The sequence below is a fragment of the Mesorhizobium sp. B2-4-2 genome, from assembly GCF_006442845.1.
Lineage (GTDB): Bacteria > Pseudomonadota > Alphaproteobacteria > Rhizobiales > Rhizobiaceae > Mesorhizobium.
In genome coordinates, this window is sequence record NZ_VFVM01000008.1 from 115,344 (window position 1) to 228,689 (window position 113,346).

109 protein-coding genes (2 of these 109 running past the window's edge) are annotated in these 113,346 nt (G+C 63.7%); 64 read left to right on the plus strand and 45 right to left on the minus strand.

Annotated features, from left to right (window positions below; translation table 11 throughout):
• The 3 genes in view from FJ942_RS18900 to FJ942_RS18910 are tightly spaced (at most 42 nt apart) and all read left to right on the plus strand, a layout consistent with a single transcriptional unit that may run on beyond the window.
• Positions 1-655, plus strand: partial view of an extracellular solute-binding protein gene (locus FJ942_RS18900; RefSeq protein ID WP_224519050.1) — the 3' portion only. 131 nt of this gene lie to the left of the window's left edge; the window shows 655 of its 786 coding nt (coding positions 132-786); its start codon lies off the left edge, out of view; it ends in the stop codon at positions 653-655.
• 42 nt (positions 656-697) lie between these two features.
• Positions 698-1,825, plus strand: a complete 1,128-nt coding sequence (locus FJ942_RS18905; protein ID WP_140898726.1) for a molybdopterin-binding protein — start codon at positions 698-700, stop codon at positions 1,823-1,825.
• A gap of 14 nt (positions 1,826-1,839) precedes the next feature.
• Positions 1,840-3,789, plus strand: coding sequence for a molybdopterin biosynthesis protein (locus FJ942_RS18910; protein WP_140898581.1), 1,950 nt, complete (start codon positions 1,840-1,842; stop codon positions 3,787-3,789).
• Here the strand turns inward: FJ942_RS18910 and mobA are convergent.
• Positions 3,773-4,414, minus strand: a complete 642-nt coding sequence (gene mobA / locus FJ942_RS18915) for a molybdenum cofactor guanylyltransferase MobA (RefSeq protein WP_181169971.1) — start codon at positions 4,412-4,414, stop codon at positions 3,773-3,775. The genes FJ942_RS18910 and mobA overlap by 17 nt on opposite strands.
• The gene (locus FJ942_RS18920; protein WP_140686188.1) at positions 4,404-5,288 is read right to left on the minus strand and encodes a formate dehydrogenase accessory sulfurtransferase FdhD; all 885 of its coding nucleotides are present in this window, start codon (positions 5,286-5,288) and stop codon (positions 4,404-4,406) included. Before FJ942_RS18920 ends, mobA begins: the two co-directional genes overlap by 11 nt.
• A 150-nt stretch (positions 5,289-5,438) precedes the next feature.
• Here FJ942_RS18920 and glp point away from each other — a divergent pair, with 150 nt between their 5' ends.
• The 4 genes from glp to fdhF all read left to right on the plus strand — a co-directional run bounded on the left by glp (position 5,439) and on the right by fdhF (position 11,638).
• Entirely contained in the window at positions 5,439-6,695 is a 1,257-nt protein-coding gene (gene glp, locus FJ942_RS18925) for a gephyrin-like molybdotransferase Glp (protein ID WP_140898583.1), read from the plus strand.
• Between the two features lie 76 nt (positions 6,696-6,771).
• On the plus strand, positions 6,772-7,023 hold the full coding sequence (locus FJ942_RS18930) for a sulfurtransferase TusA family protein (RefSeq protein ID WP_224681406.1): 252 nt from the start codon (positions 6,772-6,774) through the stop codon (positions 7,021-7,023).
• A gap of 149 nt (positions 7,024-7,172) precedes the next feature.
• On the plus strand, positions 7,173-8,846 hold the full coding sequence (locus FJ942_RS18935; protein ID WP_140898585.1) for an NAD(P)H-dependent oxidoreductase subunit E: 1,674 nt from the start codon (positions 7,173-7,175) through the stop codon (positions 8,844-8,846).
• Complete coding sequence (gene fdhF, locus FJ942_RS18940) at positions 8,846-11,638, plus strand: formate dehydrogenase subunit alpha (RefSeq protein ID WP_140898587.1); 2,793 nt, start codon at positions 8,846-8,848, stop codon at positions 11,636-11,638. Before FJ942_RS18935 ends, fdhF begins: the two co-directional genes overlap by 1 nt.
• Positions 11,639-11,901: 263 nt before the next feature.
• Here fdhF and FJ942_RS28900 read toward each other — a convergent pair whose 3' ends face one another.
• The 10 genes from FJ942_RS28900 to FJ942_RS18990 form a co-directional block, all read right to left on the minus strand.
• Positions 11,902-12,276 carry an SH3 domain-containing protein gene (locus FJ942_RS28900; RefSeq protein ID WP_281405101.1) on the minus strand — a complete coding sequence of 125 codons (375 nt, stop codon included), beginning with the start codon at positions 12,274-12,276 and terminating at the stop codon, positions 11,902-11,904.
• A 327-nt stretch (positions 12,277-12,603) separates the two neighbouring features.
• The gene (locus tag FJ942_RS18950; protein ID WP_246679870.1) at positions 12,604-13,959 is read right to left on the minus strand and encodes a D-alanyl-D-alanine carboxypeptidase; all 1,356 of its coding nucleotides are present in this window, start codon (positions 13,957-13,959) and stop codon (positions 12,604-12,606) included.
• Between the two features lie 234 nt (positions 13,960-14,193).
• Positions 14,194-14,886, minus strand: coding sequence for an amino acid ABC transporter permease (locus FJ942_RS18955; protein ID WP_140622759.1), 693 nt, complete (start codon positions 14,884-14,886; stop codon positions 14,194-14,196).
• Positions 14,887-14,906: 20 nt separating this feature from the next.
• On the minus strand, positions 14,907-15,623 hold the full coding sequence (locus FJ942_RS18960) for an amino acid ABC transporter permease (protein ID WP_140499340.1): 717 nt from the start codon (positions 15,621-15,623) through the stop codon (positions 14,907-14,909).
• Positions 15,624-15,689: 66 nt separating this feature from the next.
• A complete protein-coding gene (locus tag FJ942_RS18965; RefSeq protein WP_140499338.1) occupies positions 15,690-16,517 on the minus strand; it encodes a transporter substrate-binding domain-containing protein in 828 nt (275 codons plus the stop codon).
• Positions 16,518-16,541: 24 nt separating this feature from the next.
• Complete coding sequence (locus FJ942_RS18970; RefSeq protein WP_140521338.1) at positions 16,542-17,282, minus strand: amino acid ABC transporter ATP-binding protein; 741 nt, start codon at positions 17,280-17,282, stop codon at positions 16,542-16,544.
• Between the two features lie 57 nt (positions 17,283-17,339).
• On the minus strand, positions 17,340-17,903 hold the full coding sequence (locus tag FJ942_RS18975) for a peroxidase-related enzyme (RefSeq protein ID WP_140517387.1): 564 nt from the start codon (positions 17,901-17,903) through the stop codon (positions 17,340-17,342).
• Entirely contained in the window at positions 17,900-18,382 is a 483-nt protein-coding gene (locus FJ942_RS18980) for a hypothetical protein (RefSeq protein WP_140521339.1), read from the minus strand. The genes FJ942_RS18975 and FJ942_RS18980 overlap by 4 nt, the downstream gene beginning before the upstream one ends.
• Complete coding sequence (locus FJ942_RS18985; protein ID WP_140898588.1) at positions 18,379-19,848, minus strand: NAD(P)/FAD-dependent oxidoreductase; 1,470 nt, start codon at positions 19,846-19,848, stop codon at positions 18,379-18,381. Before FJ942_RS18985 ends, FJ942_RS18980 begins: the two co-directional genes overlap by 4 nt.
• Positions 19,845-20,816 carry a LysR family transcriptional regulator gene (locus tag FJ942_RS18990; RefSeq protein WP_140898589.1) on the minus strand — a complete coding sequence of 324 codons (972 nt, stop codon included), beginning with the start codon at positions 20,814-20,816 and terminating at the stop codon, positions 19,845-19,847. Before FJ942_RS18990 ends, FJ942_RS18985 begins: the two co-directional genes overlap by 4 nt.
• A gap of 240 nt (positions 20,817-21,056) precedes the next feature.
• Between FJ942_RS18990 and FJ942_RS18995 the strand changes: the two genes are divergently transcribed.
• The 3 genes from FJ942_RS18995 to FJ942_RS19005 all read left to right on the plus strand — a co-directional run bounded on the left by FJ942_RS18995 (position 21,057) and on the right by FJ942_RS19005 (position 23,967).
• The gene (locus FJ942_RS18995; RefSeq protein ID WP_140898730.1) at positions 21,057-22,127 is read left to right on the plus strand and encodes an NAD/NADP-dependent octopine/nopaline dehydrogenase family protein; all 1,071 of its coding nucleotides are present in this window, start codon (positions 21,057-21,059) and stop codon (positions 22,125-22,127) included.
• 219 nt (positions 22,128-22,346) lie between these two features.
• Positions 22,347-22,628 (plus strand): metal-sensing transcriptional repressor, encoded by a 282-nt coding sequence (locus FJ942_RS19000; RefSeq protein WP_140499324.1) that lies wholly within the window; start codon positions 22,347-22,349, stop codon positions 22,626-22,628.
• Positions 22,629-22,638: 10 nt separating this feature from the next.
• Positions 22,639-23,967, plus strand: a complete 1,329-nt coding sequence (locus FJ942_RS19005; RefSeq protein WP_140584262.1) for a cation diffusion facilitator family transporter — start codon at positions 22,639-22,641, stop codon at positions 23,965-23,967.
• 226 nt (positions 23,968-24,193) lie between these two features.
• Here FJ942_RS19005 and FJ942_RS19010 read toward each other — a convergent pair whose 3' ends face one another.
• Positions 24,194-24,631 (minus strand): Lrp/AsnC family transcriptional regulator, encoded by a 438-nt coding sequence (locus FJ942_RS19010; protein WP_140499320.1) that lies wholly within the window; start codon positions 24,629-24,631, stop codon positions 24,194-24,196.
• Positions 24,632-24,757: 126 nt separating this feature from the next.
• Here FJ942_RS19010 and rocF point away from each other — a divergent pair, with 126 nt between their 5' ends.
• Positions 24,758-25,678, plus strand: a complete 921-nt coding sequence (rocF, locus tag FJ942_RS19015; RefSeq protein WP_140898590.1) for an arginase — start codon at positions 24,758-24,760, stop codon at positions 25,676-25,678.
• A 3-nt stretch (positions 25,679-25,681) separates the two neighbouring features.
• Positions 25,682-26,749, plus strand: coding sequence for an ornithine cyclodeaminase (locus FJ942_RS19020; RefSeq protein WP_140759563.1), 1,068 nt, complete (start codon positions 25,682-25,684; stop codon positions 26,747-26,749).
• A gap of 199 nt (positions 26,750-26,948) precedes the next feature.
• On the opposite strand, the gene FJ942_RS19025 is transcribed toward FJ942_RS19020, so the two are convergent.
• From FJ942_RS19025 to FJ942_RS19035, 3 genes are read right to left on the minus strand one after another with little or no spacing between them, the layout of a single operon-like run.
• Entirely contained in the window at positions 26,949-27,764 is an 816-nt protein-coding gene (locus FJ942_RS19025; protein WP_140898591.1) for an alpha/beta hydrolase, read from the minus strand.
• 11 nt (positions 27,765-27,775) lie between these two features.
• Positions 27,776-29,263, minus strand: coding sequence for an NAD-dependent succinate-semialdehyde dehydrogenase (locus FJ942_RS19030; RefSeq protein WP_140898592.1), 1,488 nt, complete (start codon positions 29,261-29,263; stop codon positions 27,776-27,778).
• Positions 29,264-29,277: 14 nt separating this feature from the next.
• Positions 29,278-30,501: an iron-containing alcohol dehydrogenase gene (locus tag FJ942_RS19035; protein WP_140898594.1), complete on the minus strand. Its 1,224-nt coding sequence runs from the start codon at positions 30,499-30,501 to the stop codon at positions 29,278-29,280.
• 209 nt (positions 30,502-30,710) lie between these two features.
• Here FJ942_RS19035 and FJ942_RS19040 point away from each other — a divergent pair, with 209 nt between their 5' ends.
• The 5 genes from FJ942_RS19040 (at position 30,711) to FJ942_RS19060 (ending at position 35,651) form a co-directional block, all read left to right on the plus strand.
• Entirely contained in the window at positions 30,711-31,409 is a 699-nt protein-coding gene (locus FJ942_RS19040; RefSeq protein WP_140657508.1) for a GntR family transcriptional regulator, read from the plus strand.
• A 6-nt stretch (positions 31,410-31,415) separates the two neighbouring features.
• Positions 31,416-32,993 (plus strand): sugar ABC transporter ATP-binding protein, encoded by a 1,578-nt coding sequence (locus tag FJ942_RS19045; RefSeq protein WP_140898596.1) that lies wholly within the window; start codon positions 31,416-31,418, stop codon positions 32,991-32,993.
• Positions 32,994-33,010: 17 nt separating this feature from the next.
• Complete coding sequence (locus tag FJ942_RS19050) at positions 33,011-33,982, plus strand: ABC transporter permease (RefSeq protein WP_140499447.1); 972 nt, start codon at positions 33,011-33,013, stop codon at positions 33,980-33,982.
• A 57-nt stretch (positions 33,983-34,039) separates the two neighbouring features.
• Complete coding sequence (locus tag FJ942_RS19055; protein ID WP_140499292.1) at positions 34,040-34,990, plus strand: substrate-binding domain-containing protein; 951 nt, start codon at positions 34,040-34,042, stop codon at positions 34,988-34,990.
• 67 nt (positions 34,991-35,057) lie between these two features.
• On the plus strand, positions 35,058-35,651 hold the full coding sequence (locus FJ942_RS19060; protein WP_140499290.1) for a DJ-1/PfpI family protein: 594 nt from the start codon (positions 35,058-35,060) through the stop codon (positions 35,649-35,651).
• 224 nt (positions 35,652-35,875) lie between these two features.
• Here the strand turns inward: FJ942_RS19060 and FJ942_RS19065 are convergent, their stop codons facing one another.
• The 6 genes from FJ942_RS19065 to FJ942_RS28565 are packed head-to-tail and all read right to left on the minus strand — an operon-like array spanning position 35,876 to position 42,223.
• A complete protein-coding gene (locus FJ942_RS19065; protein WP_246679871.1) occupies positions 35,876-36,382 on the minus strand; it encodes a sarcosine oxidase subunit gamma family protein in 507 nt (168 codons plus the stop codon).
• Complete coding sequence (locus FJ942_RS19070) at positions 36,375-39,323, minus strand: sarcosine oxidase subunit alpha family protein (protein WP_348642148.1); 2,949 nt, start codon at positions 39,321-39,323, stop codon at positions 36,375-36,377. Before FJ942_RS19070 ends, FJ942_RS19065 begins: the two co-directional genes overlap by 8 nt.
• A complete protein-coding gene (locus tag FJ942_RS19075) occupies positions 39,320-39,586 on the minus strand; it encodes a sarcosine oxidase subunit delta (protein WP_140630428.1) in 267 nt (88 codons plus the stop codon). The genes FJ942_RS19070 and FJ942_RS19075 overlap by 4 nt, the downstream gene beginning before the upstream one ends.
• 12 nt (positions 39,587-39,598) lie before the next feature.
• Positions 39,599-40,855 (minus strand): sarcosine oxidase subunit beta family protein, encoded by a 1,257-nt coding sequence (locus FJ942_RS19080; protein WP_140898598.1) that lies wholly within the window; start codon positions 40,853-40,855, stop codon positions 39,599-39,601.
• 9 nt (positions 40,856-40,864) lie between these two features.
• Positions 40,865-42,013: a Xaa-Pro peptidase family protein gene (locus tag FJ942_RS19085; RefSeq protein ID WP_140499284.1), complete on the minus strand. Its 1,149-nt coding sequence runs from the start codon at positions 42,011-42,013 to the stop codon at positions 40,865-40,867.
• 36 nt (positions 42,014-42,049) lie between these two features.
• Positions 42,050-42,223 carry a hypothetical protein gene (locus FJ942_RS28565; protein WP_181167224.1) on the minus strand — a complete coding sequence of 58 codons (174 nt, stop codon included), beginning with the start codon at positions 42,221-42,223 and terminating at the stop codon, positions 42,050-42,052.
• A gap of 244 nt (positions 42,224-42,467) precedes the next feature.
• Between FJ942_RS28565 and ehuB (FJ942_RS19090) the strand changes: the two genes are divergently transcribed.
• Genes ehuB (FJ942_RS19090) through FJ942_RS19110 form a run of 5 tightly spaced genes read left to right on the plus strand, consistent with a single transcriptional unit; the run spans position 42,468 to position 46,277 of the window.
• On the plus strand, positions 42,468-43,337 hold the full coding sequence (gene ehuB / locus FJ942_RS19090; protein WP_140499283.1) for an ectoine/hydroxyectoine ABC transporter substrate-binding protein EhuB: 870 nt from the start codon (positions 42,468-42,470) through the stop codon (positions 43,335-43,337).
• A gap of 57 nt (positions 43,338-43,394) precedes the next feature.
• Positions 43,395-44,123, plus strand: coding sequence for an ectoine/hydroxyectoine ABC transporter permease subunit EhuC (ehuC, locus tag FJ942_RS19095; RefSeq protein ID WP_140556261.1), 729 nt, complete (start codon positions 43,395-43,397; stop codon positions 44,121-44,123).
• Positions 44,120-44,779 carry an ectoine/hydroxyectoine ABC transporter permease subunit EhuD gene (ehuD, locus tag FJ942_RS19100; RefSeq protein ID WP_140565566.1) on the plus strand — a complete coding sequence of 220 codons (660 nt, stop codon included), beginning with the start codon at positions 44,120-44,122 and terminating at the stop codon, positions 44,777-44,779. The genes ehuC (FJ942_RS19095) and ehuD (FJ942_RS19100) overlap by 4 nt, the downstream gene beginning before the upstream one ends.
• The gene (gene ehuA, locus FJ942_RS19105) at positions 44,776-45,555 is read left to right on the plus strand and encodes an ectoine/hydroxyectoine ABC transporter ATP-binding protein EhuA (RefSeq protein ID WP_140499280.1); all 780 of its coding nucleotides are present in this window, start codon (positions 44,776-44,778) and stop codon (positions 45,553-45,555) included. The genes ehuD (FJ942_RS19100) and ehuA (FJ942_RS19105) overlap by 4 nt, the downstream gene beginning before the upstream one ends.
• A complete protein-coding gene (locus tag FJ942_RS19110; protein ID WP_140517353.1) occupies positions 45,552-46,277 on the plus strand; it encodes a GntR family transcriptional regulator in 726 nt (241 codons plus the stop codon). Before ehuA (FJ942_RS19105) ends, FJ942_RS19110 begins: the two co-directional genes overlap by 4 nt.
• A gap of 62 nt (positions 46,278-46,339) precedes the next feature.
• On the opposite strand, the gene FJ942_RS19115 is transcribed toward FJ942_RS19110, so the two are convergent.
• The 4 genes from FJ942_RS19115 to FJ942_RS19130 form a co-directional block, all read right to left on the minus strand.
• Positions 46,340-47,446 carry an alcohol dehydrogenase family protein gene (locus FJ942_RS19115; protein ID WP_224646819.1) on the minus strand — a complete coding sequence of 369 codons (1,107 nt, stop codon included), beginning with the start codon at positions 47,444-47,446 and terminating at the stop codon, positions 46,340-46,342.
• Positions 47,447-47,559: 113 nt separating this feature from the next.
• Positions 47,560-48,939 carry an aspartate aminotransferase family protein gene (locus FJ942_RS19120; RefSeq protein WP_140499277.1) on the minus strand — a complete coding sequence of 460 codons (1,380 nt, stop codon included), beginning with the start codon at positions 48,937-48,939 and terminating at the stop codon, positions 47,560-47,562.
• A gap of 32 nt (positions 48,940-48,971) precedes the next feature.
• Positions 48,972-50,465 (minus strand): NAD-dependent succinate-semialdehyde dehydrogenase, encoded by a 1,494-nt coding sequence (locus FJ942_RS19125; RefSeq protein ID WP_140630833.1) that lies wholly within the window; start codon positions 50,463-50,465, stop codon positions 48,972-48,974.
• A gap of 199 nt (positions 50,466-50,664) precedes the next feature.
• The gene (locus tag FJ942_RS19130) at positions 50,665-51,156 is read right to left on the minus strand and encodes an Lrp/AsnC family transcriptional regulator (RefSeq protein ID WP_140517347.1); all 492 of its coding nucleotides are present in this window, start codon (positions 51,154-51,156) and stop codon (positions 50,665-50,667) included.
• A gap of 84 nt (positions 51,157-51,240) precedes the next feature.
• On the opposite strand from FJ942_RS19130, the gene FJ942_RS19135 reads away from it, so the two are divergent.
• The 15 genes from FJ942_RS19135 (at position 51,241) to FJ942_RS19205 (ending at position 69,687) form a co-directional block, all read left to right on the plus strand.
• The gene (locus FJ942_RS19135; protein WP_140499275.1) at positions 51,241-52,626 is read left to right on the plus strand and encodes a PLP-dependent aminotransferase family protein; all 1,386 of its coding nucleotides are present in this window, start codon (positions 51,241-51,243) and stop codon (positions 52,624-52,626) included.
• Between the two features lie 221 nt (positions 52,627-52,847).
• On the plus strand, positions 52,848-53,639 hold the full coding sequence (gene ehuA / locus FJ942_RS19140) for an ectoine/hydroxyectoine ABC transporter ATP-binding protein EhuA (protein WP_140499274.1): 792 nt from the start codon (positions 52,848-52,850) through the stop codon (positions 53,637-53,639).
• Positions 53,640-53,732: 93 nt separating this feature from the next.
• Complete coding sequence (ehuB, locus tag FJ942_RS19145; RefSeq protein WP_140521356.1) at positions 53,733-54,584, plus strand: ectoine/hydroxyectoine ABC transporter substrate-binding protein EhuB; 852 nt, start codon at positions 53,733-53,735, stop codon at positions 54,582-54,584.
• Positions 54,585-54,791: 207 nt separating this feature from the next.
• Positions 54,792-55,451, plus strand: a complete 660-nt coding sequence (ehuC, locus tag FJ942_RS19150; RefSeq protein WP_140499272.1) for an ectoine/hydroxyectoine ABC transporter permease subunit EhuC — start codon at positions 54,792-54,794, stop codon at positions 55,449-55,451.
• A gap of 16 nt (positions 55,452-55,467) precedes the next feature.
• Positions 55,468-56,127, plus strand: coding sequence for an ectoine/hydroxyectoine ABC transporter permease subunit EhuD (gene ehuD, locus FJ942_RS19155; RefSeq protein ID WP_140521357.1), 660 nt, complete (start codon positions 55,468-55,470; stop codon positions 56,125-56,127).
• A 5-nt stretch (positions 56,128-56,132) separates the two neighbouring features.
• Complete coding sequence (gene eutA / locus FJ942_RS19160; RefSeq protein ID WP_140825182.1) at positions 56,133-56,909, plus strand: ectoine utilization protein EutA; 777 nt, start codon at positions 56,133-56,135, stop codon at positions 56,907-56,909.
• A gap of 28 nt (positions 56,910-56,937) precedes the next feature.
• A complete protein-coding gene (gene eutB / locus FJ942_RS19165) occupies positions 56,938-57,924 on the plus strand; it encodes a hydroxyectoine utilization dehydratase EutB (protein ID WP_140521359.1) in 987 nt (328 codons plus the stop codon).
• Positions 57,924-58,916: an ectoine utilization protein EutC gene (eutC, locus tag FJ942_RS19170; RefSeq protein ID WP_140898599.1), complete on the plus strand. Its 993-nt coding sequence runs from the start codon at positions 57,924-57,926 to the stop codon at positions 58,914-58,916. Before eutB ends, eutC begins: the two co-directional genes overlap by 1 nt.
• Before the next feature lie 138 nt (positions 58,917-59,054).
• Entirely contained in the window at positions 59,055-60,233 is a 1,179-nt protein-coding gene (gene doeA, locus FJ942_RS19175; protein WP_140499261.1) for an ectoine hydrolase DoeA, read from the plus strand.
• Between the two features lie 5 nt (positions 60,234-60,238).
• A complete protein-coding gene (gene doeB, locus FJ942_RS19180; RefSeq protein WP_140898601.1) occupies positions 60,239-61,240 on the plus strand; it encodes a N(2)-acetyl-L-2,4-diaminobutanoate deacetylase DoeB in 1,002 nt (333 codons plus the stop codon).
• Positions 61,241-61,500: 260 nt separating this feature from the next.
• Positions 61,501-65,310 (plus strand): hydantoinase B/oxoprolinase family protein, encoded by a 3,810-nt coding sequence (locus tag FJ942_RS19185; protein WP_140898604.1) that lies wholly within the window; start codon positions 61,501-61,503, stop codon positions 65,308-65,310.
• A gap of 72 nt (positions 65,311-65,382) precedes the next feature.
• Positions 65,383-66,378, plus strand: coding sequence for a sugar kinase (locus FJ942_RS19190; protein ID WP_140499255.1), 996 nt, complete (start codon positions 65,383-65,385; stop codon positions 66,376-66,378).
• Positions 66,375-67,637: a D-tagatose-bisphosphate aldolase, class II, non-catalytic subunit gene (locus FJ942_RS19195; protein WP_140898606.1), complete on the plus strand. Its 1,263-nt coding sequence runs from the start codon at positions 66,375-66,377 to the stop codon at positions 67,635-67,637. Before FJ942_RS19190 ends, FJ942_RS19195 begins: the two co-directional genes overlap by 4 nt.
• A 113-nt stretch (positions 67,638-67,750) precedes the next feature.
• Entirely contained in the window at positions 67,751-69,247 is a 1,497-nt protein-coding gene (locus tag FJ942_RS19200) for an aldehyde dehydrogenase family protein (protein WP_140898609.1), read from the plus strand.
• Between the two features lie 164 nt (positions 69,248-69,411).
• Positions 69,412-69,687, plus strand: coding sequence for a hypothetical protein (locus FJ942_RS19205; RefSeq protein WP_140559884.1), 276 nt, complete (start codon positions 69,412-69,414; stop codon positions 69,685-69,687).
• A gap of 25 nt (positions 69,688-69,712) precedes the next feature.
• Here FJ942_RS19205 and FJ942_RS29040 read toward each other — a convergent pair whose 3' ends face one another.
• The 3 genes from FJ942_RS29040 to FJ942_RS19215 form a co-directional block, all read right to left on the minus strand.
• Positions 69,713-70,468, minus strand: a complete 756-nt coding sequence (locus FJ942_RS29040) for an FAD-dependent oxidoreductase (protein ID WP_281406747.1) — start codon at positions 70,466-70,468, stop codon at positions 69,713-69,715.
• Positions 70,443-70,940, minus strand: a complete 498-nt coding sequence (locus FJ942_RS29045; RefSeq protein ID WP_281406748.1) for an FAD-dependent oxidoreductase — start codon at positions 70,938-70,940, stop codon at positions 70,443-70,445. Before FJ942_RS29045 ends, FJ942_RS29040 begins: the two co-directional genes overlap by 26 nt.
• Positions 70,941-71,114: 174 nt before the next feature.
• Positions 71,115-72,212, minus strand: a complete 1,098-nt coding sequence (locus tag FJ942_RS19215) for a CaiB/BaiF CoA-transferase family protein (RefSeq protein ID WP_140898611.1) — start codon at positions 72,210-72,212, stop codon at positions 71,115-71,117.
• A gap of 120 nt (positions 72,213-72,332) precedes the next feature.
• On the opposite strand from FJ942_RS19215, the gene FJ942_RS19220 reads away from it, so the two are divergent.
• Both FJ942_RS19220 and FJ942_RS19225 read left to right on the plus strand, forming a co-directional pair.
• Positions 72,333-73,355, plus strand: coding sequence for an LLM class flavin-dependent oxidoreductase (locus FJ942_RS19220; RefSeq protein ID WP_140898613.1), 1,023 nt, complete (start codon positions 72,333-72,335; stop codon positions 73,353-73,355).
• A 52-nt stretch (positions 73,356-73,407) separates the two neighbouring features.
• Positions 73,408-74,055, plus strand: a complete 648-nt coding sequence (locus FJ942_RS19225) for a ThuA domain-containing protein (protein WP_140898615.1) — start codon at positions 73,408-73,410, stop codon at positions 74,053-74,055.
• A gap of 23 nt (positions 74,056-74,078) precedes the next feature.
• On the opposite strand, the gene FJ942_RS19230 is transcribed toward FJ942_RS19225, so the two are convergent.
• The gene (locus FJ942_RS19230; protein ID WP_140499242.1) at positions 74,079-74,498 is read right to left on the minus strand and encodes a VOC family protein; all 420 of its coding nucleotides are present in this window, start codon (positions 74,496-74,498) and stop codon (positions 74,079-74,081) included.
• A 67-nt stretch (positions 74,499-74,565) separates the two neighbouring features.
• Complete coding sequence (locus FJ942_RS19235; protein WP_140898618.1) at positions 74,566-76,593, minus strand: amidase; 2,028 nt, start codon at positions 76,591-76,593, stop codon at positions 74,566-74,568.
• 345 nt (positions 76,594-76,938) lie between these two features.
• On the opposite strand from FJ942_RS19235, the gene FJ942_RS19240 reads away from it, so the two are divergent.
• The gene (locus tag FJ942_RS19240) at positions 76,939-77,169 is read left to right on the plus strand and encodes a hypothetical protein (protein ID WP_246679872.1); all 231 of its coding nucleotides are present in this window, start codon (positions 76,939-76,941) and stop codon (positions 77,167-77,169) included.
• A gap of 66 nt (positions 77,170-77,235) precedes the next feature.
• On the opposite strand, the gene FJ942_RS19245 is transcribed toward FJ942_RS19240, so the two are convergent.
• Both FJ942_RS19245 and FJ942_RS19250 read right to left on the minus strand, forming a co-directional pair.
• Positions 77,236-78,384, minus strand: coding sequence for an amidohydrolase (locus tag FJ942_RS19245; RefSeq protein WP_140898621.1), 1,149 nt, complete (start codon positions 78,382-78,384; stop codon positions 77,236-77,238).
• Between the two features lie 99 nt (positions 78,385-78,483).
• The gene (locus FJ942_RS19250) at positions 78,484-78,927 is read right to left on the minus strand and encodes an SRPBCC family protein (RefSeq protein ID WP_140499234.1); all 444 of its coding nucleotides are present in this window, start codon (positions 78,925-78,927) and stop codon (positions 78,484-78,486) included.
• 247 nt (positions 78,928-79,174) lie between these two features.
• On the opposite strand from FJ942_RS19250, the gene FJ942_RS19255 reads away from it, so the two are divergent.
• From FJ942_RS19255 to FJ942_RS28570, 10 genes are all read left to right on the plus strand, one after another.
• The gene (locus FJ942_RS19255; protein WP_140759597.1) at positions 79,175-80,035 is read left to right on the plus strand and encodes a xanthine dehydrogenase family protein subunit M; all 861 of its coding nucleotides are present in this window, start codon (positions 79,175-79,177) and stop codon (positions 80,033-80,035) included.
• Entirely contained in the window at positions 80,035-80,511 is a 477-nt protein-coding gene (locus FJ942_RS19260) for a (2Fe-2S)-binding protein (RefSeq protein ID WP_140517305.1), read from the plus strand. Before FJ942_RS19255 ends, FJ942_RS19260 begins: the two co-directional genes overlap by 1 nt.
• A 2-nt stretch (positions 80,512-80,513) precedes the next feature.
• Complete coding sequence (locus tag FJ942_RS19265) at positions 80,514-82,778, plus strand: xanthine dehydrogenase family protein molybdopterin-binding subunit (RefSeq protein ID WP_140898623.1); 2,265 nt, start codon at positions 80,514-80,516, stop codon at positions 82,776-82,778.
• On the plus strand, positions 82,778-83,023 hold the full coding sequence (locus FJ942_RS19270) for a MoaD/ThiS family protein (protein ID WP_140552045.1): 246 nt from the start codon (positions 82,778-82,780) through the stop codon (positions 83,021-83,023). Before FJ942_RS19265 ends, FJ942_RS19270 begins: the two co-directional genes overlap by 1 nt.
• Positions 83,024-83,504: 481 nt before the next feature.
• Positions 83,505-84,530, plus strand: a complete 1,026-nt coding sequence (locus FJ942_RS19275) for a DNA cytosine methyltransferase (protein WP_210243345.1) — start codon at positions 83,505-83,507, stop codon at positions 84,528-84,530.
• A 20-nt stretch (positions 84,531-84,550) separates the two neighbouring features.
• Entirely contained in the window at positions 84,551-84,961 is a 411-nt protein-coding gene (locus FJ942_RS19280) for a very short patch repair endonuclease (RefSeq protein ID WP_140898627.1), read from the plus strand.
• The gene (locus FJ942_RS19285; protein ID WP_181169973.1) at positions 84,954-87,935 is read left to right on the plus strand and encodes an ATP-binding protein; all 2,982 of its coding nucleotides are present in this window, start codon (positions 84,954-84,956) and stop codon (positions 87,933-87,935) included. Before FJ942_RS19280 ends, FJ942_RS19285 begins: the two co-directional genes overlap by 8 nt.
• A complete protein-coding gene (locus FJ942_RS19290; protein WP_140898632.1) occupies positions 87,928-89,721 on the plus strand; it encodes a response regulator receiver domain in 1,794 nt (597 codons plus the stop codon). Before FJ942_RS19285 ends, FJ942_RS19290 begins: the two co-directional genes overlap by 8 nt.
• A 285-nt stretch (positions 89,722-90,006) precedes the next feature.
• Entirely contained in the window at positions 90,007-90,840 is an 834-nt protein-coding gene (locus FJ942_RS19295; protein ID WP_224671292.1) for a methyltransferase domain-containing protein, read from the plus strand.
• 202 nt (positions 90,841-91,042) lie between these two features.
• A complete protein-coding gene (locus FJ942_RS28570; protein WP_181167671.1) occupies positions 91,043-91,186 on the plus strand; it encodes a hypothetical protein in 144 nt (47 codons plus the stop codon).
• Between the two features lie 9 nt (positions 91,187-91,195).
• On the opposite strand, the gene FJ942_RS19300 is transcribed toward FJ942_RS28570, so the two are convergent.
• The 3 genes from FJ942_RS19300 to FJ942_RS19310 form a co-directional block, all read right to left on the minus strand.
• Positions 91,196-93,517 carry a cation:proton antiporter gene (locus tag FJ942_RS19300; protein ID WP_246679873.1) on the minus strand — a complete coding sequence of 774 codons (2,322 nt, stop codon included), beginning with the start codon at positions 93,515-93,517 and terminating at the stop codon, positions 91,196-91,198.
• Positions 93,518-93,872: 355 nt separating this feature from the next.
• Positions 93,873-95,147, minus strand: a complete 1,275-nt coding sequence (locus FJ942_RS19305) for a DUF763 domain-containing protein (protein ID WP_140898635.1) — start codon at positions 95,145-95,147, stop codon at positions 93,873-93,875.
• A 163-nt stretch (positions 95,148-95,310) separates the two neighbouring features.
• The gene (locus FJ942_RS19310; protein ID WP_140499219.1) at positions 95,311-96,003 is read right to left on the minus strand and encodes a DUF2270 domain-containing protein; all 693 of its coding nucleotides are present in this window, start codon (positions 96,001-96,003) and stop codon (positions 95,311-95,313) included.
• A gap of 228 nt (positions 96,004-96,231) precedes the next feature.
• On the opposite strand from FJ942_RS19310, the gene FJ942_RS19315 reads away from it, so the two are divergent.
• The 7 genes from FJ942_RS19315 to FJ942_RS19345 all read left to right on the plus strand — a co-directional run bounded on the left by FJ942_RS19315 (position 96,232) and on the right by FJ942_RS19345 (position 99,529).
• The gene (locus FJ942_RS19315; RefSeq protein ID WP_140898637.1) at positions 96,232-96,963 is read left to right on the plus strand and encodes a gamma-glutamylcyclotransferase; all 732 of its coding nucleotides are present in this window, start codon (positions 96,232-96,234) and stop codon (positions 96,961-96,963) included.
• A gap of 129 nt (positions 96,964-97,092) precedes the next feature.
• A complete protein-coding gene (locus FJ942_RS19320) occupies positions 97,093-97,416 on the plus strand; it encodes a metalloregulator ArsR/SmtB family transcription factor (protein WP_140499215.1) in 324 nt (107 codons plus the stop codon).
• Positions 97,413-97,844: an SRPBCC domain-containing protein gene (locus FJ942_RS19325; protein ID WP_140582629.1), complete on the plus strand. Its 432-nt coding sequence runs from the start codon at positions 97,413-97,415 to the stop codon at positions 97,842-97,844. Before FJ942_RS19320 ends, FJ942_RS19325 begins: the two co-directional genes overlap by 4 nt.
• Positions 97,845-97,916: 72 nt before the next feature.
• Positions 97,917-98,309 carry a VOC family protein gene (locus FJ942_RS19330; RefSeq protein ID WP_140657466.1) on the plus strand — a complete coding sequence of 131 codons (393 nt, stop codon included), beginning with the start codon at positions 97,917-97,919 and terminating at the stop codon, positions 98,307-98,309.
• 33 nt (positions 98,310-98,342) lie between these two features.
• Complete coding sequence (locus tag FJ942_RS19335; protein ID WP_140674389.1) at positions 98,343-98,567, plus strand: hypothetical protein; 225 nt, start codon at positions 98,343-98,345, stop codon at positions 98,565-98,567.
• An 11-nt stretch (positions 98,568-98,578) separates the two neighbouring features.
• Positions 98,579-99,034 carry a DUF1801 domain-containing protein gene (locus tag FJ942_RS19340; RefSeq protein WP_140879064.1) on the plus strand — a complete coding sequence of 152 codons (456 nt, stop codon included), beginning with the start codon at positions 98,579-98,581 and terminating at the stop codon, positions 99,032-99,034.
• Positions 99,035-99,130: 96 nt separating this feature from the next.
• A complete protein-coding gene (locus FJ942_RS19345) occupies positions 99,131-99,529 on the plus strand; it encodes a DUF1801 domain-containing protein (RefSeq protein ID WP_140674385.1) in 399 nt (132 codons plus the stop codon).
• A 74-nt stretch (positions 99,530-99,603) separates the two neighbouring features.
• On the opposite strand, the gene FJ942_RS19350 is transcribed toward FJ942_RS19345, so the two are convergent.
• From FJ942_RS19350 to FJ942_RS19370, 5 genes are all read right to left on the minus strand, one after another.
• The gene (locus tag FJ942_RS19350) at positions 99,604-101,586 is read right to left on the minus strand and encodes a glycoside hydrolase family 127 protein (RefSeq protein ID WP_140898639.1); all 1,983 of its coding nucleotides are present in this window, start codon (positions 101,584-101,586) and stop codon (positions 99,604-99,606) included.
• A 21-nt stretch (positions 101,587-101,607) separates the two neighbouring features.
• Positions 101,608-102,465 carry a carbohydrate ABC transporter permease gene (locus tag FJ942_RS19355; RefSeq protein ID WP_140556322.1) on the minus strand — a complete coding sequence of 286 codons (858 nt, stop codon included), beginning with the start codon at positions 102,463-102,465 and terminating at the stop codon, positions 101,608-101,610.
• Positions 102,465-103,391 (minus strand): sugar ABC transporter permease, encoded by a 927-nt coding sequence (locus tag FJ942_RS19360; protein ID WP_140898642.1) that lies wholly within the window; start codon positions 103,389-103,391, stop codon positions 102,465-102,467. Before FJ942_RS19360 ends, FJ942_RS19355 begins: the two co-directional genes overlap by 1 nt.
• A 374-nt stretch (positions 103,392-103,765) precedes the next feature.
• On the minus strand, positions 103,766-105,013 hold the full coding sequence (locus FJ942_RS19365; protein ID WP_140516254.1) for a sugar ABC transporter substrate-binding protein: 1,248 nt from the start codon (positions 105,011-105,013) through the stop codon (positions 103,766-103,768).
• A gap of 63 nt (positions 105,014-105,076) precedes the next feature.
• Positions 105,077-106,126: a LacI family DNA-binding transcriptional regulator gene (locus FJ942_RS19370; RefSeq protein WP_140565487.1), complete on the minus strand. Its 1,050-nt coding sequence runs from the start codon at positions 106,124-106,126 to the stop codon at positions 105,077-105,079.
• A 726-nt stretch (positions 106,127-106,852) separates the two neighbouring features.
• On the opposite strand from FJ942_RS19370, the gene FJ942_RS19375 reads away from it, so the two are divergent.
• Both FJ942_RS19375 and FJ942_RS19380 read left to right on the plus strand, forming a co-directional pair.
• On the plus strand, positions 106,853-107,059 hold the full coding sequence (locus FJ942_RS19375; protein WP_140499194.1) for a hypothetical protein: 207 nt from the start codon (positions 106,853-106,855) through the stop codon (positions 107,057-107,059).
• Between the two features lie 5 nt (positions 107,060-107,064).
• Entirely contained in the window at positions 107,065-107,256 is a 192-nt protein-coding gene (locus tag FJ942_RS19380) for a hypothetical protein (RefSeq protein WP_140674379.1), read from the plus strand.
• A 23-nt stretch (positions 107,257-107,279) separates the two neighbouring features.
• On the opposite strand, the gene FJ942_RS19385 is transcribed toward FJ942_RS19380, so the two are convergent.
• Both FJ942_RS19385 and FJ942_RS19390 read right to left on the minus strand, forming a co-directional pair.
• Positions 107,280-107,546 (minus strand): DUF1488 domain-containing protein, encoded by a 267-nt coding sequence (locus FJ942_RS19385; protein ID WP_140499190.1) that lies wholly within the window; start codon positions 107,544-107,546, stop codon positions 107,280-107,282.
• Entirely contained in the window at positions 107,543-107,791 is a 249-nt protein-coding gene (locus FJ942_RS19390; protein ID WP_140499188.1) for a hypothetical protein, read from the minus strand. The genes FJ942_RS19385 and FJ942_RS19390 overlap by 4 nt, the downstream gene beginning before the upstream one ends.
• Before the next feature lie 245 nt (positions 107,792-108,036).
• Here FJ942_RS19390 and FJ942_RS19395 point away from each other — a divergent pair, with 245 nt between their 5' ends.
• The 3 genes from FJ942_RS19395 (at position 108,037) to FJ942_RS28575 (ending at position 110,349) form a co-directional block, all read left to right on the plus strand.
• Complete coding sequence (locus tag FJ942_RS19395) at positions 108,037-108,351, plus strand: co-chaperone GroES (protein ID WP_140499186.1); 315 nt, start codon at positions 108,037-108,039, stop codon at positions 108,349-108,351.
• A 60-nt stretch (positions 108,352-108,411) separates the two neighbouring features.
• Positions 108,412-110,040: a chaperonin GroEL gene (groL, locus tag FJ942_RS19400; RefSeq protein ID WP_140685640.1), complete on the plus strand. Its 1,629-nt coding sequence runs from the start codon at positions 108,412-108,414 to the stop codon at positions 110,038-110,040.
• 150 nt (positions 110,041-110,190) lie between these two features.
• The gene (locus FJ942_RS28575; protein WP_181167670.1) at positions 110,191-110,349 is read left to right on the plus strand and encodes a hypothetical protein; all 159 of its coding nucleotides are present in this window, start codon (positions 110,191-110,193) and stop codon (positions 110,347-110,349) included.
• A 17-nt stretch (positions 110,350-110,366) separates the two neighbouring features.
• On the opposite strand, the gene FJ942_RS19405 is transcribed toward FJ942_RS28575, so the two are convergent.
• Positions 110,367-110,780, minus strand: coding sequence for an NUDIX domain-containing protein (locus FJ942_RS19405; RefSeq protein ID WP_246673067.1), 414 nt, complete (start codon positions 110,778-110,780; stop codon positions 110,367-110,369).
• Between the two features lie 76 nt (positions 110,781-110,856).
• Here FJ942_RS19405 and FJ942_RS19410 point away from each other — a divergent pair, with 76 nt between their 5' ends.
• On the plus strand, positions 110,857-111,354 hold the full coding sequence (locus tag FJ942_RS19410) for a GAF domain-containing protein (RefSeq protein ID WP_140499180.1): 498 nt from the start codon (positions 110,857-110,859) through the stop codon (positions 111,352-111,354).
• A gap of 93 nt (positions 111,355-111,447) precedes the next feature.
• Here FJ942_RS19410 and FJ942_RS19415 read toward each other — a convergent pair whose 3' ends face one another.
• Complete coding sequence (locus FJ942_RS19415) at positions 111,448-112,512, minus strand: YeiH family protein (protein ID WP_140556332.1); 1,065 nt, start codon at positions 112,510-112,512, stop codon at positions 111,448-111,450.
• A gap of 418 nt (positions 112,513-112,930) precedes the next feature.
• Here FJ942_RS19415 and FJ942_RS19420 point away from each other — a divergent pair, with 418 nt between their 5' ends.
• Positions 112,931-113,346, plus strand: the 5' portion of a protein-coding gene (locus FJ942_RS19420) for a GNAT family N-acetyltransferase (RefSeq protein WP_140499176.1). 52 nt of this gene lie beyond the right edge of the window; only the first 416 of its 468 coding nucleotides appear in the window; the start codon lies at positions 112,931-112,933; its stop codon lies off the right edge, out of view.

A 113,346-nucleotide genomic window follows, 5' to 3' on the forward strand; every position in this document is an offset into this window, starting at 1 on the left:
TGTCGCTCAGGGCACCGGTCAGGCGCTCGACACCGGTCGGCGTGGCGATGCCGACGTGGTCTTCGTCCATGCCAAGGCGCAGGAGGAGAAGTTCATCGAGGAAGGCTTCGGGGTGAAGCGCTTCGACGTGATGTACAACGACTTCGTCCTCGTTGGCCCCAAGAGCGACCCGGCGGGCGTCAGCGGGACCAAGGACATCGCAGCCGCGCTGATCGCCATCAAAGCCAAGAAGGCGGCCTTCGTGTCGCGTGGTGACAGGTCCGGCACCCATTCGGCCGAATTGGGTCTGTGGAAGACGGCCGGTATCGACATCGAGGCGGCCAGGGGCCCGTGGTACAAGGAGATCGGGCAGGGCATGGGGGCGGCGCTCAACGCCGCGGCAGCCATGAACGCCTATACGCTTTCCGATCGTGGCACCTGGCTGTCGTTCAAGAATCGTGGCGAGTTGGACATCGCCGTCGAGGGTGACAAGCGGCTGTTCAATCAGTACGGCGTGATGCTGGTGAATCCTCACAAGCATCCAAGCGTCAAAGTGGAGGCCGGCCAGCGCTTCATCGATTGGCTGATTTCTCCGGAAGGCCAGAAGGCGATCGGAGAGTACAAGATCGACGGCCAGCAGCTCTTCTTCCCGAACGCGCAGCGCGGGCGTTCCTGAAGCTGGTTGCAAACAGGCTCGCGTCTGCTTCAATATCGCGCCATGACGAGAACGTTTTCTTCGACGGGCCCGCTGACTCTCCTGGAAGCGGCGCTCGACGCGCTGCTCCATGGTGTAATGCCCGTCACCCCCCGCTTGGTGCCGCTTGAACAAGCCTTGGGCTATGTCGCTGCCGGGATGCCGCCTGTCGTGCCGGCTCAGCCTGCGCGAGATATCGCTGCCATTGACGGCTGGGCGTGTCGCGCCCTCGACCTCGTGGGGGCATCAGCCTATTCGCCCTTAGTTTTGCCGGTCGCGCCGATCTGGGTCGAGACGGGTGAGGCCATGCCTGAAGATCGCGACTGTGTGCTGCAGGCCGGCCTCGTCGATTGCAGTGGACCGATGATCCAAGCAGCAGCTGAAGCGGTGCCCGGTCAGGGTGTGCGCCGGGCGGGCGAGGATATGGCGGCGGCCCGCCCGCCAATGCTTGAGGGAAAGGCGATCGGCGTCGCCGACCTGCTGCTCGCCCGCAAAGTGGGACTGAGCCAGCTTGCCATACGGAGCCCGCGCGTGCGCGTGATCGATGTCGCTGCCGACAGCCACGAGACATTCTCCGTGCGGCTCGTGGTCGAGAGCCTGAGTGCCTCGGGCGTTTCGATCGTCGGTATAGAGACCGTAGAGCGCGACGCGGCATCGATCATTGTCGCTCTTGATGGCGAGGCCTGCGATTTTCTGCTCCTGATCGGCGGTACTGGTGACGGCCACGCCGACGTGACCGCCGAGGCTCTGGCGCGGCGCGGGGTGTTGATTGGGCACGGCATTGCCTTACGGCCCGGAGGGACAACGGCAATAGGCCGGCTCGGCAAGACACCGGTGGTCGCATTGGCCGGATCGCCGCACCAAGCTTTCGCCGGGTTCCTTGCGCTTGTCCAGCCAGTCCTGGACCGCCTGTCGGGCAGATATGAACGGCCCGGCATCATCTTGCCGCTCTCGCGGAAAATCTCATCCGCGGTCGGACTTTACGAGCTCGTTCTGCTCGGGAAGGAAAGGGACATGTGGACGCCGCTCGCGGTCGGCGACTTTTCGCTGGACGCGATGCGGCTTGCCGACGCCTGGCTTGCGGTCCCGGGCGATAGCGAAGGGTATGCCGCCGGTACGCCCGTCTCCGCCTTTCCGCTCCGCAACTTTTGATCGAGTGAGCCGCTATGACGAATTCTCCATCATCGGCCCGGCAGAACAGCGGGCAGGAGCAGTTCTTGACGATATTGTCGCGCGAAGCTGCGCTGGCTCGCTTCGAGGCAGCGCTGTTTCCCCGCCCGTTGCCGACCGAGACGCGGACGCTGGCCGACGCGCTCGGGCTGGTTCTTGCCGAGGACGTGGCGGCACCGGTCGACGTGCCGCCCTTCGACCGCTCCAATGTCGATGGCTTCGCGGTACGTGCGGCCGATCTGGCTGCCGCCTCTGAAACCCGTCCCGTTCGGCTTGAGCTGAATGCGGAAACGATTGCCTGCGGCACGGTTCCGCAACTCCCCGTTCTGACCGGAACCGCCACGCCCATCGCAACCGGCGGGCCGCTGCCGCGTGGCGCGGACGCCATCGTCATGGTGGAGCATACGCATCCGGTGGGGTTGAGTGCCATCGAGGTGGGGCGCGGCATCTCGCCCGGCCAGTTTGTCTCCAATGCAGGATCCGACATGGCGCGAGGAGAGGTCGTGCTGCGCACCGGAACGCAAATCGGCTCGCGCGAAATCGGCATGCTCGCCGCGTGCGGAATCGCACAAGTGGCCGTGGCGCGCAGGCCACGCGTGGCCGTGCTCTCCACTGGCGATGAACTCGTTCAGCCGGGCGAGCCGCTGCGGGCGGCCGGCATCTATGACGCCAACGGACCGATCATCGCTGCGGCGGTCACTGAAAATGGCGGCGAAGCGCATTTTCTCGGCGCGTTCCCGGACGACGAGGCAACGCTTGAGACGGCTATGCGCGAGGCGCTCGCCACCCACGACGTACTGATCCTGTCGGGCGGCACGTCCAAAGGGGCAGGGGATGTCACGCATCGCATTATCGGCCGACTGGGCAAGCCCGGCATCATCGCCCACGGCGTGGCGCTGAAGCCAGGAAAGCCGCTTTGCCTGGCGGTGTGCGGGGGCAAGCCGGTCATCGTCCTGCCGGGATTTCCGACCTCGGCCATGTTCACCTTCCATGACATGGTGGTACCCGCCCTGCGGCGCATGGCGGGGCTGCCGCCGCGCGTCGATGCTCAGGTCACCGCAAGCCTTCCGTTGCGAGTTCCTTCCGAACTCGGACGGACCGAATTCGCGATGGTTTCCCTTGTGCAAGGGCAGGGAGGATTGACGGCCTATCCGACTGGTAAGGGCTCGGGAGCGATAACATCCTTTACCCAGGCGGACGGCTTCATCCGCATCGAGGCACTGGCCGATCACGTGCCTGCCGGTGCCGACGTGCCGGTGACGCTGTTCACGCCGCGAGTCCGCGTTCCCGACCTCGTCGTCATCGGCAGTCACTGCGTCGGCCTCGATCTGGTCGTTGGCGAACTTTCGCGTCGCGGGATTTCGGTGCGCTCGCTTTCTGTGGGAAGCCTGGGCGGTCTTGCGGCGGCCAAGCGCGGCGAGTGCGATCTCGCTCCCATCCATCTCTTCGACCCGAAGACGCGGAACTACAACGCGCCCTTCCTCGGTGACGGTCTCGAACTCGTGCCTGGCTGGCGGCGCATGCAAGGTTTGGTGTTCCGCCGAGGGGACGAGCGCTTCGAGGGCCTCGGCGCGGAGGACGCGGTCCGTGCCGCGCTAGCCGATCCCGATTGCATGATGGTCAACCGCAACCAAGGCTCGGGAACGCGTATCCTGATCGATCAACTCCTCGGCGCGGAACGCCCGGACGGCTACTGGAACCAGCCTCGCACACACAATGCCGTGGCCGCGGCGGTGGCGCAGAAGCGCGCCGACTGGGGCGTCACCATCGCGCCGGTCGCGCGTGCGGCCGGGCTCGGTCTTATCCCGTTGACCGAAGAGCACTACGACTTCGCGCTGGTTTGCGCGCGAAAGGATCGGCCCGCGGTGCACGCGTTCCTCGAAGTTCTCCAGGCCGACGAGGTGCATTCGGCGCTGGAGCGCGCGGGGTTCAGCCGGCCGGGTTAACGGCAAGCAACGCGGCCAGCCGCTCGGCTTCGGCGAGGTCATCGACTGTGTTGGCGTTGAAGAACGGGTCCACCGGCTCTGCCGGCCAGGATACGGTGGCAAGGCCGTAGCGACTGGTCCACCGGTCGATCTTGCGCAGGCCCTCGTTGGTCAACGCATGCCGCAATTCGTCCCGCAGGGCGACTTTCCAGAGCCCGATGACCGGATGCGCCTGACCGCCGGACGCCGCCACCGCCAAATCCGCCCCCTCGGTCATGCGCGCCCGCTGGAGGCGTGCAACGAGGTCGCGCGGCAGGAAAGGACAATCACCGGCGGCGCTGACCACCCACTCGACGTCGGGCCTGTTGTCCGCCGTCCAATCGAGCGCGGCGAGCATGCCGGCGAGCGGCCCAGGATAATCCTCGATCGTGTCGGCAACGACTGGCAGGCCAAAACGGGCAAAGCGAACGGGGTCGCCATTGGCATTAAGCACCAGCCCCTCGCATTGAGGTCCCAGCCGTTCGATGACATGCTCGAGCATCGTGCGTCCGCCGATCACGCGCGTCGGCTTGTCCCCGCCGCCCATGCGCCGACCCAGACCGCCGGCGAGCACGACGCCCAGCGTCATGGGCCGCTCAGTCGTCATGCTCGGCACCCTTGCGGCGGTGGCGCGGCGCTTCCTCATCGACCGAAGCGATATCCTGGTCGAAGACGATCCGCTCCTGGCCCGAAAGTGCGGTGAAGCGCTTGCCGCGCGCCCGGCCGACCAGCGTCAGCCCCACTTGGCGGGCCAGCGCCACGCCCCAGGCGGTGAAGCCGGAACGCGAAACCAGGATGGGAATGCCCATCCGAACCGTCTTGATCGTCATCTCGGAGGTCAGCCGCCCGGTCGTGTACATGATCTTGTCCCCCGGATCGATGGCGTGGCGGTACATCCAGCCGGCGATCTTGTCGACAGCGTTATGGCGGCCGACGTCTTCCATATAGCAGATTGGCGTGCCCTCTCTGCAAAGGACGCAGCCATGGATCGCGCCTGCCTCCAGATAGAGCGACGGCATGGTGTTGATTTTGTGCGTCAGCTCGTAGAGCCAGGAGGTGCGAAGCTCAGCGGGCGGGAGCGTAATGTCTTCGATCGCCTCCAGCACGTCGCCGAAGGCAGTGCCTTGGGCGCAACCCGAAGTCTGCGTTCGCTTTCTGAGCTTCTGCTCGTAGTCGGTGTTGCGCTCGGTGCGAACGACCACGACCTGGAGGTCCTCGTCATACTCGACGTCCGTCACCACATCGGTGGGCAGAAGCATGTTCTGGTTCAGCAGATAGCCGAGCGCAAGATATTCAGGATAGTCGTTGACCGTCATCATCGTGACGATCTCCTGAGCGTTGAGATAGAGCGTCAGGGCACGTTCGATCGGTACGCGGACCTCTACCGCCGCGCCTGTATGGTCGACGCCCGCAACCAGCTCCGTCAGCCGTTGGTCTTGCGGATCGGGTGTGATGATAGCGTGTTCCGGTTGGCGTAGCATCAAAGGCATGGCAGTCTCCTGACGTCGTATTCTGGCTCGCGCCTGCGCTAGCTTGCCGTATCTTACAGGCTGTTCAACCGAAGCTGATTAAAAAAAGCCGGATTGATGCGATTACGAAGAAGCCGACACGCTCGTAGAGTGGGAATATAAATGGCGCAAATCTCGGATGACTGCTTCGCTTTCGGCGGACAGATGCGGCCCATCGACGAGACTGCCGCGCTGATCGCCTCGAAACTCAGCGCCGTAGAGGAGGTCGAGACGGTCCCGCTCTTGCTGGCGGATGGGCGCGTCCTGGCAAAAGAGATGGTAGCATCGCTGGCGCTGCCGCCCTTCACCAATTCCGCGGTCGACGGCTACGCCGTGCGAGGGGCAGACCTGCCGCAGACCGTCGAGACGGCGTTCGCCGTTGCCGGGAGGATTCAGGCCGGCATGGCGGCGAATGAACCTGTGCGGCCGGGCCAGACGGTACGCATCTTCACTGGCGCTCCAATGCCCGACGGGGTCGACACGGTGTTCATGCAGGAAGACGTGAGCATCGACGGCTCCGGCAGGATCCTTCTCCCGCCCGGCCTGAAAAAGGGTGCCAATGTACGCCCTGCGGGTGAAGATGTCGCATTGGGCGAGGCCGTCCTCCCGGCGGGCCACCGGATGCGGCCGCAAGATATCGCGCTCGCCGCCGCATTGGGGTTCACCGAACTCCAGGTAAGGCGCAGGATACGCGTCGCAGTGTTCTCGACCGGGGACGAAATCGTCGCGCCGGGAGACATGCGCGGACCGGCGCAGCTTTTCGACTCCAACCGTTTCATGCTGACGGCGATGCTCGCTCGACTCTGCTGCGACATCACCGATCTCGGTATCCTCGTGGATGACAGCAGACTGATCGCTGAAAAGCTGAGCGAAGCGGCATTGAGCCATGACCTGATCCTGACTTCGGGCGGTGTGTCGACGGGCGAGGCAGATTGCGTGAAGGCCGCCGTCGAGAGTGCCGGAACCCTGGTGTTCTGGCGCGTCGCGATCAAGCCTGGCCGGCCGGTCGCCATGGGGGTGATCGATGGAACCCCGCTGATCGGACTTCCTGGCAATCCGGTGGCGAGCTTCGTCACCTTCGCGCATATTGCCCGCCCGGCAATCCTCGCCCTTGCGGGGGCCCTCCAGCCACCGCCGACCCCGATCGCTATGCGGGCCGCCTTTTCCTATAGCAAAAAGCAGGGACGGCGGGAGTATGTGCGAGCAAGCGTACGCGCGGCCGAGGATGGATGCTACGAAGCGACGAAGTTTCCCAGGGAAGGCGCAGGACTGTTGTCATCCCTGGTCGCGACCGACGGTCTCGTCGAGTTGGGAGAGGAGATAGTCCGTGTCGAGCCAGGTCACACGGTCCAGTTCCTCCCCTATTCCAGTCTTATGTGAGCGCCGTCGGATCGCGTCCTCGAAACGAGAGCCGCAACCCAGGCTCGATTGACGCGGCCAGGTCCCGTCGGGCATCATGCCGACCATGGTAACCACGACGAAGTTGGATCTGACCGGGCTTAAGTGCCCTTTGCCAGCACTGAAGACTCGTAAGGCGCTGAAAGCCTTGAAGCCAGGCGAGCGGCTCGAGGTTCACTGCACGGACCCGCTGGCGGTCATCGATATCCCCAATCTGCTCAACGAGATGGGCGAGCGACTTGAAGCGACGGAACGCGACGGCGATCGCGTCGTGTTCATGATCGAAAAGACGCAGCCCGCGACGATGTGACGAGTTGCACCCCGTCGGCGGCGGCCCCAAGATTTGCGAGGCAATGCTTGCGCTGGTCGTGCAGGGGACATGTCGTGCCTCATAGTCGACATCCTGGTCCGCGGGGTATCGTTAAGAGGTAAGGGCGTTTCACTCGGGGAGGTGAGCACATGACGATCCAGGAACGACGGCCGCGTGATCGCGGACCAAAGGGCAGGCCGCTGGATGACGCCGCGCTCGCCGAGGTCCAGGCGCTCCTGGGCGCGCGCCAGCGACGGCGCGACTTGCTGATCGAATTCCTTCATCTGATCCAGGACCGATATGGCTGCCTGTCGGCGCGGCATTTGCGGGCGCTGGCGCAAGACATGCGCTTGTCGCAGGCCGAGGTCTACGAGGTGGCGACCTTCTACGACCATTTCGACGTTGTGAAGGAAGGCGAGACGCCGCCTGCGCCGTTGACAATCCGCGTGTGCGATTCAGTGAGTTGCATGCTGGCGGGCGCCGACACGCTCCTGGCTGAATTGCAAGCGGGCGCCGATCCAGCGGCGATCAGGGTCATGCGCGCGCCCTGCATGGGCCGTTGCGCTGGCGCGCCTGCCGCGCGTATCGGTGATCGCGAGGTCGACCAGGCAACCGCCGAGGGCCTGAGGCGCATGGCCGCGGCAGCGGAGACCGGTGTGAGCCTGCCCGATTATGTCGGGCTGGAGGCGTATCGGCAGGCGGGCGGCTACCAGCTTTTGCAGCGGGTACGGATTGGGGCGCTGACCACGGACGAGCTCATCGCCACCCTGGGCGATGCAGGCTTGAGGGGTCTGGGCGGTGCGGGTTTTCCCGCTGGCAAGAAGTGGCAGTTCGTGCGTTCCTATCCGGGCCCGCGTCTGATGTCGATCAATGGCGACGAGGGGGAGCCCGGCACCTTCAAGGACCGCATCTATCTCGAGCGAGATCCGCACCGTGCCTTTGAGGGTGCATTGATCGCGGCGCACGCCGTCGAGGCGGAACGGATCTATCTTTACATGCGTGACGAATACCCTGCGGTGCTCGCCATTCTTCGTCAGGAGATCGCCGCGCTCGAGGCCACCGGCATCGTCAAGCCGGGCTTCATCGAGCTCCGCCGCGGCGCTGGTGCGTATATCTGCGGCGAGGAGAGTGCGATGCTGGAAAGCATCGAGGGCAAGCGCGGCATGCCGCGTCACCGCCCTCCCTACATCGCCGAGGTCGGCCTGTTTGGACGGCCGACCCTCAACCATAATGTCGAGACGCTCTGGTGGATCCGCGACATCGTCGAAAAGGGCGCGCAATGGTTCGCTGCGCAGGGCAGGCCCGGCCACCCTGGCATCCGCTCATGGTCCGTATCCGGCCGGGTGAAAAATCCCGGCGTCAAGCTGGCGCCGGCCGGCGTCACGGTGCGCGAATTGATCGACGACTATTGCGGCGGCATGGCGGACGGTCATGAGTTCAAGGCCTATTTGCCGGGCGGTGCCTCAGGCGGCATCCTGCCAGCAGCACTGGGGGACATTCCGCTCGATTTCGGCGGCGATCTGGCCAAGCAGGGCGCCTTCGTCGGCTCCCATGCTATAGTCGTGTTCTCGCAGGCCGACAATATAAAGCAGGTCACGCTCAACCTCATGAAATTCTTCAAACATGAGAGCTGCGGGAAGTGCACGCCTTGTCGCGAGGGAACCGAAAAGTTGGTGGCCATCTTGCAGGAACAGGGCCCGATGCCGGAAGACAAGATTCGCGACCTCGAAGCGGTGATGCGCGATTCGTCGATCTGCGGCCTGGGCCAGGCGGCGCCCAACCCGATCAATCATCTGCTGACGCATTTCCGGAGTGACCTCTGATGGCCGAGAGCGTGGTATTCACCCTCGATGGGCAAACCGTGAGCGCCGCCCCTGGCGAGACTATCTGGGATATCGCCAAGCGCGAGGGCACAAAGATTCCGCATCTGTGCCATGTCGACATGCCGGGCTATCGTCCCGACGGCAATTGCCGCGCCTGCATGGTCGACATCGAAGGCGAGCGCGTGCTGGCTGCCTCCTGCGTTCGCCAGCCTTCCGCCGGCATGGTCGTGAAAACCGATACCGAACGCGCCCGCAAATCGCGCGAGATGGTATTCGAGCTCCTCGCAAGCAACATGCGACCGGCGAGCGACGGTCCAGACAACCAGTCGGCATTCTGGCAATGGGCCGGTTCGATGGGGATTTCGGGCAGCCGATACCGTTCCAAGTTCACCGAGGAGGGGCTAGCGCCAGAATTCGACATCACCAATCCGGCCATTGCCGTCAATCTCGACGCGTGCATCACCTGCGGCGCTTGCGTGCGCGCCTGCCGCGAGGTGCAGGTCAACGACGTGATCGGCATGGCCGAGCGCGGCAATCACTCGATTCCTGTCTTCGATATGCACGATCCGATGGGCCTGTCGACCTGCGTCACCTGTGGCGAATGCGTCCAGGCTTGCCCGACTGGTGCGCTCTACGAGAAATCGCTGATGGACGAGACCGGCAAGACGCGTGTCGTCCAGGCGTTCGACAAGGTCGTCGATACGGTTTGCCCGTTTTGCGGCGTTGGCTGCCAGACGCAGGTCGCCGTCAAGGACAATAAAATCGTCCAGGTTGACGGCCGTAACGGTCCGGCGAACGAGAACCGGCTCTGCGTCAAGGGGCGCTTTGGCTTCGACTATGTGATGTCGCCCGAACGGCTGACGAAGCCGCTGATCCGTCGCGACGACGCGCCGAAGGCCGGCGACATTGATCTGCGCAATGTCGACCCGCTGACAGTGTTCCGCGAGGCCAGCTGGGAAGAGGCGCTGGAGCGCGCTGCCAGCGGGCTGAAACGCATCCGCGACCAGCATGGTGGCAAGGCGCTGGCTGGCTTCGGCTCGGCAAAGGGGTCGAATGAGGAGGCCTATCTCTTCCAGAAATTCGTCCGGCAGGGCTTCGGCACCAACAATATCGACCACTGCACCCGGCTCTGCCACGCCTCTTCCGTGGCCGCTCTGATGGAGGGCGTCGGCTCTGGCGCGGTCTCGGCGCCTTTCATGGACGCCATGAAGGCCGAATGCGTGATCATCATCGGGGCGCGGCCGGCGACAAACCATCCAGTGGCCGCCACCTATTTCAAGCAAGCGGCAAAGCGCGGCACCAAGCTGATCGTGATGGATCCACGCGGCCAGGAACTGATGCGCCACGCCAGTTATGCGCTGCGCTTCAAGCCGGGCAGCGACGTGGCGATGCTCAACGCGCTGCTGCACGTCATCATAGAAGAGAGGCTCTATGACGAGCAGTACATCCAGGCCAATGTCTCCGGCTTCGAGGCATTGAAGGCCAAGGTGAAGGATTTTTCGCCCGAGGCGATGGCTCCCGTCTGCGGCATCGAGGCCGGTGTACTGCGCGAGGTGGCGCGCACCTATGCCAAGGCGGAGCGCTCAATGATTTTTTGGGGCATGGGCATTTCGCAGCACACCCACGGCACGGACAATTCGCGCTGCCTGATCGCGCTGGCGCTGATCACCGGCCATGTCGGGCGCGCCGGCACAGGCCTGCATCCGCTGCGCGGCCAGAACAATGTCCAGGGCGCCTCGGACGCGGGCCTCATCCCGATGTATTTCCCCGACTACAAATCGGTGGAGAATGCCGATATCCGCGGCCAGTACGAGAATTTCTGGGGCCAGACGCTCGACCCCAAACGCGGCTTGACCGTCGTCGAGATCGTCGACGCGATCCATGACGGCGAGATCCGGGGCATGTACATCATGGGCGAGAACCCGGCCATGTCCGATCCCGACCAGAGCCATGCGCGCGCCGCACTCGCCAAGCTAGAGCATCTGGTTGTTCAGGACATCTTCCTGACCGAAACAGCGTGGCATGCCGACGTGGTGCTCCCTGCCTCCGCGCATGCTGAGAAGCTCGGCACTTACACCAATACCAATCGGCAGGTGCAGATCGGCCGGCCGGCCGTCAACCTGCCGGGCGAGGCGCGGCAGGATCTCGATCTCATCATCGAGCTTGCCAGCCGCATGGGGCTGGACTGGAACTACAGGCACGTTTCGGACGTCTTCGGCGAAATGGCGCAAGTAATGCCGTCGCTGAAGCACATTTCCTGGGAGCGCATCGAACGCGAGGAGTCCGTCGTCTATCCTGCCGATGGTCCTGATGTTCCTGGCAACGAGATCGTCTTCACCACCGGGTTCCCGACCGCGGATGGCCGCGGGCGCATCGTGCCCGCCGACCTCCTGCCTCCCGACGAGGTGCCCGACGACGAATATCCTCTGGTGCTAACCACCGGGCGCCTGCTGGAGCACTGGCACACGGGCGCCATGACACGCCGCGCCGGGGTGCTCAACGCGATCGAGCCCTACGGCATTGCTGCAATGAATCCCTACGAGATCAAGCGCCGCGGGCTGGCGCAGGGAGACGTGATCAACGTGGAGACGCGGCGCGGCATTGTCGAAGCCATTCTGCGGGCCGATCGAGAGGTCGCCGATGGCATGGTGTTCATGCCGTTCTGCTTTAACGAGAGCCCGGCCAACATGCTTACCAATCCTATGCTCGATCCTTACGGCAAGATCCCCGAGTTCAAATATTGTGCCGCGCGGATCGTGCCGGCATCGAGATCGGTCGAAGCTGCCGAATGACGTTTGGAAACTGCCCGCGGAGGTGGTGTTGGGCGATGGCTGACTTGAGGAAGTCCATTGTCCGACGGCCGCCGGAATAGTCGGGCAGGCCGTCGCGAAGGCTCGCGACAGGTGGGAGGGGCTCTGTCGGCGGCCAGATGTCAGCCATAGTTGTGCGGAACGCCTTCAACTCGGCGTTTTTCTCGCGAGGTTTGATTTGGCTGAAGGCGACGCGAGATGCGATCACCGGCCGACCAGCAGCAGCCTTCCGACGAGTGCTGCTGTTAGAGTATATCGTTAGGATAGATGCCCCAAAGGCGGGTTTGCCTGACGAAGCCTGCCAGCGAATTGACCGCGACCCTGCACCATTGGCCGTCGCAGCGCACCAGTTCGACAATTACTTCCGGCGCCAGCCATGCGGTGACGAGGCTGGAAACCGAAGGCTTCCCGCGCAGCGCGATCTTGTCCTTGCTCCATGGGGCGGTTACAGCGGTCCTTCGCCCCGAAAGAAGCGGACCGAAGACCCAGCCGGATGTTCCCTGCCAGTCTCGCACGCGCCGCCAGTTTCCATATTCCTGGTAGATTTCAAGCGGAATCCTGGGCCGGACATAAACCCATTCGACGTCATATTGGGTGCCCGGTCCGACCCGCATATTCACAGGAGAACTCTTCAACGACGCGAAGCGGGGCAAGGCAATCCCATTGGCGGCAGCTTGAGGGCCAGCCTTTGTGACAGTTGCAACACATAATGCAACGATGAGGCAACAACGAAGGACGCTACCCGTGACGAAAAAGCCGCAACCGGTGTCTTGATAAGTTGGCGAGACGACGTTGCTCCGAGGCGCACAACCGCGGCGTTTCACGGCGAAGCTCCATGCGAAGGATCGAAGAGGGCTCGAGGACATCTTTCGATATTGCCGCACGGTCCTGGTGATACGACGTCGGGAGAGGCGAGTTGCAGCGTTCGCATGGGCCTTCGGTCCCACCTACCGAGTGAGCGCGTAGCAATCGATGTTTTTGAGCGCCAGTCGCCCGCAAGCGCGCCACGCTTCCGACTTGTTGTCGAAGCCGGCATATCTGGCGCGGTAGTACACATCGCCACCTTTTTCGAATGCCTCGGTAAAAGCAGAAGTGTTCGAAAGCAGTTTTGGTGCTTTGCGAGCCGCGAGTGAAAGGATTTCACGAGCTGCGGCCTTGCTTGGCATCGATCCAATCTGGATGATCCATTGACCTTCGTGGGTGGAAGCGGTGCTGATCGGATCGGTGGCATCGGCAGACAGGGCCTGCTCCCTGGGCACATCGCCCATCGCCTCAGCGGCGAAAGCGGCTCGGGAATCGGCCACCTGGGCCGGCTTCCACGTCGGAGTGGGCACCGATGCGTTCGAAGCCGCGGAGGCGACCAATGCGCTTTCTCCGCCACGATCGATCCTGAACCGGTCCGGACCGTTGGAAGCCTTAGCCAGATAGCGGCTGATGAGACGCTTCATGCGTGCATCTCGGCTCCTGATCGTATGTCCGCCCATCACCACCGCGACGATGCTGCGGCCCTGCGCCTCGACGGAAGAAACCAGGTTGAAGCCCGAGGCATTCGTGTATCCCGTTTTGATCCCATCCACGCCCTTCACCCGGCCGAGCAGATGGTTGTGATTGCCGAAGCGCCGACCTTTGTATTTGAAGGATCGGGTGTTGAAGTAGGAATAATAGCCAGGGTGATGATCCCTGAGCGCCAGGCCAAGGCGTGCCATGTCGCGCGCCGTGGTCTTCTGGGCTGTGTCGGGCAGTCCGTTAGCGTTCCTGAACGTGGTGGAGGTCATTCCCAACTGTCGTGCTTTTTGCGTCATGAGACGTGCAAAGCCGACCTCCGACCCGCCGAGGAACTCGCCAATGGCCGTCGCGGCATCGTTGGCGGACTTCGTTACCAGCGCCAATATGACCTGTTCGACGGTGATCGTTTGACCCTGCTTCAGTCCGAGTTTGGAGGGAGCCTCGTTGGCGGCATTGGCCGACACCGGTATCGCCGTGCCTTTCGAGATCCTGCCGCTCTCGAGCGCGTCGAAGATGAGGTAGAGCGTCATCATCGTGGTGAGAGACGCTGGATAGCGCGGAGCGTCCGCATGATCTCTGTAGAGGGTCTTGCCTGTCTTGGCATCGATGACAATGCCTGAAAATCTGGAATTGGCCTGCACGGCGGAAGCAGAGGCGGCGCAAAACACGATGACGACCGAGATCCTCAAGGCGAATTTCAACAATGACGCCGGCAAGGCGACAAGCTTCTCCAATACCAGATACATTCGCCCGCCCGTCGCCGCTCCGTGTAAAATGTGGCCGGGCGATCCGGCCATCGGATCACGAAGCTAGGCAGGCACCGTTACCAATTGGTTATCGCATTCTTAACGAGAGGCCTCAAATTGTCTCGGCTCTATCCCTCGATTCCGCACCAGATAAGGTCGGTCGCCGTGACGGTTCGCGGAACTTGACGCCGCACGGCTCGAGGCGCGCATCGATTGCGGCGCCGACTACCAGGATGCTTCCGCGGAAGACAAGCCGATCTTGCTAGAAGATTCTATTCTACATCCTCACGTCCGTACCCTAAGCGCTTGCTCCAGCCTGTCGGCGATCTGTGTGACGAGATAGGCAATCACCATGTAGATCACGACGGCAATTACGAAGGCTTCGAGATAGTAGAAATTCAACGCGGCGGTCAGCTGTGACTGCGCGAAGATATCGACAACTTCGATGGCGAATCCGAGTGAAAGCGCCTTCATGATAACCATCATCGAGGTTGTCAGATCGGGAATTGCTGTCAGGGCGACCTGGGGAAATAGCACCCGTCGAAACAGTTGCCCCCTTGTATAGCCAAGCGAATAGGCTGCGTCTGCCTGACCGGTGTCAAAGGCGTTGAGGGCTCCCTTGATAATCTCGGCCTGGAACGCGGCGACACAGCCGGTCACCGCAATGACAAGGATAACCCAATTGGGCGTTTGGTGGGCGTTGAAGTCTATGCCAACCAATGAAAACAGAAACTGAAGCGCGGGGGGAAGACCGAAATAGGCGAGGAAGATCACGATCACCATCGGAACGCCCTTGAAGACGACCTTGTAGGCCATGACGAGCTCTCGCAGTGCGGGAATCCGTCTATATTCCACAAGCGCAAACAGGCTGCCGACCATCGTCGAGAGCACGAAGATCGTGAGGGCCATTGCAAGCGTTACGGGTACGGCGCCCAGAATTTCCCGCGAGTCCTGGAGCAGGATATCGGTCTCAAACATGGTCAAATACCCTTGTTAGGTCACACGCTCGCGATCAGTGTGTTCTTGATCTGAGCAGATGTCGTAGCCTCCGGTGCCTGCATCGGGGAACGAAGCTCGAAGAAGCGGACGATGAGCCATGCGATCAGGCACATCACCGAATAGATGACCGCCAGCACGAGATAGGTTTCGAACTGGTACTGATTATAGTCGCGCTCCATGATCAAATGCGCGGTCGCCATGACATCCGCCGCCCCGATGTACATCACCAGCGCAACGTTATGGATCAGGTAGATGACGGAGTTCCCGTAGCCCGGCAATGCGAAGTGCACTGCTTGTGGCCCGATGACGCGCGTGATTTTCTGGCGAAAGGTATATCCAAGACTGTCTGCCGCATCATGCTGGCCGCGATCGACGGCCAGATATGCAGGTCGCAGGACTTCTGACAGGTAGCCGCCGTGATAAAAGCTCAATGCCACCATCGCAGCGATCGTCGGCGAGAAAAAATCTTCGGAGCCGAACAGGATTACCAGCAAGGGAAGCCCGTAAAACGCAACGAACAATTGGAGGACGACGGGAACACTCCGGGCATAGGATACGTAGAGATCCGCCAGGTGACTGATCACTGGCACCCTGCGGACCCGGAGTGTTGTCGCAAGGAGAGCTAGGCAGAACCCAGCAATGAGGGCCGTAAAAGTGATGGCCAGCGTCAGCGGCAACGCCGAGAGCAACTCGGGAATCATAGCAGAAACGTCCACTTGGAACACTCCTTCTTGCAGTTCTGCCTCAACGCCGGCTATCCAGATGCAGCTGAGGACGCCTTGTTACTTCATGTATTTCACGATGTCCTCGCCGAACCACTTCTGCGAGAGCTTGTCGATCGTGCCGTCGTCCTTCAGTTCCTTGAGCACCTTGTTGACGTCCTCGGCCAGGATCTTGTTTTCCGCTGACCGGTGAATCAGCATGTACGTGTTGTTGCTGTAGACCGGATCGGATGCGACGATATCGAGCTTCTTGTTGTCGATGACCGCCTGCTCACCGAGGTTAGACGGTAGAACCAATGCGTCGAACTTGCCGTTCTGAACTTCATCCAGGCGGTTCGGGTAGGGGATCCCGGCGCTCGATGCCGTGACGTCGAGCTTATATTGCGGATTCTCTTTCTGCCAGTTCATGATGAACTTGTAGGTTCCGCCACCGGCTGTGGTCGGAACGATCCTCTTGCCGACCAGGTCCTTCATTTCCTTTATGCCGCTGTCTTTCTTGCTGTAGATTTTCATCAGACTGGCGCCCATCGGGTTCTCTGGAATGATGAATTGCTTCTCTCGCTCGGGCGACTTGTAGTAGCCACCTACGGCGATGTCGTACTTCCCGGTGGCAAGGCCGGTTTCCTGGGCGATGTCGGACACACCTTCCATTTCGAACTTGTATTGCGGTAGCTTCGCATTGATCGCCCTCAGAAGATCGGGCTCATAGCCTTGCGGTTCGACGCCGATGGCGCCCCAGGCCAGCGGCTTGGATTCGGCAGACGTCGCGATCTTGATCGTCCGGACGGTCTGACCATAGCTGGTCCCCGCGGTTGCGAGGGCAATTGCGATGCCACCAGCGACGGCCAGGACATAGCGGCGGGAAAAACCGGATGTGATTGCAGACATTTCTTGGGTTCCCTTCTTGTTGAGCTATTGAAAAGCGAGTTCCGACTGCAGGAATTGAGCCAGTCGTGGACTGGAAGGCGCGTCGAAGATTTCAGCCGGACTGCCGTCGGCGGCAACCACGCCACGGTCCATGAAAACGATCCGGTTCGAGATGTTCTTTGCGAATTGCATCTCGTGGGTCACAAGCAGCGACGTGATCCCTGACGACGTGACATCCTTGATCACCTTCAAAACTTCACCGACAAGTTCAGGGTCCAGCGATGACGTAGGCTCATCGAAGAGGATGACGTCAGGACGCACCGCCAGCGCGCGTGCGATGCCGGTGCGCTGGAGCTGGCCGCCCGAGAGCTGGGATGGATAGCTGTCTCGCTTCGACGAGAGACCGACCCGATCGAGCTCTCTGAGCGCGATTTCCCGCGCCTCTTCCCTGGATTTGCGCTGCACCACAACGAGCGGATCCATCACGTTCTGGAGGACCGTCATGTTCTTGAAGACGTTGAACTGCTGAAAGACCATCGCCGTCCTCAACCGGATCGCCTGGACAGCGGCCTTGTCGGCACGCTGGTAGTCCATCCGAATCTGATCGAACGCGATGGTTCCTGACGACGGCTTGGCCAGATAGTTGATGCATTTCAGCAGCGTGGTCTTGCCGGTGCCACTGGGGCCGATGATCGACACCACGTCACCCCGCTTTACCGAGAGATTGACGCCGTTCAGGACCTGCGTGCTTCCGTAAGACAGCTTTATATCTTTGAGTTCAAGCATTGCTGGTTGGCCCTTCGGGAAGTGTGGGACGGACTGGCTTGACCGGATGCAACGTCATCACCCGCTCTCCGCATGGCCCAGGACGTGCATCAGCCGGTTTGCCCAGCCGAAGATCGCTATGGCGTGGACGAGGTCGATGATCTCGGCATCATTCATGCCGACTGATCGCAGCGAGGCGACGTCGTCTGCCGTCGCTTCCGACGGCGCCGCCGACAGGCGGCGGGCAAAGTTGTAGATTGCCGCATCGCGCGACCCAAGCTTTTCAGGTTTGTCGAGATACAGCGCCGTGACCACTTCATCGCTCTTGGTCAGCTCTGCATGCCGGCGGGCGTGAACGACGGCACAGAATTTGCAGCCATTGACGATCGAGGCACCCAATGCGCCAAGCTCGCGGTCGGGACGGGCAAGCCCGCCCTCGACGTACATGATCGCGTTGAACAACACCGTGCGGGCAAGATAGCTCTCGGGATCATGCACAAGGGTGCGCACATATTCCGAAACTTTCTTGGCCGACGGCGTAACCTTCATTGCTTCGAGCTGTTCCGGCGTTGCCTCCGATAGCTCGACCGGTGCGATATAGGGATGCCAATTCAGCGGCTTCAGGCGCACCGAGGAAATCATGCCCGCCTCATCAATCGCAAGCCGGTCGCGACCCGGGTCTGGAAGTTGATGAAGGCAATCAATTCGGAGAGCGCAACGATCTGGGGATCGTTCAATCCGGCTTGGGCGAGCAGGGCAATGTGGCTCGCCTCCGCCTTTTTCGGCGTCAGGGTGATCAGGTCAACATGTCGGGCGATGGTCGCCAGAGGTTCATTCAAATCCGTTTCCCCCCGGGCCAAGGACAGAAGCTGCTCCGTGGGACCAAGCTGAGCCAGTTGCACGTCATATTCGGCCATCAGGACAGGATCGGCGTTCAGAGCTGCCATGCGACGGGCCAGAGCGACCCGCAAATTCGGCGCCAGCCCCTGATCGTTTGCCGGCTGCAGGACGGAGAGGCGACATTCCTCGGCCCCTCGCACGAATTCGGGCCGAAACCGCCGTGCAGCGAAAAGGGCGTCGTCCGGTGAAAGACCTGCAGCCTTGTCCATTGCGTCGATCACAGTGCGGCTTCCTTATGCAACAAGGGTGTTGAATCGACCCATTCGTCGCCCAGAAGTTCCGGGGTGTCGTAGGCGATCAGATTGGCGAAGTGGGTTTCGACATCTTCGGCGAACAGCGACGCGGCAATGCCGCGGACCAGACGGTCGGCACCGGCGCTGACGGCCGGGATATCGCCGGAGACCTTACCATGGGTCAGCATGGCGGCGTCGTTGAAGCAGTGGACATGCGCCAGCATCGGGCAGGAACCGGGGACGCGCTCGCGAAATTCGAAGGCGGGGCCGAGATCCGGTGCCTCCAACATGCCTGCGCGCGGCGGCCCCATGTCCGGCGTATATCGACCATCCGACCAGGTGCGGATGTGTGGGGCGAAGGCGGCGAATTCCGGGCGACCACTGAAGTCATTTGAAAAGCCGGTCGCAGCGATCATGAAATCGTAGCGCATCGGCCCTTGCGTGGTTTCGACCAGAAGGCCTCCGGCATCTTCCTTCACTGCGACCACGCCGCAGTCGAGAAAGAAGCGGGCATTCGCATGACGAGACACGCGAAGCGTCGATGAACGCGGCGGCGGCGTCTGGGTCGAGGCGGTGTAGTCGAAGAATCTCCACTTCCAGGCGTCAGGCAAATGATACATGCCGAGGATGACACCCTGGCTGCCGATCCCGGTCAGCTTGTTGATGCGCGGCATTTCCTTGCGCCGGATCAACATGTCGACTGAACCGGCGCCCGCCTCGAGCGCCGTCGCGGCATTGTCCATCGAAGAGGCGCCGGCGCCGATAACCGCCACACGCTTGCCCTTCAGTGCATCAAAATCGATGTCGTCGGCAGAATGGGCCCAATAGGAGCGATCGATGCCCCTGAGGAAATCGGGCACGGCAAAACCGCCGAGACCGGACCGACCGGTGGCTAGAACGAGACGACGGGTGAGAACCCGGCCGGTTTCCGCGCCCTCGACATCGATCGCAATCAGATCGCCAACGGCTGCAACGCCTGTCATGCGCACGCTGTTGCGTACTGGCAGACCAAGCACGTTCCGGTACCAGACCAGGTAGTCCATCCACTGGCCTTTGGGGATTTTGTCCAGCGACCGCCATGCCTCGACGCCCCATTGTGCCGTGAACCAGGCGCGGAATGTCAGTTGCGGCAGACCGAGCGACGGACCGTGCAGCGTTTTCGGCGACCGGAGCGTTTGCATGCGGGCAAAAGTTATCCATGGCCCTTCGAAGCCGGCCGGAGCCGCGTCATAGGCGACGACATTGGTTATCCCCGTCAGCACCAGCTTTGCGGTGGCAGCAAGTCCACACATGCCGGCGCCGATCACAACGACGTCACGGACCGGCACGCCATCGCGCGAACGCGCGGGAACCCATGGCTTGGCAGGCAGTTCGAGAAAATCGAGGTCCTGAGCAAGTTGTGCTTCAAGCGCGGCTAGACCTCTCAGGGGGAGCGAACTGGGGGTGTGCTTCATATTCCCGTTCCGTGATTTGTGCCGGAGGCAGGATCGGTCACCAATTGGCCGGCCAGGGTCGGATCGAGTTTCTTGAAGCCAACGATCGACCGTTCAGCCACCGCCTCGACCGCATCCACCAACGCCTGCGCGACTGGACGAAGGGGGCGTTTTTCGGCAGCCACAACACCCCAATAAAAGAGGACGGTTACGTCGATCGGGCGGATGACGACCCCAGGCAAGCCCACGCCATAGGCGGTGACGGGATCGATGACAGCCGCAACACCAGTCCGGCGTACGATCTGCAACGCGCCATAGGCGGTATTCGTGCGGATTACTGGCCCGGTGTCGATGCCCCTGGCCGCCAACGCCTTGGAGACATGCAACTGGAAACGCAGCGGGTTGAGCAACGTGGCGACGCGGCGGCCGGCAAAAGCGGAAAGCGGTATGACATCTAGTTCGGCCAGCGGGTCATTCTCCCGCACGGCAGCAACATCAGGCGCCGAATAGAGCCGCAGGACATCCAGACCGGGCGTATCGAGCGGCAGGCTTGAAAACCCGACCTCGGCACGTCCGCTGCGCACTTCCTGAGCGACGGTCGAGGGAAGAAACTGCCCGAGATGCGTCTCGTGCGGAAGCTCGGCACCTTGGAGTTCAGCCAAGGCCGTCGGGATCAAGCCGGTGCCGATCGCGGAGGTGGTGACGATCTGCAGGATTCGCCCTCTGCCGGCGGCGATCATCTTGGCCCGCGCTGCGAGTTCGGTGAAGGACATCAGCAGGCGTCGTGCTTCCTCCTCGAACGCGACTCCTTCTTCAGACAACTGCACCCGTCGACCGATCCGATGCAGCAATTCGAAGCCGAGTTCGGCCTCGAGCTCCTGAATGGTGCGCGTCACCGCAGGCTGGGAACGTCCGAGCATGTCAGCCGCCCTGGTGATGCTGCCGCTGGCAGCAACCGCAAGGAAGGTCTGAAGGTCCCGGGTTTCCATGTTTCTCCTACATGCGTAATCCGTATGATTGACATCGTCTCATTCGTTTTTGATATATGTCAAGCGGAAACGAATGTTCGTTACGGGCTTTGTGCATATGCCGGCTTCAGCGCCAGAATCCGGATCGGAGGCGGACAGCGACGTCAGACGCGGCTCCAGCTTGCGAAACCTCCTGAAGAAAAAATTCAGGTGACGGCGCAAGGATTCTCGAACCACAACGCCTGCGACAGGAGGAATGTTATGCGCGTGAGTATTCTGGGCGCCGGAGCAATTGCTTATGGCCTTGCCGCCTATTTGGCAGGATCGGGGCATTCGCCAATGCTTTGGTCACCGTCGGGACAGCGCACCAGGGCGTTGGCTACCGGCGAATTGTTGAAAGCGACGGGGGATATCGCGGCGACGGTACCCGTGCGCATCGCCAAGGATTGCAAGGATGCCATCGCCAACGCGGACGTGGTGGTGATTGCACTTCCGGCTTACGGCCACAGGATGGTGATGGATGCTGCCGCCCCCCATCTGATCGATGGAATTCCGGTCATCATCAGTTCGCATTGTTCGTTCGGGGCACTGTATCTCTCCAGGCGGTTGGCGGAGCGCAAGGTCAGCTTGCCGATCGTTCTTTGGGGCACAACACTGTTGACCGGGCGGCAACTCGGGCCAACCGAGGTCCATGTCACCACCATTCGCCAGAAGCTTGACGTCGCGACGCTGCCTTTCAAAGCTCAGGATGAAGGATACGGATTTTGCACGAGCCTATTTGGTGATCGTTTCGTCAAGCGCGACGGCATGCTTGCGATCGCGCTCAGCAACCTCAATCCGCAAAACCACTTGGGAATTGCCCTCCTCAACCTGACACGCATGGAAAAAGCCGAGCAATGGAGCCAGGGGGGAAACGTCACCCCTGCCGCTGGCCGCCTTATCGAGGCTCTGGATGCCGAACGGCTAGCCATCGCGGCCCATTTTGGTATCGCGGTTCGCACCGTCCAGGAGCATTTTTCATTGTCGTTTCATGTTCCGAAGGGAACCGTTTCGGAGATGAACCAGGAGATGGATCGTCAAGGCCGTGGCGGCTTTGGTCCGACAACAATCGAAAGCCGCTACATTCTCGAGGATGTTCCGTTCGGACTGCTGCCGACCGTATTGTTGGGTAAGATCACCGAGAAACCGGCGACGCTCCACGAGTCTGGAGTTTCGATATTATCGGCGGCTTACGGTCGCGATCTCAGGGGAGATAACGATATTCTTCCTGCGCTCGGCCTCGAGGGAATAGCAAAGGCGGATCTTGAAAACCTTTGCCGCACGGGGTTTTGAGTGCGCCCGCAGCCGATACGGCATGATCACATTTAGGGGCGCCGCGCTACGTCATCGCGTCGGTGCATTTTAACAGTGGTGCGCAGCGTCAGGGCGATGTCGCTGGCGCCGCGATCGCCAGAACCAGCCATGCAACCGTCGAAAGTAGCGTTCGGGACGCCGCGGGGAATCGAGCATCCTGAATTGACAATATCCCCTCCGGGGGGATAGCACTTCAGAATGAAAGAGCGTCCCCACATTCACGAGACCCATCCCGACATCGTCAAACGGCTGAAGCGGGCCGACGGTCATCTGAGGGGCGTTATTGAGATGATCGAAGCAGGCCGGCCTTGCCTTGACATTGCCCAGCAGCTTCATGCCGTCGAAAGGGCTGTTTCCCAGGCCAAGAAGACGCTCATCCAGGATCACCTAAACCACTGCCTGGAAGATGTCGTGGGGCCGCTGCCGCGTGAGCAGCGCCGCTCGATCGATGAATTCAAGGACATCACCAAATACTTGTGAGACACGCTCCATGATGGACGGCATTCGCGGCTGGTTCGGCTTCGGCCCGGCAGCTCAAGGCTTCGGCGGGCATGGCCATGACCATGGCGAGGGCGGACACGGCCACACGCATGGCGTGGTCGATCCCACAATCGCGACGACCACACGCGGCATCTGGGCGATCAAATGGTCGTTCGTGCTGCTAGCCCTCACAGCGGTGCTGCAACTGGTCATCGTATTCCTCTCGGGCAGCGTGGCGCTGCTTGCCGACACCATCCACAATGTCGGCGACGCGGTCACCGCCATCCCGCTGTGGATCGCCTTCATGCTGGCGCGGCGCAAGCCCAGCAAGACCTTCACCTACGGCCTTGGCCGGGTCGAGGACCTGGCCGGCATCATCATCGTCCTGATTATCCTCTTCAGTGCCATCGTCGCCGGCTATGAGGCGATCGACAGGTTGATCCATCCCCAAGCCATCAGCTTCCTCGGCTGGGTTGCCGCCGCCGGCCTCGTCGGTTTCCTGGGCAATGAGGCTGTCGCGGTATTCCGCATCCGCGTCGGCCGCGAGATAAACAGCGCGGCCCTGATCGCCGACGGCTATCACGCCCGCACCGATGGCTTCACCAGCCTTGCGGTGGTGCTTGGCGCGGCCGGCGTCTGGCTAGGCTTCCCGCTCGCGGACCCGATCATCGGCCTTTTGATCACTGTGGCTATCCTCGCCATCGTCTGGCAGTCCTCAAAGGCGGTGCTGACACGCATGCTGGATGGCGTCGAGCCGGGCATCGTCGAGGAAATCCATCATGCGGCTGAACATGTGAGGGGCATCCAACGGGTCGCCCAGGTGCGGGCGCGCTGGATCGGCCACAGGCTGCATGCGGATATCGCCATCAAGGTGGCCGAGACAGCGAGCGCAAAGGATGTGGTCGGCATCGCGGAGGCTTTGAGAGGGGAGCTGTTCGACCATCTGCCGGCGCTCTCGGAGGCGAACATCCGTCTGGAAGGCGAAGGCGGATCCGTGGCGGGCGGTTCGGCCCACGCCGATCATGCGCCGGAGCCTTTCAAGGTCGTCAGCGACCTGGCAACGGGAACGCTCGAAATCGTCGATACGCCCGCTGGCGAGCGCTTGCGTCTCACCATCGACAGCCATGCCGACGATCTGGGGGCGACCGTGATCATCGACCGGTCCGAAGGTCCCGAGACGCTTTCGCTCGGGCCTGTCGCCGGCAATCACCACCGCCGTGAAAGCAGCGTCGCCCCCGCCGAGCCGCACGAGTTCGAGGCGAGGCTGATCCTGACCTCTAAGGGCAAGCAACAGGTCCTGCCGTTCAAGATGGTTGAGCCGGAAGGCCACCAACACTAGGACGGGGCAGACTTGCGCGACTTGACGCGTTCGCTCAATCGGTGTCGCGTGACGCGGGTCGATGACAGATCTCGCCGCTCACGCAGCTCTGTTCTTCTCAGCAAGGTCCGCCCCCGCTGGAGGTTGCCACAGGTTGGCCAAGTCCGAGCTCATTTAGGGTTGCGCCGCACAACGGTGCAGGAGCAGCACTGCCGGTTTGGCCAGCTAGGCTATTCGCAGACAGCGATCAAAGCCGCGCCTTGGTGCTCCGGGGTGTCGCCAACAACAGGCTGGTCTCGCTGCCGGTGATGCCGGGGATCAGGCGGATGCGCCGCAGCACGGCGTCGAATTCGGTCAGTGTCTGCGTCCCCAGCTCTATCACCAGGTCCCAGCGGCCGTTGGTGGTATGGATCGTCGAAACCTCCGAGAAGCCGCCAAGAGCGCGGATCACACGATCGGCGGCATGCCCTTCGATTTCCACCATCATGATGCCGCGTACACGCTGGTCGACGGCATCGGCTCGCAGGATGACGGTATAACCGATGATCGCACCGGCTTTTTCAAGGCGCTCTATGCGAGACCTGACCGTTGCCCGCGAGACGCTGACATCCATGGCAAGGTCCGAGATGCTGCGCCGCGCGTCATGCCGCAAAAGCGTGATGAGCTGTTCGTCAAGCTGATCCATGGCTCAGAATGCAATCAAATCATTCCATTTTGATAGCTCATTTCGACAAATTTGCCAATTTGATATGTTCATCCTGCCAGTTATCCGCGCTCCAATGACGCCTGGAAAACGCGCGGGGAAATACGGATGCATTGTACGATCGTCGGGGCACCGATCCAGGTCGGCTCGGGCCGGATGGGTTGCGAGATGGGGCCTAGTGCGCTGCGTACCGCAGGCCTGGCGGCCGCGCTCACTGAACTCGGACATACGCTGGCCGACCTTGGCACCGTCGCCTCTGCCGATATGCGCCCGATCAGCCACGGCAATGCCGCCTTGAAGGCGCTGCCGGAAATCGTCGCATGGACGGCGGCGATCACCGAGGCGGCCTATGCAGCCAGCGCCGGCGCCCTGCCGATCTTCCTTGGTGGCGACCACAGCATTTCCGCCGGCACGCTGGCCGGTATCGCCCGCCGGGCGGCGGAAGCCGGCCGCCCGCTGTTCGTGCTGTGGCTCGACGCACATCCTGATTTTCACACGCTCGACACCACGACCAGCGGGAATTTGCATGGCGTGCCGCTGGCTTATGCCAGCGGGCAACCCGGCTTCGAAGGCTACTTCCCCAGCCTGGCGGCTTGCGTGGATCCGGCCCGTATCTGCACACTGGGCATCCGCAGCGTCGATCCGGCGGAGCGCGAAGCGCTACGCAAGGCGGGCGTCACCGTGCACGACATGCGGATGATTGACGAATACGGCATGGCCCCGCTGCTTCGCGCCTTTCTCGAGCGGGTCAGTGCCGAAAACGGCATGCTGCATGTCAGCCTCGATGTCGATTTTCTCGACCCTTCGATCGCGCCTGCCGTGGGCACCACCGTGCCGGGCGGCGCCACCTTCCGCGAGGCTCATCTGGTGATGGAGATGTTGCACGACAGCCGTCTCGTCACCAGCCTCGACCTGGTCGAGCTCAATCCCGCACTCGACGAACGCAACCGCACCGCAACCCTTCTCGTGGACCTGACCGCGAGCCTGATGGGCCGGCGGATCATGGACCGTCCCACACGGAGTTATTGAACTGTGACCCCCCATCTCAACATCGTGCCCTTCGTCAGCGTCGATCACATGATGAAGCTGGTTCTTGCCGTCGGCATCGATCGCTTTCTCATCGATCTCGCTGCCTATATCGAAGAGGATTTCCGACGCTGGGAATTGTTCGACAAGACCCCGCGCATCGCTTCGCACAGCATCGACGGCGTCATCGAACTGATGCCTACGAGCGACGGACAGCTCTACGGCTTCAAGTATGTCAACGGTCATCCAAAAAACACGCGCGACGGGCGCCAGACCGTGACGGCGTTCGGCGTGATGGCCGATGTCGGCAATGGCTATCCGATGCTGCTTTCGGAAATGACCATCCTGACCGCGTTGCGCACGGCGGCGACGTCGGCCGTCGCGGCCAAATACCTTGCTCCCAATGCGGCGGACTGCATGGCAATCATCGGCAATGGCGCCCAGTCGGAATTCCAGGCCATCGCCTTCAAGGCCCTGCTCGGCATCGACAGGCTTCGCCTCTATGACATCGATCGGTCGGCATCCTTGAAGTGCGCGAAAAACCTTGCGGGGTTCGATTTCGACATCGCGATCTGCGCTTCGGCGCAGGAGGCGGTGGAAGGGGCTCACATCATCACGACGGTCACCGCCGACAAACGCTCCGCGACCATCCTGACGGACAACATGGTCGGATCGGGCGTGCACATAAATGCCGTCGGCGGCGATTGCCCCGGCAAGACGGAATTGCATCGCGATATTCTGCTGCGCTCCGACATATTCGTCGAATACCCGCCGCAGTCGCGCATCGAGGGTGAAGTCCAGCAACTCGAGCCGGACCATCCCGTGACGGAGTTGTGGCAAGTGATGACCGGCAAGGCCGCCGGCCGCCGGGATGCCAGCCAGATCACCTTGTTCGATTCCGTCGGCTTTGCGATCGAGGACTTTTCCGCGCTGCGCTACGTCCGCGACCAGCTTCAGCGCACCGGCCTCTACGAGGAGCTCGATCTGCTGGCGGACCCGGATGAGCCACGCGACCTCTTCGGCATGCTGCTGCGCGCCGACAAGGCCGCCCAGATCACGGCCGTATCCGGCTGAGCTTTCGCAGAAAGCCTGCTGCGGATGTTTGTCTCGCAACAGAGGCGGCGCCGAGCATCCGGCTTCAGGATCGAGCAAGTCGACGACAACAAGATGCCCGCCCGAGGGCGGAGTGTGATCTGCATGGGGATCGGAGGGAGGAGCTGCGCGCCGCGCAGCGGCTGAATATCCCTGGCTAAAGTCGCGGACGCCAATGGCCTCAGCCGGAAACCAGGTTTGTCAGCATGGTTGCCGCCTCGGTGCCGGCCAAGCCCAGGTCGCGAACGCTGCTCATGTGATTGGTTGCAGGAAGGGTGGTCTGCGAGACCTGTAGTCCCTGCTCCTTCAGATGCCGCGCAAACACCTCGGCCTGCCTGTGGAATGGCGGCGTTTCGTCGGCGCCGACAGCGATCTCGACCGACACTGACGGATCGAAACGGCGGGTGAGCGGCGAGAACCTGGCTGCATCCTCGTCCGTGATCGCGATCTCGGCGGCAAGGAAGGAGGTCTGAAGCGGCTTCAGGTCGTAGAGCCCGCCAAGCAGCAACGCGCCTTTGATTGTCGAAGTCCGGCCGTCGTCATTGAAAAGCATCGTCGCAAGTTGGGCGCCGGCTGAATGTCCGCTCACGGTCAGGCGCTCGGTATCGCCGCCGTAATCGCCGATATGGTCGAGCACCCAGCTTTTGGCGCGCCGCACCTGGTCGACGATCGTGGCCATCCTCACAGCCGGCATCAGCGCATAATCGACGATGACCGCGATTGCGCCGGCGCGCGTCACCGTCTCGGCGACATAGGAATAGTCGCGCTTGGAGAACATGCGCCAGTAGCCGCCATGGATGAACAGATGGACCGGCAGGCGGTCGCGTTTGCCCTCCGGAAAGAACAGGTCGATGGTCTCGGTGGCATCCGCTCCATAGGCGATGTCGGCAACCATCGGTATTGTTGCGCGCACCTCCGTGCTGCGACGAACGATCTCGGCGACGATGTCGTCGAACTCGGCGACGTGGTCGCGGATGCGGAAAGGATCATTCTGCATGGGGTGCCCGTTCACATGGTCACGGCGATGTACTTCGCCTCCATGAACTCGGCAATGCCGTGCTTCTGTCCGCCTTCGCGGCCAAGGCCGCTCTGCTTGACGCCGCCGAAAGGTGCCGCCGGATCCGACATCAGGCCGCGATTGAGCGCGACCATGCCCGTTTCGATCTTCGATGCCACGTGCATGCCCCTGGCCAGATCACGCGTGTAGATGTAGGCGGCAAGGCCGTATTCCGTGTCGTTGGCGCGCGCGATGACTTCGTCCTCGTTCTCGAAGCGGCTGATCGGGGCCACCGGACCGAATATCTCCTCCTGCGCCATCTCGGCATTGGCGGGCACGTCCCGAAGGACGGTCGGCGGATAGAAATAGCCCTTGTCGTCGGCGACCGCGCCGCCGCACAGGATCCTGGCCCCACGGGCGACCGCGTCCTTGACCAGCCGATCGATCTTGTCGACGGCCTTCCTGGTAATCATCGGACCGCATTCGGTGTCCGGGTCGGTGCCTGAACCGAGCTTGAGCGCGGCCATGCGTTGGCGCAGACCTTCGGCAAAAGCGTCATGGATGCCGGCCTGCGCGTAGATGCGGTTGGCTGCCGTGCAGGCCTCGCCGGCGTTTCGCATCTTGGCGACCATCGCGCCGTCGAGGGCCGCGTCCAAATCGGCGTCATCGAAGACGATGAACGGGGCGTTGCCGCCGAGTTCCATCGAGCATGAGATGACGTGCTTGGCGGCTTCGGCCAGCAGAACACGACCCACGCCGGTCGAACCGGTGAAGGATAGCTTCCGGACGCGCGGGTCGGCGAGCATGGCGGAGGTCACTGGTCCGGGGTTCGAAGTGGTGAGCACATTGACGACGCCGGGAGGCACACCCGCCTCCTCGTACAGCGCGGCGAGCGCGTAGGCGGTCAGGGGCGTCTCGCTGGCGGGCTTCAGAATGACGGTGCAGCCGGCGGCCAGCGCCGGCGCGATCTTGCGTGTCGCCATGGCGGCGGGGAAATTCCAGGGCGTTATGAGCACGCAGATGCCGATCGGATGATAATCAACGACGATCCGGTTGGCGCCTGACGGCGCCAGGCCGAACTCGCCGCTGATGCGCACCGCTTCCTCGGCATTCCAGCGGAAGAATTCAGCCGCATAGGCGACCTCGCCGCGCGCGTCGCGCAGCGCCTTGCCGTTCTCCAGCGAGATCAGCGCCGCCAGCGTATCGGACCGTTCGACCATCAATTCGAAACAACGCCGCAGTATTTCCGAACGCTTGCGCGGCGCGGTTGCGCGCCAGCCTGCCGCCGCCTTCGCAGCCGCCTCGACGGCAGCGGCGGCATCGGCAATCGTGGCGTCCGGGACAGCCGCAATCACGGCCTCCGTGGAAGGATCGATCACCTCAATGAGACGACCGTCGGAAGACCGTCGCCAGTGTCCGTCGATATAGAGGCCGTGCGAGAATGTGGTGTAGTCGAACATGTCCGGATCTTCGTTGAATTGCCCTTGGGGTACATTCATCTCATCACCTCTGGTCAGACTGAGCTTGCGGCCATGTCGCCGTCATAGGCAGCCCTCACCAGCCGCCGCATCGCGGCGATGTCGAAAGGACGAGGGTTGTTCTTGATCAGCCGATCGATGCCGAGCGCCTGCTCGGCGGTCCAGTCGATCTTGTCGTGTGGAAGACCCAGATCGGCCAGCGTGCGGGTGATGCCGATCGCCGCGAACAGCCGGGCCACCTCATCGATGGTGGCGCGCGCGGTCGCCTCGGCGCTCTTTGTCTCCGTCACCCCCAGAGCGGCGCCGACCGCCGCTATTTCGTCGGTCGCGGCGGGCAGATTGTAGCTCATCACGTAGGGAAGCATCGTCGCCACGCCCAATCCGTGCGGCGTGTGGGTAAGCGCGCCGACGGGATATTGCACGGCGTGGGCAGCCGCCGTTCCGGCCGTGCCGAAAGCGCAGCCGGCCGCCAGCGCTCCCATCATGACATCGGCGCGTGCGTCTTCGTCCGAGCCGTCCCTGTACGCCTTTTCGAGACTGCGGCCCAGGAGCTGGATGGCCAGCAGCGCGAAATGATCGGTCAGGGCGCTCTTGCCGACGAAGACATGCCGCTGCGGCAAGTGCGGATCGGCGCCGCGTTTGGCGGACGTAAAGGCTTCGATCGCGTGGGTGAGCGCGTCGGCTCCGGCGATTGCCGTGAGGGAGGGCGGGCATGTCGCGGTGAGTTCCGGATCGCAGAGCGCGACCGCGGCAATGAGATGGGGACTGGAAATGCCGACCTTAAGCGTCCGCTCCGGATCGGAGATCACCGCCACCGGCGTCACTTCCGAACCGGTGCCGGCGGTGGTCGGGACCGCGATTACCGGAAGCGTGGGGCCGGGCACCTTGAACTCCCCGTAGTAGTCCTGAAGCGACCCGCCGTGACTGATCAGCAGCGCGGCGCTTTTGGCCATGTCCAGGCAACTGCCCCCACCGATCCCGATCACCATGTCCGGCTTGAAGTCCTTCGCATGGGCGGCACAGACGGCAACGCTGTCACGAGGAACATCCGGGAGGATGCGATCGTACACGAGCGTTTCGATCGAGCCAGCTCTCAGTGCCGCGCTGATTTGCGCGAACATTGGCGTTCCGGCGAAACGCTCATCCGTGCAGATGAATGCGCGCCGGCCATATTTGGCGGCAATATCAGGTAGCGCATGGCGCTGGCCTTTGCCGAAAAGAATCTCACGCGGCAACCGGACTGCTGCAAATAGCGTCATGAACTGTGTCCTTCGAATATGGATTGGGGAGCGGGGGATCGGAGATCACCGCTTGCCCAGCGTGCGTGGCGTGGTTCGGGCAAGGCACGGGCCAGAGCCGTCGTCGAGTTTTCCTGCCTCACGAAATATCCTCTATAAAATCGTATAGGATATAGGATTGAATTGCGAGGAGCATCGTGTTAGAGGTCGCCCCTGTCAAGAGGCAAAACATGCAGAATCCAGACCTTACTGCCGACAACGACGCTCGGTTGACGGGCCGCATCCAGCGCGCCAACAGCCTGTCGGGCGACGTCTACGAGGCGATCTTCCAGCAGCTGATGTCGCTGAAGATAGCTCCGGGATCGCGGATCACCGTCGACAACCTCGTCAAGGAGTTCAACGTCTCGCATACGCCGATCCGCGAAGCTCTTGGGCGGCTGGAAGGCGAGGGCCTGGTGGTGAAAACCCATCTGATCGGGTACCGGGCCGCGCCCCAGATCACACGGCGCCGTTTCGACGAACTCTATGAACTGCGCCTGCTGCTCGAACCTGCAGCCGCCGCCAAGGCAGCCGCTGCGCTCGACGAAGCCCGGCTGATGATTTTGCAGGAGGCGGCTGGCGTGATGGCCAGGCGCGTGGGCAAGGACGAACGCCTGCGTTATTCGAACTTCGCCCGCCAGGATGCCATCTTCCACGACAAGGTCATGGAGTTCGCGCAGAACGAGCTCATCCGCGAAACGCTGAACCACCAGCACACCCACTTCCACATTTTCCGCCTAATGTATCACTCGCGGGTCACCGAGGAGGCGCTCGACGAGCACGAAGCCATCCTCGCCGCTTTCGCGGCCAGCGATCCGGTTGCCGCCGAAAAGGCGATGCGCGTGCACATAGAGAATTCGCGGGACAGGCTCCTGCCTGCATTCGAGTAGGCCGCGATGTCAGTTGCCACTCGCATCGACGGAAGCGTCACCGCTTTGCCGCCGGAGCCCACACCGGCTGTGGCTCCGGTGCTGCGCGCGGAAGGGCTTTGCAAACAATACGGCCCGGTGACCGTGTTGTCAGACATCACGCTGGATATTTTCCCTGGCGAGATCCATGCCGTCATCGGCGAGAATGGCGCCGGCAAGTCGACGTTCATGCGCTTGCTTTCCGGTTACATCGAGCCAACCGCCGGCAGCCTGTCCATGGCCGGTGACCGCGTGAGTTTCAGGACACCTCACCAGGCGCAGGCGGCAGGCATCGCGCTGGTGCATCAGGAAATCCTCCTGGCCGAAGCGCTCACGGTGACTGACAATCTCTTTCTCGGCCGCGAGCTCTCCAGGCGCGGAATCGTCGATGATGGCGCCATGCGCCGCATAGCGGCCGCGAAACTGGCCGAGATCGGTTGCGAGGTGTCGCCGACCGCGCTGGTCCGAGACATTTCGCTGGCGGATCGCCAGCTCGTGCAAATCGCCCGCGCGTTGCTCGACGACCACAGGGTCGTCATCTTCGACGAGCCAACAGCGGTGCTGACCGGTGGGGAGGTCGAGCGTTTGCTCGCCATCATCTTCGGGCTCAGGGCGCGGGGCATCGCGGTTCTCTACATCAGCCATCGCCTCGACGAGGTGCAGCGGCTGGCGGACAAGGTCACGGTCCTGCGCGACGGCAAGATGATCGGCACCTATCCCGGCCATGCGTTGAGCCAGGCCGACATGGCGCAGCTTATGGTCGGGCGCGAACTCGCCGCGCTTTATCCTCACAAGCGCGAGGTCCAGACGAGCCGGCCCATGCTGACCGTCAGAAACGCGACTGTTCCAGGTTATGCACGGGACGTGTCCTTTACCGTTCACAAAGGCGAGATTCTTGGCTTCGCCGGCATGATCGGGGCGGGGCGAACCGAGTTGTTCGAAGGCATTGTGGGGCTTAGGCCGGCGACGGCTACGATCGAGCTCAACGGTTCGCCGATACAGATACGTTCGCAGCGCGAGGCCATAGACGCGGGCATCGGCTATCTGACGGAAGATCGCAAGGGCAAGGGCCTGCTTTTGCAGGAGCGGCTGGCGCCGAACCTGACCCTCTCGTCGCTTGGCCTTCTGCATCCGGGGCTGCTGGTTCTGCGCGGTCGCGAATCCGAGGCGCTCGCCCGGGCCGTCTCCAGCTACGACATCCGGGTGAAGAGTCTGAGCGCCAAGGCAGGGCAGCTTTCGGGCGGTAACCAGCAGAAACTTCTGCTGGCCAAGGTGCTTCTGACCAATCCTTCGGTCGTGATCATCGATGAGCCGACGCGCGGGATCGACATCGCCAACAAGGCGCAGATCTACGCCTTCATCCAGGAACTCGTGAGCCAAGGCAAAGCCTGCATCGTCATCTCCTCGGAGATGCAGGAGCTGGTCGGCATCTGCGACCGCGTCCTGGTCATGCGCGAAGGCAGGATCAGCGGCGAGGTCTCGGGCGAAACGATGATCGAAAGCAACATCGCGCTGCTGGCGACCAGTGACAAAGGCCATGACACGGCCCAAGGAGGAAGACAGTGACGGCGCTTACCCATTCCATGTCTGCCCGAAGCGACAGGCAGCACCATTTCTCGTGGACGGATGCCGGCCCTTTCCTTGCACTGTTCGCACTACTGGTGGCGGGATTCCTCATCAATCCGGATTTTCTTTCCGCGACAAACCTGGGCAACGTGATCACGCGCAGCGCTTATGTCGCCATCATAGCCGTCGGCGCCACATTCGTGATCTCATCAGGCGGGCTCGACCTTTCGGTCGGCTCGATGGTCGCCTTCATCGCCGGCGTCACGATCATGTTCATGAACATGATGGCCCCCAGCCTCGGCCTTTGGGCCATCCCGGCAGGCATGGTGATAGCAGTCGTCGCGGGGCTTCTATGCGGCCTCGCGAACGGTCTCATCGTCACGGTCGGAAGGATCGAGCCGTTCATCGCCACGCTCGGCACAATGGGTATCTTCCGCGCACTGATCACCTATATGACCGATGGCGGCACGATCCCGATCGATCGCTCGCTGCGGGACGCGTACCGGCCGGTCTATTTCGGCGCCGTCGCGGGCATTCCGGTGCCGATCCTTCTGTCGGCGCTCGTTGCGGTGGTCGGCGCATTTGTCCTCTACAAGACCAAATATGGCCGCAAATGCGCGGCGGTGGGCGCGAACGAGGACGTCGCCCGCTATTCGGGCATCTCGGTCGTCAAGACGCGCACCATTGCCTATGTCATCCAGGGTGCATGCGTGGCGGTCGCCGCAATCTGTTACGTGCCTCGTCTGGGAGCCGCCACCCCGACCACCGGACAGCTTTGGGAGCTGCAGGTGATAACGGCCGTTGTCATTGGCGGAACGGCGCTGCGGGGCGGCAAGGGCCGCATCTGGGGCACCATCGCCGGTGCGGTGATCCTGGAGCTGATCGCCAACCTGATGGTGTTGTCGGATTTCGTTTCCGAATACCTCGTCGCCGCGGTGCAGGGCGTCATCATCATCATCGCCATGCTCGTGCAAAGATTTTCGAAATAGCTCGTCTTCGGACCGGACGGGCGCCTGTTGTGTGGTCCATATCTCTGGGAGGTATTTATGTTTAGCAGGAAATGGGTTGCCGTTGCGGCAGTCGGCGCACTGATGGTGGCCGGCCAGGCGCTTGCAGCCGACAAGAAGGTGGTCGCGGTGTCGATCCCGGCGGCGGATCATGGCTGGACGGCCGGCATCGTCTATCACGCGCAGGCCGCCGCAAAGGAAATCAACGCGGCCTTCCCGGATGTCGAAGTCGTCGTGAAGACGTCGCCCTCGGCGGCCGACCAGGTAAGCGCGCTGGAGGATCTGTCGGCCAGCCGCAAGCTGGATGCGCTGGTGATACTGCCCTACACCTCCGAGGAACTGACCCAGCCGGTGAAAGCCATCAAGGAGATGGGTACGTTCATCACCGTCGTCGACAGGGGATTGACTGACCCTTCCATTCAGGACCTGTATCTTGCCGGCGACAACATCGCGGTTGGCACCAATACGGCGAAGTTCATGATCGACAAACTGGGCGGCAAAGGTGACGTCGTCGTGCTGCGCGGCATTCCCACCGTCATCGACGACGAGCGCATCAAGGGCTTCGAGGATACCATCAAGGGCACCGGCCTGAAGGTGCTCGACATGCAGTATGCCCACTGGAACAGCGACGAGGCCTTCAAGCTCATGCAGGATTACCTGGCCAAGCACCCGCACATCGATGCGGTCTGGGCCAATGACGACGACATGCTTCTCGGTGTGCTCGAGGCCGTCAAGCAGTCCGGCCGAACCGATATCAAGCTAGCGCTCGGCGGCAACGGCATGAAGGACATCGTGAAGAAGGTGATAGACGGGGATGCGATGACACCGGTCGAGACGCCGTATCCGCCGGCGATGATCAAGACCGCTATCTACATGACCGTGGCCAACTTGATCGGCCAGGCTCCGGTTCGCGGTGCCGTCAAACTCGACGCCCCGCTCATAACCCAGGCCAACGCCAAGGAATATTACTTCCCCGACTCCCCGTTCTGAGGCCCGCAATCCGAATGAGGCAAGGCGCGTGATGCGCTTTGCATGCCAACAACAGAGAGGAAGAGCTATGCCAGGCAAGAAGATATTGATGCTGACCGGTGAGTTCACCGAGGAATACGAGATTTTCGTTTACCAGCAAGCGATGGAAGCCGTTGGTCACACGGTCCATGTCGTCTGCCCCGACAAGAATGCGGGCGACCTGATCAAGACCTCGCTGCACGATTTCGAAGGGGACCAGACCTACACCGAAAAGCTCGGGCACTACGCGCTGATCAACAAGACGTTCTCGGATGCGGAAAAGCAGCTCGACCAGTACCACGCGGTCTACTGCGCGGGCGGACGCGGACCGGAATACATCCGCACCGACAAGCGGGTGCAGACGATCGTTCGACACTTTCACGAGACCAAGAAGCCGATCTTCACGATCTGCCATGGCGTGCAGATCCTGATTGCGGTCGACGGCGTCGTGCGCGGCAAGAAGGTCGGCGCGCTGGGCGCCTGCGAGCCGGAAGTCACTCTCGCGGGCGGTACCTATATCGACCTCTCGCCGACGGAAGCCTATGTCGATGGTACGATGGTGTCGGCCAAGGGATGGACGGCGCTGGCCGCCTTCATCCGTGAGTGCCTGAAAGTGCTCGGCACGGAAATCCGCCACAACTGAGCCGCTAACCAAGGCGGAGGCCGGCGCGCTGCCGTGGCGTGTCGGCCTCCACCAGTGATGCCGAGACCTTCGCCGATGCGGACGACTGTATCGAGCGTCGTGCAAAAGGTATGCGCGCGGTGCGTCCTGCCGGTTTAGCGGCCGACAGGATCGCCGGACAGGTCCAGCTTTTTCCTTACGCAATCGCGAGCGGAAAAACGTTACGCACTTTTCCTGGGGTTGCTTTAACGCGCGGCGGCAATCCAGTCGGCAAGGCTGCGGGCGAAGCTTCGCGGCACGATCAGGTCGCAGCTGCTCTCGCCCGTTCGCAGATAGAGCGCCGGCACGTGATGGACGGACGTCTGTACGGCACGGCCGGGGACCGAAGCGGCGGACGACCAGTCGACCGGCATGCAGGCAGAGAGAATGTCCCGAAGACGCGCACCCTCCATCCTGAACCGCACCCGGCCTTCACCAAGCAGAACCGAGCAGCCCAATTCAGGATCGATCGCAATGGCCGGCGGTTCCGCACCTGTCTCGACGATCAGCCAAAGACGGCGGGGGGTGATCCTGACGATGAGGGCGCCAGCATGCCGAACCGTCTCGCCGACGTCGGCAGGAAGCGTCGCGCCCAAGGCCTGCGAGACGCTCGTTTCGAATCTTGCCAGTGTTCCGTCCCAGCCCTCGATCTGAACGATCGGGCAATCGGAGGCCCACAGGTTGAAGTCCTTCGACAGCACAGGCTCAACCATGCATGCGCTCTCCCTTGGGATCTAGGAAAACAGAAGGCACGACGCGGGCGCGAACCGTCTCTGTCCGCATCGGGTAGACCGCGGTGATCTCGTCTCCTTCGGCCGCGGCATTGCCGGCGAACAGCGCCAGTCCGACATAGTGGCCGAGTTCCGGGCTGAAGGTGACCGACGTGATCCGGCCGCGCCCGTGGCCGGTGACGGCATCGCCAGGCAGGAACAATATGGCGCCTCCGCGCAGCCGCTTGCCGTCCTCGATGCATTCCAGCCCGATGAGGCGCTGGCGGTCGGGTGCCTGAAAGGCCGGACGACGACGCAGGACGTCGCCGACGAATCCGCCGCGTTTGCCGGCCATGCGCCCGAGGCCGAGATCGTCGAGCGTGGTGCGGCCATCGATCTCGGGCCCGGCGACGTGGCCCTTTTCAACGCGCAGCGCACCAAGCGCCTCGACGCCATAGGGTTTGAGGCCGAACGGCGCGCCTGCTTCGATGAGACGGCTCCAGGCCTGTTCGCCGGCGCTGGCGCCGACATAGATCTCGTAGGCGCGCTCGCCGGAATAGCTGAGGCGGATAACGCGCAGGGCCCGTCCGTCGAACCCGGCTTCGATGACGCCCATATGCGGCAGCGTCTCGTTGGAGACATCGAGCGTGGGAAAGGCGGCGGCAAGGACATCGCGGCTTCGTGGCCCGGCGATCGACATCGCCGCCCACTCGTCGCTTACCGATGAGACCGCGACACGCAAATCCGGCCAGGCGGTGTCGAGCAGGAATTCCAGCCGCGACAAGACGTCGGCGGCCTTGGCGGTAGAGGTGGTCATGAAGAAGCGATTTTGCGACAAGCGCGTGGTGGTGCCGTCGTCGAAGACGATGCCGTCGTCGCGCAGCATGACGCCGTAGCGCGCGCGGCCAACCGGAAGCTTGGCGAAACCGTTGGCGTAGACGCGGTCGAGGAAGATGGCCGCGTCCGGTCCCTGCACGTCGATCTTGCCGAGGGTGGAAATGTCCATCAGCCCGGCGCCGCCGCGCACGGCCCGCATCTCCGCGACATAGGCTTCATTCACGTCGCGTCCGGCATCGCGATAGAAATACGGACGCATCCAGAGGCCGACCTCGAGCATCTCGGCACCGTTTGCCAGGTGCCAGTCGTGCATCGGCGTGCGGCGGACCGGCTTGAAATGATGACCGACGGCGCGACCGGCCAGCGCGCCGATCGCGACCGCCGCGTAGGGCGGGCGAAAGGTCGTGGTTCCGGTTTGCGCAATCGTTGCCCGGCGCAGCGCCGCCATGGCCGAAAGCGCGGCGAAATTGCTGGTTTTGCCTTGGTCGGTCCCCATGCCGAGCGTGGTGTAGCGCTTTAGGTGTTCGACCGATTCATAGCCCTCGCGATGGGCGAGCTCGACGTCCTTGGTGGTCACATCCATCTGGAGATCGACGAAGGCCTTGCCGCGCCCCGCGGAAGAGATCGCACGAAAGGGAGCGGCCGGGGCCTCTTCGAGATCGAGTTCATGCGGCGCCGGCATGGCCGCCGGTTTTCCACGGAAGCATGCCGCTTCGATGCCGGCGCGGTGGCCGTCCTCGATCGCATCGGCGGTCGAGAAGCGCCCCATCATCGCGCCGGCGCCGAATTGGCCTGCCGGAAAGCCGCCCGGAACGAAGCCATCGATGTCGTCGCGATAGACGGGCCTGACGCCGAGATGCGAGGTGAGATGCACGGTCGGTGACCAGCCGCCGGAGACGCAGACGAAATCGCAGGCGATTTCCGAGTTGCCGCTCGGGCCGGAAAGCCGTGCGGCTTTCACCGCATGGCTGCCGCGCAGATCGGCGATCCAGGTTCCGGAGCGGATCTCCACGTTCAGGCGTCCGGCTTCCGCCGCCAGACTGGCGGGCGGAGCGCCGCGCTGGTCCGCGACCGTCACCTGCGCGCCGGCGGCGGCGAGGTCGAAAGCAGCGCGATAGGCGCCGTCGTTCATCGTGGCCACGAGAATATTCTTTCCCGGCAGCACGGCAAAGCGGTTGAGATAGGTGCGGGCGGCGGACGCCAGGATGATGCCTGGCCGGTCGTTGTTGGAGAACACCAGCGGCCGTTCGATAGCACCGGCGGCAAAGATGATCGAGCCGGCGCGAAGCACGGTGAAAACCTGCCGCGCAGCGCCTTGCGCGACCTGGCCGTCATGCAGCTCGATCAGCCCCAGCGTGTTGCCGTCATAGGTGCCGAACGCCATCGTCTTGCGCATCAGGGTGACGTTGGGCTGCCCTGCAAGCTCCGCCTCGATCTTTGTCAGCCAGGCTGCCGCCTTGCCATCGGTGCGCTCGGCAAGAAGCTGGCCACCGAGCAGAAAGTCCTGCTCGACGAGGACGACCCTGGCGCCGCTGGCTGCCGCGGCGCGCGCCGCCGACAGGCCGGCAGGGCCGCCGCCGACGACTGCAACATCGGCAAATGCATGCCGGGCCTCGTAACGGTCCGGATCGGGTTCGGTGCCGGCCCGGCCCAATCCCGCGGCTTTGCGGATGAAATGCTCGTAAAACATCCAGGCGCGGCGGGTCGGACCCATGAAGGTCTTGTAGTAGAAGCCGGCGGAAAGGAGGGGCGCAAACAGGCTGTTGACGCTCTGCACGTCGAAGGCAAGGGACGGCCAGCGATTCTGGCTTTCGGCAGTCATACCTTCAGCCAGTTCCAGTGTCGTGGCCGGAAGGTTCGGTTCGCGCCGTCCACCGCTTCCGAGCGTAACCAGCGCGTTGGGTTCTTCCGGGCCGGCCGAGAAGATGCCGCGCGGCCGATGGTATTTGAAGCTGCGGCCTGTCAGCATGAGCCGATTGGCAAGCAGCGCGGAAGCAAGCGTATCGCCTCGATAGCCGCCCAGCTCGCGGCCGTCGAATGTGAAGCGGAGCGGCTGCGTGCGGTCGATACGACCGCCGGCGGCCAGACGATTTCCAATCATTTTCATGCTGGCATTTTCCTGGCGAAGCCGACCGATGCGATAGCGTGGTTCCTCGTGTCGCGCTCGATGACCAGCCATTGCCGGCAGCCGGTCACATGCTGCCAGAATTCCCGGTGCAGCCCCGCCGGGTTCTTGCGCACATAGACATAGCGGTACCACGCCTCCGGATCGGGATCGTCATGCGCCGGGCGCACCGCGGAAGCGTCGCCGCCATAGCGGAACTCGTCATGGTCGCGCGGGCCGCAGCATGGGCAGTCGATGCGAAGCATTTCTCTCGCTCTCTATTGCAGCCAGGCCGAGGGTCCGGCGCCGGCCTCGTCGAGCGTGTGGCCGGTCCGGAAACGGTCGAGCGCGTAGGCGGCGGTCAGCGGATGCGGCTTGCCGGTGGCCAGCATATGGGCAAAGCACCAGCCGGAGGCCGGCGTCGCCTTGAAGCCGCCATAGCACCAGCCGCCATTGAGATAGAGCCCCTCGATCGGGGTCGGGCAGATGATCGGACTGGCGTCCGGCGTCATGTCCATGACGCCGCCCCAATGGCGCAGCAGCCTGACACGCGAGATGCAGGGCATCAGGCCTATCGCCGCCTCCGCCACTTCGCGCACGACGCCGAGATTGCCGCGCTGGGCGTAGGAATTGTAGCCGTCGAGATTGCCGCCGAAGACCAGCCCGCCCTTGTCGGACTGGCTGACATAGAAGTGGTCTGCGCCATAAGCGACGACGTGATCTACCAGCGGCTTGAGCGGCTCGGTGACGAAAGCCTGGAGCACGTGGCTTTCGATCGGCAGTTCCAGGCCGGCCCTGGCGGCGAGGAGCGAAGTATGGCCTGCGACGGCGAGGCCGACCTTGCCGGCGCCGATGCGGCCCTTGCTGGTCTCGACACCGACGATCCTTTCGCCGTCGCGGACAAAGCCGGTCACCTCGCAATTCTGGATGATGTCGACCCCGTGGCCGTCGGCAACGCGCGCATAGCCCCAGGCGACGGCATCATGGCGGGCGGTGCCTGCGCGGCCTTGCAAGATCGCACCATGGATCGGAAATCGCGCGGTTTCGGAGAAATCGAGATAGGGTACCAGCCGGCGCACAGCGTCGCGGTCGAGTATGTCGGCGTCGATGCCGTTCAGACGCATGATGTTGGCGCGATGGCTGAATGTGTCGAGTTGATCGACCGAATGGGCAGTGACGATCTGGCCGCGCTGCGAAAACATCACGTTGAAGTTCAGCGCCCGCGACAAGCCTTCCCACAGCTTGACCGAGAATTCGTAGAACTGGGTGTTGCCGTCGAGCAGGTAGTTGGAGCGGATGACGGTGGTGTTGCGGCCGACATTGCCGCCGCCGACATAGCCCTTTTCCAGAACGGCGACATTGCGGATGCCGTGGTTCTCGGCGAGGTAGAAAGCCGTCGCAAGGCCATGCCCGCCCCCACCGACGACGATCACGTCATAGGCGGGCTTCGGCTCGGCCGCGCGCCAGGCGCGCCGCCAGTTCTTCTGGCCGGAAAGGGCATTGCGGAAAATCGAAAACGCCGAATAGCGCGCCATGTTCATGGTCTAGCGGACGATCGGGCCGGCCGGGGTGCGGGTCAGCACTTCGGCCCCCGCATCGGTCAGCAGCACGGTGTTGGAGATGAAATGGTCGCCGCGGCCGGTGCCCATCAGCCAGGACAGGATGTGGAAGCTCATCCCGGTCTCGATTTCGAGATCGGAATCGTGCCTGAGGCCCGTCACCGAATTGCCGCCGGTCCATGAGGGCGGCTGGCCGATGCCGACGAGATAGCCGCAATGATGGCGGCGATAATGCGACAGGCCGGCCTCGTCGGCGACGCCTTGCCAGGCGGCGTAGACATCGCGCGCCCTGGCACCTGGCTCGAGCGCCCTGACGACGGCCTCGAATGCCTTGGCCGTGACCTCGGCCATGGCGGCATCTTCGTCCTTGATGTTGCCGATGCGGATCAGCCGGCCAAGCGGCGCGTGATAGCGCGAGACACAGCCCGACAGTTCGACGAAGACCGGCTCGCCGCTGCGATAGATGCCGTCGCCCCAGGTCGTGTGCTCCTCGCCGAGCCGGGCGGCGGGCCGGATGAACGGGCCGAAGCCCGGCGCGTGGCCGCCGGCGCGCACCATCGCCGCCACGCATTGGGCGGCAACCTCCTGCTCGGCGGCGCCGTCGGAGATGGCAGCGATGGCGGCACCTGCCGCAGCATCCGTGACCTTGGCGGCGCGGCGCATCAGCACCTGTTCCTCGGCGCTCTTCACCAACCGCATCTTGTCGACCAGTCCCGAGACGTCGCTCCACTTGGCGTCGGCCTGCGCCTCAAGCTTCAGGGCGAGGCCGTGGCTGAGGCCGGAGGTCCAGTTTTCGATGCCGATCCGTTTGCCGGCCAGGCCGAGTTCGGAAATGACGCGCGCGGCGAGGTCGGCCGCCGTCTCGCTGTCGGAGTGACCGCGGAATTCTGCTGCCTTCACCTGATTCTCGATCGTCACCTTCTCCATCGACCGGGTGACCAGGATAGGGCGCCGGTCGAGCGTGACGATCAGGAGGTGCGGCGCGAAATAACCCCAATGGTCGAGGCCGGTGAGGTAGAAAACAGTCTCCGGCGAGGCGAAGACGGCGGCGTCGAGCTTGCGCTCTGCCAATGCCGTGCGAACTTTCGACAAGCGGCCGGCGATCTCGGCTTCGGAAAAGGGATTGCGGTCCATTGAGGTGTCCTTGAGTTGCCGGTCCTGGGCTGATGGTCAGTCGATGAAGATGGGATCGCGGGTCACGTCGCAGAGCCGCTCGCCGCCGCCTTCGCTGGCGCTGGGATCCTGGCAGATGATGAGATCGAAGCCGGCCTTTGCCATGCGTTGCTTCACGTCGGCCAGGCGCCGCGCGTATTCCGCCTTGGTGGGCCCGCCCGACGCGTCCAAAGCCGTTTTCCTTCCTGCCCTCATCCAAAGGCGGTTCGTATCCGCATCGAGAAAGCACACCTTAATTGTGCACAACTTGCGCATCACAAAGCCGCACAATCAACCCCAATGGCGATTTTTCCAGATTCGTACAGTGCGTCTTGCGATATGTCCAGATGAGTTGTATACGTCTTAGTGCGCTTGACGCGATGGTGGAGAAACATCGTTCGAGCCCGATAATTATCGAAGAAGAAAAGGGGAAAGCATGTTCACGTCACAGATATCCCGCCGCGCGCTCGTGAAGGCCGCCGCCTGTCTTGCGCTCGCCGCGACCGCATTCACGTCACTGCCGGCCCATGCCGAAACGACGCTCGAACGCGCCAAGAAGGACGGCTATATCCGCGTCGGCTTCGCCAATGAGGCGCCGTTCGGTTTCGCCACGCCTGACGGCAAATTGACCGGCGAAGCGCCGGAAGTCGCCAAGGCGGTGCTCGCCAAGATGGGCATTGCGCAGGTCGACGGCGTGCTGACCGAATTCGGCTCGCTCATTCCGGGTCTCAAGGCCGGCCGCTTCGACATCATCGCCGCCGGCATGTTCATCAATCCCAAGCGCTGCGCCGAGATCAATTTTTCCGAACCGTCCTATGGCATCGGCCAGGCCATGCTGGTCGCGAAGGGCAATCCGAAAGGCGTGAAGGACTATTCGAGCATCAAGGACAATCCCGATCTCAAGCTCGCCGTGATGGCGGGCGCCGTCGAGGGGGGATATGCGAAGGACGCCGGCGTTGCCCAAGGACAAGTCGTTTCCTTGCCCGACCAATCCAGCCTGGTCGCGGCGGTCCAGTCTGGCCGTGCCGATGCTGCCGCGCTAACCGCGCTCTCGATCGCCGACATGGCCAAGAAGGCCGATGGCGTCGAATCGACCAAGCCCTTCGGTGAAGTTGCCGGCAAGTCGGTGAAGGGCCATGGCGGCTTCGGCTTCCGCAAGGAGGACACCGATCTGCAGGAAGCGTTCAACGCCGAACTGAAGAAGTTCCTCGGTACGCCGGAGCATATCGCGCTGGTCGAGCCGCTCGGCTTCGGCAAGGACTATCTGCCGAACAAGACGACTGCAGAGCTCTGCAAGGGCGAATAAATTCCCAACTGCTGGGCGGCGTGAAAACGCCGCCCTCTTTTTTCCTCGGAGAAGCAGATGGGGATCCGCACGCTCGTTGCCATGCTGGTCGTTTCGCTGGCCGTGATCGCGGCGCTTGCGACGCAGGAGACGTACAGGCTGTTCCTACCGGGACTATTGCAGGGCGCCGTCCTGACGATCGAGATCGCTGTTCTCGGCAGCCTGCTGGCGGTCGTCATGGGCGTGCTCGCCGCGCTAGCGCGCATGTATGGTCCAGCGCCGCTCAGATGGCTGGCGACTGTCTATGTCGAAGTCTTTCGCGGCACCTCGGCGCTCGTGCAATTGTTCTGGCTGTTTTTCGTGCTGCCGCAATTCGGTGTCACGCTCGACGCGTTTCCCGTCGCGGTGCTGGCGCTTGGTCTGAATGTCGGCGCCTATGGATCCGAATGCGTGCGCGGTGCAATCCAGTCGGTCGCGCGCGGCCAATGGGAGGCGGGAACGGCGCTCAACATGAGCCGCGCGCAAATGCTGCGCCGGATCATCCTGCCGCAGGCCTTCGTCGCCATGATCCCGCCCTGGGGCAATCTTTTCATCGAGCTTTTGAAATCGACGGCGCTGGTTTCGCTGATCACGCTCACGGACCTCGCCTTCAAGGCGCAGCAGATGAACCAGAACACCTTCAAGACCATTCCCATCTTCACGCTGGTGCTGCTGATGTACCTCGCCATGTCGCTCACCGTTTCCATCGGCATGCGGCTTCTCGAAAGGCGGGCCTCGCTCGGCCTGGCGCGGGGGAGGGCGGCATGATCTGGGATTGGAGTTTTGCCGCGGAGATCCTGCCGGTGCTGGCACGCGCCGCCGTCGTCTCGATCGAGGCGACGCTGCTCGGCTTCGTCATCGCGGCTTTGCTCGGCCTGGTACTTGCGGTAATCCGTGTCGCGGTGCCCTGGACCGGCTGGACGATCTCGGTGCTGGTCGAACTGATCCGCTCGACGCCGCTGCTCATCCAGATCTTCTTTCTCTATTTCGTCTTTCCGAAATTCGGCGTCGTGCTCGACGCATTCACGGCCGGTGTTCTGGCCATCGGCATCCACTACGCCGCCTATTGCTCGGAGGTCTACCGCGCGGGCTTCGACAACATCCATCGCGGCCAGTGGGAAGCCTCGATCGCACTCAACCTCTCCTCCTGGACGACCTTTCGCGACATCATCATCCCGCAGGCGATACCGCCCATCGTGCCGGCGCTCGGCAACTATCTCGTCGCGCTGTTCAAGGAGACGCCGCTGCTGTCGGCCATCGCCGTGCTGGAACTCATGCAGACGGCCAAGATCATCGGCTCCGAAACCTTCCGCTACACCGAACCGATCACGCTGGTCGGCCTGTTCTTCCTGGCCATGAGCCTGGTTTCGGCCGCGCTCATCCGTGCCCTCGAACGCCTGCTCAACCGAAGGACCGCGCGATGACCGAACAACCGATGGTCCGTTTCGACAATGTCTCGAAGCGTTACGGCGCGCTCACCGTGCTCGACGGGCTGAACCTCGAAATCGCGCGCGGCGAGAAGGTTTCCGTCATCGGACCGTCCGGTTCCGGCAAGACCACGGTCCTGCGCATGCTGATGACGCTGGAGACGATCAACGACGGCGTCATCTGGGTCGAAGGCGAGCCACTGACACATATGAAGCAAGGCGGAAAGCTGGTGCCCGCCAATCTTGCCCATATCCGCCGCATCCGGGCGAAGATCGGCATGGTGTTCCAGTCTTTCAACCTGTTTCCACACATGACGGCGATGGCCAATTGCATCGAGGCGCCGATGACCGTGCTTGGCATGAAGCGGGCCGATGCCGAAGCACGGGCGGCCGAGCTTCTCGACATGGTCGGGCTGTCGCAGAAGAAGGATCATTACCCTTCACAGCTTTCCGGCGGCCAGCAACAGCGCGTCGCCATTGCCAGGGCGCTGGCGATGCGGCCCAAGATAATGCTGTTCGACGAGGTGACGTCCGCGCTCGATCCGGAACTTGTCGGCGAAGTGCTGCAAGTGATAAGGCAAATCGGCCGCGAGCATGATCTGACGATGCTCATGGTCACCCACCAGATGGGCTTCGCCAAGGAATTTTCCGATCGCGTCTGCTTCTTCTACCAGGGTAAAATTTGCGAGCAGGGGCCGCCAGCAGAGCTTTTCGGCGCACCCAAGAATGAGCGGACGCGGCAGTTCCTGCACGCTGTCCTGGAGGCTGGATGACGCTTGATACGGATGCCTCGGCCAAGACAGTGCCGCCTTCGCGTCCGCTTTCGGCGCGCGAACGGTTCGAACGCATCTACCTGATCCTGCGCGACCGTATCTGCCTTCTCGATTATCCGCCGGGGAGCCGGCTCTCCGAGGAAGAACTCGCCCAGGAATTCGAGATCAGCCGCACACCGGTCCGACGCGTGCTGGCGCGGCTCGAGGCCGAAGGGCTTGTGCAATCGATCCACGGCGTCGGTACGATCGTTACCGACGTCGACATCGAGGAGTTGCAGCAGGTCTATCATCTGCGACTGGAACTCGCGCTGCTTGTCGGCAAGCTTTCGCCAATTCCCCGAACGGCGGTCGACCTCGATCGCATCCGAGCGCTCATCGCGCGCTGCGATTCCGATATGCTCAACCCGGATCAGCGTGCCTTCCTGCAGCTGAACATGGACTTCTTCACTGAACTATCCGGCATGACCGGGAACCAGCCCCTGCGCGAAATAAGCGAAAGACTGTATTTTCAGGTTGCGCGCGTAGTCCTCAAGATGATGCCGCAGCTCGGCCTGGTGGAGGAGTTCACGGCCTTCCGGCGCGAAATGGAGGAAGTGCTGGCTGCGGCGGAAATCGGGGATTGGGAATCGATCGGGCACATCAGGCGAGCCCATATCTCGATGAGCTTTCGGCGCATGGTGCGCCATGCCGGCCGACATGATGAATTTGACGGCAAGACCTGACGGTCGTCCTTTGTCATGGTGACGTAGCTTGCGGCGCCGAGAAGCGCTGCTGCTCCGTCCTCTTATTTAGGGTGCCGCCGTTCAGCCACGGCATCAGGCACCACCACCAGCTTGCCGACGAAATCCTTGGCGATGAAATCGGCTTGGGCGCGGTGGAAATCGGAAAGCCTGTAGACGCCGCCGACCAGCGGCCGGATCTTGTCTTCCTCGATATAGCGCACGATACGGCGGAAATCCGCACGTGTGCCCTGGCTCGAGCCGTGGAGCTGAAGCTGCTTGAGATACATGGTCCTGAGATCGAGCTGGACGACCGGGCCGGCGATGGCGCCTGCGGTGGTGTAGCGGCCCTCGGGCCTCAGGATGCGCAACAGATCGTTGAAGATCGCGCCGCCGACAAGGTCGGCCACGACGTCGATGGGCTGGCCGCCGGTCACCTTGGCCACGGCTTGCGGCAGGTCGGCCACGCCACGGGTGATCACGGCTTCGGCGCCGATGTCGAGCACCGCCTGCTCCTTGCCCTTGCCGACGACGGCATAGGGAATGGCTCCGCGCGCCCGCGCCAATTGCACGATGCCGGAGCCGACGCCGCCCGAGGCGCCGGTGACCAGCACGCGTTCGCCGGCCTTGAGCCCTGCACGTTCCAGCATCTGCTCGCCGGTGAGATAGGCGCAGCAGAAGGTGGCGAGTTCGACATCGCTCAAGTCAGTGTCGACGACATGGGCGTTCTCGGCCGGTACAGCCTGGTATTCGGCGTAACCGCCGTCGCGGCCGTGACCCATATAGTCAATGTCGGCGAGCGAATCGTCGTCGCGATTGTAGATCGAGAAATCGACCATCACTCGTTCGCCGATGCGTTCCGGCGAGACCCCTGCGCCAACGGCAGCGACGGTGCCGACCGTGTCGGTGCCCTGGATACGCGGAAAGGTCAGGGTGTTGCCCTGGCGCCGCCATGTCGACACGGCCCCTGCGTCCTCCTCCGTGCCATAGGCGCCCTGGCGAACCCAGACGTCGGTGTTGTTCATGCCGCAGGCGCTGACCTTGACCAGCACTTCGCCGGCGGCGGGCACAGGCACTTTCACGTCGGTGCGGTAGACGAGCTTTTCCGGGCCGCCGTGGCCGGTAAGCTGCACGGCCGCCATGGTGGCGGGGAGGGTGGGATGAGAGGTCATCGCGTTCACTTCCGAATACTTTGTAGGTGGCGCTGCCCCTCACCTTTACCCTCTCTCCGTGAACGACGAGAAGGTGCCGGCAGGCGGATGAGGGGCAGCGCCGATCTCGGCAATTAGAGATTGGCGAACACGCTCTTCACGGCATCGGCGGTCTTGGCCACCACGGTGTCAGCCTCCTCGCGCGTCAGGCAAAGCGGCGGGGCGAAGCCCAAAATGTCGCCCTGCGGCATGGCGCGGCCGATGACCCCGCTTGCGGCGAGGGTCGTGGCGATCTGCGGTCCGATCTTCTGCGCCGGATCGAAGAACACACGGTCGTCCTTGTCGGCGACGAACTCGACCGCCGCCAGCATGCCGTCGCCGCGCACCTCGCCGACGTTTTTGTGGCCGCCGACGGCCTTGGTCAATTCGGCGCGGAAATAGGCGCCGGTCTCGCCGGCATTCCTCACCAGATCCATCTCATCGATCAGTTCGAGGTTGGCCACACCCGCGGCGACGCAGATCGGATGCGCCGAATAAGTCCAGCCGTGACCGAGCGAGCCGAGCTTGTCGGAGCCCTGCACCAGCACCTGCCACATCTTGTCGGCGACGATGACGCCCGACAGCGGCGCGTAGGCGGAGGTCAAGCCCTTGGCGATGGTGATCAGGTCCGGCTTGATGCCGTAATGGTCGGAGCCGAACATGGTGCCCAGCCGGCCGAAGCCCGTCACCACTTCGTCGGCGACCAGGAGCACGTCGTACTTCTTCAGCACCGCCTGGATTTTCTCCCAGTAGCCGGCGGGCGGCGGCACGATGCCGCCAGTGCCGAGGATCGGCTCGCCGATGAAGGCGGCGACGGTCTCGGGGCCTTCGGCCAGGATCATCTCTTCCAGCTTGTCGGCGCAATGCTGCGAGAACTGCTCCTCGCTCATCGAGCGGTCGGCGCGGCGGAAATAATAGGGCGCCTCTGTGTGCAGGATCGGCGCGCGCGGCAAGTCGAAGGCATTGTGGAAAAGATCGAGCCCGGTCAGCGATCCCGTCATGATGCCGGAGCCGTGATAGCCGCGCCAGCGCGAGATGATCTTCTTCTTCTCCGGGCGGCCAAGCACGTTGTTGTAGTACCAGATCAGCTTGATGTTGGTTTCGTTGGCATCCGAACCGGAGAGGCCGAAATAGACCCTCGACATGCCCTTCGGCGCACGGTCGATGATCATCTTCGACAGCGTGATCGAGGCCTCGGTGCCGTGGCCGACATAGGCGTGGTAATAGGCGAGGTTCGTGGCCTGGGCGGCGATGGCGTCAGCGATCTTCTGGCGGCCATAGCCGACATTGACGCAGTAGAGGCCGGCGAAGGCATCGATACTTTTTCTGCCGTTGCTGTCCCAGACGGTGACGCCTTCACCGCCGGCCATGATGCGCGTCGGCGATTCACCGCGCGCGTGGGTGCCCATATGCGTCGAGGGATGGAAGAAGTGATCACGATCCCAGGCGGCGAGTTCGTTGGACTGGTCGAGCATTCTTTTGACTCCTTGAGGAACGTGGACGCGGCTTAAGCGACGTCCAGGCAAAGATATTTGAGATCGGTGAAAGCTTCGAGCCCCTGACGCGAACCCTCGCGGCCAATGCCGGACTGCTTGACGCCGCCGAACGGGATCGGCGCACCGGTGATCTTGACGCGGTTGATGGCGACCATGCCGTAGTCCAGCGCCCTGCCCAGGCGCTGCTGGCGGGCGCCGTTCTCGGTCACGACATAGGCGACCAGACCATATTCAGTGGCGTTGGCGCGCGCGGTCACCTCGTCCTCGCTGTCGAACGGCGTCACGGCTGCGACCGGACCAAACGTTTCTTCGCGCATGATCAGTGCCTCGTCAGATACGTCAGCCAGCAGCGTCGGCTGGTAAAACAACGGGCCGGCCTGGTGCCTTATGCCGCCAACGAGGCAGCGGGCGCCATGGGCGAGCGCGTCGGTGACCTGCTCCTCGACCTTCTTGACGGCGCGCTCATGCATCAGCGGGCCGATGTCGCTTTCGTCGGCAAGGCCATTGCCGGTCCGCAGCGCCTCGATGCGCTTGGCGAAGGCGGCGCAGAAACGATCGTAGATCGGCCGCTGGACATAGATGCGGTTGGCCGCGAGGCAGTCCTGGCCGGACGTGGCGAATTTGGCGTCGACGGCGATGCGCACGGCCTTGTCGAGATCGGCGTCGGCAAAGACGATCAGCGGCGCGTGGCCGCCAAGCTCCATAACCAGCCGCTTCATCGTCGGCGCGCTCTGGGCCGCGATCAGCCTGCCGATCTCGGTCGAACCGGTGAAGCTCATGGCGCGCACGCGCGGGTCCTCGCACATTCGCCCGACTATGATCGACGCCTTGCCAGTGACGACGTTGAAGACGCCGGCGGGCAGGCCGGCGCGCTCGCCGAGTTCGGCCAGCGCCAGCGCCGAGAGCGGCGTTTCCGAAGAGGGGTGCGCGACGATGGTGCAACCGGCGGCAAGGGCCGCAGCCGCCTTGCGGGTCAGCATGGCGGACGGGAAGTTCCACGGCGTCACGACGCCGACGACGCCGAGCGGCTCGCGCCGCACCGTCATTTCCGCCTTCGCCAGATGGCTAGTTACGCTTTCGGCGTTGAGGCGCTTTGCTTCCTCGGCATACCATTCGACGAAAGAGGCGGCATAATCGATCTCACCGAGCGATTCCTTCAAGGGCTTGCCCTGTTCCAGCGTCATCAGCAGAGCGAGATCGTCTTTCGCGGCTATGATGAGGTCGAACCATTTGCGCAGGATTTTCGAGCGCTCCTGCGGCAACAGCGCCCGCCAGGCAGGGAAAGCGCGCGCCGCCGCGTCGATCGCACTTGCCGTCTGGCGGCCATCGAGCGCGGCGACAAAGGCCACCGTGGCGCCGGTCGCCGGGTCGGTGACCTCGAAGCTCTCCGCCGCCTCGCTTGCCGTCCAGTGCCCGTCGACATAGGCAAGCTCGCGCAGCAGCCGGCGGTCGGCGAGGCGGTCGAGCGCCTCATGGCGGTGCGAACGGGCAAAGTGCGCGGACATCATCGATTGCTCCCGATTGGGGTGATGCCGCAAGACTAGGGGCGTCGGCGCGAAGGATGAGGCTGTTTAGGTGCAGCTATATAGAGAGATTCTCTCTATTCGGCTGGGGAGCAGGACGATCTGTCTAGCCGCAGGGGTGGGGCGGGTGCTTTCGCGCATTCTCCGAGCGTACGGTGCCAGATGAACGCTGGTTTCGATCTCAGGACTGCACCGGCAACAGATCGGCAAGCGGTAGCACGGTCTCGTCCTTCACCGTCTTGATGACGATGTAGGTGAAGTAACGATCGATGCCGATTTCGCGTTCGAGCAAGGCATCGACCAGCCGCTGATAGGTATCGATATCGCGCGCCATCACCTTCAGAACGTAGTCGACGCCGCCGCCCACCGACCAGCAGGCTACAATCTCAGGTATGTCGCGGATGACACGCTCGAAGCGGTCGAAATCGGCCTGGCGATGGCTGGCCAGCGTCACCTCCATCAGCACGGTGGCGACGGGTGCGACGACGCGCATGGCAATCGAGGCATGATAGCCGGAGACGATGCCGGCCTTTTCCAGCTTGCGCAGCCGCATCCAGCACGGCGTCGGTGACAGGCCGACCTTGTCGGCCAGCGCCAGCTTGGTGATGCGCCCGTCACGCTGGATCGCGTCGAGGATTCTGAGGTCGATCGGGTCGAGTTTCGCGGCGGCCATCTGTATCCACTTTTTGGTCCCGCCGTACCATGACGGCGCATTATTTCGATTGTCAATTGCACTGATTTCGATCTCTAATAAGTCATGACATTATGGCAACCTGATCCCGCGCTCATCCGGCGGCCCGCCTACCAGTCGCTGGCCGACCAGTTCGCTCGCGCCATTCATGACGGGCGGCTCGCCAACGGCGCGCGGCTGCCGACGCATCGCCGGCTGGCCGACGAGTTGAAACTATCGGTGCAGACGGTCAGTCGCGCCTATGAGGAACTGATTCGCCGCGGCCTGATCTCGGGCGAGATCGGCCGCGGCAGCTTCGTCCAGACGCAGCGGCGCGAGCCTGAGCCGCCCTATCTGCCGGAGCGGCTGGGCGAAGTGATCGATCTCTCGATCCTGAAGCCGGTCTGCGAGCCGATGCATCTGGAGCGGCTGAAGCAGGCGCTGGGCTGGCTGGCCGACAACCTGCCGTCGAGTTCGGCGCTGTCGTTCCGGCCCAACATGGTGTTTCCCCGTCACCGCGCCGTGGCGGTCGAGTGGCTGAAGCTGTGCGGTCTCGATGCCTCGCCGCAGAATATCAGCCTGACCAATGGCGCTACCGCCGGCATGACGGTGGCGCTGATGAGCGTGGCGCCGCCCGGCTCGACCGTCGCCACCGAGGCGATCGGCCACCATACGCTGGTGCCGCTCGCCCGCTATCTCGGCTTCAACCTCGAAGGCCTGCCGATAGACGGCAATGGCCTTATCCCGGAAGCGCTGGACGAGGCCTGCCGGATCTCCGACATCCGCGCCGTGTTCGTGCAGCCTTCGGTGATCAACCCGACGGCGACGCTGATGGATGCGGCGCGGCGCGAGCAGATTGCGGCGGTTGCGCGCAGGCACGACATAGCCATCATCGAGAACGACGTGCTGGGGCCGCTGGTCGAGGACCGGCCGCCGCCGGTCGCCGCCTTCGCGCCTGAACGCACGCTCTACGTCACGTCCTTCACCAAGATCGTGGTGCCGGGCCTGCGCATCGGCTATCTCGCCGCACCCGACCGCTATGTCGCCGCGGTCGCCAACCGGCATCTGGTTTCCAACTGGATGGCGACGCCGCTGGTGGCGGAAATCGCCACCAAATGGGTGACCGACGGCACCGCGATGGAACTGGTGCGCTGGCAACGCACAGCATTGCGGCGACGCCAGGACATCGTCGCCGAGGTGCTGGCCGGCGTCGACTATCGCACCCGGCGCGACGGACTGCATGTCTGGTTGCAGTTGCCGGCCGACCGTGCCGAGGAGAGCTTCGTCGCCCAGGCGCGCCTGCAAGGCGTGGCGATCGCGCCCGGCGCTTCCTTCCGCATCTCGCAAGCGCCCTGGCAACCGGCGGTGCGCATCTCGCTGGGTTCGACCACCGAGGGGGAACTGCGCGCCGGCCTCGGCGTTGTCACCAAGTTGCTGCTTGGCGACCCTGAGCATCTGCTGCTCGCAATCTAGCGAGATGTGCCGCTATCCAGACGATGCCGATCGCCAAAGGCGTCCCCGGTGCTGTCATTTTCGGTTCGACTTGATTTCGATCTCGGCACATTGCTAGGCACTGAATGCCCAAGAATTGTGCGGGATCAGAATAATTGTCATGATATTATTTTCCCAATTGACATGATTTGGCGGGTTCCGCATCGTTAAGGGCATAGGCTTCTCCAGCACGGGAAATTCGTTTGTCCGCATCCGCGCCTATCATCAAGGTCGATGGCATTTCGAAAAGCTTCGGCACCTTCAAGGTGCTGGATGGCCTGTCCATGCAGGTCATGCCCGGCGAGAAGCTGGCGCTGATCGGCCCGTCCGGCTCGGGCAAGACGACGATCCTGCGCATCCTGATGACGCTGGAGCGCATCGATGGCGGCCACATCCAGATCGACGGCGAGCATCTCTATCACATGGAGCGAAACGGCCAGCTGCTGGCTGCCGACGAGCGGCATCTGGCCAGGATGCGCCAGAAGATCGGCATGGTCTTCCAGCTGTTCAATCTGTTCCCGCACAAATGCGTCATCGACAATGTCACGCTGGCGCCGATGCTGACCAAGGGCACGCCGCGCGCTGCCGCCGAGAAGCGGGCGATGGAATTGCTCGACATGGTCGGCATGGCCGACAAGGCCAAGGCCATGCCGGCACAGCTTTCGGGCGGCCAGAAGCAGCGCGTTGCGATTGCCCGCGCGCTGGCACTGTCGCCCCGGATCATGCTGTTCGACGAGGTCACCTCGGCGCTCGATCCCGAACTGGTCGAGGAGGTGCTCAACGTGATGCGCAAGCTCGCGGCCGAAACCGACATGACGATGCTGCTCGTCACCCATGAAATGGGCTTTGCCCACGACTTCGCCGACCGGGTGCTGTTCTTCGACCGCGGCCGCATCGTCGAGGAGGGCAAACCCGATGAGATTTTCCGCCATCCCAAACAGGAGCGCACGCAAGGTTTCCTGAAGAAGATCATCGCGGCCGGACATCGCGTCTGACCGCCATGCCAGAGGCGGCGACACCGTCCGCAAGGGCGGCATTGCCGTCCTGAAATGACTGCAACCAAGAACACAAACATGGAGTTGGGAACAATGAAAAAACTTGGCATTCTGGCCGGCGTCGCCGGTCTTGCGCTGACCGCGGTGCTCGCGGCCTCGAACGTCGGATCGGCCGACGACAGCAAGCTCGAGCAGCTGAAGGCGCAAGGCTTCGCCCGCCTCGCCATCGCCAACGAGCCGCCCTACACGGCGGTCGCCGCCGACGGCAAGGTTTCGGGCGCCGCGCCCGACGTGGCACGGGAAATCTTCAAGCGGCTGGGCGTCGCCGATGTTGCCGCGTCGATCTCGGAATATGGTGCCATGATCCCCGGCCTGCAGGCCGGCCGTTTCGATGTCGTCACCGCCGGCCTGTTCATGAAGCCGGAGCGTTGTGCGGCGGTTGCCTATTCCGAGCCGGTGCTGTGCGACGCCGAGGCGATGCTGGTGAAGAAAGGCAATCCGAAGGGCTTCAAGAGCTACGAGGATGTCGCCAAGGACACCTCCGCCACCATCGGCGCGCCCGGCGGCGGCACCGAGGAGAAGCTCGCGCTCAACGCCGGCGTGCCGCGTGACCGCGTCATCGTCGTGCCCGACGGCCAGAGCGGGCTGAAGATGGTGCAGGACGGCCGCATCGACGCCTATTCGCTCCCCGTCCTGTCGATCAACGATCTGATGAAGAAGGCCAATGACCCGAGCCTCGAAGTCATAGCACCCGTGCAGGGCGCGCCCGTCTATTGCGACGGCGCCGCGTTCAAGAAGGGTGACGAGGCGCTGCGCGACGCCTTCGACGTCGAGCTCGCCAAGATGAAGAAGTCGGGCGAGTTCGCCAAGATCATCGAGCCCTACGGCTTCTCGGCGGCGGCGGCGATGTCGACGACGCGCGACAAGCTCTGCGCGGCGAAATAAGCCCTTTCCCTTCTCTCCGTGGACGGGGAGAAGGTGGCCCGAAGGGCCGGATGAGGGGCAGCGCGCGTTTCTGCGAGCTTGGAGCCGCCTCTCATCGCCTGCCCGTCCTTCGCGGCAGCTGCGCTGCAGCTAAGGAGGGTGAACCTGCATCTTCTCCCCGTGAGAGGGGAGAAGTTGCTAAAACCAAACGTTGGAAGCCTCTGATACATGACCCAGTGGTCCGGCTATCTCGGCCTGATATTGCAGGGAGCGCTTGTCACCATCGAGCTGACGCTGATGGGGTCGGTGCTGGCCCTCGTGATGGCCTTCCTGGCCGGCATGGGGCGGCTGTCGCGCTTCTTCGCGTTGCGGGCGCTCGCCACCGCCTATATCGAATTCTTCCGCGGCACATCGATTTTCGTACAGCTGTTCTGGGCCTATTTCGTGTTGCCCCTGGCGGGCGTCGAGCTCACTCCGCTGCAAGCCGGCGTGCTGGCGCTGGGCCTCAATGTCGGCGCCTATGCGGCGGAAGTGGTACGCGGTGCCATCCAGTCGGTCGGCGCCGAGCAATACGAGGCCTGCACGGCTCTCAATCTCGGCCGCTGGCAAGGCATGCGCCATGTCATCCTGCCGCAGGCGCTTCTTGTGATGCTGCCGACCTTCGGCAACAACGCCATCGAACTGCTCAAGGCGACATCCGTCGTCTCCCTGATTTCGCTCGCCGATCTCACCTTCCAGGCGCAGGTGGTGCGCTCGCAGACCGGCAGCACGCTGATGCCGTTCACCACCATCCTGGTGATCTATTTCGCGCTCGCGCTCGTCATCTCCTGGGGCGTGCGGTCGCTGGAGCGGCGCATGGCGCGCGGCCTCGACGGAGTGCGCGTCTGATGGATTGGGCCCTGTAATGGATTGGGACTGGGATTTCGTCCGGCAGATCCTGCCGACGCTGATCGAGGGGGTGAAGATCACCATCCTGGCGACGGTGCTCGGCTCGGTGCTGGCGGCAATCGTCGGGCTGGGCATCGCACTGGCCCGCCGCTCGCCGAACAAGATGATGTCGCGCACGGTCGGCTGGGCGGCCGAATTCATCCGCGGCACGCCGCTGCTGGTGCAGCTCTACTTCATTTTCTACGTGCTGCCCGATTTCGGCATCCTGCTGCCGCCGCTGGTGGCCGGCGTCATCGGTCTTGGGCTGCACTACGGCACCTATACGGCGGAGGTCTATCGCGCCGGCATCGAGAACGTGCCGCGCGGCCAGTGGGAGGCGGCCAAAGCCTGCAATCTCAGCGCTCGCCAGACCTGGACCCACATCGTCATACCGCAGGCAATCCCGCCGATGATCCCGGCGCTGGCCAATTATTTCATCGCCATGTTCAAGGAGACGCCGCTGCTGTCGGCGATCACCGTGCTGGAGCTGATGAACCAGGCCAAGAGCGTCGCCAACACCTATTACCGCTATGTCGAGCCGATGACGCTGGTCGGCGCCTTCTTCCTGATCATCAGCCTTTTCTCGGTTATGCTGCTGCGCTGGCTGGAACATCGCTACGGCAAGATCGAAAGGTAGTTCCCATGAAGCCGCTTCCCGAAATCAGGCTGATGCCGACAAGGCCCGCACTCGAGGTGCGCCCGTTGGAAAAGCGCGTCGGCCTGATCATCCTGGCCACCGACCACACCAGCGAGCCGGACTTCCGTCGCATGGTGGCGAGTGAGAGGATCGGCATCTATGTCGCCCGCATCCCCTATGAGAATCCGACCACACCTCAGAATCTGCGCAAGATGCAGCCCGAACTGACGGCTGGCGCGGCGCTGATCCTGCCGGACGAACCGCTCGATGCCATCTGCTACTCCTGCACGTCGGCCTCCGTGGTGATCGGCGATGCCGAGATCGAGGCGGCGATCCAGGCGGCCAAGCCTGGCGTGCCCGTGGTCACGCCGCCGATGGCGGGCGTGCGCGGACTGAGGGCTCTGGGCGCGAAGAGGATCAGTATTCTCACCCCCTACACCGTCGAGACGAGCCGGCCGATGGCGGCCTATTTCGCCGAACGCGGCTTCGAGATCGCCAGCTTCACCTGTCTCGGCTTCGAGGATGACCGCGAGATGGCGCGCATTGCGCCGGCAGCCCTCGTCGATCTGGCGCGCGAGGCGACTGACCCGCAGGCCGAGGCGTTGTTCGTGTCCTGCACGGCGCTGCGCTCGGCGCTGGCGGTTGCCGCGATGGAACAGGCTATCGGCCGCCCGGTCGTCACCAGCAACCAGGCGAGCGCGTGGAATTGCCTGCGACTGTGTGGCGATGATGTGCCGCGTCCGGAGTTCGGGCGGCTGACGACCTTGCCGCTTGGACAGTAAGGTCATGTCCTGCATGCACGAGCGACCCATGACGCACGCCGTCGCCCTTTCAGACATCCGCGCCGCGCGCCAACGCATCACCAGCAAGGTCGAGCCGACACCGGTCGTGCCATCCGAGAGCCTGTCGGAGCGGCTCGGCCTTCCCGTTCACCTCAAGCTGGAGCACCGCCAGATCACGGGCAGCTTTAAGCTGCGTGGCGCCTCGAACGCCATTGCTTCGCTCAATGCCGAGCAGCGGGCACGCGGTGTTGTCGCGGCTTCGACCGGCAATCACGGCCGCGCACTCGCCCATGCCGCCAGGCTCGAAGGCATGCGCGCGGTTGTCTGCATGTCGCGGCTGGTGCCTCGGAACAAGCTCGATGCCATCCGCTGCCTCGGCGCGGAAATCCGCATTGTCGGCGACAGCCAGGACGACGCGCAGCAGGAGGTCGAGCGGCTGGTGGCGCAAGAGGGTCTCGTGATGCTGCCACCCTTCGACCATCCCGACATCATCGCCGGGCAGGGCACGCTCGGGCTGGAGATCATGGAGCAGGTTCCTGACGCCGCTCTGGTGCTGGTGCAGCTCTCCGGCGGCGGGTTGGCCTCCGGGATTGCCGCAGCGGTCAAGGGCGTCAGGCCGAGCACAAAGGTCGTCGGCATCTCGATGGCGCGCGGCGCGGCGATGAAAGCCAGCCTCGATGCGGGGCGCCCGGTGCAGGTGGAGGAGCTGCCGACGCTGGCGGATTCGCTCGGCGGCGGCATTGGCCTCGACAACCGGCTGACCTTTTCCATGTGCCGAGACCTGCTCGACGACGTCGTGCTGCTTTCCGAAGACGAGATCGCCGCCGGCATCCGCCATGCCTATGAACAGGAGCGCGAGATCGTCGAGGGCGCCGGCGCGGTCGGTATCGCTGCGCTGCTTGCCGGCAAGGTGAAGCCAAACGGACCGGTGGTCGTTCTGCTTTCCGGTCGTAATATCGATATGAGCCTGCACAGAAAGATCGTTTGCGGCGAAGTAGTTGCGGAGCGCGCCTGATGAACCGGATGACCATCCTTACCGAGAAAGAACTACGCGAGATCGTAGCTCTCGATCTCGACGCCGTCGCTTGCGTCGAAAACGCCTTCCGGGCGCTCGCTACCCTGCCGGTGGCGATGCCGCCGATCCTGCGGCTCGACATCCCCGAGCATCGCGGCGAGGTCGACGTGAAGACCGCCTATGTGCCTGGCATCGATGGCTTCGCCATCAAGATCAGCCCCGGCTTCTTCGACAATCCCAAGCTCGGCCTGCCCAGCGTCAACGGCATGATGGTGCTGCTGTCGGCAAAAACCGGTCTGGTCGAGGCGTTGCTGCTCGACAATGGCTATCTCACCGACGTCCGCACCGCAGCCGCCGGGGCGGTCGCCGCAAAACACCTGTCGCGGCCGGACTCATCCATTGCCGCCATCTTCGGCGCCGGCGTGCAGGCCGGATTGCAGCTTGAGGCGCTGCGCCTGGTGCGGCCGATCGAAGAAGCCCGCATCTGGGCGCGCGACGCGGCCAAGGCGCAAGCCGCGGCCGGCGCCTTGAGCGAAAAACTGGGCATCGTGGTGCGCGCAGAACCGGATGCGGCCAAGGCGGTCGCCGGCGCCGACATCATCGTCACCACCACGCCCTCGACAGAACCATTGATCAAGGCCGGCTTCGTCTCGGCCGGCCAGCACATCACCGCCATGGGCTCGGACGCCGAGCACAAGAACGAGATCGCACCGGCAATCCTGCGCATGGCCGATCTCTATGTCGCCGACAGCGCAAGGCAGACGCGCCGGCTCGGTGAATTGCACCATGCCATCTCCGCCGGCGTGATGGCGGCGGAAACGGAGGTGGCCGAACTCGGTCAGATCATCGCCGGCGAACGGCATGGCCGGCGTGCGGCGGACGACATCACCATCGCCGACCTGACCGGCACCGGCGTGCAGGACACCGCGATCGCCACGCTAGCCCGTGACCGGGCCCGGGTCGCGAAAGCCGGAACCATTTTTGAAAGTTGATGCTGGCCGCAAGAGCATGATCCGGAAAAGTGGGAACCGGTTTTCCGAGGAGATCATGCTCAAACAAAAAATTACCTGGAGCCAGATTCAACGGAAGTTGAAGCGGGTTCCAGGGCCCAACAAACGAGGACCAACAAAATGCAACCGAATTTGAAATTCTCGCGAAGCGAGTATGCGGATCGCCTCGCCAAAACGCGGAAAGCCATGGCGGCGAAAGGCGTCGATCTGCTTATTGTCAGCGACCCCTCCAACATGGCCTGGCTCACCGGCTATGACGGCTGGTCCTTCTACGTGCATCAGGCCGTCATCGTGCCGCCGTCGGGCGAGCCGGTCTGGTATGGCCGCGGTCAGGACGCCAACGGCGCCAAGCGCACCGCCTATCTCGCGCATGACAACATCGTCGGCTATGCCGATCACTATGTGCAGTCGACCGAGCGCCATCCGATGGATTTCCTGTCGAGCGTGCTTGCCGATCGCGGCTGGGGCAAGCTGACCGTCGGCGTCGAGATGGACAATTACTGGTTCTCGGCCGCCGCCTTCGCCTCTTTGCAGAAGCACCTGCCCAATGCCCGTTTCGTCGACGCCACCGCGCTGGTCAACTGGCAGCGCGCTGTGAAGAGCCCGACCGAGATCGACTATATGCGCAAGGCCGCCCGCATCGTCGAGGCGATGCACCAGCGTATCGTCGACAAGATAGAGGTCGGTATGCGCAAATGCGATCTCGTCGCCGAGATCTATGATGCCGGCACGCGTGGCGTCGATGGCATCGGCGGCGACTATCCAGCGATCGTGCCGCTGCTGCCGTCGGGCGCCGACGCCTCGGCGCCGCACCTGACCTGGGATGACAAGCCGATGAAGTCGGGCGAGGGCACGTTCTTCGAAATCGCCGGGTGCTACAACAGGTATCATTGCCCGCTGTCGCGAACAGTGTTCCTCGGCAAGCCGACACAGGAATTCCTCGATGCGGAGAAGGCGACGCTCGAAGGCATGGACGCGGGGCTCGCGGCAGCCAAGCCCGGCAACACGTGCGAAGACATCGCGAACGCCTTCTTCGCGGTGTTGAAGAAATATGGCATCGTCAAGGACAACCGTACCGGTTACCCGATCGGCCTTTCCTATCCGCCGGACTGGGGCGAACGCACGATGAGCCTGCGCCCCGGGGACCGCACCGAGCTGAAGCCCGGCATGACCTTCCATTTCATGACCGGCCTGTGGCTGGAGACGATGGGGCTGGAAATCACCGAATCCATCCTGATCACCGAGACGGGCGTCGAGTGCCTGGCCAATGTGCCGCGCAAGCTGGTGGTGAAGAATTGAAACCGATGTCCGACCTTCGTCCGTCGCCGGTCTCGCCCTCAGTCAATTTCGATCGCGACGGCGCACAGCACGGTTTCCTGCGCCTGCCCTACAGCCGCGACGATTCGGCGTGGGGCTCGGTGATGATCCCGATCTGCGTCCTGCGCAACGGCAAGGGGCCGACGGCCCTTCTGACCGGCGGCAATCATGGCGACGAATATGAAGGGCCGCTGGCGCTCTATGATCTGGCGCGCACGCTCGATCCCGCCCAAGTCAGCGGCACGGTCATCATCGTGCCGGCGATGAACTATCCGGCCTTCCGCGCCGGCACGCGCACCTCGCCGATCGACAAGGGCAACATGAACCGCAGCTTTCCAGGCCGGCCAGACGGTACGGTGACGGAAAAGATCGCCGATTATTTCCAGCGGGAGCTGCTTCCCCGCGCGGATATCGTGTTCGACTTCCATTCCGGCGGCAAGACGCTGGACTTCGTGCCGTTCTGCGCCGCCCATGCGCTGCCGGACAAGGCCCTGGAACAAAGGGCCTTCGCGGCGGTCGAAGCCTTCGCGGCGCCGTTCTCGATGCGCATGATCGAAATCGATGCCGTCGGCATGTACGATACCGCCGCCGAGGACATGGGCAAGGTGTTCGTCACGACCGAGCTCGGCGGTGGAGGCACGTCGAGAGCCGAGACGGTGCGGATCGCCCGGCGCGGCATGCTCAACGTGCTGAGGCATGCCGGCATCGTTGCCGGTGAGGTCGAAAAGACGCCAACCCAATGGCTCGACATGCCGTCCGGCGATTGCTTTGCCTTCGCGGAGGAAGACGGCATGGTCGAGACGATGGTCGATCTCGGCGAGCCCGTCGAGAAGGGCGCGGTGCTGGCACGCATCCATTCCACCGGCCGAACCGGCATCGCCCCTCAAGAGATCCGGGCAAAAATGTCGGGCATGTTGGCGGCGCGGCACTTCCCCGGCCTGGTCAAGGCCGGCGACTGCGTCTCGGTGGTTGCCGCATTGGTCGATTGACGGAAGGGCCCCCCGCCTTCAGGCAAGTTCGGGCCTATCCCGCATTTTTCCATCCTGGATCCAGATAGCGGCCGGCGAGCCAGCCGGCCGCGCTCACGGCTCCGGCCGGCGCGCTGCGGAGGCGCGTGCCTTGCCAGGGCCTCAGACATCCAAAGCCACCGTCATCGAAGAGGCGCCGGCGCGACGACTTGTTCCGGCGCGAACTCGGGTATCAAAGAGTATGACTTTGCTGCCATACTCGCGATAAAGAGGGTGTCGGAATGCAACAAAAATGGGATTTCTGGATCGACCGCGGCGGCACGTTCACCGATGTCATCGGCCGTGATCCCGAGGGCGGCCTGCATCCGCGCAAGCTTCTGTCCGAAAATCCCGAGGCCTATGCCGACGCAGCCATCCAGGGCATTCGCGACCTTCTCGGCCTGCGCCCCGGCGAGCCTATCCCCGCCGGGCTGATAGGCGACGTAAAGATGGGCACCACGGTCGCCACCAATGCGCTGCTGGAGCGCAAAGGCGACCGCGTGCTTTTGCTCATCACCAAGGGATTTCGCGATTCGTTGAGGATCGCCTATCAGGCGCGGCCCGACATCTTCGCCAAGGAGATCATCCTCCCCGAACAGCTCTACGAGCGCGTCATCGAGGTCAACGAGCGCGTGCTTGCCGACGGCTGCGTCGAACGGCTGCTCGACATCGCTGCCTGTCGCCCGGCAATCGAACAGGCAAAGGCGGACGGCATCGACGCGGTCGCCATTGTCTTCATGCACGCCTGGAAATATCCCGATCACGAAAAGGCCGTCGCAAAGGTCTGCCGCAAGCTCGGTTTCGGCCAGGTTTCGGTCAGCCACGAGGTGTCGCCGCTGATCAAGCTGGTCGGCCGCGGGGACACCACCGTGGTCGACGCCTATCTGTCTCCGATCCTGTCGAGATATGTGCAAAGGGTAGGCCAGGAACTCGGCGTTCTCTCCCCCCTCGAGGGGGAGATGACAGCGAAGCCGGCAGAGGGGATCGCCGCAGAAGGCACCACCAAGACGTCGAACCCCGTCGATCCGACCCGACCCGGCGGCTTCGCCGCCACCCTCCCCTCGAGGGGAAGGGAAAATCCCCGCCTGATGTTCATGATGTCTTCTGGCGGGCTGACCGCCGCGGACCTGTTCCAGGGCAAGGATGCGCTGCTGTCTGGCCCGGCCGGCGGGGTCGTCGGCATGGTCGAGACGGCCAGGCTCGCCGGCTTCGAAAAGGTGATCGGTTTCGACATGGGCGGCACCTCCACCGATGTCGCCCATTATGACGGCGAATATGAGCGCGCCTTCGATACCGAGGTCGCAGGCGTGCGCGTGCGCGCGCCGATGATGCGCATCCACACCGTGGCGGCCGGCGGCGGCTCGGTCCTGCACTACGAAGCAGGCCGCTTTCGCACCGGCCCGGACTCCGCCGGCGCCAATCCAGGCCCCGCCGCCTACAGGCGCGGCGGCCCGCTCGCCGTCACCGACGCCAACGTCATGCTCGGCAAGCTGCAGCCGGATTTTTTCCCTGCCATCTTCGGCCCCGGCCAGAACGAGCCGCTCGATGTGGACACCGTTCGCCAGAAATTCACCGCGCTCGCCGCCGAAATCGGCGACGGCCGCTCGGCCGAAGCGGTCGCCGAAGGTTTCGTCACCATCGCGGTCGAAAACATGGCGAACGCCATCAAAAAGATCTCGGTGCAGCGCGGCTACGATGTCACCGAATATCTCCTGAACTGTTTTGGCGGCGCAGGCGGCCAGCACGCCTGCCTGGTCGCCGACGCACTCGGCATGGAGGCGGTGCTGATCCATCCGTTTTCCGGCTTGCTGTCGGCCTACGGCATCGGCCTGTCTTCGGTCTTTGCCTCACGCCAGCAGGCCTTGCTTGCACCGCTCGCGGAAGAATCGAGGCCGGCAATCGAAGGCCTGATCGCGGCCTTGCAAACCGCCGTTGTCGCGGAACTCGCCGCACAAGGCATCGCCGAGGACGCGGTGACCGCCAGACCGGCGTTGCAGATCCGCTATGACGGCACCGACACCGCACTTCCGGTGCATTTCGACCATGGCTCGATGTTGCGGGCGAGGGCCGATTTCGAGGCTGCCCACAAGGCGCAATTCGGTTTCGTCTATGAGGACAAGCCGATGATCGTCGAAGCTGTGAGCGTCGAGGGGATGGAGGCGGGCGGCGAGCTGAATGCCGAAGCCTATGCGCCGGCGGGGCAGCCATCAAAAGCCAGGGCCGAGGAGGTCCGGCGGATCTATACGGAAGGAAAATGGCACGAAGCCGACGTCTGTCGGCGCGAGGCGTTGCGGTCGTCCGATCGGGTCGCCGGCCCCGCACTGATCATCGAGCCCAACCAGACGGTCGTCGTGGAGCCGGGCTGGCAGGCCGAGATCACGGCCAGGAACCACGTGCTGATGCGGCGCACCAGCAAGAAACGCCGGCAGGCGGCACTTGGCACCGAGGCCGATCCGGTGATGCTGGAAGTGTTCAACAATTTGTTCATGTCGATCGCCGAGCAGATGGGCGTGACGCTGCAGAACACCGCCTATTCCGTCAACATCAAGGAAAGGCTGGATTTCTCCTGCGCCGTTTTCGACCGGAACGGCGCGCTGGTCGCCAACGCGCCGCATATGCCGGTGCATCTGGGCTCGATGGACCGCTCGGTCGAGACCATCATCCGGCTGAATTCCGGCGACATTCATCCCGGCGACGTCTTTGCCCTCAATGCCCCCTATAATGGCGGCACGCATCTGCCCGATATCACGGTGGTAACGCCGGTTTTCGAGGAAGAGCGGCCGATTTCCCCCACAAGAGGGGAGATTGGCCAATCGCCCAAGATCCTCTTCTGGGTGGCCTCGCGCGGCCACCACGCAGACATCGGCGGTACCGCGCCGGGCTCGATGACCCCACTTGCCACCACGGTCGACGAGGAAGGCGTGCTGTTCGACAATTTCCGTATCGTCGATCGCGGAAAGTTCCGCGAGAATGAGCTGCAGACGCTGCTCACCGATCACCGCTATCCGGCCCGCAATCCGCACCAGAATATCGCCGATCTCAAGGCGCAACTCGCTGCCAACGAAAAGGGCGTGGCGGAGCTGCGCAAGATGGTGGCGCATTTCGGGCTCGATGTCGTCGAGGCCTATATGGGCCATGTGCAGGACAATGCGGCCGAAAGCGTGCGGCGCGTGATCGAGCGGTTGCCAGATACATCGGCCTATGAATATCCCACCGACACCGGCCAGGTGATCAAGGTGAAGATATCGGTCGACCGGCAAAAGCGTGAGGCGACGGTCGACTTCACCGGCACGTCGCCGATGATGAAGAACAATTTCAACGCGCCAGAGCCTGTCGCCCGGGCCGCGGTGCTCTATGCCTTCCGCGTCATGGTCGAGGACATGATCCCGATGAATGCCGGTTGCCTGAGGCCCATCAACATCATCATCCCGGACGGCTCGATGCTGAAACCCGCTTATCCCGCCGCCGTCGTCGCGGGCAATGTCGAGACCTCGCAGCACGTCACCAACGCCCTGTTCGGCGCCATGGGCGCCATGGCCAATGCGCAAGGCACCATGAACAATTTGACCTTCGGCAACAGCAAGTACCAGTATTACGAAACGATCTGTTCCGGTTCGCCCGCCGGCGAGATGAATTCCGGCCGCGGCTTTGCCGGCACGTCGGGCGTTCACACCCATATGACCAATTCGCGCCTTACCGACCCCGAAATACTGGAGCTGCGCTTTCCGGTGATGCTGGAGGATTTCCACATCCGCGAGGGCTCCGGCGGCAAGGGCAGGTGGAATGCCGGCGACGGCACGAAGCGCACCATCCGCTTCCTGGAGAAGATGGAATGCGCCATCCTGTCCTCGCATCGCAACCGGCCGCCGCAAGGGCTGGACGGCGGTGGCGATGGCGAGGCCGGCTCGACCAAGGTGCGCCGCAAGGACGGCACGGTCGAGGTGCTGAAAGCCTGCGACCAGACGGTGCTTCAGGCCGGCGACGCCGTCATCGTGACGACGCCGACGCCCGGGGCGTTTGGAAGGCCGGAGCCAGGGCCGTCCAACGTTTGATAGAATCGCGGAACCGCTCTATCCGTTTTTTGGAATCCGCATTTCCCTTGCCTTTCACACCGGGCCTTCGCCATGCCAAGCAAATCCCCATTGAAGACACTGGCGCCCGATGGACTCGGGCCGACCGTCACCGTCGGCGAGATCCTGGTGGAGATCATGGCCACAAGCCGTGGCAATGGCTTTCTCGAGCCCATCGAGCTGACCGGACCTTATCCGAGCGGGGCGCCGGCGATCTTCATCGACCAATGCGCCAGGCTTGGCGGGCGGGCCGGCATCATCGCCTGCGTCGGCGACGATGATTTCGGCAGGATCAATGTCGAGCGCCTGCGCCGGGACGGTGCGGATGTCACGGCCATCGCCGTCAGCCCCGACTATCCGACGGGCAGCGCCTTCGTGCGCTACCGCGAGGACGGTTCGCGCGACTTCGTCTACAATATCGGCAAATCGGCCGCGGCGCTGGTCGGCTTGACCCCTGAGGCCAGGGCGCTGCTGGCGCGTTCAGGCCACCTGCACGTCATGGGCACCGCACTCAGCATTCCCGCCATTTGGCAGGTGCTCGACCATGCCATCGATGTGGTCAAGGCGCGTGGCGGAAGCATCTCGCTCGATCCCAATCTTCGCAAGGAACTGCTCGGCCATGGCCAGACGCGCGAGCGCTTCGCGCGGCTTCTCGACATTGCGGATCTGATCCTGCCGTCGGGTGAGGAACTCCACACCGCTTCGGGCAACGACAATGAAGCCGACGCGCTCGCCTCGCTGTTTGCCCGCGGCGCCGGCGAGGTCGTCGTCAAGCGCGGCGCGTTGGGCGCGTCCCTGTTCGGCGCCGACGGCAGCCGCGTCGAGTCGCCCGGCTTCCTGGTCGAGGAGATCGATCCGACCGGCGCGGGCGACTGTTTTGGCGGTGCCTACATCGCCTGCCGCAGGCTCGGCATGCCTGCCGTGACCGCGCTCGATTACGCGAATGCGGCAGGCGCGCGCAACGTCACGCGGCAAGGCCCGATGGAAGGAGCCGGTACGCGCGCCGAACTCGATCTGTTCATTGCCAACACGCCGAGGCGACGCCCGTGACCGATCCATTGCTGAAACTTGCAAATTCCCGGCGGCGGGGCGCGGCGGAAGGCATCACCTCCGTCTGCTCGTCCCATCCGGTCGTGATCCGGGCCGCAGTGCGCGACGCCGCGCTGTTCTCGCGGCCGCTGCTGATCGAGGCGACCTGCAACCAGGTCAACCAGTTCGGCGGCTATACCGGCATGCAGCCCGCTGACTTCGTCGCGGCGGTGACCGCTATTGCAGGCTCCGAAGGCCTTGCCCCCGAGCGGGTCATCTTCGGCGGGGATCATCTCGGTCCCAATCCATGGCGAAAGGAAGATGCCGGCGCGGCGATGGCGAAGGCCGAGGACATGGTGTCCGCCTATGTCCGGGCCGGTTTCCGCAAGATCCATCTCGATGCCTCCATGGGATGTGCGGGCGAGCCGGCGGCGCTGGATGACGCTACGATTGCCAGGCGCGCCGCCCGCCTGGCGCGCAAGGCCGAGGACGCCGCCAGCGGGACCGACCGGCCACTCTACGTGATCGGCACCGAGGTTCCGCCGCCGGGCGGAGCGGATCATCTCATCGGCGAAATCAGCCCCACAAGCCTGTCCGCGGTCCAGCACACACTGGCGGTGCATCGGCAGATATTCCACGAGAACGGCCTCGCAGACGCCTTCTCGCGGGTCATCGCCGTGGTGGTGCAGCCGGGCGTGGAGTTCGGCAACGAGAACGTGGTCTTCTACGATCGCGCCAAGGCGCTGCATCTGCGCGAATTGCTCGAACAGGAAGCGGGCCTGGTCTACGAGGCCCATTCCACCGACTATCAGACGCAAGCGGCCCTGCGCGAACTGGTCGAGGACGGCTTTGCCATCCTCAAGGTGGGGCCGCAGCTGACCTTCGTCCTGCGCGAAGCGCTCTACGGGCTGGACCTGATCGCCTCCGATCTGTTGCCCGACTACGGCGCGCGCCCGCTTTATCAGACCATGGAAACGCTGATGACGGCCGATGCCAAGGACTGGCACAGCCACTACCACGGCTCTGCGGCGCAACAGCGCGTGCAGCGGCACTATTCGCTGTCGGACCGCATACGTTACTACTGGAACCATCAGGAGGCGATGGAAGCTGTCCAGCGATTGACGGCCGCTTTGTCCGGCAAGGCCGTGCCGGTGACGCTGTTCCATCAGCATCTGCCCGCGCTCGACCGCTTTGCCGGGCAGCCGCTCGATCCGGAGGCGGTGTTGGTGGCCGCGGTTCAGCAGGCGCTGGAGGGCTACCGCTTCGCCTCCAGCGGTTGAGCGGCCGATAGCCAGGGGACGCAGTTCGGTCATTTCGACGACTTGTCGGCTTCCTTGCTTGAGGTGAGCCTGCACCGGAGTAATAGTCGCGACGGAATGGCGAGGAGGAGAAGATGACGCTGAACTTCGACCCGAGGGCGAAGGCCGCGACGCTCTACCATGGCGAATTCCGGCCGATGTTCATCGGCGGCAAGTGGGTCGCGGCGCAGTCCGGACAGGAGATGCAGGCGCTGAACCCGGCGACAGGGCAGGTGCTGGCGACGGTACCTCGCGGAGGCGTCGCCGACATCGACGCGGCGGTGGCGGCTGCGCGCACCGCTTTCGAAGGCCCGTGGTCGGGATTTTCTCCTTACGAGCGGCAGTGCGTGCTGCTCAGGATTGCCGATCTCTTCGAGAAGAACTGGGAGGAGCTCTGCGTCTCCGACACGCTCGACATGGGCCTGCCGATCACGCGCACGCTCGCCAACCGGCGCCGCGTCATCGGCATGCTGCGCTTCTATGCCGGGATGGCGACCGTGCTGCATGGCGAATCAATCGACAATTCGATCCCGGGCGAGATCGTCACCTTCACAAGGCGCGAACCGGTGGGCGTGGTCGGCGCCATCATTCCCTGGAACGCGCCGACCGCCGCCTCGATCTGGAAGATCGCGCCGGCCCTCGCCACCGGCTGCACCATCGTGCTGAAGCCCTCGGAAGATGCGTCGCTGACGCCGCTCTTGATCGCGCGGCTGATGCAGGAAGCGGGCGTTCCCGACGGGGTCGTCAACATCGTCACCGGAACCGGGGCCGAAGCCGGCGCGCGGCTGGCCGAACATCCCGACGTCAACAAGATCGTCTTCACCGGCTCGACGCTCACCGGCCAGGCGATCGCCCGGGCGGGTGTTGCCAATCTAAGGCGCGTTTCACTGGAACTCGGCGGCAAGTCGCCGCTCATCGTGTGCCGCGACGCCGATATCGACAAGGCCGTTCCGATCGCGGCGATGGCTGTCTTCGTGCATTCGGGCCAGGTCTGCATCGCCGGTTCGCGGCTGTTCGTGGCGCGCGAAATCCATGACGAGTTCGTGCGCCGGCTCGCTGACTTCGCCGGTAGGCTGCGCATCGGCCACGGCATCGAAGCCGAAACCGAAATGGGGCCGCTCATCAATGCGAGGCAGGCCGGCAAGGTTGAGGGTTACATCAAGGCGGGCAGCGAGGAGGGCGCGGAACTGGTCGCCGGCGGATCGCGCCTGACCGGCGGTCTCTATGACGGCGGCAATTTCATCGCCCCAACCGTCTTCGGCGCGGTGTCCGACACGATGACCATAGCGCGCGAAGAGATCTTCGGGCCGGTTATCTCGGCAATGCCCTTCGATACGCTTGACGAAGCCGTCGCCCGCGCCAATACGACGCCCTATGGGCTGGCCGCCGGCATCTTCACCACCCATCTCGGCACGGCGCACAAGCTCGCTCGCCGGGTCAAGGCGGGTTCCGTCTGGGTCAACATGTACCACGCCATCGACCCCGCCGTGCCGTTCGGCGGCATGAAAATGTCGGGCTACGGCCGCGAGGGCGGCATCGAACATCTGCACGAGTATCTGGAGACCAAGTCGGTATGGATCCAGACCGACTAAGGCCTTTGTCGGTTGTCAGGCGAGCCGGCCTGCGCCGCCGGTTCCCAGGCTGCCGCTCATGCACGCCGGCTGCAAATCAACCGGCGCCCGTTCTCAGGAACTTTTCTTTATCCGGCGATTTTTGGATATAAGATGAAATCCGGTTGGCCAGGAAGGTATTGTCGATGACGACGAAACGCTTCGCGATCTGCGCTCTCGCCCTTGTGATGGGCTGCGGCATCGCCTCTTCGGCGTCCGCCGGGGCCAGGCACCGCCACCACCAGGGCGAACCCGAACGCTATGTTCCCGCTGACGGCGATATTATCGACATACTGTTCGGCGGCCCGCGCTACTATGACCGGCAGCTTGTCACGACGGCCGCCGGCGCCTGTTCCTACCACCGGGTGGGGCCGGATGCGAATGCGCTGAACAAGATCAACGATCACCATTGCGGAAAATAGCGGGCCGACCGCTCCGCAAGCAGGCTCATGACGCTTCCCATCCGGGAAAGCGGTCCGGCCGCAGCCATGTCTGGGCTGGGCTGCCATTGCCGGAAAACACGGCGTCAACCAGCCAGCGCGCGGTGGCGGGGGCGGCATGCATGCCGATGGAACCCATGCCGCCATGCACGAACAGGCCCTCGACGGCCGTCCTGCCAGCGACCGGCAAGCCATCGGACAGCATCGGGCGGTTGCCGGGATAGACGTTCCTGACCTGCGGCGCGCCGAGGCCCGGCAGCATGCGCAGCGTGCGGCTGGCGATGCGGCTCGCCATGTCGGTGTTGCGGACGAGATCGCGGAAGGCCGGCTGGACGGAGGCGCCAAGCCTGGCATCGCCGCCGCCCATCGGGTTGAGGCAGATGGCTTCCACCGCCGGCTGGTCGTCGCGCTGCGCGGCGACATCGGCAAGGCCGTCGAGCCTCATGCGCCGGCCGAGCTCTTCCTGATCCGGCCAGGTCAATTCCTCGACGATCCAGGGCAGCTCGAAGTCGAGTTTTCCCAACTGGATCAACCAGCCGCGGCCGGCGGTGAAGGGCAGGCCGGGCAGCGGTCCGTCGCCGACGGTGCGGCGCAGAAGGTCCGACATCCACAATCCGTTGGCGATGAAGACGAGATCGGCGGGAACGATGCCCTGGTCGGTCAAGATACCCTGGACCTTGCCGCCCCTGGAGAAGATCTGGGCGACGCGCAGGCCAGTACGGATCGTCGCGCCGGCCTCACGGGCGGCGTTGGGCGAAGGCATGTGTCGCGCCCATGGGTTCCAGCGTCCATGCACGGCCGACGGAATAGGCGCCTGCCACGTTGAAGCCGACACGCGGGTGGTCGCGCGCCAGTTCCTTGCCCGTGATCTTTTCCATCGCCACGCCGGCTTGCCTGTAGCGGTCGGCCACGGCGGCAGCCGCCTCGAAACTCGCCTCGTCTTCGGAAATCAGCAGATGTGCGATGGCGGCGAATTCGAAGGGAACGGGTCCGTCGGCAAGCTCGGCATAGATCGCGACGCTGGCGTCCAGCAGTTCGACGACCTCTTTCTGCGGGCCGCTGAGCAAGGTGCCGGTGTTTCGTCCTGAGGACTCGGCGGCGATCATGCTCTGCTCGAGGATCGTCGTCTTGAGACCGTGGCGGGCCAGTTCATAGGCGAGCGTGCAGCCGGCGATGCCGCCGCCGATGACCACGGCGTCCATTGGTGTCTGGACGCGAGTCGAGTTGAAGGACATGGAGCGCAGCCTCCTAATGAAAGACATCTCGTATACGCGTATACGAGATGTCTTTCAAGTATCCCGCCCGCGGCTGCCGAGCGAGTGCCGCCACGATATCGTCTTCGGTCCGAGTCGGGCGCAGGCCAGTCGGCGATTTCCTCAGCCAAAGGCGGGTAGCCGAAAGCTGCCTATTCAACGACTTGCGGTTGGATCCGCAAGTTCGGCACGAATCTCCGCACCATGTTCGTCGCGTGCCGGGCTTTTCGCCGGTGCCTTTGCCGTCCGTTTGGAAAAACGGGGGGCGGAGGCAGCTTGGAGGGTGCCATTCTCGACCAACCAGGAGCCGCGTCCGGCCATGTGCGGATGCAGCGCCGCCTCATGCGGGCTGAGCACAGGCCCGACGCAGGCATCCGTTCCCTCGAACAATTTCATCCACTCGTCTCGGGATTTTTCGGCAAAGATCGCTTCCAGCCGGCTGCCGAGCTCGGGCCAGAGGCCGCGGTCGAACTGAGCGGCGAACTGCGGATCGCCGCCCAGGCCAAGCCTGTCGAGGAACAGCGCATAGAATTTCGGCTCGACGCACTGGACGCTGATGAAGCCGCCATCTGCCGTGCGGTACACGCGGCACCAATGCGGTCCGTCCAGAAGACTCCGGCCACGCTCGGCGGCAAGCCCGCCGGATTGTGCGAGGGACATCAAAAGATTCATCATGTGGGCCGAGCCGTCGACGATCGCCGCGTCGACGACCGTGCCTTCGCCACCGGCGCGGGCGTTCATGATGGCGGCCAGCATGCCGATCACCAGATAGAGCGCGCCGCCGCCTATGTCGCCGACCAGCGTCGGCGGCGCCATTGGCGGCTCGCCCGGCAGGGAGGCATACCAGAGTGCGCCCGACACGCCGGTATAGTTCATGTCGTGGCCGGCGGTGCGGGCGAGCGGGCCTTCCTGCCCCCAGCCGGTCATGCGGCCATAGGCCAGGCGAGGGTTGGCGGCCAGACACACATCTGGACCAAGCCCGAGACGCTCCATCACGCCCGGCCGGAAGCCCTCGATCAGGCCGTCGGCGGTGGCGATCAGGCGCATCAGCACGGCAACGTCCCCGGCATCCCTGAGGTCGAGCGCGATAGAGCGCTTGCCGCGATCGAGCAGCGAGCGCTCGGGAAGGCCCGGCACGGATGCATGCTTGCGGTGGACGACGATCACGTCGGCGCCGAGATCGGCGAGCAGCATGCCGGCAAAGGGCGCCGGCCCCAACGCCTCGATCTCGACGATGCGGATTCCCCTGAGCATCCCACCCTCCACGGCATTCAAACTTTCGGTAAGGCGCACTTGGTGTCACGCAGGGGCGACGGTGTGTAACCCTGCTCTTTTGGCATTGAAGCACGTGTCGCCGGTATATACGTCAGGGCCATGAAAAAAATCGGTTTCCTGTCATTCGGGCACTGGACGCCCTCGTCGCAATCGCAGGTGCGCTCGGCGTCGGACGCGCTGTTGCAATCCATTGATCTCGCCGTCGCGGCCGAGCAACTCGGCGCTGACGGCGCGTATTTCCGCGTCCACCATTTTGCCCGACAGCTCGCCTCGCCATTTCCGCTGCTGGCGGCGGTCGGCGCCAAGACCAGCCGCATCGAGATCGGCACGGCGGTCATCGACATGCGCTACGAGAATCCGCTCTACATGGCGGAGGACGCGGGTGCCGCCGACATCATCGCAGGCGGGCGCCTGCAGCTCGGCATCAGCCGGGGCTCGCCCGAACAGGTGATCGATGGCTGGCGCTATTTCGGCTACGCGCCGCAGGAAGGCAAAAGCGACGCCGACATGGCGCGGCATCACGCCGAGGTCTTCCTCGACACGCTGCGCGGCGAGGGCTTCGCCCAGCCCAATCCGCGGCCGATGTTTCCCAACCCGCCCGGCTTGCTGCGCCTGGAGCCGCATTCTGAAGGCCTGCGCGAGCGCATCTGGTGGGGTGCCGCCACCAACGCCACTTCTGAGTGGGCGGCGAAGCTGGGCATGAATTTGCAGAGCTCGACCCTCAAATTCGACGAAAGCGGCAAGCCCTTCCATATCCAGCAGGCCGAGCAGATCCGGATCTATCGCGAGGCCTGGAAGGCGGCCGGCCATGAACGCGAACCGCGCGTCTCGGTCAGCCGCAGCATTTTCGCGCTGGTCGACGACCGGGACCGCGCCTATTTCGGGCGCGGCAATGAGGGCCGCGACCAGATCGGCTTCATCGAGGAAAACACGCGGGCGATCTTCGGGCGCAGCTATGCCGCCGAGCCGGACGTGCTGATCAAGGAGTTGGCCGAGGACGAGGCGATCGTCGAGGCCGACACGCTGCTGCTCACCGTGCCCAACCAACTCGGCGTCGACTACAACGCCCATGTCATCGAGGCGATCCTGACCCATGTCGCGCCGGCGCTGGGTTGGCGCTGACAGCCTAGCCGTGTAACCATCGCTGCTGCGGACAGTTCAGGAGGTTCACTGCATGGCGAAAAAGGCCTTGATTGCCTGGGGTGGATGGGAAGGCCATACGCCCCAGCGCAGCGCCGCTGTGGTGCGCGACATGCTGGAGCGCAATGGATACACGGTCACGCTCGGTGAGGGCACGGGGATGTTTGCCGATCCGGAGCTGAACTCATTCGATCTCATCGTGCCCGTCATCACCATGTCGAAGATCGAAAAGTCCGAGCTGCAGAATCTGACGCGCGCGGTTCGACAGGGAACGGGACTCGGCGGTTTCCACGGCACGATGGGCGACAGTTTCCGCAACGAGCCGGACTATCAGTTCATGACCGGCGGCCAATGGGTCGCGCATCCCGGCGACATCATCGACTATCGCGTGGTCATCATCAAACCGGACGATCCGATCACGAGAGGCATCAGCGACTTCGCCTACCGGTCGGAGCAGTACTACATGCATGTCGACCCGAGCAACGAGGTGCTGGCGACGACCACCTTCACCGACGAGCATTTCCCGGGCATCGGCGGCGTCGACATGCCGGTTGTCTGGAAGCGAAGATATGGCGCAGGCAAGGTCTTCTACAGTTCGCTCGGACACACGGCGGATGAGTTCGCGATGCCGGAAATGGCTGTCATCGTCGAGCGTGGTTTGCTCTGGGCCGCGCGGGGGTAGCTGCCCACTGAAACCGCGACAGCCTACCAATCGGCGACGCGATCGCCGCCTGTGAATTGCGCGCTCTTGCCGGTGTATTCGAACAGTTCGATCTTCACGCCGTCGGGGTCGCGCAGCCAAGCCTGATAGGTGTCGTCGCAGGCGAGTTTTTTCGCGGTGACCTCCACGCCCCTGGACGCGATATGCGTGATCGCGGCGTCGATATCCTCCACCTCCAGGCAGAAATGGTTGATCTGGTTCGTCTCGCTGAACCGCGCACCCTCTTTGTGAAAAACCTCGATATGGCTGCGGCCGCCGCAATTAAGGTAGAAACCGAAAATCTTTCCGTCGCGCAGGAAATTGAACTGGATATCAATGCCCAGGACATCCTCGTAGAAGCGCCGTGTCTCGTCCAGATCATTGGCGAAGATGCAGACATGGGCGAGTTGTTTGACCTTGATCATGGCTGGCTCCTCATAATTTCGCAGGTTCACATAGCCCGGCGCGAAATTGGCCCGCGTGGGCTCATCGTCATTCAATCCCGCCGGTGACCACATAGGCGCCCGCGCTGCGTCCATCCCGCAGCCGCATCACCGCCGTGACGATCGAGCCGTAGGGGCCGCGCCAGACGCTGTGGATCCGTTGATGCTCCGCGGCCGGGACAAACGCCCGGCCGGTCAGACACGCGCCGGCTCGGCGCATCGCTACGGCCTCTCCGTTGACATGCACCTTGATGCAAGCGTGCTCCGTCCCGGTTGCATCGACGGGGAGGTCGAGCGTGATGACGACCTCGTCCTGATCGCCGCTGTCGCGCGTCTCGGCCGCAAGCTTGATCGCGAGCGTAGGCGCCTTGCCATTGCCGGCTTGATTGGCCCGGCGCGAAAACACATCGTCTGCCAGTTCCGGCGTGCGCGGCGGCTGGGTGCGGCGCTGCGTGGAGCGTTCGAAGTCGCCGGCCATGCGCAACAGCCTTTCATCGTAATAGGCCTTGCCGGCGAAGGTCAGGCCGACCGGCATGCCGATGTCGGCCATGGTGCCCATCGGCACGGTAACGGTCGGGATGCCGAAATGCCGCCACACCAGGTTGCCGTTCGCGACCCAGGTGCCGTTGCGCCAGGCAAGCGCCGCGGAGGCCTCAGTGATGTCGGCATCGGCGGGCCCGACATCGGCGACGGCAGGCAGCACGACGGCATCAAGCCTGTTCGCGTCCAGCCAGTCCTCGAAATCGAGCCGCCGCGTCGCTTCCAGCCCTTTCAGCCCGTCCTCCATCGTCGGAATGGCCCGGAACGGCGTGACGCCTGATTTCGCGCGCTCGACATACTGTGCCAAGTCGAAACCGCCTTCATAACGGTCGGGCAGCGTGCCCGGTGGCTGCGGAAAGATTTTCGGGCCGTCGACCGAAACGAGATCGGGAATGTTCAGATCATCGTTCGCGCGCAAAAAATCATCCCAGGCTGAGATGCAGAGGTCCCAGATCTCGCGATCGGCGAAGTCCGGCGGCACCAGAGCGCGGTCGACCATGGTGCGCGCGCCGGGGCGATCGCGCTCGTAGTTGGAGACGACAGGAAAATCGACCTCCATCACCTCGGCTCCAAGCCGTCTCAGGTCCGCCGCCGCTTGCTCCCAGAGATCAAGCACGGAGGCGCGGGTTTCGATCCGCCGGTCGGCGCCGCTGTCGCGGCCGATATACATTCTGGGTACGCCAAGCCGCATGCCTTTCAGCGACCCCGCTAGCGCCAGATCGGTATAGCGCGGCGGTCGGATTTCGGAACTCTTCGGCAGCGCGATCCAGGGCTGCGCGCGCCAGAAATCGCCCCGCGTCTCGGGATCGTCGGCGACGATCACATCCAGCAATTCGAGCATGTCGGGCACGCTGCGCGTGTGCGGCACGACGACATCCATGGTCGGCACCAGGGGCCAGTTGCCGCGCACCGAAATGACACCGCGCGACGGCGTGTAGGCGACCAGCGCGTTGTTGGTGGCCGGCGCGCGGCCGGACGACCAGGTTTCCTCGCCAAGCCCGAAGGCGCAGAAGCTCGCCGCCGTCGCGGTGCCAGAGCCGTTCGAGGAGCCGGACGCGAAGGCGGCGGTCAGGTAATCGGCATTGTAGGGGCTTTCGGCGCGGCCATAGACTCCGCGCTGCATGCCGCCATTGGCCATGGGCGGCATGTTGGTGAGGCCGATCAGCACCGCGCCGCCGGCGCGCAGCCGGGCGACGGTGAAGGCGTCCTCGTTGGCGATGAGATGCTCGAAGGCCGGCGAGCCGGCGGCAACAGTCAAGCCGGACACTTTGTAACTGTCCTTGGCGGTGTAGGGGATGCCATCGAGCGGGCCGAGCGTCTTGCCCTGGCTGCGGCGCCGGTCCGAAGCCGCGGCGTCCTCGAACATATCAGGATTGAGAACCGGGACCGCATTGAGGCTGATGCCGTGCCGGTCGAAATGCGCGATGCGCCTGAGATAAGCACCGACAAGTTCGACGCTGCTCACCGTGCCGTCGTCGAGCGCGCGCCGCAACTGTTCGATCGTCGCTTCGACGATGTGAAGGCTGGCATCGGTCATCTTCTGGCCCCTGGCGATCGTTTCCAGGCATGGATGAGCGAGGCCGCCGGCTTCGGCAAGGGCCAATCGCGATTGACGGTGGTCCTGGCGCGGGTCAGGCGCGGTGCCGCGGTTGCATATCCTGGTTGGCAAAAAGCGGCTGACCGATGCAACCTCTAATAGAGACGGCGCGTCAGGTGCCCTCTGGAATGGCGAGGTCCGGATCCGGCAACGAGGAGTTGCGCCTCTGGTGTAGTCCTTGGGCAACTATTCGCCAAATAGTGAATATCCGTCCCTCAAGGCGACTTGCAAGCTTAAGCTGAAGCTCGCAGAAGTTGCGGCAGAAGCATGGATTGAAGAAAACTCATGCCGCCGCCCCAGCATGAAAGGGGGATCATGCCTGACCAGAATGCCCTAATCCGCGCTGCCATTGGGCGGCTGCTCTCCGAAAAAACCGGGGTTGCCGCCCTTTCAATGAAGGAAAGCATTGACGAATTGCTGGAGCGAACCGGCGAGACGGTGACCGAGGACAGCCTGCAGGACCTGCTGCTCGAGATGGCCGAGGTCCGTGGAATGACGGTTGTTCTCGACGTTTAGCGAAGCCGTTCCGCCACAGCCCGGGCGTGGCGTGCCGGCTCGCCCCGATCGGCTATTCGGCCTGGCTCAGCCCAGCAAATTGCGCGCCGTGCGCATGAAGATCCTCGACCCGATCGGGATCAAATCGTCGGGGAAATCATAGTCGGGATTGTGCAGGGCAGGGTGGCGCTCGCCGGCGCCGAGGAAGAACATGGCCGACGTCGCGCTGTGGCCGAACAAGCCGAAATCCTCCGAGGCGCGCATCGGCAGGGCTTCTTGCGTGTGCGCGACGCCCTCTTCGTCGAGGGCGCGTTGGAGATGCTCCACCGCGTCCGGCGCGTTGACGCTGGCGACGAAGATCTCGTGGTAGTCCCAGCTTGCGGACAGGCGATGCTGGCCCGCGATCTTCGTGACCAGCGCTTCCGCGGCGGCGCACAGATCCGCCATGCGCTCGTCGCGCCTGGTGCGCAGCGTCGCCCAGACCTCGGCGTGGGCGGGCGCGATGCCGAACACGGCTTCGCCCATCTCGGCGTGGGTCACGGTGACCATGCCGAAATCGTCGTCGGCGAAAGTTCCGCGCCCGAGCGCGGGCAGGGCAGGCATCAACGCGCTGATCGCCGGCATCGGCGAAATTCCGGTCTCGGGCATGGAGGAATGCGCGGTCTTGCCCTCCAGCACGATGCGCATGCCGCGCGAGGCACAGTTGACCACGCCGGGCTTGAGCCGCACCTCGCCGAACGGCACGCCGGGCAGATTGTGCAGCGAAAAGGCGAAATCGGGCGCGATCTCGCCGAAACGGGGGTCGGCGACGACACCGGCGGCGCCATTGCCGGTTTCTTCCGCCGGCTGGAACATCAGCACGACGCGACCGCTTGCAGGCCGCTCGCGCCCGAGCTGGCGTCCGAGCGCCGCCAGGATCGCGGTGTGTCCGTCATGGCCGCACATATGCGACTTGCCTGGCACGCGCGAGGCATGCGGCACGCCGGACAGTTCTTCGATCGGCAGCGCGTCGAGTTCCGAACGAAACAGGACGGTTGGTCCGTTTTTGCCGCTGTCGTAGACGGCCGCGACACCATGCCCGCCCAATCCGGTCAGCACCTTGTCGGGATTGGTATCGGCGAGGAAGTCGACGACGGCTTTTGCCGTCTTTTCCTCCTCGTTCGATATTTCCGGCTGCTGGTGCAGCTTGCGCCGCCACTCGGTCAGCTCGACGATGTCCCGGTTGGTGAGAGTCATGCTTTTTGGCCTCCGCTAAATTCTTCCCGACGCGCCCGATCGACCGGGCGCGTCGGAAGGATAGCTAGCGGCAAATGGCTGAAACCGCCACCGTCTGGCCTATTGATTTATCTCGGGCTCGACGAGCTTTGCCAGGTTCCGCAGCGACTCCTGCCAGCCGAGATAGCAGGCCTCGACCGGGATGACGTCGGGAATGCCGGCCTGGGTGATGTCGATCTCGGTGCCGACAGATACTTTTTTCAGGGTGACGGTCACCTGGATCTCGCCCGGCAGATTGGGGTCGTCGAACCTATCGGTGTAGCGCAGGCGCTCACCGGGAACGAGTTCGAGATACTCGCCGCCGAAGGCATGGCTGTCGCCGGTGGTGAAGTTGCGGAACGACATCTTGAACGTGCCGCCCACCTTGCCCTCGAAGTGATGAACCGTGCAGGTGAAGCCGTTCGGCGGCAGCCACTTCGCCAGCGCGTCGGCCTCGACGAAGGCGCGATAGACTTTTTCCGGGCTGGTGGTGAGAACACGGTGCAAACGTACGGTGCCGGGCATATCATATCCTTTCATAATGCCTGTTCGATGCCCCAGGACGAGCGGGGCCCGGCCAGTCCGACACCGGCTCCCGGAATTTTTTCAGAGCCTCGGCCGCGGCCTGCGCGACTGGCTTACGCCAGTTCAGCCTGGGTTGGGACTCGATTTTGCGGCGGCTGGCCCAATCGTCGAAAATGACGAACCGGATAGCCATTATGAGGAGACTGTTTATAACGGTCGCTGAGATCGCTGTGACCAAGGGGAGACGATGCGCTACATACGTCCACTTTCAATCGAAGATGCCGTTGGCCAGTTGGCCGGATCGGCCGGAACGGCGGCCATTCTCGCCGGAGGCAGCGACCTGCTGGTGAGGATGAAGGGCGGCTTCATCGAACCCGAACTGATCGTCGACATCAAGGCGATCACTGCCTTGAGCGAAATCAGGGAGACGGCCGACGGCTTCAGCATCGGTGCGGCGGTTCCCTGCGCGGTGCTGGGAGAGAACGCGGCCCTGAAGAAGGCCTGGCCGGGCGTCGTCGAGGCGGCCAAGCTGATCGGCTCGAAGCAGGTGCAGGGACGCTGCACCATCGTTGGCAATCTGTGCAACGCCTCGCCGGCGGCCGACAGCGTGCCGGCGCTGGTGGCGGCCGGCGCCAGGGCGGTGATCGTCGGGCCCGCGGGCCGGCGCACCATTGCCGTGGAAGCCGTGCCGACCGGACCGGGCAAGACGTCGCTCGCCAAGGGCGAGATCATCGAGGCGATCCTGCTCGACAGCCAAGCGCCGCGCTCGGGCGACGCGTATCTCAGGTTCATTCCCCGCACCGAGATGGATATCGCGGTGGTCAGCGCCGGCGTGAACCTGACGCTCGACGAGCAAGGTGTCGTCAAGGCTGCCCGCGTGGCGCTGGGCGCCGCCGCGCCCACGGTGCTTCTGGTGCAGGAGGCCGCCGAGGCCCTCATCGGCAGGACGCTGGACGAAGCAGCCCTCGAGCGGCTCGCCAAGGTCTGCTCCGGGGCCTGCCGGCCCATCGACGACAAGCGGGGCACGATCGAGTTCAGACGGAAAGTCGCGGGCGTGCTGGCCAGGCGGGCCGCCACGTCAGCCTACAAGCGTGCAGGAGGCAAGTGATGGCCGGTGTAGCAGTTTCAACCACAATCAACGGCGACAGCGTCGAGTATCTCTGCCAGCCCGACGAGACGCTGCTCGACGTGCTGCGCGACCGGCTCGGGCTGACCGGCGCCAAGGAAGGCTGCGGCACCGGCGATTGCGGTGCCTGCAGCGTCATCCTCGACGACCGGCTGGTGTGCTCGTGCCTGGTGCTGGGCGCGGAGGCGCAAGGGCGCCGCGTGGAGACCGTCGAGGGCATGGCGCATGGCGACCGGTTGCATCCGCTGCAGCAGAAGTTCCTGGAGCACGCCGCGCTGCAATGCGGCGTTTGCACGCCGGGCTTCCTGATCGCGGCGAAGGACCTTTTGGCCAAGAATCCCGACCCGACCGAGGAGGAGATCCGCTTCGGGCTGGCCGGGAACCTGTGCCGTTGCACCGGCTATGACAAGATCGTGCGCGCCGTCCAGGACGCGGCAAGCGTGATGAAGGGAGCCTGACGATGAATTTCGATCCGCGTTTTTCCAATCGCAATTTCGCTTCGGTCGGCACGCGTCCCATCCGTCCCGACGGCGTCGACAAGGTGACCGGCCGCGCCCGCTACGGTGCCGACTTCAACATGGCCGGCCAGTTGGTCGGGCGTGTGCTGCGCAGCCCGCACGCGCACGCCAAGATCAGGAAGATCGACACTTCGAAGGCGGAAAAGCTCGCCGGCGTGAAGGCGGTGATCACCGCGGCCGACCTGCCGGACCTCACCGATGGCGATGCCGCCATGTACGACATCCTCGACAATTGCATGGCGCGCACCAAGGCGCTCTATGACGGCCATGCGGTGGCCGCGGTCGCCGCGATCGACGCCCGCACCGCCAGGCAGGCGCTGAAGCTGATCGAGGTCGACTACGAGGTGCTGCCGCATGTCACCGATGTCGACGAGGCGATGCAGCACCACGCGCCCCTGATCAACGACGCCGTCTTCACCGAGGGGCTGGAGGAAAAGCCGGTCAAGCCGTCCAACGTCACCAAGCGCAGCCAGTTCGGCCATGGCGACGTCCATCAGGGTTTTGGGGCGGCCGACTTCATCGTCGAGCGCTCCTTCAAGACCGAGCAGACGCACCAGGGCTATATCGAGCCGCATGCCTGCGTGGCCAACGTCAGCTCCGACGGCACGGCGGACCTCTGGGTCTGCACGCAAGGGCATTTCGTCTACCGCCAGCATTGCGCCCAGTTGCTGGGCATGGAAGCCTCGAAGCTGCGCGTCACATCCTCCGAGATCGGCGGCGGCTTCGGCGGCAAGACCCATGTCTGGGCCGAGCCGGTGGCGCTTGCACTGTCGCGCAAGGCCGGCCGCCCGGTGAAGCTGGTGATGACCCGCGACGAGGTGTTCCGCGCCTCGGGCCCGACCAGCGCCACCTCGATCGACGTCAAGATCGGCGCCCGCAAGGACGGCACGATCACCGCCGCCGAAGCGACGCTGCGCTACACCAGCGGCCCCTATGCCGGCACCTGGGCCGAGATCGGCGCCATGACGGCGTTTGCCTGCTACCGGCTGGAGAACGTCAAGACCGTCGGCTACGAAGTGCTGGTCAACCGGCCGAAGACGGCGGCCTACCGCGCGCCGTCGGCGCCGATGGCGGCCTTCGCGGTGGAAAGTGCGGTCGACGAGCTCGCCAAGGAGATCGGCATGGACCCGGTCGACTTCCGCATCAGGAACGCGGCGCAGGAAGGCACGCGATCGTCCTACGGCCCGGTCTATGGCCCCATCGGCATCGGCCCGACGCTAGAGGCGGTGAAGAACCATGCGCACATGAAGGCGCCGCTTGGTAAGAACCAGGGCAGGGGCATGGCCTGCGGCTTCTGGTTCAATTTCGGCGGCCAGACCTGTACCGACCTCAACATCGGCATGGACGGCTCTGTCTCGCTTGCCGTCGGAACGGTGGATGTCGGCGGTTCGCGCGCGTCGCTGTCGCTGGTGGCGGCGGAGGAGCTCGGCATCGATTATTCGCAGGTCAAGGCCGTCGTCGCCGACACCTCCAGTCTCGGCTACAACGACATGACGGACGGCAGCCGCGGCACCTTCTCCTCCTCCATGGCGACCATCTCGGCCGCCCGCAACGCCATCAAGGTGCTGCGCGAGCGCGCCGCGCAGATGTGGGACATTTCCGTCGACGACGTGGTCTGGGAACAGGGCCATGCGGTGGCCAAGGGCGAGAAGCACGGCAATCTCGGCAAGCTGTCGCTGAAGGAGATCGCCGCCCAATCCGGCAAGACCGGCGGGCCGATCGCCGGCCATAGCGAGCTCGTCGCCGACGGCGCCGGCGTCTCCTTCGCCACCCATATATGCGACATCGAGGTCGATCCCGACACCGGCTCGACCAGGGTGATCCGCTACACGGTGGTGCAGGATGCCGGCAAGGCGGTGCACCCGACCTATGTCGAGGGCCAGTACCAGGGCGGTGCGGCGCAAGGCATCGGCTGGGCGCTCAACGAGGAGTATATTTACGGCAAGGACGGGCGGCTGCAGAACGCCGGCTTCCTCGACTATCGCATCCCGGTCTGCTCCGACCTGCCGATGATCGACACGCAGATCCTGGAAATCCCCAACCCCAACCACCCCTATGGCGTGCGCGGCGTCGGCGAAACCTCGATCGTGCCGCCGCTGGCGGCGATCGCCAATGCGGTCTCGAACGCCGCCGGCGTGCGCATGACCCACATCCCGATGTCGCCGCCGCGCATCCTGGCGGCGATCGAGGCGGAACGGGAAGGCTGATGGTGCAAGTGACGCTCTGGGGGGCGCTTGCCGCGACCGCCGGAGGCCAGAGCAAGGTCGAGGTCGAGGCCAAGGACATAAGGGAACTGTTCAGGAAACTGGCTGAACAGTATCCTGGGCTTGAGCCGTTGATCGACCGGGGGATCGCGGTGGCGATCGACGGGGTGATTTATCGCGATACGTGGGGAAAGAAGCTGCCGCCGGGGGCGGAGATTTTTCTGCTGCCGAGGTTGGCTGGGGGGTGAGGGGCTGGTGGTTCGTTGCCATCGGCTGGAAGCTTCTTGAACGTCTGGTTTTGGGGCCGGGAGCGGACTGGCGGCTTTCAGCCGTTGAAGAGCGAGGCAGACATTCCTACGGATCAATGCATTGTCTTTACCTTGCCCAATGCGGCCGCAGCTCGGCGACCACCGGAGCTGTTCGGTTGACCAGCCTAATATGACATTCAGGAGCTAAGATCGCAGAGGTGCGCAAATAGAGCAGTCACTGAGCAGCTCGAGCGGGATATTCGTCGACTACACCAGCTACTTAGACCTTCAAGTCTCCTGCATCGACATTTGAAATTGTGCTCGGATGCAGCGCAAGTGCGCCATTCTACATCGTGACGGCACGAAGATCATACCATTGCCCCCAATACGGGCTGACCATGATGGTACAAACAACTTGTTAATGCGCCAATTATATCGTACCTGTGGATTGGGGGGCCGGTAGCTTTTCGTGCCTAATGCAGTGGACATCTTCAGCGGGTCGGGCGGGGTGACCCAAGGCCTGCGCGCCGCGGGCTGGCGCGTGCTTGCGGCATGCGACAACGATGCAGTCGCCGCCGCTACGTATCGGGCAAATCATCGCAGGACGAAGTTTGTCGAAGCCGACATCCTCCTCGACAAGACCATCGACAGGATAACGGCGGCCGCAGGCGACCGGCATGTCCATATGCTTGTCATTTGCGCGCCGTGCCAACCGTTTAGCAGCCAGAACAGGTATCGGGGCGACGACGCGCGCGAACAGCTGATCGTGCGAGCCATATCCATTGCACAAAGGCTCGATCCCGACACCATCTTCTTCGAGAATGTGCCTGGGCTCGCCACTCCCGCATACAGGTCCATCGTGTCAGATGTGCAGAAGAGTCTAGCTGAGTTCGGCTACGTCGTGACTGAGCCCATGGTCCGAGACGCGGCGGATTTTGGCGTTCCTCAGCGACGTAAGCGCTGCATCATGTTCGCCGCTAAGAGCCAGGCCGCCCTGAAGGCATTCAGGGAATGCGACGTAACCGCGCCGAGGAAGTCTGTTTTCCAGGCCATCGCGGATCTGCCGGCGCTGATGTCGAGCGAGTCAAGCAAGACCGATGTGCTGCATCGGGCACGCACTCACTTGCCAATAGCGCTCGAGCGCCTGATACATATCCCGATGGATGGCGGCAGCCGAAAGAGCCTTCCCGAGCATCTGGAGCTGGTGTGCCATAAGAATAAGGCCAAGTCGTTCTCCGACGTCTATGGGCGGATGTCCTGGCACGATGTGGCGCCAACACTGACAACGGGTTGCACCGACGTGACAAGGGGGCGTTTCGCTCATCCCGAACAGCATCGAGCGATCACGCTGAGGGAGGCCGCGCGGTTGCAATCGTTCCCCGACAGCTACAAATTCATCGGCGGATCGGGGCAGGTTGCCGCGCAGATAGGCAATGCAGTCCCGCCCGACATGATTAAGGCGTTCGTACCAGCTTTCAAGGCGGCCCTCGCCGCCACCCCCGAATGATGACCTCCCGATCGGAGGCCATGGACGCTGGTGTCAGCGCACGCATGCGCAAACAACGTGTCGCTGACACGCAAGCTGAAACGCTCGTTCGGACAGCGCTTTTCGCGGTCGGAATACGCTATCGCAAGCACTGGCCCGTGCCGGGCCGGAGACGTCGCACGATTGACATCGCGATGCCGGGCAGGAAGCTTGCGATCTTCATAGACGGCTGCTTTTGGCACGGCTGCGAGGTTCATAAGACGGTGCCGCGGTCAAACGAAGCCTGGTGGCGCGCCAAGCTCGACGAGAACAGGCGGCGTGACCATGAGACAACGGAGCTTCTGGTCGGCCAAGGCTGGAAGGTGCTTCGATTCTGGGAGCATGATCGGTCGAGCGAAGTGGTCGCTGCGGTCATTCGTTCGATCTCAGAAATGGATGCCTACAATGGCTAGGATCAGGGTCCGCGCACGCGCGGTGGACATGCTGGGGCGTCAGCAGATCGCAGGCATCCCAACTGCGGTGCACGAGCTGTTCAAAAATGCCCATGACGCCTATGCAGACAGCGTGCGTGTAGACTACTTCCACGCGGACGAGCTGTTCCTCCTGAGGGACGACGGCGTTGGCATGACCTTAGTGGATTTCGAGAGCCGGTGGCTGACCCTGGGCACGGAAAGCAAGGTCGGTGCGAACGACCCCGGACAGATTGTCTGGACCGGGCCTAGAGGTGCTGGTGTCCGCGCTATCACCGGCGAAAAGGGTATCGGTCGGCTGGCCATTGCCGCTATCGGGCCGCAGGTCCTGCTCTTGACGCGTTCGGTCCGCCCGGAAGGCCTTGGCTCGCTTGTGGTTAGCCTTATCCAGTGGGGGCTCTTCGAAGTTCCCGGTCTCGATCTCGACGCCATCGAAGTGCCTGTCGTCGAACTGGAGGGAGGGCAGTTGCCTGATCTCAGCGTCGTGACCAGCTTGGCCGACCGTATCCGCGGCAACATCGGGCAGCTCGGAGAGCAGATACCCTCGGCCATCAGGCAAAGGCTGCTGTCGGAGCTCGACATGGCCGATTTCGATCCTGCGGCGATCTACGCCCAAATCGAGGGTCCGAGCCTGGCCGAGGGAAACTTCGGCACGCATTTCTTCATTCGACCAACCAACCCGGTGCTGGCGGACGATATCGAGCAGGCGGAAGATGGAGGGAGCGAAGCGACCCCCTTGGAGAAGATGCTCCTGGGCTTCGGTAACACGATGATACCTGAAGCATCGAGCCCTCCGATCTCGGCCCAGTTCTGGGATCATCGAGAGGACGGCACCAGTCGCGACCTGATCGGCGGGTCGGCCTTCTTCACGCCCGAGGAATTCGACGCTGCCGATCATCATATCGATGGCGAGTTCGACGAATTCGGTCAATTCATCGGTGACGTCTCGGTCTACGGCCAACCAGCCAAAGCGCACACCATCGTATGGCCGGACTCGACAGGCCGCCCGACGGAATGCGGCGCATTCCGGCTCCGTTTCGCATACGTCCAGGGATCGCTCAAGGATTCGCGGGTTCCGCCTGACGAATGGGCGCGATTGAGTGTTAAGCTCAACAAGATTGGCGGGTTATATGTCTACCGTGACAACATCAGGATATTGCCATACGGAAATTCGGACTACGATTTCCTCGGCATCGAACGCCGCAGGACCAAGAGCGCCCAAGATTGGTTCTTCTCCTACAGGCGACTTTTCGGGGCGGTCGAGCTAACCCATGCGCGCAACGGAAAATTGGTCGAGAAGGCAGGTCGCGAGGGATTTCGTGCCAACCGCGCTTACCGCGAGTTCGTTAGCATGCTCGAGAACGTCTTCGAGCGACTCGCCATCGATTTCTTTCGCCCGACCTCGCAGTTCGGCGAGGAGTACAATTCGCTGCGCGCGGAGCTCAACCAAGAGGCCAAACTCTTAGCGAAGCGGGCCAAGAGGACCAAGGAACGCCAGGGCGAGTTCAAGACCGAACTCGAAACCTTTTTCACCGCGATCGAGAGCGGTGCCCCGACTCAGGAAGCGGAGCGCATCCGCGCGATGACGGAGGAGCGGCTTTCAGCGGTCGCTGCGATCAAGAGTCCCGAAGCCGCCGCAGATGCGCTGCTCAACGCGGAGGCAGAGGCCAGACGAGCCATCGCGGCGCTCGAGAGGTCCATCACGGTGATTAAGCCCCGGGCCGTCGGTTTGGGAAAGGGGCTCACCTCCGACTGGACCGCCTACCAACAGAACTCCGATAGGATCAGGCGCGAAGTCGTGATGCCGCTGCTCGTCGAGATGGAGGAGCGAGTCAGCGAGGTTGCCGCCACTAACGACATCGATGTGGACCGGCGCCGCCGACTTCTCGCTTCGCTGGAGCAGCGGCGATCATCAACTGAGAACGAGACTGCCCGTCTGCGCCGGCAGGTGCTGGAGCGTGTGACCGGCCTCTCGCAGCAGGTCGAATCGATGGCCAGGAAAGCGCTGGAGCGCATGGCGTCGGGCTTCGAGCTGATTTTCGCCGAGGTCGGTCGCACGAATATCTCCGACATGACTGAATCGGACCTGGCCCACCTGCAGAGGGGGTGGGAAGCCCGGTCGGACACCATAGCGAAGGACACCAGGGAACTGCTCGAGGCATTGGGCGAGCAGCTTGTGTCGCTGGCTGGGACCGTGGCGGAAGGCGGAACCCTCGACGAGACGACGGCGGCATTGGAAAGTCGCGCCGACGCTCTCGAAGAGCAGTTAGACCTATATTCCGAGCTCGCACAATCGGGGATGGCGATCGGAATCGTCCAGCATGAATTCGCGAACACTGTGAAGCGGATACGAACTGCCATTGCGCAGCTCCAGCCTTGGGCATACGGCACGTCGGAAATACGGGTGATCCGCGATGACCTGAGCGCTGGCTTCGACCACCTTGACAGCTATCTCGCGCTGTTTACGCCGCTGAGCCGCCGTCTCAACCGCAAGCCCATCGAGCTATCTGGTGAGGAGATCCGTAACTACCTGTTCGAGATATTCGGCGACCGACTCAAGCGTCACGGAATTAAGTTGATCGCGACGCCGGCATTCCGCACCAAGATCATGGTGGCGTTGCCTCCCATCATCCTGCCTAGCTTCGTGAATGTGGTGGACAATGCTATCCACTGGATAACCACGGTACCGGGCGGCGAAAGGGAGATCCTGCTCGACGCGGACGAGGATTCATTCCTCATTTCCAACAGTGGCCCAGGTATTCCGCTACGTCTTGCCGACCGCATTTTCGAGTTTGGTGCGACCGAGAAGCCAGGCGGAAGGGGTATGGGCCTGTTCATCGCAAGGCAGGCGCTGCGCTCGAACGGCATGGACCTGACCCTCCGCAAGTCGGGCGAAAACGTCAGACCGCAATTCGCGATCGGACACACAGAACAGTCCGGGGGGGACAATGGTTAAGGCTGCTAATGCGTTTACCGACTACCGCTTGGCCGGGGTGAGGAGGTTCCTTCAAACAGCCGTGGTCATCGACAACGAGGCCGAGCTGAGGACGTCCGCTCCTGCGGTGCCCATTGAACCGCAAGTGGCGCGTCGGAGGCCCGGCAGCGTCCTGGGTTCGGCCGCAGCCGCGTCCCCAGCGAAGTCTGTCCCTGCCGGGAACACTGGCGACGCCGTCGCAATGCCGGCGCCAGATGCAGCGGCGGTCGTTGCAACGCCCGCCGCTGACGGCGGCCCAGGGCGCCTGAATGCCAAGATCCTCACCGACGCATTCTCGCGGAGGGAGATCATCTGCGGCCTGTACAGGCCCGAGGCGAAGGAAGCCGAAATGGTGGAACTCGCGACCAACGCCGCCAAGCACGCCGATGTCGTCATTGTCGATTGGCTCCTCGAGAACAACTCCTCCGTCCGCGCCGTGGAGATCGTCATCAGTATCCTCCAAGAGGACCTGAGAGGAAACGGGCGCCTTCGCCTCATGGCAATCTATACGTCACTGAACGGTGTATCGATCATCGCAAAGGAACTTTTAGACCAGATCGAGCAGGCGGATGGCCTGGGGGGCCGTTTCAGCCTGGACGGCGCCACCATCGTCGGCGCCGACGTGCGAATATGCGTCCTTAACAAGCCGCAGTCGATTGGCGAGGCAGACGTAGATCGCGTAGCGGAGGCGGACCTGCCAGGACGGCTCCTCGAGGAGTTCGCGAGATTGTCGACCGGCCTGCTGACCAGTTTTGCCCTGCATTCGATCGCCGCCGTTCGCCGCTCGGCCCATCATGTCGTAGCGGTTTTCGGCGAACACCTCGACGGTGCGTACCTAGCGCACAGATCGTCGCTTCAGGACCCCGATGAGGCGACGGAATTTGCCATCAACCTACTAGTAGGTGAGTTGCAGAATGCCATCGCCGTAGACGAGAGGCAGGATGGGAAGATGGCCCCGGAGGTCCTGGTCGGCTGGGTGGAGAGCAAGGCCGGCGCCCACAAGTTCCGCAGAGGAGGAGAGGAAGCCTTGCCAGAGCTCGTAAAGGGCCTAGTGTCCGATGGCCTGGCGGCCCTGAAAGCAGCCACCGGGAAGCTCGTCAAAGCGGACGGGAACCTGTCGGACCGTGCGCTCAAGGTGGAAACGGTCGGTGAGATCTTCTATGACAGCCCCCAACAGGCTTGGGAGCGGCAGTTGGAATTCGCGAGGCTGAGCATCTTCAAGCGCGAGGCGCACGGTAGAAGCCGCCTGCCGGACAGTTGGGTTCCTACTCTGGCGCTCGGCTCGGTCCTCAAGGTCTTCGGCCCCAAGAACGACGCCGAGAAGCTGCTTTACGATGATCTGGGTGCCAACTTCTTTGTCTGCCTACAGCCGGTCTGCGATAGCGTTAGGATAGACGAACTGACTGGGTTCCCTTTCCAAACCGGAAACGCCGCCACCCAAAAGTTCAATCTCGTCGTCAGGGAGCGCGACATTTCCCCAGGCACCCCGCTCCTGATAAACTCCAAACTTGGCCATACACACGTCTTGAGATTCCAGCCCGATCAGAAAGCCCGCTGCGTCAGAGCGACCAAAGTCGGTGACGATTTCGTCTTCACCGACTCCCGCAAGAGGGAGTTTATCTGGCTCGGCGACATTAGGGACATGAAGGCCCAGCACGACGCTACGGCAATCGCAGCTAATGCGCAGCGCGTGGGTCTCGTAGAGCTAGAGTGGTTCAGGTTGGCGACCGAGAACAAGGTGGAAGTCTACATGGCGCCACATGTCTAAAGTTGTCGGGCGACAACAGCCAGGCTGATGCACACAGAATTGTAGTGCGCGTCGGGGCCATGAAGGTCAGCTTTCCGCTACTAACCGTGATCTGCCGCTTGGTGCTCGCCGCTTACGGGAAGCGGCGAAGCTAATCTAAATGACCGACGCGCGGCGCATCCTGTCCATCCAACCTTCAACTGACGAGGGCAATCACCGGCGCTGGTCCCACTTACCTTCGCAGCCATTGCGTGCCGCCGCTCGGTGCGCTTCTATCCCTGCCGGGTCATAACGGGGGGGCATCATTTGTCTGCCAAGAACCAAACGTCCACCGGCCACGAAGCGAGCGAGGCCGGTTGGCTCGATCTTCATTTTGAATCGTCGCGCCCCGAATATGAGGCGGCCTTGCTCGATGCCGGCATCCGCCCGGGCTGGCGCGTGCTCGATGCCGGTTGCGGCAGCGGCGGCTTCCTGCCGCTCATCGCGAGCGCCGTCGGGCCCTCCGGTTTCATCGCCGCGCTCGACCTCGCGCCCGAAAACATCGCCCGGGTCGCGGCGCTCGCGGGCACGCTGTCCGAGCCGCCGGACATTGCCACGCATGTCGGCAGCATCCTGTCGCTGCCCTTCGCCGACGCATCGTTCGATTGCGTCTGGTCCGGCAATGTCATGCAGTATCTGGCGCCGGCCGAGTTCGAGCTTGCCGTCGGCGAGGCCAGGCGCGTGCTGAAGCCGGGCGGCATCTTCGCCGTCAAGGATTTCGATTCGACCATCTTGCAGATCCTGCCCATGGACCGGGCGCTGCTGGCGCGCTTCATGGCAGCCAGGCTCCAGGGTTTCCGCGACCGGGGCGTGCTCGGCACCGATTGCGGTTCGACCCTTCCGGCGCGCCTGCGCCAGGCTGGCCTGGAGGTCGTCAGCCGCAAGGGCTGGCTGGTCGAGCGCTGGGCGCCCGCGCCTCGCTTCACGCGCGACTATGTTCGCGACCTGCTGGCCTATTTTGCAAGCGTCGCGCCGGGCTATGCCCTGCCTGATGCCGACCAGGCCTACTGGCAGGACCTGAAGCAGCGGCCGGATCGCCTGCTCGACGATCCGGACTTCTGCTACCGCGAGTTCTTCGTCATGGCGGTCTGCCGGACATAGCGCTCCGCCGCGACGGCCGATGCCGCGGCGGGTGCGCGAGGCCGCAGGCAACCCCGCTTCCGAGATCGAGACTGAGCCAAACCGCATTCGCTAGCCCTCCGCTCAAATGGCCGGCTTTCGAGCGAATTTCTTCGCGAACCGTTAATTCGGCCGTGCTGTTAATAAGCATCTGCTAATGAACTGGTTCGCGCGGGGGTACGCAATGACCAAGAATCTCGGCAATGCACGCTATGTGCCGCCAAAGGAGCAGCAAGGCTCGGTCCTTGGCAAGGTCGCGCCGGCCTTGTTTCCGCTGGCCGTTGTAGCGCTGGGCTATGTGATCGGCAGGCAGTTCTTCGGCCTCTAGGCTCCGCCGTCAGGCACCGGTTTCGGCTGTGGCTTCGGGCCTTGCTTCGGCGCGGATGCGGTCGCTTGCCACGAGCACGACCGGGCAGGGGACGGCGGCCAGCACCGCCATGGCGGTGTCGCCGAAGAACAGTTCCTCGCCCGGCCGCTGCGTGACGCCCATCACCACCATTGCCGCTCCCTTGGCCACTTCCCTGGCGATCGCCTTGTCGGGCGTGGCGCGGGCGCGGATGGCGGTATCGACGGCGACGCCGTAGCGGTCGGCGAGATCGACGACGTCCTTGAGCACCGCCTCCTCGCGGCGGTGCGAAACGGTGCCTTGCCGGGCGCCTTTGCGCGCCTGCGAGACATAGAGCACCCTGACCCGCGCCCGGTGCGGCCGTGCCAGCGCCAGGGCGAAATCGGCGGCGCGGCGCGACACTTCCGTGCCGTTGACGGGCACCAGGATGGTGGTGCCCGCGCGCAGCACCGGCATCTTGCCCCCGGCGCCGGCACCGTTCAGCACCAGGCAGAGCGGACCGTCGAAGCCGCTGGTCATGTCGTTCAGCGCTTCGGTGAACGATCCCTTCTCGGTCAACATGGCCTCGAGCCCGACCAGCAGCAGGCCATAGCCCTTGCGCGCCTCCTCGGCGATCGTCCGTGCTGTCGCGTCGCGTTCGCTGCGGGCGGTGAGATGCACCTTCTCGACCGGCGTGTCCTCGGCCTTGCTCACCGCTTTGGCGCTTCTGGCGGCGCCCTTCTTGACCTCCTTCAGCGCACGTTCCGGGCCCTTGTCGCGGGCCGGGCCGGCAAGCCTGCCGTCCTTGAGGTGGAGAAGCGTGGTCGGCATGCCGCTGCCGCCGCCGACCAGGCCCGCGAGATAGGCGGTGAACTTGCCGACCGGGCTGTCGTCGACCAGCAGCAGCAGCCGCTCCAGCTTGGAGACGAAGCCGCGCTCGTCGAGCAGCTCGCGGTCGACGCGCTGCTTCTCGGCGTCTTCGACGGGCAGCCGGCCGAGCGCCCAGCGCAGCATCGGCGGCATGGCGAGCGTGGTGATGACAGCCATGGTGACGATCATGGTGAACAGATTGTGGGAGAGGATGTTCATCGACAGGCCGATCGAGGCGACGATGACCTCGGTCGAGCCGCGCGCGTTCATGGCGCTGCCGACGGCGGTCGCCTCCTTCAGCGTCATGCCGGCGAAGCGGCCGCCGATGAAGGCGCCGCCGAACTTGCCGATGCTGGCGATGAGCACCAGCGCCAGCGTCAGCAGCGCCAGCGTCGGGTCGGCGAGCACGGTGAGGTCGGCCGAAAGCCCGGCCATGCCGAAGAAGATCGGCATGAAAAGCGCGGTGATGACGCCGCGCAGCTGGCTCTCGATGTGGCTGGACAGGATCGGCGATTCGCCGACCAATATGCCGGCGACGAAGGCGCCGAGCACGGTGTGGACGCCGATCAGGTTGGTGATCAGCGCCATCACGCCCATGATGATCAGGATGACCGATATGACGGCGTATTCGCTGCGGAAGGAATCGTTGCTCCAGCGGATCAGCGTGAACACCAGCCGGCGGCCGATGGTGAAGGAGAACACCATGAACAGCGCCACTTCGGCCACCGTGACCACCAGCGGCACGATTTGAAGGCTGCCATTGGTGGCGATGCCGAAGGTGACGGCGATGATCAGCCAGCCGATCGTGTCCTCGATGATGGCCGAGGAGATGATGACCTGGCCGAGATTGCGGCGCATGAAGTTCATCTCGCGCACCACCATGGCGACGATCTTGACCGAGGAGATCGACAGGGCCGTGCCAAGGAAAAGCCCGGCGACGACGCGCTCGCCGGGGTCGGGCAGCAGCGTGTCGGGCAGGAACTGCGCCAGCGCGAAACCGCAGGCAAAGGGCACGACGACGCCGGTGACCGAGATCGAAAAACACGCCGCGCCCACCCGGCGCACCAGGCGCAGGTCCGTCTCCATGCCGGTGAGCAGCAGGAGCAGCAGGACGCCGAGCTGCGAGACCGCCTCGATCATGCTCTTCTGCGCGGGGTCGGTCGAGAAGATCAGCTGCTGCGCGCCGGGCCAGAGCCAGCCGAACAGCGAAGGCCCGAGCAGGATGCCGCCGATCAACTGGCCCATGATCGCCGGCTGGCCGTAGCGCTGGAAGATTTCGCCCAGGCCACGCCCGACCAGCAGCAGAAGCACGATCTCGGCGACGAACAGGCCCTCCGCCGAGCCGCCCATGCCCGCGGCATGGCTGCTTGCCTGGGCAGCCCAGGCCGGGCACGGCGAGGTAAAGGCGGCGAAAAGGATGAGAATGGCAGGAAGAAATCCCGTTTGCGGCCAGTGCCTAGTCATCCAACCCCTCAACGCGGATCAAGTCCGCTGCCCATAAACGTGCAATGCCGCGCAAGGTTGCGGCGGGTCGGGCCAATCTGTTCCGGCCGATCTGTTGGGTAAGTGCCGACATAAAAGACAGCCCTCTTCTCCCCGTCTCTATACGGGGAGAAGGTGCCGGCAGGCGGATGAGGGGCAGCGCCGACATGGGAGAAATACAGGATCCAGATGCTATTTGCCGAAACCTTGGCGCCGCCCCTCATTGTCCTGCCGGACATTTCTCCCCGTATAGGACGGGGAGAAAGGCCCATCTACCGGCTGGACGCCTCCGCAGATTGCTTCGCCAATTGTCGGCGTAGCGGCCGCGATCGGCGATCTAGCCCGACTTCTTGGCGCCGCCCGGCAAAGCACCTTCAGGCGGCGGCTCCGGGCCGAAGACGCTGCGGCCGCCGAGCAGATGCGACTGGTCGAACTCGCCGGCGACGATCTCCTTCAGGCTCGGGCCGGTGACGTAGCGCTCCAGCCGCCGCGCCTGGCCGTCGAGCCTTTGCAGAGCGGCAAGCTCCTCTTCTCGGCCGAGCTTCGCCTTGCTGACCGCCGACTTCATGACGGCGATGGTCTCGTCATAAACCTTCAGCGGCACCGGGAAGGGATGCCGGTCCTTGCCGCCATGCGCCAGCGAGAAGCGCGCCGGGTCGGAAAAGCGGCACGGGGCGCCATGCACCACCTCCGCCACCATCGCCAGCGCCCGCACGGTGCGGGCGCCGACGCCCGGAACCAGCAGCAATTCGGGAAAGTCCGTCGGGCCGCTCTCGATGGCGGCGGAGATATTGCCGTGCAGCCGGCGCATGACGATGTCGCTTTCGCGCACGTCATGATGCGCCGGCATGACCAGATTGGGCAGCATCGGCTGTGCATTGTCGCGCTTTGCCGAAGCCGTCGCTGGCTCGATGGCGGCGAATTCGTGCACGATCCGGTCGGGACCGAGCTGGCGCAGAAGGTCGATCTGGCCGCTGCGCGAGGCCTCGGCGCGATGGTCGGTGAGGTTGACGATCTCGCCCTGCCGCTCGCCCTCGATAGCCGCGTGGGGCTGGTCGACGAAACTCCTCAAGCCCTCCGACAGCCAATGGTAACGGCGCGCCTGTCTTCTGTCGCCGTTCATGCCTTGCTGGACGACCACCCAACGGCTGTCGTCGGTGACGATGAAACCATGCAGATAGAGGTCGAAACCGTCCTGCACGGCGGCGCTGTCGACCTTGGCGACCAGGCGGCTGGCGGTGGCAAGGGCCGCGCCGTCGAAGCCGACACGTTCGCCGATCATCTCCAGCTCGTGCGGCGTCTTGCGCGAATGGGCGCCGCGGCCGCCGCAGACGTGGATGCCGAGCTCGCCCGACAGCGGCGTCAGCCCGCGCTTCAGCGCGCCGATGACGCTGGTGGTGATGCCGGACGAATGCCAGTCCATGCCCATCACCGCACCGAAGGACTGGAACCAGAAGGGATGCGCCAGCCGGCGCAGCAGCTCGTCGCGGCCATAATGGTGGATGATCGCCTGGCACAGCACCGCGCCGAGCCGCGTCATGCGGTCGCCCAGCCATTTCGGGACCCGTCCGCCATGCAGCGGCAGGTCGGCGCTGCCGCTTCGCTGCGTCACTTGTTTCGATGCTCCGTGGCCGGCCGCCCAGAGGCCGGCTCTCTCCCTCTAGATGGCATCCATGCGGCTATTTTCCAAGCCGGCACACAGGCGCTCATTCGCGGTTTGATTCAGGATGGCGCCTCACCCGGTTGTTCGCAAAGCGTTTTTGTCTGTTGGCGGGCTAGACATGCACGTCTCCGAAGGAGAGTTCGCCGTTGTCGTCGGGCGTCAGTAAGGCGACGGCCAGCAGGCCGGCAAAGAGGATGGCGACCAGCGTGACGATGACCAGGCCGGGCACGGGACCCAGGGCGGCGGCGCTGACGGCCTCGCGCAATGTGCCGACGAAACCCACCGGCGCGGCCCGATCGAGCAGGCTCGGCGTCGACAGTTTGAGGATCCAGGCGAGCAGCAGGATCAGCATCATATGGATGTAGTTGCGGCGCAAACGGCGCGCCAGCGCCACCCGCTGCGAGACCAGGAATTTCGGCGTGCGCAGGCTTTCGCCGACGATCAGCAGCCAGTCCGAGGCGAAGTCCGGCTGCGGCGAGAATATCTGCGCGAAATAGTGGCGCTCGAACTGGCGCACGCGGGCGCGGTAGACGTCGAAGAAGCGGTAGCGCCGCGCCTCGATCCACAGCAACAGCAGCACCAGCAGCATGGCGAACAGCAGCACGCCGTGATGGGCACTGGCCGTCGACAGCGACACCGACAGCATCGCGGCCACGACGGTGATCGCCCAATTGCTGGTCCTGTCGATACGGTCGCGCCATCCCGCCATGCGGGCAATCTCGGCGCGATGGAAATGCGACATCACGGTGACCATTTCGCTGGGCGAAAGCGTCCTGCCGATGGGCGTTGCCGGCGCATCGTTCATAGTTCCCTCCCAACCCAATGAAACGCGTCGAACGCGATCTCGTTCCGCAGACGGCGGATGGCGCCGACCCAGGCGGACTTTCGGCCAATTCTATCGCGACGGCGGTGCGCCGAGGCTTTTCAAACGCTTGGGCAGGTTCGCTCAGCTTCTGAGTCCGCGTCCGAGTGGCTCTGGCTCTTGAGAATCCCTTTGCCTTGGGCAACATGACGGCAAGGCTGGAGTACGAAGATGAACAGGCCGATATCCGCCGCACGATCACAATCTACGTCGCGAAGCGCGGCGATGGCGCTGACGGAGGCGCTGGTCGCCCGCACCTTGCGCGCGGTCGAGGATGCCGGGCCGACGCCGGGCATGGTCTACATGACCGATGCCGACTATGCGCGTTTCAGCGACGAAATCCTGGCCGATGCGCCGGCCGGGCCGCTGAAACTGTTCGCCTATGGCTCGCTGCTGTGGAAGCCGGCGGGCGAGGTAAGGGGCGGTGAGCGCGCGGTGGCGACCGGCTGGCACCGCTCCTTCTGCTTCACCGTGCAGCGGTTTCGCGGCACGATCGAGCAGCCCGGCCTGATGATGGCGCTCGACCGTGGTGGCCAATGCCAGGGCATGGTGTTCGAGATCGCGGAGCCGGTTGCCGACAATCTCGAGGCGCTGCTGCGCCGCGAGATGACCATCCTGCCCGCCGTCAACGTGCCGCGCTGGCTGCGGGTCAGGACCGAGGGCGGCATGTGCCGCGCGCTCGGCTTCGTCGTCGATCCCGCCAATGCGCGCTATGTCGGCAGGCTGGACAAACGGGCGATCGCGGCGACGCTGGCCCGGGCCGCCGGCCATTGGGGCTCGGGCGCGCAATATCTGTTCGAGACCATCCGCCACCTTGACGCCTGCGGCATTCGCGATCGCAACCTGTGGCAGTTGCAGGCATTGGTGGCCGAGGAGATCAACCGCGTCCACGCCCCGGTTTAGCGATCGGCGTTTCCAGCGCAGCGCGACCCGGAAGTTCCGGACGCTTTCCCGCCACTCCAAATCTTCCGCTTGACGAATACATATCCCGACGGTTATACGTTGATCAATAGCCAACGGGTTATCGATTAAATGCCGGATGCTCATGATGCGCTCTTCAGGACGCTCGCCGACCCGACGCGGCGCGCCATCTTCGAACGGCTGTGCCGCCAGGGAGAGCAGACGGTGGGAGCGCTGACGATCCAGTCGGGGGTCTCGCAGCCGGCCGTGTCGAAGCATCTGGGCGTGCTGAAGCAGGCCGGGCTGGTGCGCGACCGCCATGAAGGCCGCCAGACGCATTACAGCGCGCAGCTCGGCGCGCTGGCGCCGCTGATGGACTGGACGCGTGAGATGGCCGGGTTCTGGGAAAGCCGGTTCGACGATCTCGAGGATCTGCTCAAAAGGATGGACCAGTGAACGACACTGCCGCCGACACCCGCACTGTCGTCGTCGAGCGGCAGATTTCGCATCCGCCGGAAAAACTCTGGCGCGCACTGACGCAACCGCATCTGATCGAGGAGTGGCTGATGAAGAACGATTTAAATCCGGTCGTGGGCCATCGCTTCAACCTCAGCACCGCCTGGGGCGGCGTGCTGGATTGCGAGGTGCTTGCCGTCGAGCCGCACAAGACGCTGTCCTACACCTGGAACCTCGCGCACCAAGACCCGGCCTTCGATCTCAGGAGCGTGGTGACCTTCACGCTCACCCCGACGCCCGCCGGGACCCATCTGCGCATGGAGCAGTCCGGTTTCCGGCCCGAGCAGAGGCGGGCCTACGGCGGCGCCAAGATGGGATGGCCGAAATTCCTGGAGAAGCTGGAAGAGCTCCTGGCACGGACGGACTGAGGTCGGTCGGCACGGTCATAGCAAGACTGTTCGAGGGCAGCCCGGAGCAAACGAACCTATGGAGGATATGCGATGAAGATCAAATTGACCCGCGTCTATGTGGACGACCAGGAGAAGGCACTTGCCTTCTACACCGACGTCTTGGGCTTCACCAAGAAGGCCGATTTCAGCAACGGTCCGTTTCGCTGGCTGACCGTGGCCTCGCCGGACGAGCCTGAGGGAACCGAGCTGCAGCTTGCGCTGAACGACAACCCCGCGGCCAAGGCCTACCAGCAGGCCCTGTTCAAGCAGGGCCAGCCGGCGCTGATGCTCTTCACCGACGACATCAAGGCCGATCACGAGCGCATCAAGGCGCGGGGCGGGGCCTTCGCCATGGCGCCGACCGAAGTGACCGGCTCGACCATTGCGCAGCTCAACGACAGCTGCGGCAACCTCATCCAGATCACCCAGCTGGCGCGCTGGTAAGCGGCCTTTCGTTCATTTCCAGGAGGAGGTAGCATGGATTGGAACAAATGGGTCCGGCAAACGCATCGCTGGCTGTCGATCATTTTCACGGGGACCGTCCTCGCCAACTTCGTCGCCATGGGCTTGGGGCAGCCGCCTGCCTGGGTGGTCTATTCGCCGCTGCTGCCGCTGTTCCTGCTGCTGTTCAGCGGCCTCTACATGTTCGTGCTGCCATACGCCGCCAAGCGGCTTAACGGGCGGCAGCCCGCGAGCCAGTAAGGACGGGATGGATGGCGAAGAGGCAGGGGCGATCAGCCAAAGGCGCCGCCAGGCCAGCAACCGCCGGTCCGGTCCTGCTTTCTGGCGGCAACCCGCAGATCGCCAAGGGCGAAGGCAACGCCCCCGTGCAGGCCTATATCGCAGCCATGCCGGACTGGAAGAGCGAGGTCGGCGGCCGTCTCGACGCGCTCATCGAGCGTGCCGTGCCTGATGTGCGCAAGGCCGTCAAATGGAACTCGCCCTTCTATGGCGTGGAAGGCGAGGGCTGGTTCCTCAGCTTTCATTGCTTCACGAAATACATAAAGGTGGCCTTCTTCCGCGGCATGTCGCTGGACCCGGTGCCGCCTGGCCAGTCCAAAAGCAAGGACACGCGTTACCTTGACATTCATGAGGACGACGAGTTCGACGAGGCCCAGTTCACCGAGTGGGTGAAGCAGGCGAGCCGACTGCCCGGCGAACGGATGTGAGATTTGTACGCCGGGCCCGGATTTGCCGCGCGCAACAGAGCGCCTATGATCGGGCGGACGGGCGGTGACCGCCCTCAAGGCTGAAGGAGAACGGACATGACGAAGAGCGGGTCGCCAGAAGGCAGATCTCCTTCGCAGCTCATAGACGGCAGGATCGAGGAACTCGGCGACTGGCGGGGCGAGATGCTGAGCCGGCTGCGCGGCCTGATCCGGCAAGCCGACCCCGAGATCGTCGAGGAGTGGAAATGGCGCGGGGTCCCGGTGTGGGAGCATGCCGGAATGATCTGCACCGGCGAGACCTACAAGAACGTCGTCAAGCTGACCTTTGCCAAGGGTGCGGCGCTGCCCGATCCGTCGCGCCTGTTCAACTCCAGCCTGGAAGGAAACACCAGGCGCGCCATCGATTTCCAAGAGGGCGAGGAGGTCGACGAGGAAGCGTTCAAGGCGCTTATCCGCGCCGCTGTGGCTCTGAACAAGTCAAAGGCCCGGCGATAAGCTCCGTGTGACTGGCACCGAAGAATGCGGCGGGCAGAATGAAGCCTGTCGCGCTCCTTCGCGCCCTTCTGGCCTCATCCGTCCCTCAGCCACACCAGCATCTCGCCGGGCTCGCGGTTGTCCCAGGCGAAATAGGGGATGGCGGTCAGCCGCGTCTGTCTGGCAGCGGGCGGGTCGGTGCGGTAAAGCCCGTTTTGCCAGCCCTCATCGGTGTCGGCCAGCGCTGTGGTCGAAAGCGCCACCACGCCGCCCAGCAGGTCCGGCTCGTCATGCGCCTCGATGCTTGCGGTGCGCGGCAATGCGATGCGGTGCAGGCTGCCGTCATTGTCGGTCGCCTCGACGCAGTAGATCAGCGGGCCGCGCGAGAGCGCCACGCGGCCGGCGTCCTGACGCACCTGCGGGTTGGCGTAGAGCCGTTCGATCGGCATTTCGAGATCGAGGCGGACGCTATCGCCCTTCTTCCATGTGCGCCGGATCGCCGCGTAGCCATCGCTGGTGACGTCCTCGAGCTTCACCGTCTCGCCATTGACCTTGAGCGCCGCGCCGGCGCTCCATGCCGGCACGCGCAGATGCAGGGTGAACGCGACCGGCGCCTGCGGCTCGATGGTGATGGCGACCGCGCCGTCCCAGGGGTAGCGGCTCGCCTGCGTCAGTGCCACCGGCACGCCCGCTATGTCGAAACGAGCGGTGGAATCGCCATAGAGATGGACGGCAAGCGCGTCGTCCGCCAGGCTGTAGAAATAGCTGCCGATGGAGGCCACCATGCGCCCGATATTGGGCGGGCAGCACGGGCAGCGGTGCCATTTCCATCTGTTGTGCCGGCCCCGGCTTTCCAGCGGGTTTTCGTAGAAGAACAGCGAGCCGTCGAGCGACAGGCCCGAGATCGAGCCGTTGTAGAGCGCCCGCTCCATGATATCGGCGTAGCGGGCGTTCGGCCCCATGCCGAGCATGCGGCTGGCCCAGAACACCAGGCCGACGGCGGCACAGGTCTCGGCGTAGGCGCTCTCATTGGGCAGGTCGAAATCGCTGGTAAAGCCCTCATTGTGCGCCGACGGTCCGAGCCCGCCGGTGATGTAGAGGTTCTTGCTGGTGAGATCGTCCCACAGCCGGTCGAGCGCCACCCGCAAGCTGTCGTCGCCATATTCGGTGGCGATGTCGGCCATGCCGGAATAGAGATACATCGCCCTGACCGCATGACCGACGACCTTGTCCTGCTCGCGCACCGGAATGTGCGACTGGCTGTATTCATAGGTCTTGAAATGATAGGCCTTGGGATCGGTGCCGCGGGCGCGCGCCTCCTCGTCGAAATAATGCGGTTGCTGGCCGCGCTGCTCGATGAAGTATTTCGCCAGCTCCATGTATTTGTTCTCGCCAGTCACCCGCGCCAGCTTCACCAGCGCCAGCTCGATCTCCTCATGGCCGCAATAGCCCTTCTTCTTGCCCGGCTCGGGCCCGAGCACCGAGGCGATATGGTCGGCATAGCGGCACATGACGTCGAGCAGCTTGCGCTTGCCGGTCGCCTGGTAATAGGCGACGGCGCCCTCGATCAGGTGGCCGGCGCAATAGAGCTCGTGGCAATCGCGCAGATTGGTCCAGCGCAGGCCGGGCTGGATGCGCTGGTACCAGCTCGAGAGATAGCCGTCCGGCTGCTGCAGCTTTTCGTAGAGGTCGATGACGGCGTCGATCTTCTTCTCCAGCTCCGGGTTCTTGGCGCGGTAGAGCGAATAGGCCGCCGTCTCGATCGTCTTGCCCCAGTCGGAGTCCCAGAACATCTGCGTCGTCACCGTCGAGCCGGTGAAGCCGGGGGAGGCCGCCTCGTCGGGCGAAGGGGAATGGAACGGGATGACGACGCCGGGCGAGGGCCGGTCCGGATCGATCTGCTCCAGCATGCCCGCCTCGACGCAGCGGTCGTAGAGGATATCGGCGGTGCGCGCGGCGACGGCGTCGGCACGGTCGCCCCAGAAGCCGTGCACGTCGACCTGGGGCACCGGTAGCGGCCGGAAGGCGAGTTTGGGCCTGGAGGCGCTGGCAGGCCTGGCGGAAGACGATGCGGTCATGAACTTACTCCATTCGATCGATCACTTGACGGCCCCGGCCATCAGGCCGCGGATGTAGAAGCGCTGCAAAGCCAGGAACAGGATCAGGCACGGCACCATCATCACGGTGACGCCCGCCTGCACCGCGCCCCAGTCGATGGCGCCGAAGCGGCCGGACTGGAGTGCGGTCATCATCACCGGCAGCGTGAACTTGGACTGGTCGGTCATCAGCACCAAAGCGGCGAGGAACTCGTTCCAGGCGCCGAGAAAGGCGAACAGCGCGATGGTGACGACGCCCGGCCAGACCAGCGGCAGCATCACCTTCAACAGCATGGTGGGGTTTCCGGCGCCGTCCATGCGCGCGGCCTCCTCGATCTCGCGCGGCACCGCGTCGAAGGCGTTGCGCATCATGAAGATCGAGAACGGCAATTGCAGCGTCACATAGACGCCGACCAGCCCGGTCAGCGTGTTGTGCAGGCCAAGCTTGGTGAGCACCAGGAAGATCGGCGTCAGGATCGACTGGAATGGAATCATGATCGTCGACAGGATGAGGACGAAGAACAGGTCCTTGAGAGGAAATCGGAAGCGCGAGAAACCGTAGCCGGCGAGCACGGAGACAACGACGGAGACCAGCACCGTCATGACAGAGACGTAGATGCTGTTCTGCGCCGAGACCCAGAGCCCGTCGCCGAACGTGTTGAGCGTGGCGTAGTTCTCCAGCGAGAAGCCTGTCGTCGGCCAGGGCGGCAGCGGCGGCTGGCGCGCCTCCTGCGCCGGCTTGAAGGCCGACAGCGCGGCCCACACGATCGGCGCCACGAACAGCACCGAGGCGACGATGCCGGTGGAGTGCCTGACGACGCTGGCGGCGAGCTTGCCTTGAGCGGACATTGCCTGCGCCATCAGTCGAGGCCCTCGGGCTTCCTCAGCAGCCAGAGCTGGACGAGGCTGAGCGCCACAAGGATCACCAGCAGGACCATGGAGAGCGCCGCGCCATAGCCGAGCTTGAACGACACGAAGGACTGGTTGAAAATCCAGTACACCGCCGTCAGCGTCTGGTTGCGCGGGCCGCCGCGCAGGATGATGTAGAACTGGTCGAAGGCAAGGACCGAGCCGGCCACCGACAGGATCAGCGCCAGCGCCAGCGTGCGGCGCATCAGCGGCAAGGTGATGGCCCGGAACCTCGCGAACGGGCCGGCGCCGTCGATGACGGCGGCCTCCTGCAAATCCTGCGGGATCGATTGCAGGCCGGTCATCAGGATGATCATGGTGAAGCCGGCGACCTTCCACACCACCATGGCGATGATCGACCAGAAGGCCGGCTGGAAGGTGGCCAGAAGGTTGAATTTCCTGTCGATCAGGCCGAGGTTGTAGGCGGCCGGGCTGAACAGGCCGGAATCGACGTTGAGCAGCCATGACCAGAGCAGGCTCGCCGAGGCGAAACCGACCACCGCCGGCATGAAGAAGGCGGTGCGATAGAGATTGGTCAGCGGGAGCGGCCGCTCGATGAAGATGGCCAGCGGGAAGGCGACGGCGAAGATCGCGATGGTGACGATCACAGTGTAGTAGCCGGTGAATTTCAGTGCGTTCCAGAACCTGGTGTCGCGCAGGATCGCGGCATAGTTGTCGAGGCCGATGAAGGAGTGCCCGCCCATCAGCGGCCAGTTGTGCAGCGACATCCACGCCGTCATGCCGAGCGGGATGACGAAGAACACCATGACCAGCGCCACGGCCGGCGCGACGTAGATGAGACCGATCCATTGCCGTCGCCCGGCGCCGACGAGTTTTCGGGCGCGGGGCGGGGCGGTGGTTGCTGTGATGGTGGTCATGGCTGGCCCGCTTTTCCTTCTCCCCTTGTGGGGTGAGCGGCCGGTTCGCCGGAGGCGAATTCATCGTGCCAGTGGCACGATGAAAGGCCGGCGAACACCGGGACGCTGCGAAGCAGCGGGGACACGGCAGAGTGGGTCGGCCACCACCCGGCCCTTCGCAGGCTCAGGGCGTTCGAAGCTCGAAAAGCCAAGCAGTTGGCTTTTCGTCCGCTGCGCGGACCGCTTCTCACCCCACAAGGGGAGAAGGGGAGGCGAAGTGCGCTAGGTCCCAAGCTGTCGATGCTAGTGAGTCTTCTCAACGCGATAGCCCTGTATCTGAACCAAACAATATCCGGCCACCCGCTCAGGGAGACAGGCGGGCGGCCGGCAGGCGCCTATTTCTGCGGCGCCTGGTCTATGATCGACTGCATGGTCTCCTGCGCATTGGCGATGGCGCCGTCGACGTCGTCGCCGAAGAACACCTCGTTGACCATCTGCGTCCACGGGCCGTTGGCGGAGTTGATCAGGTCGTTGAACACCACCGAATAGGGCGTCTTGCCCTTGGCCATGGCCTCGGCTGCGACCTGGTAGCGCGGGTCGAGGTCCTTCAGCGCGTCCTTGGCGATGTCGCCGCGCACCGGCAGGCTGCCATATTTGGCCAGGATCGTCTGGCCTTCCAGCGAATAGGCGAAGTCGAGGAACTCCTTCACCACATCGATCTTCTTGGTGCCCTTGGTGACGACGAAATTGTCGCCGCCGGCAAAGGACGACCAGCCGCCATCCTTGCCCGGCAGGAAGGTGATGCCGTAGTCGATGTCGGGATACTGGGTGTTGAGCGCGCCGATAGCGAAGGCACCCGACGGCGAGATGCCGATGTTGCCGCCGGCGAAGGCGGCGAAGAAATTGGCGCCGGTGTCGGTCTGGGCGCCTTCCGGCACCAGGCCCTTCTTGACCATCGAGCGGTAGAGATCGATGGCGCCACGCAGCTGCGGGCTGTCCAGCGTAGCCTTGGAGCCGTCCTGTGAGAGGATATCGCCGCCCGAGGCCCAGACCAGCGGCGTGAAGGTGAAGATGTTGCAGCCGCCGCAATTGCCGGAGAAGTAGAAGCCCTTGATGTTGCCGCCGAGCGCGTTGACTTTTTCGGCGTCGGCTTCGATCTCGGCCCAATTGGCCGGGCCCTTTTCGGGGTCGAGGCCGGCCTGCTTGAACAGCTTCTTGTTCCAGATCAGCACCGAGGCGTCGGCGGAGAAGGGCAGGCCGTAAATGCGGTCCTTGTACGTGCCGGTCTTCACATGAGCCGGCGACAGGCTGGCGAAATAGGGGAGCGACTTGGCCCAGTCGGTGATGTCCTCCAACTGGCCGGCGGCAGCAAAGGAGGGCGTGTAGATCAGGTCGAGCGACAGCGCGTCGGGCGCCGTGCCGCCGGCGGCGGCAGCACCGTATTTCGGAATGATCTCGGCGTTGGGGATGATGTCGAGCTTGATCTGGTTGGTGTGGCCCTTGTTGTAGGCATCGACGATGCGCGGCATGAAGTTCGAGCCGTCGGCGCGCACCCAGATGTTGGCGGTCTCGGCGGCGGCAAATTGCAGCCCGCAGCCGAATACGGCGGCCGTCAAGGCCAGCCTGGCAATCAAAGTCCTCATATTCTCCTCCTCCACGTTTTGGCCGCGACGCGCGGCTTGCCGCCGATTGCGGCGTTTGGTTCTTCAGCCGTCCGGCAGGCGGCCGCAGGACTGACGCACCACCAGCCGGCACGGCAGTTTCCGGATGCCTGGCGCGGCGGGCTTGCCGCCGACCAGGGAAAGCAAGGTCAGCCCCGCTTCGCGGCCGAGCGCAGCCAGGTTCATGTCGACCGAGGTCAGCGGCGGGCGCGTCGCTTCGGCCACGATCTCCCAATTGTCGAAACCGATGACGCCGACATCGCCGGGCACGTCGAGACCGCGCTCGCGCAAGGCATCGATGACGCCGCGCGCGATCTGGTCGTTGCCGCAGAAGACGGCGTCCGGCCTTTCGCTTGCGCCGTCGGCCGCGCCGTCGAACAGCCTCGCCACGGCTTCGTGTCCCCAGGCCTCCGACCACGAGCCGAGCAGCGGCTCGGTGACCGACAGGCCGTTCTCGGTCAGAACATCGCGATAGGCCTGCGCCCTGGCGTGCACCACGGCAAAGCTCGCCGGTCCCGAGACATGGGCGATGCGCCTGCGGCCGAGCCGACAGAAATGCTCCACTGCCAGCCGCGCGCCGCCAGCGTCGTCGGAGACGAAGGCGACGGCGTCGGGATCGGGCTGGGTGAAGGCATAGATCACCGGAATGCGCAGATTGGACAGGTCGACCGGCAGATGACGGTCGATGCGCTTGCCGGTGGCGATGATGCCGTCGACGCGCTTGTCGAGCATGGCCTCGACATGGAGCTGGCCGAGACGCGGATCCTCCTCGACATTGCACAGGAACACCGAGACGCCGGCGTCGACCAGCGCGTCGGAAATGCCCGACATCAGCGGCAGCGAGAAGCGGCCATAGGTATCGTTGGTGAGCAGGCCGACGGTGAAGGAGCGTCGCCGCAGCAGGCTCTGCGCCAGGCTGTTGGGCCGGAAGCCGAGGCGCTGCGCGGTCTCGCGAATGCGCTCGCGGGTCTCGGCGGTCATGCGGCCCTGGTCGTTGAGCGCCTTCGAGGCGGTGGCGACGCTGACGCCAGCCTCGGCCGCCACGTCACGCAAGGTGACGGGCTTGGGAAAGGCTGGCTGATCGTCCAATGCCATTGCGGCGAAAATCCCGATTGGGAAAAGGTTTTCTCTTACAGGCCGGAATGACCCGGCCAATGGCCGAGCCCGCTCGGAAATGTTTGGAAAAACCTTTTCTCAACCCAAGCTAGGCCAGATACAGAGGCTGTTCAAGAGGAAAAGTGGCTGGTCCTCCGGTGGTGCGAAGTGGCCGCCGGAGGGCGGGCTCACGGGCTCGGCGCCCGGCGAGTTCATCAGGCGAATTCCTGATCGGCAGCCGTCAGTGCTGCCCACGGCGCGAGCCAACCAAAGCAGCAATCGGCGACATGTCTACAAACGACTCTTCGGTCTTAACGCTTGCGCAAATATTATCGGTTAGTTCGCTAGTCATGGCCTCGTGGCGGAGCGGCTACGCTGGAGACGGCAAATCTCTGAAGCCTCGGTTCGATCCCGAGGCGAGGCCTCCAAAATCATATGACGTAGAGCCTGCGTCGGACCATCAAGGGCGATGGGTCTTGCCAGCTTGCATTTGCGGCCTGGGCCGGACAGGTCCTCGTCTTCGTTGTGACGCTGACGCGCCGGCAAGAAGACTGCTACCCAGCCGACTTGCGCGCTTTCAGCATCTGACGATCGGGGTCACGTGGCATGCGGCCGGCGTTAAAGCAGCCTATTTGCATTTGGCATGCAGGGCACTCGCCAAAAGAGTGCTATGGAAGGGCGAGAGCTTGCCCGCTCCGACTTTCCCCGACATTCGAGGCCATTTTCGTGCGTGAACCGTCGCTGTTGCCCGTCTTTGGAAAACTTGGCGCCAAGGGACCCCGTGTCGTCGCGGTGGAACCGGTCCCGTCGGCAGGTATCGCCCCACGGCTGCGGGAGGCTCTGGCCGCCCATGGCGGCATGGTGTTGAAGCTGTCGGTCGTCGCCTGGACGATATCGGTCCTGGGCATGGTCTTCTTCATGTTGCAGGGCTGAGGCAAATGGCCAACCGCTACGCACTGCGCATGGACTTGCCCCAAAGCTGGGCCATCATCGACGTCTTCACCGGCCAGCCCGTCGTCGTCAGGCAAAGGGCGATGGTCGGCATGAGCCCGCGCGACGCCAACGCCATGGTCGATCAGATGAATGTCCGGGACGTCGAGCGCCGGGAGAAGGCGGAGCGTAAATCCTGATCCAGCGCCGTCCGCCTGTCGTCTCAGCGGAAGTCGTCGGCCGTCAGCACATACATGCTCTTGCGCGTGCGGTCATAGGCCTTTGACGCTACGTCGCGGATGACACTGCTCTCGGTGTCGAAGGTGGCGAGATAGCCGGCTTCATTGGCTGCCGTCGCCGGCTGCATCCTGGTCATGGCATCGGCGGCGACCGAGAAGGAAATCTGGAACATGCCGTCATAGCCGACGAAACGGATACGCTTGCCGGCTTCGTCGTAGCTGCGGCTGCGGTTGGGGAAGGTCAGGCTCATGATTTTGCCTCCGTCGTTTTCTTCACCGCGCGTTTCTTCTTCGGCGTCGGGTTCAGGGCCTCGGCCACGCGGTCGGCTTCTTCCTTGGCCAGCCGCAATTGCCTCAGCCTTGCCGTCTTGATCTCCCTGGCCCTCGCTTCGGACATATATTCGGCGGTTGCCTTGTTGCGCTCCGCCGTCTTCTTCTGCTTGTCGACAAAGCGCGCTTCAGCTTTTTCCATGATCGTCTGGTTGCCGTCGGCCATCGAGGAAATCTCCCTTGCGTCTGAAATCGTGAAAATGAACTTGTCCGATAAATAGGCACTCTGCCGGGAAAATTCAAATTTTTGAAATATTTGGTCGTTTTCCGACCCGATGAAACCGGGCGCCGAAATAATACTATGATTATTCAATATCCGCTCGGAATAAATTTTGGCACTCCTATCTATCGAGTGCCAAAGAGCCTATAGAAGGGGGCGGCCGCCTATGCCGGCCCCAGAAAGAAGTTCTCATGAAATTTCGGCCACTCCACGACCGCGTCGTCATCCGGCGCGCCGAAGGCGATATCAAATCCAAGGGCGGCATCATCATTCCCGACAATGCCAAGGAAAAGCCGCAGGAAGGCGAAGTGATCGCGGTTGGTCCCGGCGCCCGCGACGAAAACGGCGCACTTGTTCCGCTCGACGTCAAGGCCGGCGACTTGATCCTGTTCGGCAAATGGTCGGGCACGGAGGTCAAGATCGACGGCGAGGATCTTCTGATCATGAAGGAAGCCGACATCATGGGCGTTATCGAAAAGAGCATCGAAGCCAAGAAGGCCGCCTGACTGAAGCGCCGCGCCTCTGCGCGGTGACGGCTCCACTCCAAATGCGAACTGGATAAAATCATGTCTGCCAAGGAAATCAAATTCTCCACCGATGCGCGCGACCGTATGCTGCGCGGCGTCGAGATCCTCACCAATGCGGTCAAGGTCACGCTCGGCCCCAAGGGCCGCAACGTCATCATCGACAAGGCCTATGGGGCGCCGCGCATCACCAAGGACGGCGTCACCGTCGCCAAGGAAATCGAGCTTGCCGACAAGTTCGAGAACATGGGCGCGCAGATGGTGCGCGAAGTGGCCTCGAAGACCAACGACCTCGCCGGCGACGGCACCACCACTGCCACGGTGCTGGCCGCCTCGATCCTGCGCGAAGGCGCCAAGCTGGTTGCCGCCGGCATGAACCCGATGGACCTCAAGCGCGGCATCGACCAGGCCGTCGCGGCCGTCGTCGTGGAAATCAAGGCGAAGGCCAAGAAGGTCAAATCGTCGGCCGAGATCGCGCAGGTCGGCACAATCGCTGCCAATGGCGATGCCAGCGTCGGCGAGATGATCGCCAAGGCGATGGACAAGGTCGGAAATGACGGCGTCATCACCGTCGAGGAAGCCAAGACCGCGAACACCGAACTCGACGTCGTCGAAGGCATGCAGTTCGACCGCGGCTATCTCTCGCCCTATTTCGTCACCAATGCCGACAAGATGCGCGCGGAGCTGGAAGAGCCCTATATTCTCATCCACGAGAAGAAGCTCGGCAATCTGCAGGCAATGCTGCCGATCCTCGAAGCGGTGGTGCAGAGCGGCAGGCCGCTGCTGATCATCTCCGAGGACGTCGAAGGCGAGGCTCTGGCGACGCTGGTCGTCAACAAGCTGCGCGGCGGCCTCAAGGTCGCGGCCGTCAAGGCGCCGGGCTTCGGCGACCGCCGCAAGGCGATGCTGGAAGACATCGCGGTGCTCACATCCGGCCAGATGATCTCCGAGGATCTCGGCATCAAGCTGGAGAACGTCACCATCGAGATGCTCGGCCGCGCCAAGCGCGTGCTGATCGAAAAGGACACCACCACGATCATCGACGGCGCCGGCACCAAGGCGACCATCCAGGCGCGTGTCGCCCAGATCAAGGGCCAGATCGAGGAAACCACCTCCGACTATGACAAGGAGAAGCTGCAGGAGCGGCTGGCCAAGCTCTCCGGCGGGGTGGCCGTCATCCGCGTCGGCGGCGCCACAGAGTCGGAAGTCAAGGAAAAGAAGGACCGCATCGACGACGCGCTGAACGCCACGCGCGCGGCGGTCGAGGAAGGCATCGTGCCAGGCGGCGGCGTGGCTCTGCTGCGTGCCAGGACGGCGCTTGCCGGCCTGAGCGGCGCCAATGCCGATGTCACCGCCGGCATCTCGATCGTGCTCAGGGCACTCGAAGCGCCGCTCCGCCAGATCGCCGAGAATTCGGGCGTCGAAGGCTCCGTTGTCGTCGGCAAGCTCTCCGACAGCAAGGACCACAACCAGGGTTTCGATGCCCAGAACGAGGCGTATGTCGACATGATCAAGGCGGGCATCGTCGATCCGGCGAAAGTGGTGCGCACCGCGTTGCAGGATGCCGGCTCGATCGCCGCGCTTTTGATCACCGCCGAGGCGATGATCTCGGACATTCCGGCCAAGGATGCCGCGCCTGCGGGCGGCGGTGGCGGCATGGGCGGCTACTAAGATTCGGCCGGCTCGCGAAGGTGGTTTCATAAAAGCCATCTTTTCAGACCTGATCCGTATCTCGCCAAAACGGTCTTTGCCGCAGGCGAGACGACTATCGCCGGGGGATTCTCTCCCGGCGCGTAGGCCTCTGGCCCAGGAGATCGATCCATGATCGTGTTCGTGCAGAAGCCACAGACGGTCGTCACGACCGAAACGACAGAGGAAAGCCGCTTCGACCGCATCCGCAGGATTGCCGCCGACAAGCACAAGAAATCCGAGCCCGATCCGGCAACGCCACAAAAGGGCGAACCCAAGCGTCCGATGTAATAGCGGCGCCGCCGCCGCTACATTCCGCTCAACCTCAGCACCACATCGCGCGTCAGCGGCGCAAGTTCGACGGAATTGGTCGAGCCGGGCTCCAGCCAGATGATCTCCTCGATCTCGGCGGCGGCTATCGGCTGGCCGTCGATGGAGAGCGCGAACAATTCCGCCTCGACCGTGCTGTCCGGCTCGTTGGCGGCCGTGGCCGAGAACAGGCCGAGCCAGGAGGTGGTGGCGGGGTCGATCGCCAATCCGAGTTCCTCGCGCAGTTCGCGCATCAGGGTGTCGAGCGGGGCCTCGCGCGGCTCGATCTTGCCGCCGGGCTGCATGAAGGCGCTGGTGCCGCGCTTGCGCACCAGAAGCAGCCGGCCCGACGCATCCGCGATGACGCCGGCAGCGATCCTGATCTTGCGGCTTTCGTGGCGGGTAGGATTCACGGTAGACTGTTCCGGTGGTCGTTTGGTGCAGAGCCTGCGGAAAACGGAACCGCGATTCTCAGTTCGGAGACAAGCCATGTTCGCAGCCAAGGCCATCGACACTTCGGACAAGGCCGCGTTCTACCGCGATCTTGCCGCGCAACTGAAGGCGCTGCTCGAGGGCGAGGGCGACTCGATCGCCAATGCCGCCAACACCGCGGCGCTGATCTTCCAGATGGTGCCCGATCTCAACTGGGCGGGCTTCTATTTCCTGGCCTCGGACGAGGAATTGGTGCTGGGTCCGTTCCAGGGCAAGCCGGCCTGCGTGCGCATTGCCGTAGGCAAGGGCGTATGCGGCACGGCGGTCGAACTCGGCACCTCGATGCTTATCAAGGACGTGCACGATTTCCCCGGCCACATCGCCTGCGACGCCGATTCGCGTTCGGAACTGGTCGTGCTTCTCGAAGACGATGAAGGCGTCTTCGGCGTGCTCGATCTCGACAGCCCGCTGCCCGGCCGCTTCGACAAGGCGGACCAGGCCGGCATCGAAACACTGGCCGCGATCTACGTGGCGGCGAGTTCGTTCGAGGATTAGGCGCTCAGCAAAAAGACCGACGGTCGGCCGTCGAGTTCCTTCGCCCCCTCTGTCCGGCAGGACAGGGGCGCCGTAGAGCGCTACCTTTGGGGCCTAGGCCAACTTCACCAGCATCAGGCTGAAGCCGCCGATGAACAGGAAGGCCGAGAAGGCGAGCGCCAGCGGGCGCAGGCCGCGCGAGCGCAGCTGCGAGATATCGGCCTGCAGGCCCATGGCGGCCAGCCCCATGGTCAGCATGATGGTGGTGGCGAGCGCCATCGCCGATTTCACGTCGGCGGGTATCGCGACAAGGCTGTTCAGAGCCACGACGGCGACGAAGGCGGCGACGAACCATGGCATGGGCGGGCGCGCCGCCTGCTGGTCGCTGCTGCTCTTGCGGCGCGCCATCAGGCCCAGCGCGATGACCATCGGCGCCAGCATGGCGACGCGGGTGAGCTTGGCGACGGTGGCGATCTCGCCCGACTGGGTGCCGTTCTGGAAGCCGGCGCCGATGACCTGCGCCACCTCATGGATCGAGGCGCCCGCCCACAGGCCGAAAGCATGCTGGTCGAGGCCGAGCAGCGGCGCCAGCAGCGGGAAGCCGAGCATGGCGACGGTGCCGAACAAGGTGATCGAGGCGACGGCGTAGGTGACGTCCTCGTCGCGCGCGTCGGTGACGATGTTGGTGGCCACGATTGCCGAGGCACCGCAGATCGAGGTGCCGGCGGCGATCAGCTGCGCCAGTTTCGCGTCGACGCCGATCAGCCGGCCGAGCGTGATGGTGAAGACGAAGGTGGCGCCAAGGGTGGCTGCCACGATGCCGACACCGCCGGCGCCGATCGACACCACCTGGCCGAGCGTCAGCTGGAAACCGAGCAGCACTATGGCGAAGCGCAGCAGCCGGCGCTGCGAAAACGCGATGCCGGCCTTGGCGTGCCCCGGCGTGCCGAGCACGTTGGAGTAGATCATGCCGGCGACGACGGCTATTATCATCGGGCTGAACAGGGCAAAGCCGGAGACGTTGCGGGCCGAGAAGGCCACCGCAGTGATCATCGCGACCAATATCATACCGGGCACGGGTCCGGCCTTGGTCGAGTCGAGCGCCTTGCGGCGCTGCGCGGGTTCGGCGGAAATCAGGCTTTTTGGAATATCGTTCGCAATGTGGGATAAGGAAGACAACGTCATGCTCCAGGCGACTTCGCCCGGGGAATGCCATTCCCCGACTAATCTTTCCAATGAATTATTTTCGTTAGAATGATCGATTTTCCAGGACGGTTTTCCGGCTTACGTGACCAAAATGCGGTCGTCGGCCAAGGGCCGATACGGCATGCCTCTAATCAGGGTTGGTGAGGCAGCGCGGTAAAGAGGCTGGGGCACCGCCAGAAGGTGGCTTGGCGTCGGCTTGACGGGCCACTCATGCTGCGCCAGCTTGGCGCCATGTTCGTTCTTCCCCGCGCCAATGTCATGCGACGCCGAACCTGTACACTGCGAGGCGGCATGATTGCGCGACGACGAGGAGTGGCCCGTTAATTCCGGTTCGTTCTTCCCAGCCCCGCCCGCGCAACCGTCGGCGGGCTGTTCATGTCTGGAGCCCTCGATGAGCATCAATCCTTCCATCCAGTTCCGGCAGGCCGGGCCGGCGGACGCCGCAGCCATCCGGGACATCGTGCGCTTGGCCTATGCCAAATGGGTGCCGCTGATCGGCCGCGAACCGCTGCCCATGCGCGCCGACTACGACATAGCGGTTGCAGAGCATGAGTTCGACCTTGCGACCGACCAGGGCGAAATCGTCGGCGCGATCGAAACCATGCCAGCCGACGATCATGTCTGGATCGAGAATGTCTGCGTGGCACCGCATGCGCAGGGAAGGGGGATCGGCCGGCTGTTGCTGGAGCGGGCTGAACGCAAGGCGGCCGAAGCGGGCCGCAACGAACTTCGCCTGCTGACCAATGGCGCCTTCGCGGCCAATGTGTCGCTTTACAAGAGGCACGGCTATAGGATCGACCGGGAGGA

Bases quoted from the DNA above. Each gene is read 5' to 3' on its own strand.
- FJ942_RS18905 (WP_140898726.1), top strand. From the start codon at position 698: ATGACGAGAACGTTTTCTTCGACGGGCCCGCTGACTCTCCTGGAAGCG.
- FJ942_RS18910 (WP_140898581.1), top strand. From the start codon at position 1,840: ATGACGAATTCTCCATCATCGGCCCGGCAGAACAGCGGGCAGGAGCAG.
- mobA (WP_181169971.1), bottom strand. From the start codon at position 4,414: ATGACGACTGAGCGGCCCATGACGCTGGGCGTCGTGCTCGCCGGCGGT.
- FJ942_RS18920 (WP_140686188.1), bottom strand. From the start codon at position 5,288: ATGCTACGCCAACCGGAACACGCTATCATCACACCCGATCCGCAAGAC.
- glp (WP_140898583.1), top strand. From the start codon at position 5,439: ATGGCGCAAATCTCGGATGACTGCTTCGCTTTCGGCGGACAGATGCGG.
- FJ942_RS18930 (WP_224681406.1), top strand. From the start codon at position 6,772: ATGCCGACCATGGTAACCACGACGAAGTTGGATCTGACCGGGCTTAAG.
- FJ942_RS18935 (WP_140898585.1), top strand. From the start codon at position 7,173: ATGACGATCCAGGAACGACGGCCGCGTGATCGCGGACCAAAGGGCAGG.
- fdhF (WP_140898587.1), top strand. From the start codon at position 8,846: ATGGCCGAGAGCGTGGTATTCACCCTCGATGGGCAAACCGTGAGCGCC.
- FJ942_RS18950 (WP_246679870.1), bottom strand. From the start codon at position 13,959: ATGGCCGGATCGCCCGGCCACATTTTACACGGAGCGGCGACGGGCGGG.
- FJ942_RS18955 (WP_140622759.1), bottom strand. From the start codon at position 14,886: ATGTTTGAGACCGATATCCTGCTCCAGGACTCGCGGGAAATTCTGGGC.
- FJ942_RS18965 (WP_140499338.1), bottom strand. From the start codon at position 16,517: ATGTCTGCAATCACATCCGGTTTTTCCCGCCGCTATGTCCTGGCCGTC.
- FJ942_RS18970 (WP_140521338.1), bottom strand. From the start codon at position 17,282: ATGCTTGAACTCAAAGATATAAAGCTGTCTTACGGAAGCACGCAGGTC.
- FJ942_RS18975 (WP_140517387.1), bottom strand. From the start codon at position 17,903: ATGATTTCCTCGGTGCGCCTGAAGCCGCTGAATTGGCATCCCTATATC.
- FJ942_RS18985 (WP_140898588.1), bottom strand. From the start codon at position 19,848: ATGAAGCACACCCCCAGTTCGCTCCCCCTGAGAGGTCTAGCCGCGCTT.
- FJ942_RS18990 (WP_140898589.1), bottom strand. From the start codon at position 20,816: ATGGAAACCCGGGACCTTCAGACCTTCCTTGCGGTTGCTGCCAGCGGC.
- FJ942_RS18995 (WP_140898730.1), top strand. From the start codon at position 21,057: ATGCGCGTGAGTATTCTGGGCGCCGGAGCAATTGCTTATGGCCTTGCC.
- FJ942_RS19000 (WP_140499324.1), top strand. From the start codon at position 22,347: ATGAAAGAGCGTCCCCACATTCACGAGACCCATCCCGACATCGTCAAA.
- FJ942_RS19005 (WP_140584262.1), top strand. From the start codon at position 22,639: ATGATGGACGGCATTCGCGGCTGGTTCGGCTTCGGCCCGGCAGCTCAA.
- FJ942_RS19010 (WP_140499320.1), bottom strand. From the start codon at position 24,631: ATGGATCAGCTTGACGAACAGCTCATCACGCTTTTGCGGCATGACGCG.
- rocF (WP_140898590.1), top strand. From the start codon at position 24,758: ATGCATTGTACGATCGTCGGGGCACCGATCCAGGTCGGCTCGGGCCGG.
- FJ942_RS19025 (WP_140898591.1), bottom strand. From the start codon at position 27,764: ATGCAGAATGATCCTTTCCGCATCCGCGACCACGTCGCCGAGTTCGAC.
- FJ942_RS19030 (WP_140898592.1), bottom strand. From the start codon at position 29,263: ATGAATGTACCCCAAGGGCAATTCAACGAAGATCCGGACATGTTCGAC.
- FJ942_RS19035 (WP_140898594.1), bottom strand. From the start codon at position 30,501: ATGACGCTATTTGCAGCAGTCCGGTTGCCGCGTGAGATTCTTTTCGGC.
- FJ942_RS19040 (WP_140657508.1), top strand. From the start codon at position 30,711: ATGCAGAATCCAGACCTTACTGCCGACAACGACGCTCGGTTGACGGGC.
- FJ942_RS19045 (WP_140898596.1), top strand. From the start codon at position 31,416: ATGTCAGTTGCCACTCGCATCGACGGAAGCGTCACCGCTTTGCCGCCG.
- FJ942_RS19050 (WP_140499447.1), top strand. From the start codon at position 33,011: ATGTCTGCCCGAAGCGACAGGCAGCACCATTTCTCGTGGACGGATGCC.
- FJ942_RS19055 (WP_140499292.1), top strand. From the start codon at position 34,040: ATGTTTAGCAGGAAATGGGTTGCCGTTGCGGCAGTCGGCGCACTGATG.
- FJ942_RS19060 (WP_140499290.1), top strand. From the start codon at position 35,058: ATGCCAGGCAAGAAGATATTGATGCTGACCGGTGAGTTCACCGAGGAA.
- FJ942_RS19065 (WP_246679871.1), bottom strand. From the start codon at position 36,382: ATGGTTGAGCCTGTGCTGTCGAAGGACTTCAACCTGTGGGCCTCCGAT.
- FJ942_RS19070 (WP_348642148.1), bottom strand. From the start codon at position 39,323: ATGAAAATGATTGGAAATCGTCTGGCCGCCGGCGGTCGTATCGACCGC.
- FJ942_RS19075 (WP_140630428.1), bottom strand. From the start codon at position 39,586: ATGCTTCGCATCGACTGCCCATGCTGCGGCCCGCGCGACCATGACGAG.
- FJ942_RS19080 (WP_140898598.1), bottom strand. From the start codon at position 40,855: ATGGCGCGCTATTCGGCGTTTTCGATTTTCCGCAATGCCCTTTCCGGC.
- FJ942_RS19085 (WP_140499284.1), bottom strand. From the start codon at position 42,013: ATGGACCGCAATCCCTTTTCCGAAGCCGAGATCGCCGGCCGCTTGTCG.
- ehuB (WP_140499283.1), top strand. From the start codon at position 42,468: ATGTTCACGTCACAGATATCCCGCCGCGCGCTCGTGAAGGCCGCCGCC.
- ehuC (WP_140556261.1), top strand. From the start codon at position 43,395: ATGGGGATCCGCACGCTCGTTGCCATGCTGGTCGTTTCGCTGGCCGTG.
- ehuD (WP_140565566.1), top strand. From the start codon at position 44,120: ATGATCTGGGATTGGAGTTTTGCCGCGGAGATCCTGCCGGTGCTGGCA.
- ehuA (WP_140499280.1), top strand. From the start codon at position 44,776: ATGACCGAACAACCGATGGTCCGTTTCGACAATGTCTCGAAGCGTTAC.
- FJ942_RS19110 (WP_140517353.1), top strand. From the start codon at position 45,552: ATGACGCTTGATACGGATGCCTCGGCCAAGACAGTGCCGCCTTCGCGT.
- FJ942_RS19115 (WP_224646819.1), bottom strand. From the start codon at position 47,446: ATGACCTCTCATCCCACCCTCCCCGCCACCATGGCGGCCGTGCAGCTT.
- FJ942_RS19120 (WP_140499277.1), bottom strand. From the start codon at position 48,939: ATGCTCGACCAGTCCAACGAACTCGCCGCCTGGGATCGTGATCACTTC.
- FJ942_RS19125 (WP_140630833.1), bottom strand. From the start codon at position 50,465: ATGTCCGCGCACTTTGCCCGTTCGCACCGCCATGAGGCGCTCGACCGC.
- FJ942_RS19130 (WP_140517347.1), bottom strand. From the start codon at position 51,156: ATGGCCGCCGCGAAACTCGACCCGATCGACCTCAGAATCCTCGACGCG.
- FJ942_RS19135 (WP_140499275.1), top strand. From the start codon at position 51,241: ATGACATTATGGCAACCTGATCCCGCGCTCATCCGGCGGCCCGCCTAC.
- ehuB (WP_140521356.1), top strand. From the start codon at position 53,733: ATGAAAAAACTTGGCATTCTGGCCGGCGTCGCCGGTCTTGCGCTGACC.
- ehuC (WP_140499272.1), top strand. From the start codon at position 54,792: ATGACCCAGTGGTCCGGCTATCTCGGCCTGATATTGCAGGGAGCGCTT.
- ehuD (WP_140521357.1), top strand. From the start codon at position 55,468: ATGGATTGGGACTGGGATTTCGTCCGGCAGATCCTGCCGACGCTGATC.
- eutA (WP_140825182.1), top strand. From the start codon at position 56,133: ATGAAGCCGCTTCCCGAAATCAGGCTGATGCCGACAAGGCCCGCACTC.
- eutB (WP_140521359.1), top strand. From the start codon at position 56,938: ATGACGCACGCCGTCGCCCTTTCAGACATCCGCGCCGCGCGCCAACGC.
- eutC (WP_140898599.1), top strand. From the start codon at position 57,924: ATGAACCGGATGACCATCCTTACCGAGAAAGAACTACGCGAGATCGTA.
- doeA (WP_140499261.1), top strand. From the start codon at position 59,055: ATGCAACCGAATTTGAAATTCTCGCGAAGCGAGTATGCGGATCGCCTC.
- doeB (WP_140898601.1), top strand. From the start codon at position 60,239: ATGTCCGACCTTCGTCCGTCGCCGGTCTCGCCCTCAGTCAATTTCGAT.
- FJ942_RS19185 (WP_140898604.1), top strand. From the start codon at position 61,501: ATGCAACAAAAATGGGATTTCTGGATCGACCGCGGCGGCACGTTCACC.
- FJ942_RS19190 (WP_140499255.1), top strand. From the start codon at position 65,383: ATGCCAAGCAAATCCCCATTGAAGACACTGGCGCCCGATGGACTCGGG.
- FJ942_RS19200 (WP_140898609.1), top strand. From the start codon at position 67,751: ATGACGCTGAACTTCGACCCGAGGGCGAAGGCCGCGACGCTCTACCAT.
- FJ942_RS19205 (WP_140559884.1), top strand. From the start codon at position 69,412: ATGACGACGAAACGCTTCGCGATCTGCGCTCTCGCCCTTGTGATGGGC.
- FJ942_RS29040 (WP_281406747.1), bottom strand. From the start codon at position 70,468: ATGCCTTCGCCCAACGCCGCCCGTGAGGCCGGCGCGACGATCCGTACT.
- FJ942_RS29045 (WP_281406748.1), bottom strand. From the start codon at position 70,940: ATGTCCTTCAACTCGACTCGCGTCCAGACACCAATGGACGCCGTGGTC.
- FJ942_RS19215 (WP_140898611.1), bottom strand. From the start codon at position 72,212: ATGCTCAGGGGAATCCGCATCGTCGAGATCGAGGCGTTGGGGCCGGCG.
- FJ942_RS19220 (WP_140898613.1), top strand. From the start codon at position 72,333: ATGAAAAAAATCGGTTTCCTGTCATTCGGGCACTGGACGCCCTCGTCG.
- FJ942_RS19225 (WP_140898615.1), top strand. From the start codon at position 73,408: ATGGCGAAAAAGGCCTTGATTGCCTGGGGTGGATGGGAAGGCCATACG.
- FJ942_RS19230 (WP_140499242.1), bottom strand. From the start codon at position 74,498: ATGATCAAGGTCAAACAACTCGCCCATGTCTGCATCTTCGCCAATGAT.
- FJ942_RS19235 (WP_140898618.1), bottom strand. From the start codon at position 76,593: ATGACCGATGCCAGCCTTCACATCGTCGAAGCGACGATCGAACAGTTG.
- FJ942_RS19240 (WP_246679872.1), top strand. From the start codon at position 76,939: ATGCCGCCGCCCCAGCATGAAAGGGGGATCATGCCTGACCAGAATGCC.
- FJ942_RS19245 (WP_140898621.1), bottom strand. From the start codon at position 78,384: ATGACTCTCACCAACCGGGACATCGTCGAGCTGACCGAGTGGCGGCGC.
- FJ942_RS19250 (WP_140499234.1), bottom strand. From the start codon at position 78,927: ATGCCCGGCACCGTACGTTTGCACCGTGTTCTCACCACCAGCCCGGAA.
- FJ942_RS19255 (WP_140759597.1), top strand. From the start codon at position 79,175: ATGCGCTACATACGTCCACTTTCAATCGAAGATGCCGTTGGCCAGTTG.
- FJ942_RS19260 (WP_140517305.1), top strand. From the start codon at position 80,035: ATGGCCGGTGTAGCAGTTTCAACCACAATCAACGGCGACAGCGTCGAG.
- FJ942_RS19265 (WP_140898623.1), top strand. From the start codon at position 80,514: ATGAATTTCGATCCGCGTTTTTCCAATCGCAATTTCGCTTCGGTCGGC.
- FJ942_RS19270 (WP_140552045.1), top strand. From the start codon at position 82,778: ATGGTGCAAGTGACGCTCTGGGGGGCGCTTGCCGCGACCGCCGGAGGC.
- FJ942_RS19280 (WP_140898627.1), top strand. From the start codon at position 84,551: ATGGACGCTGGTGTCAGCGCACGCATGCGCAAACAACGTGTCGCTGAC.
- FJ942_RS19285 (WP_181169973.1), top strand. From the start codon at position 84,954: ATGGCTAGGATCAGGGTCCGCGCACGCGCGGTGGACATGCTGGGGCGT.
- FJ942_RS19290 (WP_140898632.1), top strand. From the start codon at position 87,928: ATGGTTAAGGCTGCTAATGCGTTTACCGACTACCGCTTGGCCGGGGTG.
- FJ942_RS28570 (WP_181167671.1), top strand. From the start codon at position 91,043: ATGACCAAGAATCTCGGCAATGCACGCTATGTGCCGCCAAAGGAGCAG.
- FJ942_RS19300 (WP_246679873.1), bottom strand. From the start codon at position 93,517: ATGACTAGGCACTGGCCGCAAACGGGATTTCTTCCTGCCATTCTCATC.
- FJ942_RS19310 (WP_140499219.1), bottom strand. From the start codon at position 96,003: ATGAACGATGCGCCGGCAACGCCCATCGGCAGGACGCTTTCGCCCAGC.
- FJ942_RS19315 (WP_140898637.1), top strand. From the start codon at position 96,232: ATGAACAGGCCGATATCCGCCGCACGATCACAATCTACGTCGCGAAGC.
- FJ942_RS19320 (WP_140499215.1), top strand. From the start codon at position 97,093: ATGCCGGATGCTCATGATGCGCTCTTCAGGACGCTCGCCGACCCGACG.
- FJ942_RS19330 (WP_140657466.1), top strand. From the start codon at position 97,917: ATGAAGATCAAATTGACCCGCGTCTATGTGGACGACCAGGAGAAGGCA.
- FJ942_RS19335 (WP_140674389.1), top strand. From the start codon at position 98,343: ATGGATTGGAACAAATGGGTCCGGCAAACGCATCGCTGGCTGTCGATC.
- FJ942_RS19340 (WP_140879064.1), top strand. From the start codon at position 98,579: ATGGCGAAGAGGCAGGGGCGATCAGCCAAAGGCGCCGCCAGGCCAGCA.
- FJ942_RS19345 (WP_140674385.1), top strand. From the start codon at position 99,131: ATGACGAAGAGCGGGTCGCCAGAAGGCAGATCTCCTTCGCAGCTCATA.
- FJ942_RS19350 (WP_140898639.1), bottom strand. From the start codon at position 101,586: ATGACCGCATCGTCTTCCGCCAGGCCTGCCAGCGCCTCCAGGCCCAAA.
- FJ942_RS19355 (WP_140556322.1), bottom strand. From the start codon at position 102,465: ATGGCGCAGGCAATGTCCGCTCAAGGCAAGCTCGCCGCCAGCGTCGTC.
- FJ942_RS19360 (WP_140898642.1), bottom strand. From the start codon at position 103,391: ATGACCACCATCACAGCAACCACCGCCCCGCCCCGCGCCCGAAAACTC.
- FJ942_RS19365 (WP_140516254.1), bottom strand. From the start codon at position 105,013: ATGAGGACTTTGATTGCCAGGCTGGCCTTGACGGCCGCCGTATTCGGC.
- FJ942_RS19370 (WP_140565487.1), bottom strand. From the start codon at position 106,126: ATGGCATTGGACGATCAGCCAGCCTTTCCCAAGCCCGTCACCTTGCGT.
- FJ942_RS19380 (WP_140674379.1), top strand. From the start codon at position 107,065: ATGGCCAACCGCTACGCACTGCGCATGGACTTGCCCCAAAGCTGGGCC.
- FJ942_RS19385 (WP_140499190.1), bottom strand. From the start codon at position 107,546: ATGAGCCTGACCTTCCCCAACCGCAGCCGCAGCTACGACGAAGCCGGC.
- FJ942_RS19390 (WP_140499188.1), bottom strand. From the start codon at position 107,791: ATGGCCGACGGCAACCAGACGATCATGGAAAAAGCTGAAGCGCGCTTT.
- FJ942_RS19395 (WP_140499186.1), top strand. From the start codon at position 108,037: ATGAAATTTCGGCCACTCCACGACCGCGTCGTCATCCGGCGCGCCGAA.
- groL (WP_140685640.1), top strand. From the start codon at position 108,412: ATGTCTGCCAAGGAAATCAAATTCTCCACCGATGCGCGCGACCGTATG.
- FJ942_RS28575 (WP_181167670.1), top strand. From the start codon at position 110,191: ATGATCGTGTTCGTGCAGAAGCCACAGACGGTCGTCACGACCGAAACG.
- FJ942_RS19410 (WP_140499180.1), top strand. From the start codon at position 110,857: ATGTTCGCAGCCAAGGCCATCGACACTTCGGACAAGGCCGCGTTCTAC.